Genomic DNA, 114618 nt, shown 5'->3' on the forward strand with positions numbered 1-114618 from the left:
GGCGGGCTGCTCGAAGCGCAGGTGGCGGCGCAAATCCAGCAGCTGGGGGCACGCGCGGCGCACGTCGTCGCCGACCGTGGCGGAGCCCTCCAACAGCTCCGCCATGCGCGGGCTCAGGTAGGTGAAGCGCCAGCCGGCGTCGAGCGTGAAGAACGCATCCGGCAGTCCCTCCAGGAGCGCATGCAGCGGTACGCCGGCCGACGCCTCGGAGGGGAGGGCCGGGGCCGGGGATCGCGGGCGCTTCTTGGCGGGGGTGGAGGGCATGCGTCGTGGGTTTTCGCGGGAGGAGCTGGAGGTCGAGGAGCGGAGGCGGGGCCGTGTCAGGAGGGAGGACAGGCTGCCTCGGGATTCTCCGGGCTCCTCGTCGAGAAGGTGCTCCGCGCAAAGGGGCGGCATGGCGCGGCGGCCGTCCCCCGCGCACGGGGTGACGTCGTCAGCGCGTGGCATCCCCGCGCTTCCGCGTGGGCCGAGGCACGGAAGGGGGTGGGCTTGAGTGCTGCGGTGAGGCCGAAACGCATCCGGGCAGAACCATACTCCGCTCCGTGTCTGGCGCGAGCGGCCCCCGCTGCTCCTTCCTCGCTCGGTGCGCTCCAGGTCCCTGCCTGCCGTTCCGGACGGCCGGTTCTTGCAGCGTGACTGCAATTCGGCCGGCCGGATGCGCCCGGGGTGAATGCGGGTTCAGATAACCCGGGAAACGGGGTGGGTCTGGGATGTGGTGTTTTCGTCTGGAGTCCGGAATCCCAGGGAGGTGGGTCAGTCCAGGTCGGACGTGATGAGGGGCGCTGTCCGGGAGCACCCGGGATGGGCCGCGCGAGGCTGCCTCAGACGAACTGCTGCACGCCCTGCGGAGAGACCAGGTGCGCGGCCCGCTGCACCGGCGCTCCCAGCGCGTTGAAGCCGCCGGGGTGCTTCTGCACCGCGAAGTGCCAGTGGGATTGGGCGTCCCGCCACCCGGCGATGAAGGCGATGCCCGGGTTGGGGACGAGCGCGGGGTTGGCGCCGTAGCAGTACCGTTGATGCCCCACGGGCAGCGGGCCGTTGACCAGGGGGATGGGGGCGGCGGGAACGGGGGGCACGACGCCGAAGGCGGGCAGGGGATCCGGCCGCAGGGCCACCGAGCGCACGTGGGTGCCCGCGCCCATGCGCGTCGTGTAGAAGGCGCGCTCCGCGCTGAGTCGCTGCGCATCCACGTTGCCGCCCGCGAGCGGCGCCCCGCCCCAGGCCGCCGGTGCGTTGGCGCCAGGGTTCCAGGCGATGTGTGTCACCCAGACGTTGGCGGGCCCGTTGGCGCCCGCGGGCGTGGCGACGCAGAACGTGCAGCCGCTGAACATGGCCGTGAAGAAGAACCGGACGTTCGGGTCATTCAGATGGAGCTCGTTCGCTCCAGCGGTCGCCCAGGGCAACCAATAGGCCTGGTACTGACGGGTCATCCATCCCACCGGGTTCGCGACCCGGGCGAGCCCGACCTTCATCACCTGCAGCGCCGCGTAGTTGGCGGCCGGGTTGTCGAAGGCCAGACCGGCGGGCGCCGCGGCCCCCAGGGCCATGTCGAAGGTCTGCCCCGCGGGGATGTTGCCGGCGAAGGCGCCCGCGACGAAGTCGAACGTGAGCACCATGGGCTCCGGGCGCGCATAGACGTTGTTGCCAGCCCAGTTGCCTTGCCCCAGGTCCATCACGCAATGGCACGTGGGACAGGGCTGCGCCGGAAGCGTGACCAGGATGAACCGGTTCAAGAAGGCCATCGGGTCTGCGTTGAACCTCTTGTTGAGTCCGTGCATGCGGCCGTACCTCCGAAGGGGTGGAGGCGCGGGTCGTGCAATGCGTGAACCAGCCCTGCGTCGGAGGGTGTGGGGTGGGTGATGCGCCGCGTGGTGGCGCGCAGGCGCGTCCTCCGTGAACGCGCCTTCGTCCAGGCAAGACGCCGCGGCGTCGCCCCGTCCCCGGGCTCAGGCGGACTTCTTCTGCTCGGCGTCGTCCTCTTCGAAGAGGCGCTCCAGCTCCTTGCGGGCGCGGGCGGCGGCCTCCACCAGCTTCGCCTCGTCGCGGTGGAAGCGGGCCGTCTCGCGCAGGAGCTTCTCGTCGTGCTCTCGCAGGCGCTCCATGACGCGGTGGCTCTCGGAGAAGGTGAGCCCCATCGTCTGGAGGATGTCGCCGCCCAGCTCCATGCTGCCGGCGAACGTCTCCCGCATGACGTGCTCGATGCCCAGGTCCAGCAGCTGGTAGGCGTGCACGCGGTTGCGGGCGCGCGCGAAGATGACCAGGTGGGGGAAGTGCTCCTTCACCGTCTTCGCGGTGCGCAGGGACGCCTCCATGTCGTCGATGGCGAGCACGAAGACGCGGGCCTTGTCGGCGCGGGCGGCGCGCAGCAGGTCCAGCCGGGACGCGTCGCCGTAGAACACCTGGCTGCCGAAGCGCTTCATGAAGTCGATGTGCTCGGGGCTCGCGTCGATGGCGGTGAACCCGATGCGCTTGGCGCGCAGGAGCCGGCCCACCACCTGACCCACGCGGCCGAAGCCGGCGATGATGACGGGGTGGTCCTCCTGGGGCGCCACGTCGAACTCGCGCGTCTGGGCCTTCTTCTGGAAGCGGGGGCGGACGTAGCGCTCGTAGGCCGCGTAGAGCATGGGGGTGGTGGCCATGGACAGGCCCACGACGACGACGAGCAGGTCCGCCTCCTGGGCGCTCATGACGTGGAAGGACACGGCGAGCGCGAAGAGCACGAAGGCGAACTCACCGCCCTGGGAGATGACGACGCCCAGGCTGAGCGAGGGCTCGTTCTGCTTGAGGCTGAAGCGGCCCAGGCCGTAGAGCACGGCGCCCTTGAGGGCCACCAGCCCCAGGACGAGGGCGGTGACGAGCACGGGCTGCTCGACGATGAGGCGCAGGTTGACGCTCATGCCCACGGCGATGAAGAACAGGCCGAGCAGCAGGCCCTTGAAGGGCTCGATGTCGGCCTCCAGCTCGTGGCGGTACTCGGACTCGGACAGGAGCACGCCGGCGAGGAACGCGCCGAGCGCCATGGACAGGCCCACGGCATGGAGCAGGGCGGCGGTGCCCACGACGACGAGCAGCGCGGTGGCGGTGAACAGCTCCTGGCTGTGGAACGAGGCCACGGCGCGGAAGAGGGGGCGCAAGAGGAAGCGGCCCGCGAGCACCACGCCCGTGAGCACGGCCACGACCTTGAGGCCGGTGAGCCAGCCGGGCTCGGGTGACGCGGTGCTCGCGTGGCCCAGCAGGGGCAGCAGCGCGAGCAGCGGGATGACGGCCAGGTCCTGGAACAGGAGGATGCCGAAGGCGAGGCGTCCGTAGCCGGTGGTGAGCTGGTTGCGCTCGGCGAGCAGCTGGAGGGCGAAGGCGGTGGAGGAGAGCGACAGGCCGAAGCCCGCGATGATGGACGCCCCGGGGGACAGGCCGAACAGCCAGCAGACGCTCGCGAGCAGGGCGCCGGTGACGACGACCTGGGCGCCGCCGATGCCGAAGACGGAGTGGCGCAGGCTCCAGAGGCGGGAGGGTTGCAGCTCCAGGCCGATGACGAACAGCAGCAGCACCACGCCCAGCTCGGAGAAGTGGAGCACGTTCTGCACGTCGCCGATGAGCTTCGCGCCCGAGGGGCCGATGACGGCGCCCGCGACGAGGTAGCCCAGCACCGAGCCCAGGCCGAGCCGCTTGAACAGCGGGACGGACACCACCGCGGCCGCCAGGAACACCAGCGCCTGATGCAGGAAGGACATGAACCCGCTTCCTGTCACGGACGCCTGGGACGAGCAATCACAGCCACGGCGGCACGCCGATGATTCGACGGCAAAGCATCGGCGCTCCGGCCGGGCCCAGCGCACGCGCGCCTACTCGTCCTCCTGCTGCCCGAAGAGCAGGCGCAACAGCGGCAGGTCCTCCGCGTGGCCGAAGACATACACGTGGTCACCGGGCTGGAACACGGTGTCGCCCTTGGGCGCGAGCAGCTCCTGCCCACGCACCAGCAGCATCGCCGCCGAGCCCGGCGGGAAGGGCAGGTCCGCCAGCCGCTCGCCCGCCACCGCCGACGCCTTGTCGATGTAGAACGAGCTCAGCTCCCCCTTGAGCAGCTGCGTGGACGCAATCTCCAGCACCGCCTGGGGCGGCTCGGGCACGTTGGCCGCCAGGCCCAGCTTCTTCGTCACCCACGGCACCGTCGCCCCGGGGATGAGCCCGTTCACCACCACGATGAAGAACACGATGTTGAAGATGTCCCGCGAGCCCGGCGCGTTCGCCAGCACCGGGAACGTCGCCAGGATGATGGGCACCGCGCCCCTCAACCCCACCCAGCCCGTGTAGACCATCTCCCCGAAGGGGAAGCGGAACGGCAGCAGGCACAGGAACACCGCCAGCGGCCGCGCCAGGAACGCGAGCACCAGGCCCAACCCCAGCCCCTCCCACGCCACCTCCACCAGGTTGCGCGGATACACCAGCAACCCGAGCACCAGGAACATCAATACCTGCGACAGCCACGCCAGCGCGTCGTGCACGCGCAGCAGGCCCGTGCGGTAGCGGATGCTCTCGTTGCCCAGCGCGATGCCCACCACGTACACCGCCAGAAAGCCGCTGCCGTGCAGCAGCGTGGGCAGGCCGAAGGACAGCAGCGCCAGCGCCAGCGTCATCACCGGGTACAGCCCCGCCACGCGCAGCCGCAGGCGCTTGAGCAGGAGCCTCGCGCCCATGCCCATCGCGAGCCCCAGCCCCGCGCCCACCACCATCTGCACCACCGCCTCCACCGCCAGGTCCCACCCCGGCGGCTTGCCGCTCGCCAGCGTGTGCGTCAGGCCCGTGGTGAGGATGACGGCCATCGGGTCGTTCAACCCCGACTCCAATTCCAGCGTCGTGCCCACCCGCCGCTTCAGGTGCAGCCCGCTGCCGCGCAGCACGGAGAACACCGCCGCCGCGTCCGTGGACGACACGATGGCGCCGAGCAGCAGGGACTGCGTCCACCCGAAGCCGAAGATGAAGTGCGCCGCCGCGCCCATCAGCGCCGCGGTCGCCACCACGCCCACCGTCGCCAGCACCGCCGCCGGCTTCAGCGCGGAGTGGATGGCGGCCAGGGGCGTGTTGAGCCCGCCGTCGAACAGGATGAGCACCAGCGCCACCGTGCCCAGCCGGAACGCGAAGCCGTAGTTGTCGAAGGCGATGCCGCCCGGGCCGTCCGAGCCCGCCGCCATGCCCACGCCCAGGAACAAGAGCGCCACGGGGATGCCGAAGCGGCCGGACGCCCGGCTGAACAACACGCTGAGCGCCAGCAGCGCGCCGCAGACGGCGAGCAGGAACGCGGTGGGGAGCGGCTCCGTGGTGATGGGCATGACCGGGCGAGGACTCTAGCCGTCCTCGCCCCGTCTCAGGCGTCCAGTCGCGCGCGGGACGCGCTGGAGTGCGGCGCGGTGGACACGCCCGTCAGCGGCAGCGTGAAGGAGAAGGTGCTGCCCTCGCCCTTCGTGCTGCGCGCGTGGATGTGGCCGCCGTGCGCCTCCACCAGCCCCTTGGCGATGGCCAGCCCCAGCCCCGTGCCCCGGCTGGCCGCGTCGCGCGCCTGCCAGTACCGGTCGAAGATGTGCGGCAGCGCCTCCGGGTCGATGCCCGAGCCCGTGTCGCGCACGTGGATGCACACCTCGCCGTTGCGCACGGACACCCCCGCCTCCAGGTCTCCCCCCGGCGGGGTGAACTTCACCGCGTTGCCCAGCAGGTTGCCCAGCACCTGGAGCACCCGCGTGCGGTCGCACTTCGCGCGCACGTCGTCCTCGGTGGAGCGCGTGTGCAGGTGCAGCCCCTTGGCCTCGGCCAGCGGCCGGATGGCGTCCATCGCCTCCGTCACGAGCGCCGTCATGGAATGCTCGCCCAGCTCCAGCGGCAGCCCCCCCGCCTCCAGCCGTCCCCAGTCCAGCAGGTCCGAGATGAGGCGCGACATCCGGTCCGTCGCGTCCTGGATGCGCGTGGCCTGCTTGGCCACCATCTCCCCGCCCGGCCGCGCGCCCGGCCCGCGCAAGAGCAGCGCCGAGCCCAGCTGCACCACGCCCAGCGGGTTCTTCAGGTCGTGCGACACCACCGCGAGCAGGTCCTCACGCGCCCGGGCCGCGCGGCGCGACTCGCCCACCAGCCGCGCGTTGTCGATGGCCAGGCTCGCGCGAAGGCACAGGTCCTCCGCCAGCGCCAGGTCATCCGGCCCGTACCGCCGGCCCGAGCCCGAGGCCACGAACGTCACCGCGCCCAGCGTGTTCCCGCGCGCGCGCAGCGGGATGATCATGTACGAGCGCGCCTGCAGCGTGCGCAGGAGCGCCGGGTGCGCGGGCTCGGCCGCCGCCGCGCGCAGCAGCGAGTCCGTCACCGCCGGCACCAGCTCCGGCTCCCCGGTGCGCAAGACGCGCAAGAGCCCCACGGGCGCGTCGTCGCGCCGCTCCATGCGCTGGGGCAGCGCCGCCGCGCGCTCCTGCTGCGTCGGGTCCAGGCACGCCACCGCGACCCGCGACACCCAGTTGCCCTGCTCCAGCGCGTCCACCAGACACCAGTCCGCCAGGTCCGGCACCGCCAGGTGCGCCAGCAGCGTGTACATGCCGTGCGGGTCGGGCGGATGGGTGAACAGCGTCGTCATCGCCTGGTAGAGGAACGAGCGTCGACGCTCGGCCTGCTCCACCTCCGCGCGCGCCAGCTGCTCCAGCTCCAGCGCGCGCGAGTACACCGCCTCCGCCTCCGTCAGCGGCCGCGCCGTCACCAGCACCAGGCCCTGCTCGCTGTCGGACGCGGGCAGCGGGGTGAGCACCAGCGCGTGCCGCCGCAGGCCCGAATCCATGGGCCAGGGCAGCTCCACCGTGACGCTGTCCCCCAGCGACGAGGCCCGCGCTCGCGCGGACTCCAGCCTCGCGGCGTCCTCGACCGGCAGGCCCAGCTCACTCCAGCTCCGGCCCACCAGCCCCTCGGGCCCCTGCCCGAAGGCCCGTGCGCCCGAGGCGCTCGTCGCCATGAGTCGCCCCACCGCGTCCAGGACGTAGGCGGGGTCGGGGAGCGCCATGAAGGCGGACAGGAAGGAAGGCAGGGATGTGCTCATTGGAACGGGGGGATGGGCCTGATGGGATATTGACACCCCTCGACACGAAGACCATTCCTCCGTGTCCAGTCAGGCTCCAAGATTTAACAAGCGGATATTATGGCTCACCCCGACTGTGCGCCTGCCCGGACGGCGAGCGTCAGTCGGGCGGGCAGCGAGGCCAGGGAGACGACCTCGTCCGCCAGCCCCGCCCCCACCACCACGCCCGGCATGCCGAAGACGACGGAGGACTCCTCGTCCTGCGCCAGCACCCGGCCCCCCGCCTCGCGCAGCTCGCGAATCCCCTCCAGCCCGTCCTGGCCCATGCCCGTCAGCACCACCGCGAGCGACTCCGCCCCATGCGCCCTGGCCACCGAGCGGAACAGCCACGTCGCCGAGGGGCGGAAGCCGTTGACGGGCGCCGCCTTGGACACCTGCGCGCGGCCGTCCTGGATGCCGAGGTGTCGGTCGTCCGGCGCCAGGTAGACGTGGCCGGGCAAGAGCAGCTCTCCCTCCTCCGCCACTCGCACGGGCAGGGGCCCCGCCGTGGCCAGCCAGGACGCCAGGCCCTGACCGAAGCCGAGCGCGATGTGCTGCACCACCAGCACGGGCGAGGGGAAGTCCGAGGGCAGCTCCGACAGCAGCCGGAACAGCGCGGCCGGTCCTCCCGTCGACGCCGCCAGCGCCACCACCGCCGTGCGCGGCGGCGACTTGCGGGGCGCGGGCGTGGCGGGAGGAGGCGGCACGGGCGCGGTGCCCCGGTCCGGCCAGCGGCGCACCACCTTCACCTCCGCCATGGCCTTCAGGGTGTCGCGCAGTCGACGGCTCTCCGCGTCGAAGTCCGGGGACTCGGGGCCCAGGGGCTTCTGGAGCACCGCGAGCGCGCCGGCGCGCAGCGCGGCCATGGACGTCTGGATGTCGCGCTCCACCAGCGTGGACACGACGACGACGGGGGTGGGCACCTCCGTCATGATCCGGCGCGTGGCCTCCAGGCCGTCCATGCGCGGCATCTGGATGTCCATCGTCACCAGGTGGGGCCGCAGCCGCTGGGCCAGCTCCACCGCCTCCACGCCGTCCTTCGCCTCGCCCACCACGCTCAGCGCGGGGTCGGCGCGCAGGATTTCCACCAGCAGCCGGCGGGCGGTGGGCGAGTCCTCGGCCACCACGATGCGCAACGGTTCAGTCCTCATAGCAGTCGTCTCAGGGTCTCCAGCAGGCTCGTCGGGTCGAACGCGCTTTTCACAAGATAGGCACTGGCCCCCGCTTGCAGCCCGCGCGCCTTGTCCTCGGGCTTGCCCCGGGCGGTGACCAGCACCACCGGCAGCCGCGAGAAGCGGGGGGAGGCACGCACGGCCTCGGTGAGCGCGATGCCGTCCATGCGCGGCATCTCCACGTCGAGCACGAGCGCCTCGGCGCCGACGGTCTGCAGCCGCTCCCAGGCCTCGGCCCCGTCCGCGCACGCCACCACGTCGTAGCCGGCGCCCTCCAGGATGCTCTGCTCGAGCGCGCGCGTGGTGGGCGAGTCGTCCGCCAGGAGGATGCGCCGCCGCGCCGCCCGGGCCGCCGGGGTGGGGAACAGCGCCGTGGAGGGTCGTCCCCCCGCGGCCCGCACCAGCGAGGCGGGGTTGAGCAGCAGGGACAGCCGTCCGTCCGGCAGCACCGCCGCCGCCGACACGTGACGCGCGCGGCGCACCCGGGGGCCCAGCGCGCGGACGAGGGCCTCCTGCTCGGCCAGCACCTCGTCCACCACCAGCGCGGCGCGCGCGGTGCCGGCCGCCAGCACCACCGCTCCCCGGCGCTGACGCGGAGGCCCTGCGGGCAGGCCCAGCACGTCCGACAGCGAGGCCAGGGGCACCAGCGCGTCCTCGGCCACCCAGGTGGGTCGGCCCTCCACGTCGCGCACCTCCTCGGGCGCCAGCCGCACCAGCCGGGCCACGCCCTCGCTGGCCAGGGCCAGCGTCTGTCCTCCGGTGGACACCAGCAGCACCCGCAGGGTGCTCAGCGTGAGGGGCACGTCGAGCGTGAAGCGCGCGCCCTTGCCCGGCTCGGTGGCCACCTCCACCGTGCCGCGCATCGTCTCCACCTGGGTGCGCACCACGTCCAGGCCCACGCCGCGCCCGGCGACCTCCGTCACCCGCGACGTGGTGGACAGGCCCGCGTGGAAGGCGAGCCGCGCCGCGTCCGCGTCGTCCTCGGGGACCTCGATGCCCCGCTCGAGGGCGCGCGCGCGCAGCGCCTGGAGGTCCAGGCCGCGCCCGTCGTCCTCCACGGTGACCTCCACGCGGCTGCCGCGCAGGCGCGCCGACAGCGTGACGAGCCCCTCCTCGGGCTTGCCCGCGCGCTCGCGCTCCTCGGGGGACTCCAGGCCGTGCGCCACGGCGTTGCGGACCAGGTGCAGCATCGGCTCGCGCAGGGACTGGAGCAGGGAGCGGTCCAGCTCCAGCGCGCCGCCCTGGATCTCCAGGCGGACCTTCTTGCCCTCGGAGCGGGCCACGTCGCGCGCGGCGCGCTCCAGCCCGCTGCAGCCTTCGACGAAGGGCAGGGTGCGCGCGCGGCGGACCTCGTCATCCATGCCGGTGGCCACGCCGCCGAGGGCGCGCTGGTCCGCGGCCAGCTCGCGCGCCACCCGCGCCAGCTCCGTCTCCGCGCGGCGCAGCGCGGCCTCGCCGTCGGTGCCGCGCACGGCGTCGCGCACGCGGGCGAGTTCCTCGCGCACCGTCTCCAGCGTCTCGGCGCGGCCCTCCAGTCGCAGCGCGGCGACCCGCAGCTCGCCGCTGCGCGACAAGAGCGCGTCCAGCTTCTGCGCGGACACGCGCACCGGCAGCGTCGTCTCCAGGCCGGCGCCACCGGAAGAGGCCTCCGAAGGCTCCGCGCCCGGAGCGCGAGAGGACCCCGCGTCACGAGAGGCGTCCGCACCGCCGGCGCCCGGAGCGCGTGAACCTCCACCGTCGCGAGAGGACTCCGCGCCGCCGGCACCCGGAGCGCGTGAACCTCCACCGTCGCGAGAGGACTCCGCGCCGCCGGCACCCGGAGCGCGTGAACCTCCACCGTCGCGAGAGGACTCCGCGCCGCCGGCACCCGGAGCGCGTGAACCTCCAGCGTCGCGAGAGGACTCCGCACCGCCGGCACCCGGAGCGCGTGAACCTCCACCGTCGCGAGAGGACTCCGCACCGCCGGCACCCGGAGCGCGTGAACCTCCCGCGTCACGCGTGGAGGAAGGCCCGCTGGCACCCGGCGCGCGTGAGGCGCCCCCGTCGTGCGCGGACGCCGCACCGCCGGCCCCCGAGTTGCCCACGCTCCCGCTCGTGCGCGAGCCCTCCGACACCGAGGGACGTGCCGGCGCCGCCGCGTCCTGGGCCGCGCGCTCCAGGTCCGGCAGCAGCAGCTCCAGCGGCGAGCCCGTCAGCTCCTGCCGCGAAGCCAGTCGCCGCCCCGCGTCGTCCAGCGCGTCCACGGCGGCGAAGCACAGCTCATACAGCTCCGGAGGCGCGGTGCGCCGGTCGCGCAAGGGCTCGAGCACCTCCTCCAGCCGGTGACAGGCCGTCTCCACCAGCAGGGCGCTGGCCGCGCGCGCGGCGCCCTTCACGCTGTGCAGCGTGCGCAGGAGCGCCGACACCCGCTCGGTGGCGGGCGGTGTCCCCTGCTCCCGCTCCAGCGCGAGCAGGTCGCGGTTGAGCGACGTCACATGTCCCTCGAGCTCCTCGAGGAACGTGGCGAGCAACGCCTGTGCGAGCCTGTCGCGGTCCATCAGCGGCCGTACTCTTCGAGCAGACCCTTGAGCTTCTGCCCCATGCCGTTGATGTCCTGCATGGCCCGCTCCGTCTGGCGCGACGACAACAGGCCCTGCTGCGTGGCCTGGTTGACGTCATGCATGGCCTGGCGGATCTGCGCGATGCCCGTGGCCTGCTGGTTGGCGGAGGCGGCGATCTGCGCGGCGGTGAGCGACGCCTGCGCGAGCAGGTCCGACAGCGTCTGGATGGTGGCGCCCGCCTCGGACACCACGCGGGTGGCGGTGGCCACGCTCTTGGTGCCCTCCTCGGTGGTCATCACCGCGCCGTGCGTGGCCTTCTGAATCTGTCCGAGAATCTGCCGCACCTGGCTGGTGGCCTTCTTGGACTGGTCCGCCAGCGCCTTCACCTCGGCGGCGACGACGGCGAAGCCCCGGCCGTTCTCCCCCGCGCGGCTGGCCTCGATGGAGGCGTTGAGCGCGAGCATGTGCGTCTGCTCGGAGATGTCGTTGACGGTGGTGATGATGTCGCCGATGGCCTGCGCCTGCTCGGCGAGCGCGAGGATGCGCTGGGCGATGGACTCCACCTGCTCGCGCACGGTGCCCATGGAGGACACGGCCTCCTCCACGGAGCGACGGCCGGAGCGGCCCACCTCCTCGGCGTGGCGCGCGGAGTCGCTGACGTTGCGCGCGCGGCCGGCGGCCTCCTCGGACGTCTTGGTGATCTCCTCGATGGTGCTCACCGTCTCCGTCACCGCGCTGCCCTGCTCCTGGGCGCCAGCCACCTGCTCGGTGGTGCTGGCGAGAATCTGCGAGCTGGCGCCCGCGAGCTGATTGACGAACTCCGCCACGGTGCGCAGCGTGTGCTCGCGCTGCTCGGACTGCCGGGCGATCTGCGCCTCGGATTGCTGACGGCGCTCGGCCATGTCGTTGAAGGCGCGCGCCAGCTCCGCCGTCTCGTCGCGGCCCTTGATGTCGATGCGGTGGGCCAGCTTCCCCGAGCCCAGCTGCTCCACGCCCAGCATCAGCCGGCGCAGCGGCACGGTGATGCTGCGGGTGATGACGTAGCTGCCCACGGAGACGATGAGCAGACCCATCACGGCGCAGATGGCGAGCACCCACATGATCTGCCGCGCGGCGGCCTGGGCGGCGTCGGCGTGCTCCTTCCAGCGCTCCTGCTCCTCGGCGAGCATCTCGTTGATGACGCCGCGAATCTGGTCCATCAGCTCCTTGCCCCGGTGCCCCCGGACGATGGGCAGCGCGTTCTCCAGGCCCTTGTCGCGGCGCTGGCGGATGCCCTCCTCGAGCAGGGCCAGCCGCCCCGTGATGAGCGGCTCCAGGCGCACCATGCGGTCGCGCTGCTGGCGGAAGGGCGCCATCGCGTCGCGCAGCAGGTTGATGTCCTGCTGGAGCGTGGCGACCGCCTGCTGATAGGGCTCCAGGTAGGAGTCCTCGCCGGTGAGCAGGAAGCCGCGCTGTCCCGTCTCCGCGTCGACGATGAGCGCGCGCACCTCGCGCACCAGCTTGTAGTTCTCGTGGGCCTTGAGCAGGCCTTCGGTGGTCTCGTTGAGCTGGCGGGCTCCCTGGAACGCGACGACGGCCAGGATGAGCAGCACCATCAATGAGAGTCCGAAGCCGACCGCGATGCGGTTCCCGATGTTCATACGACTCCTTCGTCGGACAAATCGAACACGAGGCGACTGTCACTCAGCAACGCGTCGCCCTCCAGCAAGAGAGTTCCATCCCTGTCGGCCGCGAACACCAGACCGCCGGCGGTATCCACGAGGGCCTCGGGGGTGGGCAGCAGGTCCAGGCTGGACACCTGGGTGACCTCCTGGACTTCCTCGGTGCGCACGCCCAGCTCGGCCCGGTGCGTGCCCACGACGAGCAGGGGGCCGGTGGCGTTCGACGGCGCGCGGCCGAAGAGCGGGGCCAGCTCGACGACGGGGAGCACCTCCCCGTGCAGCAGCGTGAGGCCGCGCAGGGCGGCGGGGGCGCCGGGCAGGGGGATGACCTCCGCGGAGCGGACGACCTCGAGCACGAACCGGGACTCCAGGGCGTAGGTCTGGCCGGAGGCGCCAAAGCGCACCACCTCGCGCAGGGTGTCCGGGGCGAGGTCGGGCGTGAGGGGGCGGCCGAGGGCGCGGGCGCGCTCGTCGAGCAGCGCGGCCTCCTCCTCGGGGGTGAGGTCGCCCTGGGCCTCGCGAGAGGACTCCAGCTCGGCGAGCCGGGCCCGGACGGCGGTCCAGTCGATGTTCTTGGAGTGCGGCATCAGGAGCCTTCCATGCGGACGCGCTCGTCGCGGGCGGCGCGTGCCAGCTCACGTGCGCGCTCGCCCTCCGCGAGTGGCACGGCGGTGTCGGGGGGCAGGGCCTCGCAGAGCGTCTCGGCCTCGCGCAGGGCCTTCCGGGCGCCGGGGAGGTCGCCGAGCCGGCGCAGCACGCGTCCGAGGACGAGCCAGGCGACGGCGAGGGTGGGCTCCAGGTAGAGGGCTTGACGGACGGCGCGCTCGGCGTCGGGGAGGCGGCCCTGGCCGAGGAGGAGGAGGGCTTCGAGGTAGCGCAGGCCGGGCACGAGCGGATGGCGGGTGGCGGCCTCGGCGCTGACATAGAGGGCGGCCTGGGCATCCAGGTTGGCGATGGCGCGCACGGCGGTGGTGGCGATGTCCGGGTCGGGGTCCAGCGCGCCCAGCCGTGTCGCGGCCTCGCGCCAGTCGCCGCGCTCCAGCGCGCGACGCGCGGTGGACAGCTCCGCGGGATGGAGGACCCGGGGGTGGGGGCCACGAGGCGCGGAGCCCTGCGGGTTCGCACCGGAAACCGTGGCCGCGGACGAGGCGCCCGGTCCGCGGTTGACTGCGCCCGCCTGACCCGGCAACGCGCCCGCGGAGCCGGCATCCTGCGCGGAGCCTGGCCCGCGCTGGAACGCACCGGCATCGCCTGTCGCGGCGCCGGCATCGCGCGCAGAGCCCTGCTCGCGCTGAAACGCGCCCGCATCGTACGGAGCGCCCGGCCCGCGCTGAAACGCGCCACCCTGTCCCGCGCCACCCGCCTCGGGATGAGCGCCCGAGCCCTGCGCCCAGGCGCCGCCCACGGGCTGCGACGGCCACGTTTCATGCGGTGCCCGAGCCCCATGACCCTCATGCGCCGCACCCGCCGGGTGCGCGCCGAACGGCGCCCCATCGGGAACGGCCACGGTGGTGCCGGGAGGAAGCCGCCGATAGAACACGCCCCACTCGGTGAGCACGGGCTCCAGCGGAGCCAGCCCCCCGAGCGGCGGGTCCGAGGGACCGGTGAACAGACACCCTCCCTCCGTCAGCGACGCATGGAGGCGGCGGGCCACGGCCTCGATGGTGGCGTCGTTGAAGTAGATGAGGACGTTGCGACAGAACACGACATCCAGCCGCCAGATGCCGGAGTCGGGCGAGGGCCACGTGTCGAGCGCGAGGTTCAGGTAGCTGAAGCGCACGTGCTGTTTCACCTCGGGGGCCAGGATGTACTGGCGGCCCTCGGGGCGCAGGTGCGCGCGCATCCGCTCGGCCCAGGGGCCCCGAAGGGACCACTCGCCGTAGTGCGCGCGCCGTGCGCGAGCGAGCGCCGTGCGCGACACGTCCGTGGCGAGCACCGTCATGTGCTGGCCCCAGCCCTCGTTCATCATCAGGGCCGCCAGCGAGTACGGCTCCTCGCCGGACGAGCACGCCGCGCTCCACAGGCGCGCGCTGTAGTCCTGTCCATGGCGCTCGCGCAGACCGGGGAGCACGACGCGGCGCAGGTGCTCGAAGTGCTCGGGGGTGCGGAAGAAGTACGTTTCACCGATGGTGAGCTCGGTGAGCAGGTCGTCCATCGCGGCCGCGTCATCGCTGATGCGCAGGCGATAGGTCTCGAAGTCCCGGACGCCGGCGCGAGCCATGGCGCGGCTGATGCCCTCCTCGGCGGAGGCGGGGCAGGAGGGTGGAGCGAGCCCCGCGCGCTCCTCGACGAGCGCGAGCACGGCGGGAAAGCCCGGATGGCTCCACGGCCCTTGCCTCACGCACGCTCCGTCGAGGACGCGAGCGCCGCGTCCAGGGCCAGGGACTCGGCCTCGGAGAGGAACCCGCGCAGGTCGTGGACCAGGACCAGGCCGTCCTCCAGCTTGGCGGCGCCGGTGACGTAGCCGACGCCGGGCAGCTCGCGGGGCGTCTCGTCCCACTCCTCGGGTGCGACCACCCGCAGGCCCTCGGCGCGGTCCACGCGCAGGGCGACCTGTCGGGGGCCGGCCTGGGCGATGATGAGGTGGTCGAAGGAGGACAGGGGCCGGGCGGGGTGCCGGAAGCGCCGGCGCAGGTCGAGCACGGGGAGCAGCTGGCCGTGCAGGTTGAGCAGTCCCTCGACGACATCCGGTGCTTGGGGCAGGGGTGTCAGGCGCACGGCGCGCACCAGCTCACGCACGTCCTCGGTGGGGAGGCCGTAGCGTTGACCTGCCAGGGTGAACAGCAGCACCTCTCGCGGAGCGGACACCATGCAAGGGAGGACATAGACGCTGGTTTGCGGGCTGTCGAACCCGGCGTGGACCCCGCACGTCCTCTGTCCACCAGTGCCCAATGGCGCAAGCCCCGTGTCTCACCGCCCGTGTCCCCCTGTCTCCCGGAGGAGTGGGCCGGCGAGCCCGCCCCCGGGGGAAGGGGCCCCCGGAGCGCCGGACCTGTGAGAGCCTCCTTCGCGCATCCCCGTGAGCGAGCCACCCCTGTCCCCGCGCCTCTTCGATTCCCCGCCCCTGCCCGGAGAGGTGCCCCCGCGTCTGCCCAGCCCCTTCGCGCCCGGGGCGCCCGGGCCGCTCGCCCGGAGGGCCGCCGAGATGCTCCGTCAGCGCCTCGAGTTCGAGGCCCCTCGCTGGGAGTCCCTGTGGCGTCCGGGTGGAGGAAAGATGTTCGGCGTCCTGGTCGTCTCCACGCCGGAAGGGCCACCAGGCTTCCTGAGCGCCTTCTCAGGGATGCTCGGAGGCCGCTGGGAGGTGGACGGCTTCGCGCCCCCACTCTTCGACTTGAGCGCGCGAAAGACCTTCCTGCCCCGGGGCGAAGTGGAGCTGGCCGAGCTGGGCCACCGTCTGCGCGAGCTCTCCAGGGACCATGAGCGCGCCGTCCTGGACTCGGGGCCCTCCAGCGCCCAGGCACGAGCGCTCAGCGAACGTCGAGACGCCCTGTCCCATGAACGCGCGGAGCGCTCACGGGCCCTGTGGCACCGGCTCACCTGGGACTATGACATCCCCAACGCGCGAGGAGGCCGGGTCCCCCTGGCGAGCCTGTTCGACCCGCGTCCCGTCCCCGGAGGCGCGGGGGAGTGCGCGGCGCCCAAGCTGCTGGCGCAGGCCTACCGTCATGGCCTGAAGCCCCTCGCGCTCGCGGAGTTCTGGTGGGGCGCACAGCCCGAGGGCGGCGGCCGGGTCTCCGGGGCGTACTACCCGGCGTGTGACAGCAAGTGCCGCGCGGTCCTCGGCCACATGCTGCAGGGGCTCGACGTGGACCCCGCCCCGCCACGCCCCACTGGAGGCTCGGTGAGGGTGGTGCACGAGGACGCGGCGCTGCTCGTGGTGGACAAGGACGCGGGGCTCGCCTCGGTGCCGGGGCGTCATGCCCCCACGCGCGACTGCGTGCTCGTCCGCCTCCAGGCTCGCCACCCCGAGCTGACCTCCGCTCACTTCCTCCACGCGCTGGACGCGGAGGTCTCCGGCCTCCAGCTGATTGCGCGGGACCTCGAGACGCGGGCCGCGCTCCAGCGCCAGCTCGCGCGAGGTGAAGCCGAGCACCGCCACGTCGCCTGGGTCGAGGGAGGACTCCCCGGCACGGAGGGCCGCATCGACCTGCCGCTGCGAGGCACGACCTCCGGCGCGCTCGAGTCCCTGGCGAGTCGCGCCCACGGCAAGCACGCGGTGACGGACTGGCGTGTCGTGGAGTCACACGCGGGCCGCACGCGCGTGTGGCTCTGGCCGAGGACGCGCCACGCATGGCAGCTGCGCATCCACGCCGCGCATCCCGAGGGGCTCGGGGCCCCCATCGTCGGAGACACCCGCTTCGGGAGCGAAGCCGGGCCCTGGCGATTGCACGCCGAGGGACTCGTCTTCACGCATCCGCGCACGCAGGCCCGCCAGGACTTCTCCATCCCCGCCCCCTTCTGACGGAGGAGCCCTCACGTCGAGGCCGGGCGACGCGCCCAGCCGCCCATCCTCCAAGGACAGTGTTCACGGGGCCGGCACATGGCTCACCCCGGGGGCTCGTTTCATGAACGCGCCACGCGGGACCTGTCTTTCAGCGCTCGGAAGGGTTGGACGAGGGGCCAGGTTCGGCGCGGGGAACAGGGGCACCGGTGCGGCGCTGTCTGCCATTGCGAGCCCCTTCGTGAAACGAAAACGGGCCCGGTGGAACACACCGGGCCCGTCCTGATGTCTCACGCGGCGAAGCGACTTCAGCCGCCGAGCGCCACGTTCTCCAGCACGCCCAGCGCGTCGGGGACGAGCACGGCGGCGGAGTAGTAGGTGCTCACCAGGTACTGGGTGAGGGCCTGGTCGTTGATGGCCATGCGCTTGACGGTGAGGCTCGCCTCCACTTCATCCGGGATGCCCGCGTTGTGCAGGCCCACCACGCCCTGGTCCTCCTGGCCGGTGCGCATGGCGATGATGGACGTCGTGTTCTCCCGGCTGATGGGCAGCTTGTCGCACGGCAGGATGGGCACCCCGCGCCATGCCTGGAACTTCGCCCCGCCCACGTCCACCACCGTCGGGTACAGGCCGCGCCGGGTGCACTCCCGGCCGAACGCCGCGATGGCGCGCGGGTGCGCCAGGAAGTAGCGCGTCTTGCGACGGCGCGTCACCAGCTCGTCCATGTCGTCCGGCGTCGGCGGCCCCGAGCGCGTGTTGAGGCGCTGCTTGAGGTCCGCGTTGTGCAACAGGCCGAACTCCGGGTTGTTGATGAGCTCCCACTCCTTGCGCTCCTTCAGCGCCTCGATGGTCAGCCGCAGCTGCTCCTGCGTCTGGTTCATCGGGTCGTTGAAGATGTCCGACACGCGGGTGTGCACGCGAAGGATGGTCTGCGCCACGCTCAGCTCGTACTCGCGCGGCTTGAGCTCGTAGTCCACGAAGCCGCCCTGCAGCACGGGCTCGCCGTGGTGGCCGGCCGACATCGGGATGGCCGCCTGGCCCGCCTTGTCCTGGGGCTTCTTGAGCTTCGCCTTGTAGCGGTCCACGTGCGCCTTGAGCGCCGGGGACTGGACGATGAGCGTCTCGAACACGTCCTGCGGCAGCGCCATCACCGTGCAGGCCGTGAGCGCCTTGACGGTGAAGGGCCACACGTCGTTGGACTCCACCACCGCCTGGTCGCCGAAGTGGTCGCCGTCCGCCAGCGTGTCCAGCACCAGCGGGTCGCCGTACTTGCCCTTCGAGAGCTTCTGCGCCTTGCCGTGCGCGATGAGGAACACCTGGTGCGCGGACGTGCCCGCCTCGACGATGACGTCCCCGGCCTTGTACTGCTGCTGGGTGAAGCGTCCCGCCAGCGTGCGGATGAGCAGGTCGTCCGCGTCCTGGAAGCCCCGCATCAGCGGCAGCTTCAGCAGCTCCTGCGGAATCACCTCCACCTTGACGCCGATGTTGCTGAAGTTCAGCCGGTCGTCGCCCGCCGCGTACGTCAGCCGCCGGTTGACGCGGTACGTGCCGCCCGACACCTGCACCCACGGCAGGATGCTCAAGAGGTAGCGGGGCGAAATGCCCTGCATCACCGGCTGCGTCTTCGTCGTCGTCGCCAGCTGCCGCGCGCCGGCCGTGCTCAGGCTGGTGCCCTCGTGGGCCGTCAGCTCTCTGTCTGGATTCGCCATGAAGTCGTCCTCCTTGGTCCGGATGCGACGACTACGAGCGCCCCAGCTCCACGCTCTCCAGGATGCCCAGCGCGTCCGGCGTCAGCACCGCCGCGGAGAAGTACGCCGTCACCAGGTAGTTCATGATGGCCTTCTCGTTGATGCCCATGAAGCGCACGTTGAGGCTGGGCTCGATTTCGTCGGGGATTCCCGCCTGGTGCAGGCCGACGACGCCCTGGTTCTTCTCGCCCGCGCGCATCAGCATGATGGACGTGGTGCGCGTCTCGGAGATGGGCAGCTTGTTGCAGGAAACAATCGGCACGCCGCGCCACGCGGGCACGTGGTTGCCGTTCATCTCCACGCTGGTGGGGTAGATGCCCCGCTTGTTGCACTCCTGGCCGAAGGCGGCGATGGCGCGCGGGTGCGCCAGGAAGAACGACGGCTCCTTCCACACCGTCGCGAGCAGCTCGTCCATGTCGTCCGGCGTCGGCGCGCCCGAGCGGGTGTGGATGCGCTGCTTGAGGTCCGCGTTGTGCAAGAGGCCGAACTCGCGGTTGTTGATGAGCTCGTGCTCCTTGCGCTCCTTGAGCGCCTCCACCGTCAGGCGCAGCTGCTGCTGCGTCTGGTTCATCGGGTCGTTGAAGAGGTCCGCCACGCGGGTGTGAATCTGGAGCACCGTCTGGGCGACGGACAGCTCGTACTCGCGGGGGCTCGTCTCGTAGTCCACGAAGGTGCCGGGGAGCACCGGCTCGCCGTGGTGGCCCGCCGCCAGCTCAATCGCCTTCTGGCCGGAGTGGTCCTGCTTCTTCTTGGAGCGCGCCTTGAACTTCTCGAGGTGCTTCTGCAGCGACGGCACCTGCGCCACCACCGTCTCGAAGGCGGACTGCTGGAGCACCAGCGCAATCACGGGCGTGACGGCCTTGGCGGTGAACTGCCAGTAGTCCTGCGACTCCAGCAGCGCCTGGTAGCTGTAGTGGTCTCCGTCCGCCAGCGTCTCCAGCACCACCGGCTCCCCGTACTTGCCGGTGCCGATGCGGTTCACCTTGCCGTGCGCGATGAGGACGATGGAGTCGGCCTCCTTGCCCGCCTCGGTGATGACCTCGCCCGCCTTGAACTCCTTCTGCTCGAAGCGGTTGGCCAGCGCGGTGAGCGCGTCCACGTCCTCGTACCCGCGCAAGAGAGGCAGCTCGCCCAGCTCCTGCGGAATCACCGCCACCTTGGCGCCCGTGCTGGTGAAGGTGACGCGGCCGTCGCCCACCGCGTACGTCATGCGGCGGTTGACGCGGTACGTGCCGCCGGACACCTGCACCCACGGCAGCAGCTTGAGCAGCCACCGAGAGGAGATGCCCTGCATCTGCGGCTCGGACTTGGTCGTCGTCGCCAGCTGCCGCGCCGCCTGCGTGCCCAGGCTCTGGTTGTTGTCGTCGAACTTCTTCGAATCATTGGACATGGGTCACCCTTCTTCGGATTGAAGACTTGGATTCACTGCGGAATGTGTCGCCAGCGTCAGGGCCGGGTGGCGCGAAGCAGCTCGGCGATGCGCATCGCCGACGTGCCCAGCGGGGCGGGCTTGCCCGTCTTGAGCTTCGGCGCCGCGTCGTGGATGAGCTCCACCTCGGTGTAGCGCGTCACGCCCGCGTGCCACCGGGGGATGCCCGCCATCCACTGCTGCAGCTGCTCCACGTACTTGTGCAGCTTGCCTTGCGCCTTCTCGTCCAGCTCGAAGGTGCGGATGACGGCGGGCAGCTCCTTGGCCACCAGGTGCTCGAACTGCTTCATGCGCGCGGTCATCATCTGGTTGACCACCTGCACCGCCGCGTCCTTGTCCACGCCCAGGAACTTCTGCACGACGAGCACGCAGTTGTTCAGCTCGCCCTCGAACTGGATTTCCTTCTGGTAGGAGTACAGGTCGTTGACGAAGCAGGCGTAGTCCGCGGCGGAGTTCTCCAGCGCCCGCAGCGTGCGGGTATTGAAGACGTCCTCCGGCACCGCGTCGCCGTGGGACAGGCGCGCCAGCGACATGGTGAGGTCCGAGCCGAACGTCTTGCGGCGCATCTCCACGTAGTCCACCGGGTCCGGCACGCGGTTGAGCAGCTGGTTGTTCAGCTCCCACACCCAGCTGTCCGTCATGTCCTGGATGGCCTTGCGGAAGAGCTTTCGGCCGCGCGGCGTCAGCGGGCCCGCCGTGCGCTTCCACAGGTCCGCCAGGCTCAGCTCCACCGGGTTGAGGGGCACCGCGGCGCTGGCCGTCTCCACGTCGTCCGGCATGAACTGCCCCAGCCGCGCGGTGAAGGCCTTGGCGCCCGCCATGTCCCGGGTGTTCGCGTAGAGCAGGGGGAAGTAGTCGTCCGCGTACGTCCCCCACACCAGCCAGCAGGCCGTCAGCTCCAATTGCTCGGGCGTCGCGTCCGGGTGGATGAGCGCGCCGCAGAGGGCCACGTCCGCCGCGTCGAACTTGTGGTCATCCCAGACGTAGAAGCCCACGCCGGGCACGACTTCGAGCAGGCCCATCTTCCGCGCCCAGGCCTTGGAGGCCCTCCGCGCATGGTCCAGGTGGGGACTGAGGTACGTGCTGTACGGCATGTAGAACTTCGGCAACGTCGTGGGGCCCACGTGCTGGCGCGGCGTGTGGCTCAGCGAGCGGGCGCGAGGCCCCATCCCCAGCGCGCCCGCCGTCAGCGGCAGCCGGAGCGCGGAGGTGCCCAGTCCCGCGGGCACCGGAATGGACAGCGCCGGGCGCTCCTGGGCGTGCTGGTTCATGTAGCGGTTGGAGCGCATGTGCCACTCGTGGCCGCCGGACTGCCAGTCCTGAAGGCCCCGCAGGTAGGTGAGCACCTGCGCCTGCTCCACCGGGTTGAGTCCGTACTCCGCGAAGAGCCACGGCAGCTCCGTGGCGAACGTCGTCTCGAACTGCTGCAGCCGCGACGTCAGCAAGTCGTTGACCAGGTCCGCGGCGCGCTGCGTGTCGCAGTCGAGGAACTTCTCCACCACCAGCACGCCGTTGGAGAGCTCGCCCTCCTCCAGGATTTCACGCTCGTAGGAGAACAAGTCGTTGCGCAGGTGCACCGCGTCCGAGAAGGTGTCCTTGAAGACGCGCATCGGCCGGCTCTTCACCACCCGGTCCGGAATCTCCGCCGCGACGGCCACCTCCACCAGGTCCGACGACCAGGGCGCGCCGCCCACCTTGCGGCGCATCTCGATGTACTCGATGGGGTTGGAGACGCGCGCCTCGCTGATGTTCTCGATTTCCCACATCGACTCATCGAGCAGGTGCTTGGTGTTCTCGAAGAAGCGGCGGCGCCAGTCCATGGACATGGCGGGCACCGTGCGCTGCCACAAGTCCCACAGGCCGCGCTCCACCGGGTTGACGGGCTCCGGCGGCGTCTGGCTCATGTCCAGCGGCATGAACAGCGGCAGCCGGTCCAGGTAGGCCTGGCCGCCCTTCACGTCGCGCGAGTACTTGAAGACCTCCAGGAAGTGGTCGTCGAAGTAGAAGACCCAGACGTACCAGTCCGTGACCAGGTCCAGCACCGGCCCCGGCGCCTCGGGGTGCGTGTACGCGCAGAGCAGCGCGTAGTCCATGCCGTCGAAGCGGCGCTCGGACCAGACCTCCCGGTCCGTCCCGTCCCTCGGCGGCCCCAGGATGCCCATCTGGTAGGACCACGCCTTGGTGTGCACGCGGGCGGCTTCCAGGTTCGGGTTCAGCCGCGCCGGCCACGGCACGTAGAACTCAGGCAGCTGGAATGGTTGCTTCTGACGCGCCTTGGACATGCTCACCCCTCGTTGAGTGCCAGGGCTTGTACTGTCGTCTTGTTGGCACTTCCACGGATGTCATCGTTGACTCGGTAAGATGTTTTATCCGCGAGATAAGACATGGCGGGATGAGCGATGACTCACCTTCTTCACAGGATGAGAAGAAGGGAGTTTCTCTCTCGGGAGTGCAACGGGAGCGTTTCATTGTCGTGACGGCGGATGCGTCTGTCTTTGCGAACTTCTCAAAGGCTGGCAGCGGCCGAGACGGCGAGGGCCTCTTCCGCCAGGCCGCCTCCGCCGTGCGTGCGGGGGCGCGCGTCCCCAGCGTTACCCGGACCTGCACGCGGCGCGGCGGATGGCCGGGCCGCCTCGGAGGAGTCCGCTCATGGCCAGCAATCGCGGCGTCGTCTATCTCGGTCCCGGCAAAGTGGAAGTCCGCTCCATTGACTATCCCAAGATGGTCAACCCGGAAGGGAAGTCCATCGAGCACGGCGTCATCCTCAAGGTGGTCACCACCAACATCTGCGGCTCGGACCAGCACATGGTGCGCGGGCGCACCACGGCGCCCAAGGGGCTGGTGCTCGGGCATGAAATCACCGGGGAGATCGTCGAGAAGGGCAAGGACGTCGAGTACCTCTCCGTGGGCGACCTCGTCACGGTGCCCTTCAACGTCGCCTGTGGCCGCTGCCGCACGTGCCGCGAGCAGCAGACGGGCGTGTGCCTCAACGTGAACAAGGGGCGCGCTGGCGGCGCCTACGGCTACGTGGACATGGGCGGCTGGGTGGGCGGACAGGCAGAGTACGTCATGGTCCCCTACGCGGACTTCAACCTCATCCGGTTCCCCGACAAGGCGCAGGCGCTGGAGAAGATCCTCGATTTGACGATGCTCTCGGACATCCTGCCCACGGGCTTCCACGGCGCCGTCACGGCGGGCGTCGGCGTGGGCTCCACGGTGTACGTCGCGGGCGCGGGGCCGGTGGGGCTCGCGGCGGCGGCCTCGGCGCAGGTGCTGGGCGCGGCGGTGGTGATGGTGGGCGACATGAACGCGGACCGGCTCGCGCACGCGAAGTCGGTGGGCTTCGTGCCCATCGACCTGAAGAAGAGCGACAAGCTGGAGGACCTCATCGCCGCCGTCATCAAGGAGCCGGAGGTGGACGCGTCCATCGACGCGGTGGGCTTCGAGGCGCACGGCCATGGCGCGCAGGCCTCCTCCGAGGCGCCCGCCACGGTGCTCAACTCACTGATGGCCATCACCCGCGCGGCGGGGGCCATCGGCATCCCCGGCCTCTACGTCACCGAGGACCCGGGCTCCAAGGACGAGTCGGCGCGCCAGGGCAACCTGCGCATGCGCTTCGGCCTGGGCTGGGCCAAGTCCCACCGCTTCTACACGGGGCAGACGCCGGTGCTGCGCTACAACCGCCAGCTCATGCAGGCCATCCTCCACGGCCGGCTGAACATCGCGAAGGTGGTCAACGCCACCGTCATCTCGCTGGATGACGCGCCCCGGGGCTACCAGGAGTTCGACGCGGGCGTGGCGCGCAAGTTCGTCATCGACCCGCACGGGACGCTCAAGAAGAAGTAGGCCCGGAAGAGACGACGCCACCGCGCCCGACACGGCTGGACGGGCGCGGTGGGGCCTTCACCTCAGCTCACCCTTCCGGGACCTGCGGGCAGGTGGACGGGTCCTGCTGGCAGCCGGGCACGCAGTCCACGTAGCACCACGTGGCCTCGTTGCCCTGGCACAAGCCGTCACCGCACGACGCGGCGCAGTCGGCCGGGCAGCTCCCCGCCCACTCACCGCCGTTGCAGATGCCATCGCCGCACCAGGTGCTCGGGGCGGTGCAGTCCTGCGGGCACGTCACCCACGTCTCGCTCCCGTTGCAGATGCCGTCGCCGCACACCGGAGCCGCGACGCAGTCCTCGGGGCAGTTGGAGGCGCTCTCGCCGTTGGCGCTGTCGCAGGAGTTGTCGCCGCAGAGATAGGTGCACGGCAGACACGCGCCGCCTCCGGCGGAGCCGCACGGACACGGGTCGCCCATCGCGGACACGGTCGTCTCCGTCGTCTCCGGGGCGGCCTCGGTGGTGCCACACGCGGCGAAGAACCCCAGCGACACTCCCGCCACGAGAACCAGCAGATGCGACTTCATCGGTGACTCCTTTGAAAGGGAAACCCGGATGCTAGTGCATCCCAGGGACGACGTGACATGTCCGTGGCGAAGGGATGTTTCACGAGGCTCCGCCCGAGCAGGACTGCCCGGTGGGCCGTGACTCACGCCGCCGCGATGTCTCGGTGGTTGCCAGGGCGTGCGGGCGCGGGCACAAGGCGCGTGGCGACGCTCCTCGGGCGATGGCCGTCCGGAGGCGCCGCTCGTCGGAGGGCAGATGTCCCGTACGTGGTGGAGCATGGTGGCGGCCGTGGGTTTCATGGCCTGTGGCACGCAGGAGCCCGTCCCGGAGGCGCCGGAGCCGGTGTCCCGCGAGCAGGCATGGGAGGGCGAGCTGGAGGTCCGGGTGGTGGACTCGCCCTCGCTCGAGCACGCGTATCAGGAGTACTTCCTCGTGGCCGGCCGCGAGCGTCGCCCGGTGGTGTTCGCGGACACCGCGCCCCAGGGGCTGGTGAGCGGGCAGCGGGTGAGGCTGCGAGGCCGTGACTCGGACGGCGCCCTCGTGGCGCACGCGGTGGAGCTGGACCCGGAGCACCGCTCCGCGAGCGTCACCCCGGCCTGTGGGGTCACGGGTGTGCAGCGCACCCTGGTCATCCTCGCGGAGTTCCCGGGGCAACCCACGCCGTCGCTTCCGTTGTCCAGGGTGGAAGATGCGTTCTTCTCCACCACGCGCCGCTCGCTCGCGGGCTACTGGAGCGAGGTCTCCGAGGGGCGCACCACGACGACAGGTGATGTGGTGGGTTGGTACACCCTGGACCGCGCGTACTCGTGCTCGGAGACGAACGAGATGCGAAACGCGGCGATTCAAGCGGTGGGCGACGACGTGGACTTCACCGCGTATGACCGCATCTTCATCATCCACCCGCGCCCGCTCTCGGGCTGCTTCTACGGCGGGCTCGCCACGCTGTCGTGTGGACAGGTGCCGACGCCGTCGGGCGCCGTGACGGCGTCAACCGCGTGGCTGGTCGCGGAGTCCATGGACACCTACGACCGCGCCGTGCACCTCATCACCCACGAGGCCGGCCACAACCTGTCGCTCAACCACTCGCAGTCGCGCGACTTCGGCGCGGAGCCGCTGGGACTGTTGAACGAGCTCGGCACGCTGGACGAGTACGGGGACTTGTTCTCGACCATGGGCCGCTGGAACCTGGGGCACTACGCGGCGCCGCACAAGGCGCGCATCGGCTGGTTGGCCTCGACCTCGGTGACGCAGGTGGACGGCGTGGGCGGCACCTTCACGCTCGCGCCGGTGGTGTCCTCCACCGGGGTGAAGGCCCTCAAGGTGCGCCGGGGACAGGGCAACGACGCGTGGCTGTGGCTGGAGTACCGCCAGCCGACGGGTGGCTACGAGCCGACGCTGCCCGCGCAGGTGTTCGGCGGCGCGCTGGTCCACTATCAGGACGGGGACACGCGCGATGGGACGCACCTGCTGGACTTCACGCCGGGGACGGCGTCCTGGAGCGACCCGGCGCTGCTGCCGGGCATCACCTGGGAGGACCCGTACAGCAACCTGTCGCTGCGCGTGGTGTCCGCGACCCCCGCCGGGCTCACCGTGGAGGTCCAGTACCGTCAGGGCTCCTGTGTCCGCGCGGCGCCTGAGATCGAGGTGACGCCGTTCGAGCCGACCGTCTACCCGGGCGCGCGCCCGGAGGTGGAGCTGTTCATCGTCAACCGCGACAGTCCGGCCTGCGGCCCCAGCACCTTCCAGCTCGCGTCCATCATCCCCACGGGCTGGAGCGCGGACCCGCTCTCTCCGCAGCGCACCATCGCGGCGTCCGGCTCCGTCTCCCTGACGCTGCAGCTCTACACGCCGTATTCGATGGCGCCGGGAACGTACACCACGGGCGTGGACGTCACCCGCTCCGGCCACACCGTGCGCGGCACCGCCACCCTCGACGTCCTCGCGCCCTGCGTGACGGCCGCGCCCACGCTGACGCTCTCGCCGACGACGGTGACGGCGGCGCCCGGCTCGCAGGTGACGTGGACCGTCCACGTGGCGAACCACGACGCGGCGTCGTGCCATTGGGTCTGGTACGACTTCTGGAACAACGACACCACGGGCTGGGACACGGAGTTCTCCGACTGGGGAGTGAACCTCCCGCCGGGCGGTGACTTCACCTTCACGATGACGAAGCACCTCCCGTCGAGCGCCCGAGGGACTCACACCGTGGGCCTGGAGTTGTTCCAGGACGAGGTGGGCACCGTGGGCACGGCGATGGCCACGGTGAACGTCGTCCCCTAGCCTGTCTCACGGGAGGGGCGCCGCGGCCCCAGGCTCTCCTCCCGCCCGTGCGGACGGGCGACCCGTCGTCCGCGCGAGGGCCCCCGGGTCGCACCGCCGGGCCGCCCGCTTCGAGTCTGTGCAGCTTTGCCTTCACACACCCCACGGAGGGAACCCGCCATGTCCCAGAAGCTCCAGCGCATCACCCAGTGCCTCTGGTTCCAGAGCCACGAGCAGACGGAGGCCGCCGTCGCGCTCTACACGTCCGTCTTCCCCAACTCCCGCGTCATCACGCGCACGAAGTACACCGAGCAGAGCGCGGGACCGAGCGGTCAGCCGCCCGGCGCGGTGATGACCCTCCTCTTCTCGCTCGACGGCCAGGAGCTGCTCGCGCTCAACGGCGGGCCCCACTACACGTTCACCGAGGCGATGTCGCTCATCGTCAACTGCGAGACCCAGGCGGAGGTGGACCACTACTGGTCCCGCCTGTCCGAGGGCGGCGACGAGAAGGCCCAGCAGTGTGGTTGGCTCAAGGACCGCTTCGGCGTGTCGTGGCAGGTGGTGCCCACCGAGCTGCCCCAACTGCTGGCCAGCTCGTCCCCCGAGAAGGGCGCCCGGGTGACACAGGCCCTGTTCAAGATGAAGAAGCTGGACCTGGACGCCCTGCGCCGCGCAGCCGGCTGAACGCGGCCGCGGTGTCTCAGGGCTCCGTGAGACACTCGCGCACAAGAGTCCTGGATGACTCAGTTTGTCGATGATGTCTCGTTTTGCTGGGTGGTGTTAGGGTATCGCCACCGGGGCGGAAGACAGCCCCGGTGGAGGATACACACGTGCGGAGCAGGAACATCCTGGGTGCGTTGCTGCTGGCGGCGGGCTTCATGGTGGGCTGTGGCGGCGCGGAGCCGCTGGAGGAGACGCAGGCGGAGCTCGACACGCGCGAGGACGCGCTGCCCTTCTGCGGAAACCAGTCCTACTGGATTGATTACTACTCCGACGCGACGCTGACGAAGTGGGTCGGCTACATGAGCTGCTCCTGCTACGAGACGGCGTACATCGGTGGCCGCCGCACGTCGTTCGCGGTGACCGAGTACTCCAGCACCTGCGGCTGAGCCGTCTTCGTGCGGGAGGTGTCCGCCCGGTGCTCACGATGGAGCGCCGGGCGGTCCTCGTCGCTCACGGACAGATGTTGTAGCAACTGCCCGCGTTGCGGGCCCTGCACTCCGCGGTGGTGGCGCAGGACGAGCAATCCCACGAACAGTAGCCGAGCGCACCCGAGGGCTCCTGGACCAGGAGCGACGGCTCCACGTCCTGGGCGCCCGACATGAGCCGCTGCTGGCGCGCGGCCTCACACGCGGTGGTGGCCGGTGGCCGTTCGTCCCCAGGTCGCTCCTCCTGCGAGAGGGTGGTGACGACCATTCCCACGGCGACGGTCAACGCCAACACGAACCCCGAGGCGGGCTTCAGCATCATGCGCGGCTCCTTGTGGAAGGACTCGAGGGCATGATGCCGAGGACTCCCGCATTGCCCGCATGCGTCACCGCGCATGCCTGTGTTGTGTTGAACAGCGCTCGACGGGTCCGTTCCGCCCCCGCGCTCACGGCGCGCTCTTCGCTCCGCGCCTCGAGCCCTGACGCTGCTGGATGCTCCGGCGCAGCTTGGCGATGAGCACCTCGGGGCTGGCCGAGCGCACGATGACGTCGTCGGCGCCGGCCTCCAGGCCCGCGGTGAAGACGACGGGGTCGTCCTTGTCGACGATGAGGAAGACGGGCAGGTCCTCGGTGGCAGGCGCCTTGCGCAGCGCCTGGAGCAGCGAGTGGAGGTCTCCGTCCGGCAGCGGGTCCGCGAGCACCGCCGCGTGTGCTCCGGCGCCCAGCGCCTTCTCCACCTCCGCCCGGGTCCGCGCGCGCACCGCGGCCATGCCCTCCGCCATCAGGCGGATCTGGAGCGTCAGCGCGTTGGTGCCGTCCGTCTCCGCCACCACGACGCGGAGCGCCGCCTTGTCCGTCTGCGCGGTGGACTCCAGCTCCGCGGTGAGCGCCTCCAGCGCGGGCGCGGGGAGCCGTGGGTCCTGACGCAGCGCCTGGAGCGCCTGGGCCGCGCGCGCCGGCGGAGCCTGGGGGCTCTGGACCTCCTGGACGAAGCGCGCCGCGCACAGCAGGGCGCCGGCGGTGCGGCTCGCGGGCGGCGTGCGGTCCTCGCCCTCCGGCAGGACGGAGACGAGCAGCTCGTTCACCTCGGGCGTGGTGCTGCCCACGAGCGCGAGCGCCCGGGCGCGCGAGGGCAGGGCGAAGCGACGCGGCTCCTCCAGCCGCGCGGCCAGGGCCAGCGCGCTGGCCGCGGTGGTGACCAGGACCTCCTCCACGCGCCCCGCGCCCATGCGCGTCGCCAGCCGCCGCGCCAGCTTCGTCAGGGCGGGCGCCAGCGTCCCGCTGCCCCCCAGCATCGACAGCACGCCGTCGAGCAGTCGGGCCTGCACCTCGCCCAGCTTCGCCAGCGGGCCGCCCTCGCCCGTCAGCGCCGCGCTGTACGAGGGCAACAGCCGCACCTCGACCTTGGGGTGCGCGGCGCGCAGCTTCTGCGCCAGGGCTCCCGGCTCCGCGACTGTGTCCTCGAGCACCAGCACCAGGTCATAGCCCCCGAGCGCCAGCGCGCGAGCCGCGTCCGCCGCAGGGCTGGTGGCCGCCGCGAGCCCCTGGGACAGGAGCAGCTTCACCGCGGCCTCGCGCGGCTCGGAGGGCTCGGCCACCACCAGCACCATGCGCGCGCGCACGTCGCTCTTCACGGGCGTGGCGCGGCTGACGGGCTCTACGGGCGCGGGCTTGGGGCCCTCCAGCGTCTGTCCGTCGAGCACCCGGCGTCCGGTGAACTGCTCCGCGAACTGGAGCACGCGGGTGTCGCGCTCCTTCGCCTCGGCCGGCTCCTCCAGCTCGATGGGCGAGCGGTCCCGCACCTTCGGCATCTCGTTGTCATAGAAGCGGAGGATGGCCTTGCGGATGGCCTGCTCGGAGGCGAACAGCCCCTGCACCGACACGACGCCCGCCTTGAACTTCAGGTTGTTGGTGACCTCCACGTCGCGCGGGTCCAGCACCGCGCAGAGCAGCTCGCGGCCCTTGAGCCCGACGGGCAGGGCGCACAGCCGGTCGCACAGCTCGCGCGGCACCAGGCGCAAGAGCTCCTCCGGCACCGGCATCGTCATCAGCTGCTGCTCGGTGATGTGCGGCAGCCCGAACTGCTCGGACAGCGCGAGCACCAGGTTGTCGGGCTCCAGCCAGCGCTCGTGGACGAGCACCTGGCCCAGCCTGCCGCCGCGCTTCCTCTGAATCGTGAGCGCCTCGTTCAGGATGTGCGGCGTCACCATGCCGCGCGTCAGCAGGATGGCGCCCAATTGCTGTCGCGCCCGCACGACGCGGGTGCCGAGCAGCGGAGGCGAGCCCAGGCGCGTGGCCGGCTCGGCGCCCTGCACGGGCTGCCGGACCACGGACGTGGCCTGGGGGCCCGAGGATGGCGGCGTCACCGGACGCAGCGTGGGCGGCGCGAGCGTGGCGGCCCCGGGGCGGCGCGCCTCCCGGGGCGGCAAAGGCGCGGGCGTCCGCATGCGCGCGAGGTCCTCGTCCACCAGGCGGATCTCCTCGCCCGGCGCGCCGGCCAGGTCCGCCAGCGGCGAGCGCCACTCGGGGAGCGCGCGGGCGAAGAGGCTGGCGATGTCGGCGGCGCCCACGCGCAGCCGGTGGTCGAAGAGGAAGCTCTGGATGCCCTCGGAGAACTCGCGGGCGGCGGGGCAGCGCGCGTCCGGGTTGGCCGCCAGCGCGCGCAGGAGCAAATCCCACAGCGGCGCGGGCACGCCCGGCAGCGGCTCCAGGGTGCGCTCGTCGAAGCTGCCCAGCGTGTGGATGATTTGCGGTGTGCTGCCCTCGAAGAGCCGCTTGCCCGCGAGCATCTCGTAGAGCAGCAGACCCAACAGGAAGATGTCGCTGCGCTGGTTCACGGGGCGCCCGTGCACCTGCTCGGGGGAGAGGTAGTTGATCTTCCCCTTGAGGATGCCGGCCTGCGTCTCCTGCCGCTCCTCGTCGGCCACCTTGGCGATGCCGAAGTCGGCCAGCTTCACGCCGCCGTTGCTGGCCACCATGACGTTGGCGGGGTTGATGTCGCGGTGGACGATGTCGAGCGGCGCGCCGGACGGGTCCGTGCGCCCATGGGCATACGCGAGCCCGTCGGCGACCTGCTGGGCGATGAAGCAGATTTCGCGCAGGCCCAGGGGCACCTGTCGCTTGCGCGCCGCCTTGATGAGCGCGCTCAGGTTCTCCCCGTCCACGAACTCCATCACCATGTAGTACTGGCCCGCGCTCGTGCCCAGGTCCAGCACCTGCAAGACATTGCCGTGCTGCAGCGTGACGGCCAGCTTGGCCTCGCGCAGGAACAGCTCCACGAAGGACGTGTCCTGCACGAACGACGGCAGGATGCGCTTGACGGCGACAGGCTTCTCGAAGCCCTCCGCGCCCACCACCTTGCCGAGATAGACCTCGGCCATGCCTCCCGCGGCGAGCTTCTTGACGATCCGGTAGGTCCCCACGCTGTCTCCGGAAGTTGCAATGGCAGTGCAAGTGTTCCGAAGAGAGGAAAAGCCAGAATCCGGCAGGCGTACGGAGGCCCCCGCCGAAAAGCTGTCGGACTGTCGGCTGCTCAACCCTTGGGAGTGGAGGGGTGTCTGATATTGGAAGACGGGGTCGGTTGACGGATGCCGACGGTGAGGTAGGCATTGAACTGGACGACCTGTGCGCCGGGCCCCAGGTCCTGGGTGACCTTGTCCACGACAGTCTTCTCGATGTCTGGCCATTGCGCGCCCAGGGCGCGGCGGGCGAGGGCGACGGGGGCGGCGGCGCGCATCATGGCGTCGACCATGGCGGCGGTGGAGGGGTAGTGGGCGGGGACGGAGACCTGGTGGACGTGGACGTCGTCGAAGCCGGCGGCGCCCATCTCCTGCTGGCAGGTGTCGGGGTCGGACAGGGGCATGACGCCGCCGCGGGGAGCGCCCTGGCCGGGCAGCTGTTCGGCGAAGCGCTGGTAGACCAGGTTCATGGCGGGGGAGTGCTCCATGGGGCGCCAGCTGGAGACGACGGCGCGGCCGCCGGGGCGCAGCACGCGGTACAGCTCGCGGAAGCCCCGGGGGCGGTCGGGGAAGAACATGAGGCCGAAGAGGGAGAAGGCGGCGTCGAAGGTCTGCTCGGACAGCTCCAGGGCCATGCCGTCGCCGACCTGCGCGTCGATGTCGAGCCCGGCGGAGGTGGCGCGCTCACGCAGGGCGGCGAGCATCTTGGGGGCGAAGTCGATGGCGGTGACGCGCAGGCCCTGACGGGCGGCGAGCAGGGCGAGGGTGCCGGGCCCGGCGGCGACATCCAGGACGTGGGCGCCGGAGGGGGCGGCCACGCGGGTCAGCGCGTCCTTCGCGAAGTGCTCGAACACCGGGAGCAGCTCGCGCACGTACTCGGGGGCGACGAGGTTCCAGGCTTCGGGCGCGGCGAGGGGCGATGCGGTCGACGACATGGTGCGGCCTCCGGGATGGGGCGCGGATTCCACCCGAAACGGAGCGCGAGCGGGAGGTGAAATGCACGCGGACGAGGCGGTCCACGACGCGGTGCGTGTATGCGGAGGCGCGCCTTGACCCAGGAGACGTGTCACCGGAGGCTGGGAGGCCATGCGACTGCGATGGGTGGTCTGGGGCGCGCTCCTGGGGGTGCAGCTCCTCGTGACGGTGTTCCCGGTCGAGGCCTTGGGGCCGGTGGTGGCGGGCTCGGTCTATCTGCCGTTGATGTTGTTGAGTGGCCTGGGATTGCGTGTGTACGGACCTGGCGAGTCGGGAGGCTGGGCGCCGCCGTCGTTGGAGGGGTGGCTGTTGCTCGCGCTCTTCTGGGGCCTGGTGTGGTGGGCCGTGGTGTCCCTGGGCGCGCGGCTGATGCGGCCCAGGGCGGGCCTGTCGACGTAGGCCCCCGCGCTCAGGGGGGCGCGACAGCGGCGCTCTGGCCGAAGTCCGCGCCGCGCAGCTTCGTCACGCAGTCCAGGGGCAGGGGCGCTTCGGGGGCACGCAAGAAGGCGAGCGTGATTTCTCCGCCGCAGCGATTGAAGGACGCGCCGTGGCTCTGTCCCGGCATCTCGACGTAGCGCGCGTGAGGCATCGACTCGAGCAGCTGTCGCCCCCAATCCGGAGGCGTGTCCGGGTCGAACTCGCCGGCGAACACCAGCGTGGGGACGTCGCTCGTCACCGGCGTGTTCTCCTCGGCCGGAGCGCGCGCCACGTTCCAGGCGCGGCAGGTCTCCTCCGACGCCGTGCCCTGGTCCACACCCCCGAGCCCCACTGAGGGCGCCCGCTGCGCGGCGATGCGCTGGGTGTCCTCGAAAGGAAGCTCCTCCGAGCACCAGACCGACAGCCTCAAGCCCCACGTCATCGTCGAGGGCCCCAGGCTGTCCTCCACCAGCGGCGTCAGCTCCGAGTAATCCCCCGCCGCCGCTCGCGAGATGATGCGAGGCACCAGCGGGATGCGCTTCGGGTCGTGCAGTGCCGCGTCGATGGCCCGGACGACCTCCGCGCCCCGGACCTCCACCGGCTTGCCCTCTGTCTTCGATGGATTCAGCACCAGCACCAGCGGCTTCCGGTCCGCCGCCGCGACGAGCTGGGCGAAGCGCTTGCGCAGCTCCGGGTGGGCGGCGCCACACTCCCGGTCGAGGGCGCAGCCATCGAACACCCCGTTGAGCACGCGCTGGAAGTTCGCGGCGGACACCTCGTCGAAGTTCACCTCGGGCGGCAGCACCGAATCGAGGATGAGCGAGCGCACCGTCCCCGGGTGCCGGCGCGCCACCGTGAGCATCAGCCGCGTGCCGTACGAGAGGCCCTGCAGGTTCAGCGTCTTGTACCCGAGCACCTGCCGGAGCGCGTCGATGTCATCCGCCGTGGCGGCCGTCGTGTAGCCATCCAGGTCCACGCCCTCGGAGGCCCACTTCGCGCGGCAGCGCCCGGCCTCCTTCGTCAGCGCGTCCTGCGCCTTCTGGCCCCGCAGCCGGCCCGCGGCAATCTCCCCCTTGAGCGCGTTGATGCCCGGGCACTCGAGCGCGGGCTGCGCCAGCTTCCCGCCACGAGGCTCCAGGACCAGGAAGTCGCGCTCATCGAGCAGCGGGTTGCGCTTGCCGGAACGCACGTTGGAGACGGCGCTGACACCGGGCCCGCCGGGCATGAAGAGCAGGGGATCCGGGGCCGGCTTCTGGGCGCGGCTGCGCAGGCGCATCGCGGGAAGCTTGATGAGTCGGCTGTCCGCCTTCTGTCGGTTCTCCGGGACGACGAGCAGGCCGCAGTCGATGGCCTCGTCGGACGCGACGGTGGAGGGGCAGGGCGTCGGCTCGAAGCGGGGGACGACCTCCGGGGCCGAGGCATGGGCGGTGAATCCGAGGAACAGCCCCGTCACGAGGACGAAGAAGCGCGAGGACATGGGGGACTCTAGACCCGGCGTTCGAAGCGGCGTCCAATACGGAAAAACCACCCTGTGATAACGCAGTGAAATCACCGCCCCTCGACACCCGTCGCCTCAGTTGTTTCATCGCGGTCGCGGAGACGCTGCACTTCCGCAAGGCCGCCGAGCGGCTCCACCTCGCGCAGCCGGCGCTCAGTCAGCAGATTCGCCGGCTGGAGGAGGAGCTCGGCTGCCAGTTGCTGCGCCGGGACCGACGGCGCGTGGAGCTGACCCCTGCGGGACAGGCCCTGTTGGACGCGGGGCGGCGCGTGCTCGTGCACCTCTCCCATGCGACGGAGGCCGCGCAGCGCACGGCGGCGGGGCAGCAGACGTTGCTGCGCGTCGGCTTCCTGAGTCCGGCCTCGTTCTCGCTCGTGCCCGAGGTGCTCCGTCGACTGCGCGCCGCGCACCCGGAGGTCCACCTGATGTTGCGTGAGGCGGACAGCACGACGTTGTTGGAGGAGGTGCGACTGGGAGGGCTCGACGTGGCCTTCGTGCGAGGCCCCGTGACGGCGTCGGGAGTGCGCATCGACACGCTCCGTCGCGAGCGGCTCGTCGTCGTGCTGCCCTCGGGGCATCGACTGGCACGCAAGACGCGAGTGCCCCTGGAGCAGCTCGCCGACGAACCGTTCATCGGCTTTCCGCGGGACACGGCGCCCTCGCTGCATGACGCGGTGACGGGGATGTGCCTGGAGGCGGGCTTCGCGCCGACCTTCGTGGCGGAAGCAGGGGAGTGGTTCACCATCGTCAGCCTGGTCGCCGCGGGGCTCGGCTGCGCCCTGTTGCCGGAGTCCGTGCGCACCTTCACGCGCGAGGGCGCCGTCTATCGCTCCATCGCCGGACACGCACGACACGTGGAGCTCGCCATCGCGAGAGGCCCCACGCCACCGGGCCCCTCCCTGCGCGCCTGTCTGCGAATCGTCTCCGCGCTGACGGACGTGGACCTGCTCTGAAGCGACGCATCCAAGGGGCTCGACGAGGAGTCCCCGGGCTCACGTCCGGGGACTCCTCCGGGACCGAGCCGAGAGCTCAGTTGACGAGCAGCACCTTGCCAGTGCCGCCCTTCTCCGCGTGCTTCTGGGCGTCCTTCGCCTCATCCAGCTTGAACGTCTTGCCAATCGGGATGGTCAACTCGCCCTTGGCCACGCTCTCTCCCAGCTGCGCGAGCCGGCGTCCATCCGGGTGCGAGAAGAAGCTGCTCACCTGGAGGCCCTTCTCCTTCGCCCCCTTCGGCTCCCCCACCACGCTGCACACCCGTCCGCCGCGCTTCACCTTGTCCAACACCGCCGCCACGGCCTTGCCGCCCACCGTGTCCGCCACGGCGTCCAGTGTCGGCAGCTTCGCGATGTCGCTCGCATCCTCCAGCGCGACCACCCCGTCCACGCCGAGCTTCCGGGCCTCCTCCACCTGCGTGGCCCGTACGCCCGCCCAGACCTTCGCCCCCCGCGCCTTCGCCGCGAACAGGGCCGCGCGTCCCACCGCCCCCACCGCGCCGGTGACGAGCACCGTGTCCCCCGGGGCCGGCTTCATCTGCTCCTCGATCAACTGCACGCCCGTCAGGGTCACCAACGGCAGCGCGGCCGCGTCCTTCAGCTCCAGCGAGTCCGGCACCCGGGCCCAGACCTCCTCGGGGGCGACCACCGTCTCCGCATAGCCCGAGGACACCACGCCCATCACCCGGTCGCCCTTCTTGAAGCCCTTCACGCCCTGCCCCACCTCGACGACCTCTCCCGAGACGTCCCGTCCGAGGATGGCGGGGAACGTCACCGGCATCACTTCCTTCATGTCGCCTCGACGAATCTTCCAGTCGACCGGGTTGATGCTCGCGGCGATGACGCGCACCTTCACGTCTCCCGGGCCCACCTTCGGCTCGGGCATCTCCGTCACGACGAGGTTGTCCGCATCTCCATAGGCCTTCAGCACGACGGCTTTCATGGGGTGGCTCCCGGAATGAAGTGGCTCGAAGCGCGCTCCAACGACGGACCAACGATAAGTACCGACGAAGAGGTCGCCATCGTCCGCGGGCGCCTGACTCCCTGGCCACCCCTCACGAGGACTCCTGGAGGCGCTGCGTGCCTCCGCCTGCTTCATTGCCCCCATCTTCCCTGGAGCCCGGGTCGTCATTGAAGAGACGTCCGAACGTCGAGAGGGGACTCCTGGATGCTAACACGCGGGTGACCGTGCAGCCCGTCATGATCTTGCGCGGACCGCCGCTGCCGGTCTCACGGAGGTCCGCCTGCCGCGCCGCGAGCTCGAGCAGGGGGGGCGGGTGTGGGGAACTTCGCGAAGTTGAGGTCCGCCTGGTCACGGGTGTGGACGGAGATCGGCGCGGGGATGACGCGCGTCGCTGAATCCAGGAGGTCCCGTCGCACGGCGAGCAGGGACTGGAGTTCCCGCTTCAGGACTCCGTAGATGGCCGATGCCAGGACATCTCCTCTCGCGTCGCCGGCTCCAGGTCGGCGTCGAACTGGTCTGCGGACGACGTTGAGCAGTCGTTCCGCGTCGGTCAGGTCCGCTTCGATGGCACGAACGGTCCCCCGGGGCCAGGCGGCCAGCTCCGAGCGGAGGGGAAATGGTTCCAACTGCCCAACTGAGGCCGCGACTTCCGAAGAAGGACACCAGCCCATATTGGAAGCCGATATTCCCCAGGGGCTACGCCACGGTCCGCTCGGACAAGGCCCGGGGATAGGTCTCAACCCATTGTCCTCGCACCTGCTGATAGGGAAGCGACAGGTTCTGCGCGTGGTCGAGCAGGAAGAATGCCCTTGCTCGAGCATCAGGATCCGCCTGCGCGAGTCATGCCGGAACGTGCGCTCGGCGAAAGTTCCAGAGTCGCCCGTACCCCGGGGTAGGAGCCGCCGCCTGCCTCAACACGTCACACAGGCGAACACGTCGAAGTCGAACGTCCTCCTGCTCAAATCGGCCCAGTCCACTCGTGGTGTTCGCTCCTTCATCCGCTCCTTCCCGGCTGCGGCTGCAATCCCCGCGCGTGCCTCCTCCTCACCTGCTCGAGAGATCGTCGTCGCTTCCACCCTCGTCAGGTCGTACCACCTGCGCCCAGAAGGAACTGGTTGGCTGAATCCAACTCGTCAGCGGAAGCGGAGACGTCCGAGACCCACCCTGTCTTAAGGCGCAACAGTAACAGCGCGGCCAGCGTGCTTTGTTTGCTGTTCAAATAGGCGTCCAGCTTATGCCCAACACGAGGCGCAAAGCCCCCAGTCACCCGGCCGGCTTGAGTGGTTCGCGTGGTGTCGGCTTACCGTGCCCTCTCTCGCGGCAGGTCACAACCGGGTCCGTCGGCTGCGAATGACAAGCCGAACCTCGGCGGTTGTGGCGAAGCGTACGTGTTGGCGGTCCCTGCATTCGGGAGCGGACGATGGACGTGAGGGCAAACCGCGGAATGCTATAGCCGGTATGGATTGCGACCCACACAATCTCCGATTTCTCGGCGGGAACGCTCCATGCGTTGCGTAGGTACTTTTCACCCCCCCCTTTCAGGTTGAGGGACTGATTCGACTGAGGAGCCGGGTGTCGTGAATCCACACCCCCGCAGGGCATCTGGCGGTAGAGTGCCTGGGATTCGTGGTTGCACATCCAGGGGGAGACCATGGCAAACGTCTTCATCTCGCATCGCTCGTCAGATACCGCTGAGGCCGAGCGGCTTGCGCAGGCTGTCCAGGCCGTTGGCCACAAGGTGTGGTTCGACGCTTGGGAACTCAACATCGGTGACTCTATCGTTGGCCGGATGAACGAGGGGTTGGAGGGAGCCGCCTACCTCGTACTTTGCTACTCATCTTCGGGCGTAGACTCGCCGTGGATGAGTCGCGAGTGGCTGTCCACTCTGGCACGTCAGTTGTCGGGCCCTGGCGTCAAGGTGCTGCCCGTGGTGCTCACAGGCGGAAGGCCGCCGGCCATCCTGGCGGACATAAAGTACGCCGACCTCGTGAAGGACTGGACCCTCGGCGTCGCGGAACTCCTCCGCGCCATCAAGTGACCACCATGAAGCGGCGGGTCTTCATCGCGCACGCGAAGGGAGAGGTGGCGATGGCCGAAGCCCTTGCGCGACCTCTCATTGATGCCGGGTACGAGGTCGTCCACCACGGCACGGTCCTCGTCGGTGAGTCCGTCGTGGAGGAGGCGCAGAAGCAACTCGCGATGGATGGGCCGGTGGTGGTCTGCGTCACGGTGAAGGCGGTCGGCACGAGCTTTGCCCATCGTCTTGTGAATGCCAGCCGGGATAGCAAACGCGGTCGGACTTTTCTGGTGCAGATGGAGGAAGATGCATACGTCGATCTCCTTTCCTTTGATGAGGAGGTCCCGGAGTGGTGGCGGGACAAGACCGACGCCGAGCAGCGGCTCGTGGAGGCCTTGCAGCAGTACTTCCCGTTGGATGAGCGGGCCTCCATCGAGATGGCGCGATTCGATGCGGAGCGGCGCTACCGCCAACTCGCACTGGAGGCGTGCGACATCATCAATCTGGCCAATCTTCCAGAAGGTGAGCGCGATGTCGTTAGTCGGAAGCTTGAACTGCGCAAGCTCTATGTTCCTCTGCGGGTCAGGGTGGAGGCGCCTTCTCAGGATGAAGCAGCCGACGCTCGGCTAAAGGCGCTGGAGCAGCGTCGTGACGCCTCTCTGCGGGGATTTCTCGACACCGAGATACAGGTACGCTTTCCTTTGGGAGAGCGGCTGGCGGAAGCAAAGCGACTGGTGGTGCTGGGAGATCCAGGGGCTGGGAAGTCCACGCTCATTCGTTGGCTTGCGACGGCCTACCTGTTGCGGTTGAAGCAAGACCCGGAACTGAACGCCCTCCCGGACATCGCGACGCTGCCCGACCGGCCCTGGTTGCCTATCATCGTCAGGTGTCGCGACCTGGACTCATCCTCCATCAATGGCTCGCTTAGTAGCATTCTTCGACATACGCTGCGCAAATCAGAAATGTTGGATGCGGAAGTTGAAGTCGTGCAGGCGGTCTTGCTTCGAAAGCTCGCCGAGGGAGGGGCCTTGTTGCTCATCGACGGGCTCGATGAAATCTCCGAGACCGGCGCGCGCGTCCGCTTCTGCGAGCAGCTTGAGAAAATCCACGTGGCCATGCCGGCTGCTCCTATTGTGGTGACCTCTCGCGTCGTTGGCTACCGCGAAATGATGGGGCATCGCATCGGTCGTGGCTTTGAGCATGTCACCGTGGATGACCTGTCCCCTGAGGACAAGGACGATTTCGTACGCCGCTGGTGTGCTGTGACAGAGCCCGCCGAGCGCCGGGCCTCCATCATGGAGGAACTGATCTCGGACATTCACAGCACTGACCGGATTGAGAGGCTCACAGGCAACCCTATGTTGTTGACGACCATGGCGCTCGTGAAACGCAAGGTTGGTAAACTCCCCCGCCGTCGGACGGACTTGTACTGGGAGGCGGTGCAGGTGCTCCTCAACTGGCGTCGAGCGGAGGCGAACGATCCACTCGAACTCTGGGAGGCCTTGCCGCAGCTTGGTTTTATCGCCTATTCGATGTGTGATCGTGGCGTACAACGGCTTCGCCGGGATGAGGTCCTTTCCCTGCTGCATCAGGTCAGGGAGGAGTATCCACGACTCCACGACATACGGCGTCACTCTCCCGAGGACTTCCTCATCCTGATCGAGCGATACACTGGTATCTTGATTGAGTCGGGATATGAGAAACACCAGGAGATGAGTGTTCCCGTATATGAGTTCCGCCATCTGACGTTCCAAGAATATCTTGCGGCGCGCGCGCTCGTGCACCGCTGCTTCCCTTCGTCACCAGCACAGAGTTCCCTGGCGGAGAACATCGCTCCGTTGGCAATGAAACTGAGGGAGGTTGGTGGCCAAGAAGAATCGCAGGTGCAGTATGTCGCGAGTTGGCCAGAGGTACTCCGCCTTTGCATCGCCATCTGTGAGCATGTTGACGTTGATGCTGTGCTTTTGGCTGTCTTTACACCACGTGAGGGCGAGCCCCTGGGGGCGGGGGCACTACGCGCATTTCTGGCTGCGCTATGCTTGGTAGATGAGCCCAATGCTTCGGACGTGGTGGCTCACCGTATCCTGTTTGAGGCGGTCAAGTATATTGATTATCATCAGTTGTCACCAGAATTGCTGCCCCTCCTTTCGCCGCTGATGGAAACGCGGTGGAGCTGGGAGTTTATGCGTGCACTGGCCCATGAGTTTAGAGGGCGCGATGCCAAAGAACGAGATTTCATTTGGAGGTCGATCAGTGAGCACCTGTCAGAATGGAAACACGAAGCCGGAACGACTCCTCAAGACTGGGTATCTCTATGGAACACCAAGCTCTTGGCGGAAGATGAACTTGACGTCATTGCGGCGGCACTTCGGCTCTCGGTAGAGTATTTTTGGGCGACTGACTGCCTCCCTCCTTCGGTAGATGGAGAGGCGTTGACCATGTTAGTCGAGCGGGGAGGACCGGTCTCTCACGCCTCCTCACTTGCCTTGCGCCGGCTGGGTGGCTTTGAGGATTACATAGAGAAATGGTTGCCCAGTTGCTCTCAATTGGAGCGGCTCGTCGCCGTGCATGCATCTGTGGGCGTGGACGTGGGGGTGCTGCTTTCGTTGACGAAGATTTTGGGTCGCAAACGCGTGGTGGGGGCTGTCGACGCCATCATCTCCGTGTTGGCGAGTGAAGACCCGGACCTCAGGACGGCTGCCGCAGATGCACTAGGGTGGATCCAGGATGAGCGAGCGCTCGCGCCTTTGACCAAGGCCGTAGAAGACTCGGATCGAGAAGTAAAGCGGATGGCAATCCTAGCGCTAGGGCGTTTGGGTGATGTCCGCACCTTGGGACTGCTGCGCGAGCAGCTTGAGCAGCCCGAGGAGGACATACGGTCTGCTGCTATTGAAGCGCTTTTCATGTTTCCAGGCGCGGTCCCCGTTGCGGCTTTGCGTGAAGCGATTCGCGATTCGAGCGAGGCGGTTCGGCATACCGTGACCTGGGGTCTGTTGGAGCGGAAGGAGCCTGCGGACATGGAGTTGCTCATCCTCCTGTTGGATGACCCGAGCGCTACGAACCGGCTCGTGGCGATTCGTATCATGGCCGGGCTGAAGTCGCCTATGTCTGTTGCGCCGCTGCTGGCATGGATGCAGCGATCGCTGAAGTTGCTAATGGTGGAGGATTTCATTGCCTCTTCGCTTCGGGGACATGGATTCTTCGCAGGGCAGTGTCTGGATCAGCGACTTCCATGGATCGAGGCTGCATTGACTTTGGGAGAGCTTCAGGATTCGAGCGTTGCTGAGCCGCTCAACGCATTGCTTGGTCAAGTGGATGCGAGTCTACGTCCGGCTGTGCTGCATGCGTTGGGAAAGCTTGGGGATACGCGTGTTGTGGATTGGCTAGTTCCTTGGCTTGCAGGGACAGACGAGCGCACCTCATTGGGCGCCGCGGAAGCCTTGGCGCGATTGGGTGACGAGAGGGGAAGAGCGTTCCTTGTCCCGAGTCTTGCGTCCGAGTCCCTCTCAGCACGAGTGGGAGCTTTGGAACTCCTAGTGGGACTGTATCCGAAGGGCGAGGTAGAGGACCGCTTGTTGCTCGTCCATGAGTATCGTCACACCAGTTACATGGATCCAGGTGTCACGGTTGATGATGCACGGCTGAGAGAGATTGAAGAACAGATGGGGATTTCATCGGACGAGGCACGGCGGGGCTTCGAGGCCCTCGTCCAGAAGATCCCCCTCAAGCTGGCGTGGCAGGTTCCCGTTAGCGCATGAGAGGGATGGGGCCATGTCGAAGGGGAGGGAGGTTGTTGAGGGGCCGAGGAGGGCCGCTGACGCGGCGATGCTTCTGTCCGGTGGACAGGCCACTTGAGCCCCTTTGGTGCACACTCCCGCCCAGGCCGCGCTCCCATCAGGTGTGTGGCAGGAGCCTGGGTCTGTTGACAGTGATGAGCCTCAACATCACGGCCTGGGGTGGCCCGCGTGCCGGCGGGGCCAACCTCGCACCGCGGAAGTGTCGGTGCTCGCATTGTCTGCCGACCGTGCGGTTGCTGCTGGACCGAGCGGGGTTGTTGAAGAGTTAGCTCCCGAATCCTCGGGAGCGTTGTGCGAGGCCCCGCAGCCGCTTCCGCCCCCCCCAGAACGCTCGACTCGGCCCGGGTGACTCGTCACTGTACACACCGCCTGGCGGCCTGGGCCGGACCGCCGTGGCGCGCTGGAGTCCCTCGGCCGCGAAGGAGTCGCCATGCAGTACACGAACCTGGGTCGCTCGGGGCTCTCCGTCAGCCGGCTGTGTCTGGGCACGATGAACTTCGGCTGGAACACCGAGGAGCCGGAGTCCCACGCCATCATGGACACCGCGCTGGAGCGCGGCATCAACTTCTTCGACACCGCCAACGTCTACGGCTTCGGCGACAACAAGGGCCGCACCGAGCAGGTCATCGGCAACTGGTTCGCCCAGGGCGGACGGCGCCGCGAGCGCACCGTGCTCGCCACCAAGGTCTACGGCCCCATGGGCGACTGGCCCAACGAGGGCAAGCTGTCCGCCCTCAACATCCGCCGCGCCCTCGACGCCAGCCTCAAGCGCCTGCGCACCGACTACATCGACCTCTACCAGTTCCACCACGTCGACCGCGCCACCCCGTGGGAGGAGATCTGGCAGGCCCTCGAGGTCGCCGTCACCCAGGGCAAGGTGCTCTACGTCGGCAGCAGCAACTTCGCCGGCTGGCACATCGCCCAGGCCCAGGCCGCCGCCGCGCGGCGCGACTTCCTGGGCCTCATCAGCGAGCAATCCCTCTACAACCTGCTGGCGCGCACCGTGGAACTCGAAGTGCTCCCCGCCGCCCGTCACTACGGCCTGGGCGTGCTGCCCTGGTCCCCCCTCCACGGCGGCCTCCTCGGCGGCGTGCTCAAGAAGGAGCGCGAGGGCAAGCGCCGCCTGGAGGGCCGCGCGCGAGAGGCCCTCCAGAAGAACCAGGAGAAGATCGAACGCTACGAAGCCCTCGCCGCCGAGCTGGGCCACGAGCCCGGAGACGTCGCGCTCGCGTGGCTTTTGCACCAGCCCGCCGTCACCGCGCCCATCATCGGACCGCGCGTGGCGGGCCAGCTCGACGCCGCCCTGCGCGCGCTCGACGTGAAGCTCGATGAGAAGACGCTGGCCCGGCTGGACGAAATCTTCCCGGGCCACAAACCCGCGCCCGAGGACTACGCCTGGTAATGCCTCACACCGCCGTCCAGCCACCGTCGACGTCCAGCACCATGCCGGTGGCATAGGCACACGTCGCCAGGAAGAACGCCGCGTCGGCCATGTCCCGGGGAGCGCCCGCGCGCTTCATCGGGACGTGGGCGGCGAGCGTGTCCAGGAACGCCCCCACCTGCGTCACCGGCACGCCCCAGTCGATGGCCGTGTCCTTCGTGAGCCCGGGTGACAGCACGTTCACCCGGAGGCCCCGGGGCGCCAGCTCCACCGCGAGCGAGCGCCCCATGGCGTTGATGCCCCCACACAGCCCCGCCCCGCCCGCGTAGTTCGCCAGCGCCGCGTGCCCGGCGATGCCCGAGCACAACAGGATGGCGCCCCCTTCCCGCATCTTCGGCACCGCGTGACGCACCGCGGAGAGCTGTCCGAAGAAGCGGTCCTTGAACAGCGCCTCCCAGGCGCTCATCGGCACCGTCTCCACCGGCCCGAACACCGCGCCGCCCGCGCACGTCACCAGCAGGTCCACCCGGGGCACCGACTCCATCAGCCGCACCACCTGGGCCTCGTCTCCCACATCCGTCACCACGCCGCGCGCGCCATGGCCAATCCGCGCCACCGCCTCGTCCAGCCGCCCCTGACGCCGGCCGGCGATGACCACCTCCGCGCCCTCGCTCGCGAAGCGCTCGGCGATGGCCAGCCCGATGCCCGTGGCCCCGCCCGTGATGACCGCGATTCGTCCATCCAATGCACCCATGGTTTGCCTCCTCGTGTCTGGGTATCCAAATCCGCTGACTGCATACGGCGCGAAGGCGTGGGACTGGCGCTCACGATTCATGCGCCACCCGGCGCCCACGTGTGTCCTGGAGTCGAACTAGACAGTCCAGACAACCGTGGGGCAAGGTCGAGTTCCCCTCCGAGGGTGGGCCACCCTCCTTGCGCCGGAGTACACACCATGCGTCGCTTTGTCGTGTTGGTTTCGCTGCTGGGGCTGTCCGCGTGCGGTGGAGGAGTCGAAGCCGAGCAGCAGCCCGAGTCCCCCGCACAGGCGGAGCAGGGCGTCTGCTCGGGAGATGCCTGGGCATGTTTCTGTGGGCAGTACACAGACGTGTACACCTGCAACGACGCCGTCTCGTCCAATGGCTGGCGTTGTTATTGGGCGGGGTCCGCCACGGTCGCCAAGGCGCGGTGCCTGCCGACCTACGAGTGAGCCTTCCCCGCATCAGGGCGGGAGGCAACGCGCTGGCGCGAGGTCCATATCGCGCGTGGCATGGATTCGTTCCCGGATGAGCGCCATTCCCGCGCATCCCGAGGCGGGCCGAGGGACACCTCACGCACCTCCCGTTGCTCCGGCACCGGATGGAAATCCCTCCATCCGGCTGTCTGGAGCACAGCATGTCCGAATGGAGTGTTCGCAAGCGCAGCGCCGGGTGGTGGGTATTGCCCCTCGCCCTGGCCCTTGGCACGGGCTGCGGAGAGCACGCCTCCGTCGAGCCCCCCTCGGCGCACGTCCCCGACGAGGACCTCGGGGTGGCGCTGGACGGCGCGTTCGTCGAGGTGCCGCGCGCGACGAGCCCGGAGCTGCGACAGAAGGTGTCCCAGCGGCTCGATGGCGCCGTGGATGACGCGGGCAGGAGCTTCTACCTCGCCATCCGTCGCTCGGAGCTGAGCCAGAAGTGGTTCCTCACCGCGTACGCCCGGCAGTACCACCCCGGCGGCGTGGGCGGCATGGCGGGGACGGTCCTGGGCAGCCGCGTGGTGAGCTTCGAGGAGCAGAACGGCAAGCTCTTCGTGTTCGACGTCGACCGGCGCAAGGTGATGAGCGACGTGTTCGACCCCCAGGTGCTGGTGGAGGCGTACCCCATCATCACCGACCACGGCCCCTTCAACCGGCTGCCGGGCTCCCATCAGTACGTGCTCATCGACCCGGTGGCGGGGCTCAATCGCTACGGCGTGGTGGGAGACCGCTTCGGCCAGGACGGCCTGCGCTTCCAGGTGGAGCTGAGCTTCGCGCAGCGCTTCCGTCGGCTCGCCGATGGCATGGCCTTCGAGCAGGTCTTCACCGGCTACTCGGACCTGCCCTACGAATGGGCGGACTACTACAACGAGGCCAACGCCTTCCGCACCTCGGGCACGCTGGGGCTCTCCTGGCGCAAGTACACGGAGGGCCCGGGCTACACGCCCACGCCGCTGCCGCCTCGCGAGCACTACTTCCGCAGCGACCGGCGCATCGTCCCCAACACCACCGCGGAGCAGTCCGAGCAGGTGGCGGTGAAGTGGAACATCCACCCAGGCATGCGGCCCATCCGCTGGCACATCATGGACACGGTGCTCGCGGCGCAGCAGGACCCGCGCCTGCAAGGCTATGACCTGGTCGACGCGATGAAGCGCGGCATCGAGGGCTGGAACGCCGCGTTCGGCTTCCCCGTGTTCGAGGCCGTCGTCGGAGGCGGCAAGGAGGACTTCGCGGACGACGACCGCAACGTCCTCATCTTCGACACCGACGAGATGATGCCCCTGGCCTTCGCCAACTGGCGCAGCAACCCCGACACCGGCGAGATTCGCGGCGCCAGCGTCTATTACGCGATGAGCTGGGTGCTCGACGCCATCGCCACGAACGCGGAGGACGACGCGGCCCCCGCGGACGCGCTGCCGGCGGGCGCCCTCCCGGAGACCCCCAGGCTGACCTGGGCGGGGCTGACGAACGACCGCAGCTGCGAGCTGAGCGTCACCGGGCCGGGCCATGCGCGCGCGCCGCTCTCCGTGCAGGCACGCCAGCAGCTCTCCGGGCTCACCCGCAAGCAGCGGGTGGAGCGCTCCATCACCCACGTCCTCTTGCATGAGATTGGCCACACGCTGGGGCTGCGCCACAACTTCATGGGCTCGCGCGCGAATGATGGGAGCCCCTCGGCGCCCATCTCCACCTCGGTGATGGACTACCTGATGCCGGACGAGCGCGCGCTGCTGGCGGAGCCGGGTGTCTACGACGTGCGCGCGGTGCGCTATCTCCACGGCCTGTCGCAGCAGCTGCCGACGGAGGCGTTCTGCACCGACGAGGACCGACGGCTGGACCCCTACTGCGCGCCGTATGACCGCTTCGCGGACTCGCTCCCGCTCTGGCACGGCCCGGAGTTCCAGCGGCACCAGGACTACCTGCTCCACAGCCCGCTGAGCTTCACGCGCCTGCAGGGGTACTTCGACCACGTCACCCCCTGGTACTTCGGCTTCATCCGCGTGTCGGACCCCGCGTCGCAGGTGACGGCCTACGAGTTCGCCCTGGAGAAGCTGCGCCCGCCGCTGGTGATTCCCCCAGGCGCGCGGCCGGACTACGCGGCCCGCGCGGACGAGCTCACCCGGCGCATCTTCCAGCGGCTGTACCTGGACCCCGCGACCAGCCGGGGACGCTTCCTCCCCAACCCACCCCCCACGCCCGCGCTGATGGCGCCGATGCTCGCGGACCTGAGGGCCCTGGTCCTCGACACGGATGGCGTGCGCAGCTACGCCTCGCGCCGCACCATGGTCGACGTGCTGAAGGCCCAGCAGTCGTTGGGGGCCTACCGCCTGCTGCGCGAGCTGGAGGGCACCCTCACCGCGAGCCTGCCGTCGCTCTCCGACGATGACCGGCTGGAGACGGAAGACCTGGTGCGCCGCATCTCCGGGGCCTTGTCCCCGTACTACTTCTGACCCGGAGGGCCAGGCCCGGCGCGAGGAAGGTGGACGATGAAGGTGGAGCCCTCGCCCGGGCGGCTCTCCAGGAGGATGCGGCCCCCATGGGCCTCCACGAGCTGGCGGGTGATGAACAAGCCCAACCCCAGCCCGCCGTAGTGCCGGCTGGACACCGCGCGCTCGAAGCGGTCGAAGACGCGCGCGGCGTCCTCGGGGGCGATGCCGATGCCCCTGTCTTGCACCTCCACGCGCGCCCGCTCCGCGTCGCCCCTCACGCGCACGTCCACCGGCGCGCCGTGTCCGTACTTGAGCGCGTTGGACATCAGGTTGGTGAGGACCTGCTCCAGGCGCAGCCGGTCCCACCGGCCCGTCATCGGCTCGGGCGCGTCCACCTCCAGCCGCACGCCCGCGGCCTGGGCCTCCGCCTCGAAGCGACGCGCCAGCTCCCGCACCAGCTCCCCCAGCTCCACGTCCTCCAGCTGCAGCTCCATCCGCCCGCTCGACAGGCGCGCCACGTCCAGCAGGCTGTCCACCAGCTTGGTGAGCCGGGTGGTCTGCCGCTCGCACGTCGCGACTCCGCGCTCCAGCCGCTCCGCGTCCAGCGGCCCCGGCTGCCTCAGCTGCCGGAAGAGCAGCTGCAGCTGGAGCTTGAGCGAGGTGAGCGGCGTGCGCAGCTCGTGCGCGGCCACGCTGCGGAACTCGTCGCGCACGCGCACCGCGGCCTGGGCCTCATCGGCCAGCCGTCGATGCTCGGCGCTGGCCTGCTCCGCCAGGGCGCGCGCGTTCACCTGCGCGCGGGTGACGAGGAAGAGCAGCAGCGACATCAGCAGGCCGCCGCCCGCCACCGTGAAGGGATGGCTGGAGCGCGTGCCCCTCATGAAGGCCTCGCGGGTGGTGAACACCAACGTCCACGGCACCCCGGCCACCTGCACGGTGAGCTGCTGCCGGAGCCCCCCCGCGTCCGGCGCGCCGGGGTGCGAGGTGTAGAGCCGCGCCGGCTCGCTCACGGTGGCGCCGTCGTAGATGGTCAGGTCGATGGTGGACTGGAAGCCCTGGAAGCGCAGGCCCTCCACGAAGTCCTTCATGCGGAAGGCGCCGAAGACGAACCCCTCCAGCCGCTCGCCGCGGGCCTGGGGCGTGGTGGGCTCCACCATCCCCGCGTAGAGCGGGACGTAGATGACGAAGCCCGCCTGGGCCACCTGGTCCACGGGCTCGGAGACCAGCTGCACCTTGCCGGTGGCCGCGGGCAGGCCGCTTCGCATCGCGCGCTCCAGCGCCGCCCTGCGCGCCGGCTCGGACATGATGTCGAACCCGAGCACCCGGAGGTTGTTCACGTCGAACGGCTCCACCAGGTCGACGACGGCGTGGTGCTCGCGCGCGTCCTCGGGCCACACCCGGTACTGGGGGAAGCCCTCCTGGCGCATCCGGGCCTCGTGCCGCGCCAGCTCGTCCCGGCTCAGCCACCGCGCCAGGCCGACGGCCTGGATGCCGGGGTAGCGCTGGCGCACCTCCAGGCTCTCCGTGTACGCGCGGAACTCGCGCCGCTCCACCGCCTCGCTGCCGGTGAAGACGCCGCGCGTGCCCAGGAGCATGGCCTGGTAGACGTCCAGGCGCTGCTGGAGGGCCACGGAGCCGTCCGCGGTGGCGTCATCGAAGAGCTGCTGCCTGCGCAGGCTCACCCCCCGCCGGATGTACGTGGTCGCCCCCGCCGTGACGAGCAGCCCCATCAGCAGGGCGAGGAGGGCGGCCGCGTTGCGGCGCACGTGGGAGGCGAGGGAGGTCGACACGAGTGTCCTCCAGGAGAAACGCCCGGGCCTGAAACACAATCCCCGTCCATCCGTCCGCGTGAGCGACACTGCAACGGCTGCTCGCTCGGGGCATTCTAGGAGCCATGGTGCGTCACGTCATCGTCGTGGGAGCAGGACCGGGCGGGCTGTCCGCCGCCATCAACCTGGCCGGGCAGGGCTTTCGCGTCACCGTGGTGGAGAAGGACCCGGTGCCCGGAGGGCGGATGAAGGGGCTGACGCTCGGAGCCCAAGGCGAGTACACACTCGACACGGGGCCCTCCATCCTCCAGCTCCCGGGGGTGCTGGAGCGCATCTTCGAGCGCTCCGGACGTCGGCTGGCGGACTACGTGAAGCTGGTCCCGCTGGACGTCAACACGCGGCTGCACTTCTGGGATGGCTCCCAGCTGGACACCAGCCGGGACCCCGCGCGGATGGAGGCGGAGGTGGCGCGCTTCGGTCCCCAGCAGGTGGAGGGCCTCAGGCGCTGGCTCGCCGAGGGGAAGGACAAGTACGGCATCGCGTACGAGAAGTTCATCTGCACGCACGCGGGCAGCCTCGCCTACTACGCCCCCTGGCGGCTGGCCTCCACGCTGCGCTTCAAGCCCTGGCAGACGCTCTACAAGCACCTGGACTCGTTCTTCCACGACGACCGGCTGACGTACGCGCTGGCGTACCCGTCGAAGTACCTGGGCCTGCACCCGACGACGTGCTCGTCGGTGTTCAGCGTGATTCCCTTCATCGAGCTGGCCTTCGGGGTGTGGCACGTGGACGGCGGCTTCCGGGAGCTGGCGCGCGGGATGATGCGGTGCGCGCAGGACCTGGGCGCCACGTTCCGGATGGGCGCGCCCGTCAAGCGCGTGCGCGTGGAGGCGGGGCGCGTGGCGGGCGTGGAGCTGGAGGGCGGCGAGGTGCTGGAGGCGGACGCGGTGGTGCTGAACGCGGATCTGCCCTACGCGGCGACGAAGCTCTTGTCGGCCGAGGCGCGTGAGGGCTCGCGGCTGACGGACGCGGCGCTGGAGAAGGCGAAGTATTCGTGCAGCACGTTCATGGCGTACTACGGCCTGGACACGCGCTACGACGACTTGCCGCACCACCTCATCTACCTCTCGGAGTCGGCGCGGCGCACGGACCGGGACGCGCTGGAGGACCGGGAGCTGGACGTGGACGACCCGCCCTTCTACGTGTGCAACGCGTCGGTGACGGACCCGAAGGGGGCGCCGGAGGGACACTCGACGCTCTACGTGCTGGTGCCCACGCCGAACACGGCGCGGCCGGTGGACTGGGCGAAGACGGAGGCGACGCTGCGCGAGCGCATCCCGGCGATGCTGGAGAAGGTGGGGCTCAAGGGCGTGCGTCAGCACATCCGCGCGGAGCGCTACTTCACGGCCCAGACGTGGCGGGACGAGTTCAACGTGTTCCGGGGCGCGGTCTTCAATCTCTCGCACACGTGGATGCAATTGGGCCCGCTGCGGCCGCGGGTGAAGAGTCCGGACGTGGAGGGGTTGTATTGGGTGGGCGGAGGCACGCACCCGGGCAGCGGACTGCTCACCATCATGGAGAGCGCGAACATCGCGGCGGACTACCTGACGCGCGAGGCGGGCAAGGGGCCGCTGCCGGGCTGGCCGTACGTGCCGCCGCTGGAGGATGAGGCGCGGTCGGCGCCCCAGGCGCGAGCAGGCTGACGCGGCACTGCGCCGCGTCACTCCGGCCGCGCCTCCTCTCCAGCCATGCAGGCCAAGGGAGACCGGCTCGCAACGAGGCCCCACGGATGCGAAGCTGTCTCCCATGCCGTTCTTCATCCCATTCGCGGTGGGAGGCCTGGTGCTGACGGCGCTGGGGCTCGGTGCGAAGAAGGTCTGGGACCAGGGCCGCGTCGTCGAGTCCCCCGCGCTCGCCCAGGCCCGTGAGCGACACGCCGCCGCGCTCGGCGCGCTCAAGTCCGCCCGGCTGCGCGTGCGCACGGGCCTCGCCTCCTACGGTGAGCGTCAGGCCCGTGCCCGAGCGGAGGTCGTCGAGCCCCTGCGAGGACTGCTCGCGCGACTGGAGCGCTGGGAGCACGCGAAGCGGGAGGACGTGCTCCCGCCCGAGGCCCTCGCGGCCCTGGAGGCGCTGCCCTCCGAGCCCGTCTCCCGCGCCGCGCGCCGGGCATGGCCCCTCTTGGGCGCGGGCGCGCCCGTGCCCCCCGGCTGGGAGCCCGTGCTCACGTGGATGGAGCGAGGCTGGCTGCAGGAGGACGCGGCCCCGGTGGTCGTCGATGGGGTCTCCCTGTTCGAGGCCGCGGCGCCATGGGCCTCGGCGAGCACCGTGGAGGACACCGACGAGGCCCGCGTGCGTCAGCTGGACGCCTGCGCGGCGACGCTCCGACAGGCCACGGAGTTCCTCGACGCCCTGCTCGGAAGGCTCACCTCGCTGGAGACCCGCGTGGGCGCGCTCCAGTCGAGGGCCGAGGTCCAGCTTGCGTACCTGGACGCGGCGAGCTTCGAGCAGGACGGCCCCGAGCCCCGCGAGCGCCTCGGCCGCCTGGGCCTGCTCGTGGGCCGGCTGGTGGTGCTGCTCCGCGCCCCGGTGCTGGGGCCCGACGGGCGACTCGAACCCGAGCCGCCCGTGTCCCCCGAGGAGGCCGCGCTCGCTCAGACGTAGCGCTGGGCCAGCTGCGACACCTGTCCGGTGGCGTGGGTGACGGCGACGGCCGCCTGCTGCGTGGTGTCCAGGTGGCGCAGCGTGTCCGTGGTCAGCTCATCCAGCTCGCGCACCGCGGCGAACAGCTGGTCCACGCCCTGGTGCTGCTGGGCCACGGCCTCGGCGATCTGCCGCACCGCGGACGCGGACTCGCGCGACAGCGTGGCCAGTTCGCGCAGCCGCTCGCCGCTGGTGCGAAGCGGCGCCAGCGCCGTCTCCACGCCCGCCGCGCTCCGGTCCGTCATCTCCGTGGCCTGGGTGGCCGCCGAGGCCATCGTCTCCAACAGCCCGCGCACCTGGTTGGTCGCCTGGACGGACTGGTCCGCCAGCTCGCGCATCTGCCGCGCCACCACGCCGAAGCCCTTGCCGTGCTCACCCGCGCGCGTGGCCTCGATGGCCGCGTTGATGGCCAGCATGTGCGACTGGTCCGCCAGCGCCTTCACCACCTCCGACACGCGGCCGACCTCCCGCGCGCGCTGCTCCAGGTCCTGCATCTGCCCGTGCAGCCCGTCGGCGATGTCGCGGATGGACGCGAGGCCCTTCTCGGTGCCCTGCAGCGACTCCTCGCCCAGCCGGCCCACCGCGGCGGCGCGCTCGGCCACCTGGAGGATGCTGGTGGCGCGAGAGGCCGCCACGTGCGACGCCTGCTGGATCTCCTGCGCCGTGGCGCGCGCCTGGTGCAGCGCCGCCGCCTGCCGCGACAGCGTCTGGTTCTGCTGGTTGCTCGCCTCCGACAGCCGCGTGCCCGCCTGCGCCAGGTCCCCCGCCGACGTGCGCAGCGAGCGCGGCAGCTCCTGCAGCCGCTGGTACAGCTGCCACGTGGTCGCGGCCAGGTCGCCCAGCTCGTCCGTGGACACCCACCGCGGCGGCGCCGCGCGACCCTCCACCAGCGCCTCCAGCGACGCGCCCACCGCGCGCGAGCCCTTGGCCAGCCGCCGCGCCGCCCACGCCGCCGTGAGGATGGAGCCCAGCGCCGCGTAGCCGCCGAACATGACGACCGGCAGCACCAGGTCCTTCTGCAGCGGCGCCACCGTGGCGCGCACCTGCGCCGCCGACGCGGCCTGGCCCTTCGACTCGATGTCCTTCGCCAGCGCCCCCAGCTCCCGCTCGATGCGCAGGTTCAGCGTCACGACGCTCGTCAGACACGTGACCAGCAGCGCGGAGACGACGGTGGCGGGCAGCAGCCACAGCTGTCGGGGCGCGAAGCCCTCTCCGGCGGGCCGCGCGCTGGGCGCCTTCTGGTAGGCGTCCAGCACCGTGGGCATCAGCACCTGCTCATAGAGCATGTACAGCAGCGGGCTGCTGAACAGCCCCGCGCTCATCGACACCGCCACGCCCACCGGCACCACCGACATCGGCCGGTCCAACAGGAACGCCACGCCCCCGTTGAACAGCACCCCGCCGATGAACCACGACACCATCGACTCGCCGAACGCCAGCTGCGACGGGATGCGGATCAACCGCTCCACCCGCAGCCGCCCTTGCGTCGCCATGGCCCGCTTCAGGAGCCACGGCAACACCACCATCGGCTGCGCAACCGCGCACAGCCCCAGCACCAGCGGCGTGATGACTCCCAGCAGGATGCGCGTCGCCTTCGGCCCCTCCAGTGACAGCAATTGCATGTCCACGTACAGGGCAGGGCAGAAGGCCACCGTCGTGATGAGGGAGCGCAACAGGTACATCCGCCGGAACAGCGCGCCAGGGGTCGGAAGCGGAGGAGTGGACATCGGGAAGCAGTGACTCCGGGGTGGCAGTGACTTCAGCGTGCGGGGCAGCGCGCCTTGCGTCAATGTCCCGTTTCAGCAGGGGGGAAGGATTCCAACCAGGGAGCGTCTCGGGCTCCCCCCATTCCACTGGGGCCACCGGACCTCCGCAAGTCCGTGGCCGCGCTTCGCTCGCCTGAATGTCTGGGTATTTTCCTTGAATTGCGGGACTGCTTCTGGAAGGGGCCGGCCCCCGCCACCCGAGCAGGCGAGCGGCCTGGCCCTCCTGCACGACTCCAGGGCCATGCCCACACTCACTCCACAACGGCTCTCACGAGCTCACAGCCACAGGAGAGTGACATGGGTGAGTTGATCGACAAGGCCAAGGGCAAGATCAAGGAGACCGTGGGCGCGGCCACCGGCGACCGTTCGCTGGAAGCGGAGGGCAAGGTCGACACGGCCAAGGGCCACGCCAAGGAGAAGCTGGAGGACGCCAAGCGCGCCGTCCGGGACGCGGTGGACGACGACAAGCCGCGCCGCGACGAGTTCTGATTCTCGGCGACGAGCGCACCAGCACACGGCCGGGTCGCGGGGAGGCTCTCCTCGCGGCCCGTCGCCGTGGCTAGCGCTTCACCTCGGGCGGACACGCCACCTCGAGGAACGTCGTGGTCTTCCCGCTGAGCATCACCCACAAGCAGCGCAGCACACAGCCCGCGCCGAACTCTCGGTAGATGAGACCCAGATTGGTGACCACCTCTCTTCCGGTGATGACGCCGCGCATTGGTCCTCCCCCTTCTTCAGCTTCCCGTCCGTCCCGCCACCACCCACCGCGCTGTCGTCGGAGCCCTTCTGCAAAGCTCCGGCCGCTTCCCGCGCGGCCCGCTGAAGACGCTCTGTTGCTCCGCGAACGTGCCAAGCGCGCCAATCTCCAGGCAGGAATGCGCGCGTGGAACTCCCGTGAGGGATACGGATGCGGCGCGCCTGGAGTTTTTTCAGGGGGACACCCCACGGTGTGAGGCGGCCGTCCGCCCCCACTCCGCACGGCCCCGCGGGACGGGAGTCGTGCTCCACCCTCACTCGAGGACGAGTCGTGTGACGCTGGCCGCCAGTCGTGTGACGTGGGCCGCCACACGCGAGGACCGAAGGGCTCCTCCGCCCGCTCGTGCACACGGCGTCCCCGGGGCGAGGGTGGCATCCCGGCGCGGCCGCCTGAATCTTCGAGGTGAGGGCCTCACGGGGCCTGGGCCGCGAGGCGCGGCGGACCGGCGGGCAACGGCTCGCGGACAGGTCCCTGTCGGGCGCATGGGATGGCGAATCATGCCCCCACGGCGCCGACGCTGGAGCAGCAAGGCCATTGAAAGGAGGGTCTCGTGATGAGGCAGCATGTGCTGACCCGTTTGGATATCCCGTTGCTGCAGCCGGGGACCTTCCGGGGTCCCAGGGGGCTGACGCGCCTGGTGGTGGCGACGGACTTCTCGCTGCGCTCCGAGCTCGCCCTGGCCCGGGCGCTGCGGTTGCCCCTGGGCCTGGGCGCCACCTTCACGCTGCTGCACGCGGGGCCGGTGTTGGAGGGCTCGCCCGGAGGCGTGGTGCTGGGGGGCGGCTGTCTGCGCAAGGCCGTGCACGCGGCATGTCGGAGGCTGCGCCACCGTCCGGACGTGACGGTGCGCGAGGAGCTGCGCCAGGGCGACACGCTGGACGCGGTCGCGGCGGTGGCGCGCGAGCAGGGCGCCCAGCTGGTGGTGCTCGGCGGCGAGCGGGTGCTGACGCCGGGCAGGTCGCTGGCAGAGGGCTCGATGGTGCGGCGCGCGCTGCGCCAGCTGGACACGTCGATGCTGGCGGTGCTGCCCCATCCGGCGAGGCCGTACGAGACTCCCCTGGTCGCGGTGGACTTCACGCGTGAGTCCCGGCGGGCGCTGGAGCTGACGATGCGGCTGTGTCCCCTGACGCCGGTGGCGGTGCTGCACGTGGTGGACACGCGCGAGGAGGAGGCGGCGCTGCGGGCCCGGGGCGCGCCGCCGGAGCGCTTCGTGATGCTGCGCCATGAGCGCGAGCTCGACGCGCGCCTGGAGCTCGCCCGCTTCCTGGCGCCGTACCGGGAGACGGGGTGCGAGCTGGAGGCCCGGCTGCGCTCCGGGGAGCCGGGCGAGGCGCTCCTGGCGCACGCGCTCGAGCTGGGCTCGGACCTGCTGGTGGTGGCGGGCCCGCGAGGGGCCGGGGACGAGGCGTCGCTGGTGGAGCGGGTGCTGGCGCAATCCTCGTGCGACGTGCTGGTGTCCCGGCACGAGCAGCCCGCGGTGGGGTGAGGGGCGGCTCTTTCGAGCGGATGTCGGGCGAGCACGTTATGAACGGGGGACGTGTCTCCCCGTCCACTCGAGTCCACCCTCCCCGCGAAGAGCTCCCTCAAGGAGCGGCTGAAGAGCGCCGGAAGCCTGTTCCGTCAGCTCCCCGGGACGTTCCGCATCTTCTGGCAGGCCAGCCCCCGGGGCGCCGTCGTGCTCGGGCTGTTGACGCTGGTGGCGGCGGTGTTGCCGGCGGCCATCGCCTGGGTGGGCAAGCTGATTGTGGACGCGGTGGTGGCGGCGGCGCAGGGCTCGGCCGAGGCGCACTCGCGCGTCTACGGGCTGGTGGGGTTGGAGTTCGCGCTGATGCTGGGCTCCGGGGTGGTGGAGCGCGGGCTGACGCTGACGCGGGAGCTCCTGCGCGCCAACCTGGGCAACCTGCTCAACGAGCGCATCCTCCAGAAGGCGCTGGAGCTGGAGCTGCGGCACTTCGAGGACTCGGAGACGTACGACAAGATGCAGAACGCCCGGCGCGAGGCGAGCAGCCGTCCGCTGTCGCTGGTGATGCAGGCGTTCTCCATCGTCCGCAACGCGATAACGCTCTCCACGTTCGCGGCGCTGTTGATTGCGCTGTCGCCGTGGAGCGTGGTGGTGCTGGTGGCGGCGTCGATTCCGGCGTTCATCGCGGAGGCGCGGCTGGCGATGGCGGGCTTCCGGCTGTACTCGTGGCGCGCGCCGGAGGGGCGCAAGCTCAACTACCTGGAGTGGATCCTCACGCGGGACAGCCACGTGAAGGAGGTGAAGCTCTTCGGGTTGGGGGACCTGGTGTTGGGGCGCTACCGGGACTTGTTCCGCAAGTTCTTCGCGGAGGACCGGGCGCTGGCCTTCAAGCGGATGGGGTGGGGGTTGGGGTTGGGGTTGTTGTCGCTGGCGGCGTTCTACGGCTGCTACCTGTTCGTCGCGGGGCGGGCGGCGGACGGGGCCATCAGCGTGGGTGACATGGTGTTGTACCTGGGGGTGTTCCGTCAGGGGCAGGCGGCGTTCCAGGGCATCCTGACGAGCGTGGGCTCCATGTACGAGGACGCGCTCTTCATGAGCAACCTCTTCATGTACCTGGAGATACCGACGGGCAGCGAGGTGGCGCGGGTGTCGCCGCCCAGGTCACCGCCCCGGGGGCGCACCAACGACATCGAGCTGCGCGACGTGTCCTTCCGCTATCCGGGGAAGGAGGCGTGGGCGTTGAGGCACGTGTCGTTGACGTTGCGGCCGGGGCAGAAGCTGGCGCTGGTGGGGGAGAACGGCGCGGGGAAGAGCACGTTGGTGAAGCTGCTGCTCAGGCTGTACGAGCCGACGGAGGGGGCCATTCTGTATGGGGGCGTGGACCTCCGGGACATGGACGTGGGGGATTTGCGCTCGCGCTTCGGGGCGGTGTTCCAGGACTTCGTGCGCTACCAGTTCAACGTGGCGGAGAACATCGGGTTGGGGCACGTGCCGGCGTTGGAGGACCGGGAGCGCATCGTGAAGGCGGCGCAATTGGGTGGGGCGAGCGGGGTCATCGAGGCGTTGCCGGGGCAGTACGACACGATGCTGGGCGGGTGGTTCGAGAAGGGGCAGGAGCTGTCGGCGGGGCAGTGGCAGAAGCTGGCGGTGGCGCGGGCGTTCATGCGGGACGACGCGGAGGTGCTGATTCTGGACGAGCCGACGGCGAGCATCGACGCGGAGGCGGAGCACGCGTTGTTCGAGCGGTTCCAGGCGTTGGCGGCGGACCGCATCGCCATCGTGATTTCGCACCGCTTCTCCACGGTGCGGATGGCGGATCAGATCGCGGTGCTGCACAACGGCGGCGTGGACGAGCTGGGCAGCCACGACGAGCTGATGGCGAAGGACGGCCGCTACGCGCACCTGTTCCGTCTGCAGGCGCGGGGCTATCAGGACTGAGACGCGCGGGCTCGCGAGGACTACTTGCGAGTCCCGCGGAGCTGTTCCAGCTCCGCGAGCGCCTCGGCCAGCCGCCGTTCGGCGTCCTCGCGCCGCTGGGTCTCCTCCTGTTGCAGGCGAGTGGCCTCCTCGCGTCGGCGGGTCTCCTCCTGTTGCAGGCGAGTGGCCTCCTCGCGTCGGCGGGTCTCCTCCTGTTGCAGGCGAGTGGCCTCCTCGCGCCGCCGGGTCTCCTCCTTGCGCCGCCGGGTCTCCTCCTCACGCCGCCGCATCTCCTCGGCGAGCTGGTGCTCCAACTCGAGCCGGCTGGCCTCCACGCGCTCGACCATGTGCTCGAGGCGGGAAATCATCTCATGGGCTTCAGGCAGAGGCGCGCCGCCGAAGTAGAAGCGCAGTCGCTCGTCGTCTATCTGGAGGTCCAGACCGAGCACCTCGGAGCGATAGACCCCGTGCTGCGGAAGGATGGGCGTGTAGCTGCGACGCCCTGCCTCGAGCCGCCAGCCGTTGAGTCGCAGGCGGCCCCGGTCGAAGACGAAGTACTCGCGGATGCCCAGGCGCGCATATCGCTCCACGTTGCGTTCGAGGTCCTTGCGTCGCTCGCCCGCGACCATGACCTCCAGCGCCAGGTCCACGCCCTTCTTCTCCGTGCTCACCATCCAGCGCATGCGCGCGCGGTGCTCCACGTCCAGGACGGCGATGACGTCCGGGGCGAACATGTTCTCCCCGGGGTAGTACACGGGCAGCTCGCAGGCCAGGTACACCTTGCGGCCGACGCGCGAGAAGAAGCCGCCGAGCACCTCGCGAGCCCGGACCTTGGCCTCGTAGTGCGGGTCTCCTTCCGGAGGATGGGCCTCGGAGACGGGGAACTCGGACGGGAGGCTGTCGACGATTCGCGCCTGCTCCTCGGGCGTCAGCTGGTCCCAGACCTCCTGTGGTGGAGCACGTGGGTCATCCGGGTCGACGTGGTAGGGGGTGTGGGCCATGGCGCTGTCCGGAGAGTAGGTCGCCAGGAGGCACGGGCCAAGGGCCGTCGGGGCGCTTCGTCGACTGCGTGGAAGACGGGCTCCACGCACCTTCCCTCCCCGACGTGCCGTCTAGCGTTCGGGCTTTCCCCGCGAATCGTGGCGCGTCAGCAGCAGGCCCAGCACGTAGAGAATCCCACACGAGACGAGGGGCATCGCGAGCGCGCCGCCCACGAAGCCGCCGAAGCCCCGCATGACGCCGCCGAGGACTCCGTCGACGCCCCACCAGGGCTCGGCGCGCACGCCCAGGATGGCGCCCGTGAGGCCGCCCAGGGCGCCGGTGGCGAGCAGCAAGGGCTCGATGATGGTCATGGCGGAGTGCTCCTCAAGGGGTCTGGTGCTCGCGAGCGAAGAACGCGCGGAAGTCCACCATCGCCTGGCCCGCGTCGGGGTGCAGCGCGCCGAGCACCTCGGTGGCGAACGTGGTGGGCGCCGCTCCGGACGCCGTGATGATGCGCCCGTCCCTCACCGCCTGCGGCACGTCGCGATAGTGCGCGGCGCCCTGGTAGCCCGGGGCATGCTTCTGGAGGAACTCCAGGTCGTTGCTCGTGTGCGCGCGCCCCTCGAGCAGCCCCGCGCGAGCCAGCGCCAGCGTTGCGCCGCAGATGCCCGCGACGACGAGCCCCGCCTCCACCGCGCGGCGCAGCAGGGGCGTCAGGTCCGGACTCTGAGGCGTCATCCAGGTGCTGGAGCCAATCAGCACCAGCGCGTCCGCCTTCTCCGGGGAGAAGTCCTCGACCGCGCCATCCACCTGGATGGTCATTCCCCCGATGGACGGCACGGGACGGCCTCCCGGGGACCACCAGGAGACCTGGTCACGGAAGTCATCCCGCGCTCCCGCGGCCAGCAGCGCCGGCTCCCAGTCCGCGAAAGGGGGAATCACCACGAATGCGATGCGCGCCACCAGCGTGCTCCGGGTTGGAGGAGCACCCGAGATTAGGCAAAGCAGACGGGAAGCTGAAGCCTCCCGCCACGCAAGGTCCGCGGCGGGCATGGGCCCTGTCCATCAGCGCGGCCTGGGCTGACTACTCACCCGAGGTCGACGTGACGCCCTCGTCGTCCGGCAGCCCCTTGGGACGGGAGCCGGGGATGATGCGCTCCGAAAACTGGTCCAAGTAGAGCGGCGCGAGCACCGCGCGCCAGCGGGCGTGGCTTCCTTCCCAGAGCTCGTCGGTGATGGTGAAGACGCCCGAGGCGCCCTCGTAGCGATTGAGGTCCATGCCCAGGCCGGGCCGGTACGCCCTGGCGCCCAGACGCACGAACAGCCGCATGTCCCGCAGGGTGTTCTTGTAGACCAGCAGCCCCGGCACGGCGTTGGGCGGGTCGGCGGCCAGGCGCAGCCCGGCGTCGAACGTCCGCTCGACGGTGTTCCCCAGCAGCGTCACGCCCCTCGCCTTGACGATGCGGATGCCCTGGCCGTTGTTGCGCTTCGCATAGTCATAGATGTCGTGCACGTGGTTGCCTTCAATCTGCACGTTCACGGGCATGTCGATGACGTTGTTGCCGCCGATGGAGATGCCCCGGCCCGCGTTCCAGATTTCGTTGTAGAGGATTTGGACGTTCGTCGCGTCCTCGTGCACCAACACACCCTCCGCGGCGGAGGTGTTCGCCTGCCAGGGGTACTTCGCGAGGTTGGGGAAGTTGTAGATCTTGTTCTCGTGAAGGAGCAGGTCGTCGCACGCCTTGACGTCGACCCCGTTCTCTCCGGTGTCATGCAAGCGATTGCGCTCGACGAGGATGACGGCGGGCCTGCCGCCGTTGGGCTGACACTGCACCGCGTCCCCGGAGACGTCGTGGATGTCGTTCTCCACGATGAACACGTTCCGCGTCACGCCGCGAATCGCCACGCCGTGCGAGTCGGTGTTCTGCTTGGAGAAGTCGTAGATTTCATTGTCGTCGATGAGCACGAAGTCCGCGTAGCTGGTGATGACACCGCCGCCGGCGCGGCCCCCGTGCAGCTTGGAGTCGAGGACCTGTGAGCACCGGGTGTTGTTCTCGAAGAGCACGGCGAACGAGGGGCGCTCCTGCACGTCCACCTCGAAGAACTGGACGACCCAGTAGGGCTGACTGACCTGGACCAGGCTGCCCACGTTCGTGGCGGCCGGGAGGATGCGGGGCTGGCCCGACTGCTCCCCGCGCAGGACGATGGGCGCGGTGGCGGTGCCGGGGCGCGCTCCCTTCGCCGCGGTGATGGCGACCTGTTCGTTGTAGTCGCCCTGTCGCACCAGGATGATGTTGCCCGGGCGGGCCGCCTTCACCGCGGCCATGATGGTGCTGTAGGGGTTCAGGTCGGAGCCGAGCGGCTTGGACGGGTCCCTCGGGCCGCTCTTCGACACGTAGAGCGTGGGGCCCTGCGCGACCGACGCGGTCGGGCAGTTGTCGTAGAAGAGGGCCTCCGTGAACGCCGGGGACTGCCTCGCGGTCCGGGTCTCCAGCCCGTCCACCGGCGCGGCTGCTTCCGGCGCCTCCTGGTGTCCCTCTCCGCAGGCCATGGCCCCCGCCCACAGCGACAGCAGACAAACGATATGCGTGAGCCTTCGCCCCAGTCGATGCTTCGTCATTTCGCACTGCCCCCCTGATTGGACCGCCAACCGCGAGGTTCCATGTTCGTAACGGGCGCGCGTCGCATCAACCACGCTGCCCCGAAGGGTGGGAACCTCCCGTGCTCCATGTCCCCTGGCACGGGTCCACGCGGTGGAGGACGTGGGCCGGAGGCTGCGAGAGGCGCGGCGAGGCGTCAGGCCGTCCCGCTGTCGGTGGAGGCGTTCGGGAGGTGGCGACGCCTCGTACGGGGAGACGGTGCGTCAGGGGGCGGCGCGGTTGCGTTGGAGCACGGGGATACGGTCTGGGTACTCCCGTGACTCGATCTGGGCAATCGCGTCGAGCGCTTCCTCGCTGACGTACCACCAGCCGGGATTCACCCGCTCATCCTCCTGGGCCACCCTGCGCAGCGCGGGGAGGGCGGGCCGGTAGCGGAAGGCGCCGAGCGCGAAGCAGGCCCAGAAGCGCAGCTCCGAGGAGGGGTGCTCCAGCAACTCGACGAGGATGCCCAGCACGCGCTCACGCAGGGCCGGCGCCATCGTGCGCTGGGAGCCGAGGGCCTCGATGGCCTGGCCTCGCACGTCCATGCTCTCGGAGGTGTCCTCGACGGACTGGAGCAGCGCGTCGATGATGGAGGGCTTGCCATCGCCGAGGCTGCACAACAGCCACGCGGAGACCTCGCGCGCCCGGACGTCGTCGGCGGTCCGCAGCAGCCGGGCCACATGCTCGGCCGCGACGTCGTCGCCGACCTTCATCAACGCCATGGAGGCCTCCCAGCGCGCATCGGCGTCACCTGTCGCGAGTCGTCCGAGCAGCTCCGCCAGCTCCACGGAGGGAGGCGGGAGCGGGTGGACCTGGGGCGCGTGACGAGGCTTCCTGGGCGTCTTCTTCATGGCGCCACCCTATGCGATTCCCCCGGGTGGCACCGTGAAAGGGTGGGGGCCTCGTCACGCGGTGGGCAGGTGCTCGCGGACGACGCCGAGCCAGTACGCCTTTCCGTAGTATTGGCTCATCTTCCCGATGAGCTTCCCGTCGCGGAACAGGAGGAACGTGGGGATGCCGTAGAGTCCGAAGCGGTGGGCCAGGGACTCGTGCTGATAGGCGTTCACCTTCACCACGCGCATCCTCGCGCCCTCCAGTTCGGAGAGGAGCTCAGGCTCGGCGGCCGCGTAGATTTCACAGTTCGGGCAGCCGTCGCCCCAGAAGTCCACGACGACGAGCTCGCCCTGGGGTTGCATGACGAGCTGGTCGAAGTTCTCCGCCGTTCCCTCGTAGCTGACCGGATGTGCCATGCCCCATGGGTAACGGTCCGCCCGTCGGCCTTCAAGCCGGGTGGGGCCCCGAGGGGATGGCTTCCCGGGGGAGGGAGGGCGTCCCAGGGGCCGCGGAAGCACTGGGGGAGGCGAGGGTCCCGGGCTGGTGGAGGGGCCGGCTTGCGAGGGAGTGGAAGGAGGCAGCCCGGGTTGGCGGTTGTCGTGATAGGTCCCGGGATGGGCCTGCCGGGCGTCAGCCGGGGGGCTGGAGCATTCGTGTGCGGGGCGTCAAAAGCTTCAGGTGCGCACTGCGCTGAGGGGCACAGCCGCCGTAAGGTGGCGGCATCGGACGTGTCGTGGAGGGGTCATGCACGAGTGGTTGGAGGCACTGCGGAAGTCAGCGAAGGCCGCGTCATCGGGTGTGTCCGCGGATGAGGTCCGGCGGGCGGAGACGGAGTGTGGCGTCCCCTTTCCCGAGGACCTCGGCCATCTGTACCTGACCTTCGACGGAGGCGAGCTCCACGGCGACGTGAGTCTCTTCCCGCTGCATGGGCCCGAGGGCTCCGTGAGCGTGTTGGAGAAGACGCGGCTGAAGCTGGTGGGCTTGCCGGCCGCGGGCGTGTGGCGCATCGGGATGAAGGGGCCGCACCGGCACCTGTTCTCCGCGCGCAAGTCGGCGATGGTGGAGCAGGGGGACGGGGGCGGGCCGCTGCCGGGCTGGGTGGACGCGCTGGGTGCGGAGGATTGGCTCTACGGCACCTGGGACAGCGAGAAGCGGGAGATGCGGCTGTACCGCTCGCTCAAGGACATGCTCGACGTGCTGGTGCCTCCCGCGGAGGTCGAGAGCTTCGGTGAGCGCACCTTCGCGCGGGCGATGAACGCCGTGCTGCAGGAGGCGCTCTCGGGCATGTCTGGCGAGGAGGAGTCCGAGGAGGAGCAGGCCGAGGAATCGTCCACCGAGGAGGAAGAGGACACGGGCGCGCAGCGCGAGCTCGCGTACGAGTACGACGAGGATGTGTCGCGGGGCCGCAGGGGTGGGGCGCAGGACGAGTCCGGAGGCTTCGGCCGTTTCGGGGCGAAGTCCGGGGGCGGGAAGAAGCCGGCCTTGAGGTCCTCGGTGACGCAGGCCGAGCTGTTCGTGCGACCGACGATGCAGGAGGCGCTGCGCAAGGAACTGGGGCCCGAGACGGCCAAGAAGCCCACGGTGAAGTCCAAGGCCAGCAAGCCCGTGGCGACGATTGCCGAGACGGTGAAGGACGCGGTCGCGAAGCCCGTGGCGCAGGTCGCGGAGGCGGTGAAGGACGCGGTCTCGAAGCCGGTGGAGAAGGCCGCCAAGGCGACGAAGGCGGCTGTCACGAAGCCTGTCGAGTCGGTGAAGGATGCGGTCGCGAAGCCGGTGGAGAAGGCCACGGAGACCGTGAAGGACGCGGTCTCGAAGCCCGCGAAGGCGACGAAGACCGCTGTCACGAAGCTTGTCGACGCGGCCGCCACGGCGACGACGAAGACCCTCGCGAAGGCTGTGGAGGTGACGCAGCCCAAGGCGAAGCCCGCCGCCCAGCCCGTGACGGAGACGTCCGCGGTGCTTCCCGCGACGAAGAGTCCCACCGCGAAGTCCGCGACGAAGAGTCTCGCGACGGCGAAGCCTGGGGCGGTGAAGTCCGCGACTCAGCCGTCCGTAGCGAAGACACCCGCGCCGGCGAAGTCTGCCGCAACGAAGCCCGCGGTGGCCAAGTCCACTACGAAGCAGGCTGCGGCGAAGAAGTCCGCTACGACGGCGAAGTCCACCACGAAGCAGGCTGCGGCGAAGAAGTCCGCTACGACGGCGAAGTCCACCACGAAGCAGGCTGCGGCGAAGAAGTCCGCGGGGGCGAAGCCCGTCGGGAAACAGCCCGCGGCCAAGAAGTCCGCTGGGAAGATCGCGAGCAAGAAGGTCGCGGCTTCCAAGCCCGCGAAGAAGTCCGCGGGGGCAAAGCCCGCTGCCTCGAAGTCGTCCGCCGCGAAGAAGTCCACGGGCACGAAGCCCGCCAGGAAGTCGGCACCCTCGAAGGCGGCCGCCAGGAAGTTCTCGGCGAAGGGCGCCGTGAAGAAGCCGAAGTCGAAGTCGAAGCGCTGACCCCGTTCGCATCAGCGCGGTCCCATCCCCCGAGATGGGACCGCGTTCGAGCACGGACGTACTCGCGCATCCATCGTCCGTCGGGACCACGCCTCGCGCAGCCGCGAGCCCCACCTCCGAGAAGCGGGCCCCGCGCGCCGGGACCGCGTCAGCGCACGGACGCATCCGCGCATCCGACGTCGGCAGCCGCGCGGGCGCGAACCTAGCCCTCCGGGAGCTGGTCCCTGCGCGCCGGGCGCAGACGCTCCTCGGGCTGCGCCGTCAGCTCCACCTCCTCCGGCTCCTCGTCACCGCGCCGGAACTCGTGAATCTGGTCCGGCAGGATGTCGCGGAAGTCAGGCTCCTCCTCCAGCGGAGGGGTCGCCGCCAGGTCCTGGTCGGAGATGTTGATCTCCTCCTCGCCGGTGTCCTGGTTCACATGACGTCGCGAGGTGGCCTCGCCCACGTCCTCCGAGCCGAGCTTCTTGAATCGCATGGTGTCTCCTCGCGAAAGCGGGGTGGGCCGGCCGCCGTGTCTCAACAATGAGAACCCACGTGCCCCACCGCAATTCGCGCCGGCCGGCCGCCTGCCGGGCTCGTCCGCCTAGCCCTTGGGGACCGCCGCGCGGCCCGAGGGGTAGACGGGCTCCACCTCGAGCAGCACCATCCCCAGCGCCAGCACCCGCGACAGCGTCTCGCGCACCGTGTAGCGCCAGGGCGTCGAGCGCCCCTCGTCCGCGGGCACACCCCACGCATCGATGCCCACCGAGTTCGCGATGAACAGCGCCCGGGGCAGATGGAAGCGCTGCGTGACGAGCAGCGCCTGCTTCGCGCCGAACACGCCCCGCGCCCGCAGGCAGCTGTCGTACGTGGACAGCCCCGCCTCGTCCCCCAGCACCAGCTCCGCCGGCATGCCGCGCTCCAGCAGGTAGCGGCGCATGGCCCGCGTCTCATGATGGAACGGCTTCACCTCATCGCCGCTCACCAGCACCGAGCCCACCTTGCCCTCGCGCCACAGCGCCATCGCCATGTCCAGCCGCTGCGCGAGCACCGGCGACGGCACCGCCCCCGGCGCCAGCCCCGCGCCGAACACCAGCGCCACGGGCGCGTCGGGCGCGTCCGCCAGGCTCACGATGCGCTCCTCGTAGCTCACGCGCACCCAGTGCGAGAGGACGAGCAGGCTCACCGCGCCCACGAGCAGGAGGAAGAGGGCCCTGCGCGCCCAGACACCGCTCGCTCGGGTTGGCTTCATGGACCCAGGGGTGACACCGCACCCGGCGCCATTGTGTTACGGCCCGCCGCCCTCGAAAAGCCCTGTGTGGGCCCGGCGCGTCACGCGGGCGCGTCCGCCTGGGGAGCAGCCTGCCCCGGCAACAACCGCTGGAGCGTCTCCAGCAACTGCCGCGGGTCCACCGGCTTCGACAGGATGGCGGAAACCCCCTGGCTGGCCGCGTACACCGCCCTGTCCCGGGGACTCATCTCCGCCGTCTCCGCCGACAGGATGACCACGGGCACCTTCGCGAGCGCCGCGTCGCTCCTGCGCGCCGTCAGCACCCGGTGCCCGTCCATCACCGGCAACCCCATGTCCAACAGGATGAGCGAGGGCCGGGGCGTGCCCGACAGGAGCGCGAGCGCCTCCCTCCCGTGGTCCGCCACCAGCACCCGGTACCCCTGGAGCTCCAGGTAGCCCTGGAGCGCCTCACGGATGTCCAGGTCATCCTCCACGATGAGCAGCGGTCCGGCGTCGGCAGGCCCCATGACAGGAAGGTAGGGCCTGGGGGCACACCCGCGAGTCCTCGGGGTCCAGGTCGCCCGGTCGCCCCTCGTGGGAGGCCCCTGGGAGGCCCTGGCTCCCGTGTCCGGAAAGCCCCGGGAGGACTGCCGTTGACCGGCTCCCGCCCCGCTTATATAGGGGGCCCCGCCGTCAGACTGCCCTGCTCCCACCCCGGCGCACCCGGCAGAACGTCCCACAGGAGTTCCCCGTCCCATGGCGTCCCTTCGCGACATCCGCAAGCGCATCCGCTCGGTGAAGAACACGCGGCAGATCACCAAGGCCATGAAGATGGTCTCCGCCGCGAAGCTGCGCAAGGCACAGGACGCCATCCTCGCCGCGCGTCCGTACGCGTCGATGCTGGACCAGATCATCTCCGACCTGGCCGCGCGCTCCGGGGACAACGACCTCAGCCACCCGCTGCTGGCCACCCGGCCCGTCAAGCGCGTGGAGCTGGTGACGCTCACGTCGGACCGCGGCCTCGCCGGCGGCTTCAACTCCAACGTCACCCGCCGCGCCAACCGGTTCCTCTACGAGAACGCGGGCCTGGAGCGCATCCAGCTCTCCACGGTGGGCCGCAAGGGCAACGACTTCTTCCGCAATCGCAACCAGAACATCCGCAAGGACTTCGGTGGCCTGTACCAGCGGCTGAACTACCGCGCCGCCGCGGACGTGGCCGAGGAGCTGGTCGCCAGCTTCCTCAACGGCGAAGTGGACGCGGTGCACATCGTCTACAACGAGTTCATCAGCGCCATTAACCAGAAGGTCGTCGTCACCCAGCTCTTGCCCCTGCAGACGCTCGGCGCCGGCGCCGCGCCCTCCGAGGGCGCCGCGGCCATGGTGGACTTCAAGTACGAGCCGGACCGTCAGGCCGTGCTGGACCGCCTGGTGCCCCAGGCCGTCAACATCAAGCTCTACCGCGCGCTCCTGGAGAGCGTGGCCAGCGAGCACGGCGCCCGCATGAGCGCCATGGAGAACGCCACCTCCAACGCCTCCGACATGATTTCCAGCCTGACGCTCACCTACAACCGCACCCGTCAGGCGGTCATCACCAAGGAGCTCATGGAGATCGTCTCCGGCGCCGAGGCGCTCAAGTAGTCCCGAGCGCCACCCCGTCGCACCCCGGGCCCGCCCCCACTTTTGGGAGCGGGCCCTTCGCGTTTAAGGGCCGCTTCGGGCCCGTCCAGGGCCCTCGGGAGGGGTCCCTGCGTGAAGCGACTGTGGGTGGTGCTGGGAGCGCTGTTCTTGGGTGGCTGTGGCTTCGACACGGTGGCCAGCGGCCACGGGGGCATCGGCTTCGACTCGTTCGGCAGCGGCACCCAGCGCGAGCCTTACGGTGAAGGCCTGCACGTGATGCGGCCGGGCAAGTCGCTCATCACGTATGACCTGCGCGTCCAGGAGATGAAGGACGAGCTCAACGTGCTGTCCAACAACGGCCTGGACCTGAAGGTGGACTCCAGCGTGCGCTACCGCGTGGACCCGCTGAAGCTGTTCGAGCTGCACACGCAGACGGGCCCCCGCTACGCGGACATCCTCATCGCCCCCATCGTCCGCTCGGAGGCGCGCAAGGTGTTCGGCCGCTACGCGCCCGAGGAGATCTACTCGACCAAGCGCGAGCAGATCGAAAAGGAGATCTACGACGAGGTGACGCGCGCCCTCGCGGGCAAGCACGTCGTCGTGGAGGCCATCCTGGTGCGCGACGTGTCCCTGCCCGCGTCCATCCGCGAGGCCATCGCCGACAAGCTGGCCGAGGAGCAGCGCAGCCAGAAGATGCGCTTCACCCTGGACAAGGAGCGCCAGGAGGCCGAGCGCCGGCAGATCGAAGCCGAGGGCATCGCCAGGTACCAGACCATCGTCCGCCAGGGCCTCACCGAGGAGTACCTGCGCTTCAAGGGCATCGAGGCCACCGAGAAGCTGGCCCAGAGCCCCAACGCCAAGGTGGTGGTCGTGGGCGGCGGCTCGAGGGGCAACCTGCCGCTGGTCTACCAGGTGGACGGGAAATAGCCCGGTTGGCGTCCGGGGCGTGGATCCGCTAAGCGGGACTTACCGGTCAGGACCCCGGGAGGCTTGATTCTGCGGGAGGCCCCCGGTAAAGGGGCACCGCCCTCATATCCGGGCGGAATTTTGATGACGGGCACGGCGCCGGTCGCCCCCCGCACGAGGCAGACGACACCCATGAGCGCTCAAGTTCCTACGGCAGGCAAAATCATCCAGGTTCTCGGCCCCGTGGTCGACGTCGAGTTCCCGCCCGGCGGCCTCCCGGAAGTCTACGTCGCCCTGAAGGTGACGAACGCGAACCTCAGCAACGAGGCGGACAACCTGGTCCTCGAGGTCGCCCAGCACCTCGGTGAGAACACCGTCCGCACCATCGCCATGGACTCCACCGAGGGTCTGGCCCGCGGCACCCCCGTGAAGAACACGGGCGCCCCCATCCAGGTGCCGGTCGGCAAGGCCACCCTGGGTCGCATCCTGAACGTCACCGGCGACCCGGTGGACGAGATGGGCCCCGTGAAGTCGCAGGAGTACTGGCCCATCCACCGCGCGCCCCCTCCGTTCACGGAGCAGGACGTGCGCGTGCAGATGTTCGAGACGGGCATCAAGGTCATCGACCTGCTCGCCCCCTACACCCGCGGCGGCAAGATCGGCCTGTTCGGCGGCGCCGGCGTCGGCAAGACGGTGCTCCTGCAGGAGCTCATCCGCAACGTGGCCATCGAGCGCGGCGGCTTCTCCGTGTTCGCCGGCGTCGGTGAGCGCACCCGCGAGGGCAACGACCTGTACCACGAGATGCAGGACACGGGCGTCATCAAGACCGACAACCTGGAGGCCAGCCAGGCCGTCCTCGTGTACGGCCAGATGAACGAGCCGCCTGGTGCCCGCGCCCGCGTCGCGCTCTCCGCGCTGACCATGGCCGAGTACTTCCGCGACGTGGAGGGCCGTGACGTGCTCCTCTTCGTGGACAACATCTTCCGCTTCACCCAGGCCGGCTCGGAAGTGTCCGCCCTCCTGGGCCGCATCCCCAGCGCCGTGGGTTACCAGCCCACGCTCGCCACGGAGATGGGCGGCCTGCAGGAGCGCATCACCTCCACCACCAAGGGCTCGATTACGTCCGTGCAGGCCATCTACGTGCCCGCCGACGACCTCACGGACCCGGCCCCCGCCACCGCGTTCGCCCACCTGGACGCGACCACGGTGCTCAACCGCTCCATCGCCGAGCTCGCCATCTTCCCCGCTGTGGACCCGCTCGACTCCACCAGCCGCATCCTGGACCCGGGCATCATCGGCCAGGAGCACTACGCGGTGGCCCGCAAGGTCCAGGGCATCCTGCAGCGTTACAAGGAACTCCAGGACATCATCGCCATCCTCGGCATGGACGAGCTCTCCGAGGACGACAAGCTGGTCGTGGCGCGCGCCCGCAAGATTCAGCGCTTCCTGTCGCAGCCCTTCTTCGTGGCCCAGGTCTTCACCGGCAAGGAAGGCCGCTACGTGAAGCTCCAGGACACCATCCAGGGCTTCAAGGAGATCGCCGAGGGCAAGCACGACGACATCCCCGAGAGCGCCTTCTACATGGCGGGCGCCATCAACGAGGTCGTCGAGAACGCGCGCAAGCTGGCGGCGTAGACTCGCTGTCCCACCCTCCACCGAGGTGACCATGCGTCACGCGGCGCTCGCCCTGTTCCTCTGTGTCCTGTCGCTCCCCGCCCTGGCGGAGGAGCGCAAGGGACGCGCCCGGGTGAGCGCCAACGGGCTGTACAGCGTGCGCATGGTGGACGTGGGGCCGGGCAGGTGCCGGCTGGAGGTGACGAAGGAGAGCGGACCCGTCTGGCAGCTGGAGCAGTGCCTGGGGACGGTGGACGACTTCTACTTCGTCTCCAACGACGGCGAGCGGGTCTGGGTGCTGTGGCCCCTGGTGGAGAAGGGGAAGGCCCGGCCCGCGCCGAAGACGAAGAAGGGCAAGAAGCCCAAGGGGCCGCCGGACTGGGCCACGGAGGTGCTGGTGGCGGGGCAGTACGGCCGCGACGGACAGCGCATCCTGGAGCGGCGACTGACGGACCTGGTCCCCGCGAAGCAGCTCTCCGAGGTGCGGCACATGACGCACCACCTGAAGTGGCTGGAGGGCACGCTCGGCATCCCTGGCAAGGGGCCTCGGCTGACGGACGCCGGGGTGGTCGAGTTCGAGCCGGTGGGTGGGACCACCCGGCAGCTCAATTTCTGAAGTGGGTAGTGCGAGGAGCGTCATGGCCAAGCTGACTGTGGAGATTGTCACCCCCGAGAAGCGCATCCTGTCGGTGCAGGCCGACGAGGCCATCGTGCCCGGAGGCAAGGGCCTGTTTGGCGTGCGGCCGGGGCACACCCCCTTCCTGTCGCTGATGGAGCCGGGCGCGCTGACGCTGGTGGATGGCGGCAAGCGCGACGCGTACTTCGTCGCGGGCGGCTTCGTGGAGGTCGCCAACGATAAGGTGCTCGTGCTGGCCGACGCCGCCGAGCACGTGTCCGGCATCGACGTGGAGGGCGCGCGCAAGCGCCTGGGTGAGGCGCAGGACCGGCTGAAGGGCCTGTCCTCCGAGGACGCCCGCTACGAGCTGGAGCAGGCCACGGTGCGCCGCGAGGCGGCCCGCATCGGCGCCGCGGGCGCTCGCGCCTGAGTCGGTGTCCTGGCCGCTTCAGGGCCAGGACAACCCCAGCTCCCGGTCGAATCCCCGCCGGCCCTCGACGGTGAGCCGCACTCCGCGGCCCTCGGGCCGGCGCGCAATCCAGCGCCGCGCGAACAGGCGCTCCGCCAGCGCGGCGCCCAGCGCTCCGCCGATGTGAGCGCGTCGCTCGCTCCAGTCCAGACAGCGCCGCGCGAAGGCGCGCCTGCCTTGTGACAGCGCGTCCACGTCCACGCCCCACCTGGTGATGAAGCGCGCGCCCTCGGGTGTCAGCGCGTAGCTGTCGTCGCCTGTCTCCAGGAGGCCGCGGCGCTCCAGGCCGTCCGCCAGTGCGACGCCGAGCGTGCCCGCCAGGTGGTCGTAGCAGGTCCGCGCGAAGCGCAGGGGTTCGGGGACTCGCACGGTGCCCTGGCGTGTGGGGACCAGCAGGCTGAGGGCTTCGAGTGCGCGGGCGACGTCGGGCGTGGCGAGCCGGTAGTAGCGGTGACGGCCTTGAACCTCGACGCGGACGAGGCCGCCTTCGAGCAGCTTCGCGAGGTGGCCGCTCGCGGTTTGCGGCGAGACGCGGGCCTCCTGCGCGAGCTCTCCGGCGGTGCGCGCGGGCCCTTCGAGCAGGCGCGACAGCATGCCCGCGCGGGCCGGGTCTCCGATGAGCGAGGCGGTGAGGGCGAGGTCGAGCGGGTGGGGCATGGCGGGAGTCTGTGCTGTGCGGACGCGAGGACGTTTCGGCGTGCACCGAAGTATCTCGGTTGGCGGATGAATGCAGAAGCGAAGCAACTCGTTCGGTATGCGTTTGTCGAGCTGGCGAGCCACCTCGGGGCATCGACTGGGCTTGAGAGAGCTGCTGCATCCCACGTTGCACACGGTTCGGCGCGCACCGAAGCATCGGCACGTCCGCGCGCACTACTCACGCGGGCATGACCGACACGCCGCGACACCGTGTGATTGCGCCTCGCATCCTCTACTTCGGCACCCCCGTGGCCCTCTTGAGCACGCTCCAGGAGGACGGCTCGCCCAACCTCACGCCGCTGTCCTCCGCGTGGGCCCTCGACGACAGGCTGGTGCTCGGCCTGGGGATGCTGGGCCAGGGGCTGGAGAACCTGCGCCGCACGGGTGAGGCGGTGGTGAACCTGCCCTCGGCCTCACTGTGGCCCCAGGTCGAGCGCCTCGCGCCCACCACGGGCCGCTTCCCCGTGCCCGACACCAAGCGCGCGATGGGCTACCAACACGAGCCTCGCAAGTTCGAGCGCGCGGGCCTCACGCCACTCCCCTCGGACACCGTCTCACCCCCACGCGTGGCCGAGTGTCCGCTGCAACTGGAGGCCGTCTTGTTGGCGGCGCACATCTCCACCCCCACGCCGGAGTCCTCCTCCGACTTCGTCATCGCCGAGCTGCGCGTCACCCGCGTCCACGCGCACGAGCACGTCACCGTGCCCGACACCCACCACGTCGATGTCACGCAGTGGCAACCGCTGCTCTATGTCTTCCGTCACTACGTGGGCACCGGGCCCGGCCTCGGGCGCAATTTTCGCGCGGAGACGTGACGCGCGCGCAAACGTTGCGCCGCGGCATCGGCGGATTCCCTCGATTCGCTTGTCTTGTCTTTCCGAATTGACGCCTGACTTGAATCGATGCATTTGAAATGCATCTTTAAGCCCGGTCGGGCGGAAGGAGCAGACGCGATGAGCACGGCGGCGCAGGAGAAGAGCGTTTACGAGCAGATTGGCGGAGAGCCGGCGATGGCGGCGGCGGTGGACGTGTTCTACCGGAAGGTGCTGGCGGACGACCGCATCAGCCACTTCTTCGAGGACGTGGACATGGAGCGCCAGTCGGCCAGGCAGAAGGCCTTCCTGACGATGGTGACGGGAGGCCCGTCGACCTACTCGGGCAAGGACATGCGCGCGGGCCACGCGCACCTGGTGAAGCGCGGGCTGAACGACGTGCACTTCGACGCGGTGGTGGAGCACCTGAGCGCGACGCTCCGGGAGCTGGGCGTGCCCGAGCCGCTGGTGGCGCGCGTGCTGGCCATCGCGGGCGGCGCTCGCGCCGACGTGCTCAACCGCTGACGGGAATGAGAGGCTCGCCATGGCCACGGTGAAGCACGAGTCGCGGTGGTATCCGCTGGAGCCCGAGGAGAGCGTGCTGGACGGGCTCCTGCGACAGGGCGTCGCCGTGCCCCATGCGTGTCGGGCCGGCGCCTGTCAGTCCTGCCTCATGCGCGCGACGGCGGGCGACGTCCCGGAGGCCGCGCGCGTGGGCCTGAAGGACACGCTGCGCGCGCAGGGCTACTTCCTCGCCTGCATGTGCCGCCCCTCGGCGGACACCGCGCTGGAGGTCTCCGGCGCGGACGCGCTGCGAGTCCCCGCGCGCATCGCCTCATTGGACCTGTTGTCCCAAAGCGTCCTGCGCGTACGGCTGTCCACGGACGCTCCGCTGGACTACCGCGCGGGCCAGTACGTGTCGCTGCTGCGGGCGGACGGCCTGGCCCGCAGCTACTCGCTGGCGAGCCTCCCTCGCGAGGGCCTGCTGGAATTGCACGTCCGCCTGGTGGCGGGCGGCGAGATGAGCGGCTGGCTCGCTCGCGAGGCGCGCGTCGGTGACGCCGTGGCCGTGCAGGGCCCCGCGGGCAGCTGCTTCTACGTCGACGGCCGCCCCGAGCAGTCGCTGATTCTCGCGGGCGCCGGCACGGGGCTCGCGCCGCTGTACGGCATCGCGCGCGACGCGCTGGAGGCGGGACACCAGGGCCCCATCTGGCTGTTCCACGGCGCGCGCACCCCCGAGGGCCTCTACCTGACGCGCGAGCTGCGCGAGCTGGCCGAGCAACACGCGGGTTTCCACTATCGACCGAGCGTGCTGACGGGCGGCTCCCGGGACGTGGCCGAGGGAGCGCTCGACGCCGTCATCCGCGCCGAGTGCCCCAAGCCGGTGGGCTTCCGCGCGTGGCTCTGCGGCGACGCCGATTTGGTGTTATCCCTGCGCAAGAAGCTCTTCCTCTCCGGGCTTGCGCTCAAGGACCTCCACGCGGACGTCTTCCTGCCGAGCACACCCAGGGCGTAAGGCCGTCGGAGCCCGCTGACCGTGCACCTCACCCTCCACGCCGACTACTCGCTGCGCGTCCTGCTCTACCTCGCCGCCCGCCCCGGAAGGCTCGCCTCCACGCAGGAGCTGGCGGACGCGTACGGCATCTCCAAGCACCACCTGGTGCGCGTGGTGCAGACGCTCGCGGGCGAGGGCTTCGTGGAGGTCAAGGCGGGGCGCTCGGGCGGCGTGACGCTGGCGAAGGCGACGAAGGACATCCGCGTGGGCCGCGTGCTGCGCGCGGCCGAGCCGGACTTCGAGCTGGTGGAGTGCTTCAACCGCGAGCGCAACACCTGCCCCATCGCCCCCGCTTGTGGACTGAAGGGCGTGCTCGCGGAGGCACGTGAGGCCTTCCTCGCGGTGCTGGACCGGTACACACTGGCGGACCTGGTGGGCCGCTCCCGCAAGGACCTGGCCGACCTGTTCCTCCCGGTGATGGCGCCATGACCTCCGCTCCCCTCGAGTTGTTCCACCGCATCGCCGACCCGCCCTCCGCCGTGGCGCGCCGCTACATCGTCGACCACGCGCTGGAGGACCGCGTCATCTTCCGCAACCTCGTGTACGCCGAGGCGGAGCTGGACTGGACGCTGCACGGCGGCCACGCCACGCCCGCGCTCTGGGACGGCAAGCAGCTGCACCAGGGCGCCGAGGCCGTGGTGGCCCGGCTCCAGGCCGTCGTCAACCTGGGCCGCGACGACGCGTGACGCGTGACGGCGCGTGTGCCGACTTGCGCGCGCCGCTGCCACCTCCCCACTCCTCGTGCGCCATGCGCTCCGTGCGAGTCGCCGCGCTCAAGCTTCGGGAGTTGGACACGTGTACAGGTGTGCCTGGGCGCCCGGGTGCTCGGACTTGCCGCGCGCGTGCTGGTTGCGGTAGTCAGCCCACCCCGCGCACGCGTCGGCGGATGGGCTCGAACCAGGAAGGGTGGACGGTGATGATGGCGTGCGGCCTGGAGTGTGACGTCGGAATCGCTCGTGTGGCGAACGCGAGTGTGCTCCTCCCGCGCGAGTCAAGCCCCCACGCACGTCAATCCACCACGAGCTTCGCGCGTTTCGCGCGCTTCTCGCTGTCCGTCCAGCCCTGAGCCTCGGTTAATCTCCTCGACTCCATGCCGCTGACTCCCTCCGAGCGCCAGGACAGGTTCCATGCGGCGTTCGTGGGGCTCGCCATCGGAGATGCGCTCGGCTTCCCGCTGCGCGGCATCCCGCCCGCGAGCCTCGCGCGGCTGCCCGGGCTGGCGGAGGACTTCGCGCCCAGGCCTCGCGGCAAGTTCGCCAAGGGCCAGTTCAGCGACGACACGCAGCTCTTGCTCGCCTCCGCGGAGAGCGTCATCCGCGAGGGCCGCGTGGACGGCCGCAGCGCGGCGGCGCACCTGGCGTGGCTGTGGCAGGAGGGCATCATCCTCCAGCCGCCGCGCAGCCTGGCCGAGTCGCTCCAGCGGCTCTCCAGCGGCGTGCCGTGGATGAGCGCGGGCGCGCCCCTGGGCACGCTGTGCCCGTCGGTGCTCAGCCGCGCGCTGGTGGTGGGGCTCTTCGAGAGCGGCCAGCGCGCGAAGCTGCCGCATGACGCGGGCGTGCTCACCGTCATCACCCACAAGGACCCCGTCTGTGCCGCCGCCGCCGCCGCCTTCGCGCAGGCCGCCGCGCTGGGCATGGAGGAGGAGCCGCTGACGCCCACCGCCTTCTGCGAGCAGCTGTCGCTGGCGGCGGCCGTGCACGACAAGGGCCTGGCCGAGGAGGTGCGCCACCTGCCCCGCCTGCTCACGTGGGACACCACGCGCGCCCTGTCGCAGCTTCGCAAGGTGGGCGTGCCCCCCAGCGAGCTCAAGGGCGTGGACGGGCTGCCCGCGCACGTGGTGCCGGTGCTCTTGACGGCGCTGTACGCCACCCTGCGCGTGCCCCACGACTTCCGCGAGGCGGTGGCGCTGGTGCTGCGTTGTGGCGGCGAGGCGGACGTGGCGGCGGCGCTGACGGGCGCGCTGGTGGGCGCCCACCTGGGCACCCGCGCCATCCCCGCGCGCCTGCGCAAGGCCGTGCTGTACGTGGACAACCTGGTGGACACCGCGGACCGACTGTTCCGTGCCCATCAGGTGCGCGAGACGCTGGCCACGGCGCTGGCCCACCAGCGTCGGCGCTGAGGGGGCCCCCAAGGCGAGCGGGCAGGCGGGCTCCACGCCCCACTCCCGGACGGGCTTCTCGCGCTCGTCCGCCCTGCCCACCTTGTCCGGAGGAGTGGGGTCAGGTGCGGCCGAGCGAACGAGCGAGCACCCGGGAGTCCCCCTCCGCGAGCGCGGGAGAAGGACGTCGTGGACCTCGAATCCGAACGCCTGGAGCGCAGCCAGCTGGAGTCACTCTCCACGGCCGAGCTCATCCGGCACGCTCTGGCGGAGACGCGCCTGCTGGTGCGCGCCGAGGTGCTGCACGCCAAGAAGGAGCTGCGCGACGAGCTGAAGGCCGCGCGCACCGCGGGCATCCTGATAGGCGCGGGCGCGGTGCTGGCGCTCACGTCGCTGGCGGTGCTCTTCGTGGCGCTGGGGCTGGCGCTGCCCCTGGGCGCGGCGCTGGGCGTGCTGCTGGTGGGCGTGGTGCTGCTCGCCGTCGCCGGCGGGATGCTCTTCATGGGCACCAGGCGCCTGCCGAAGAAGCCGCTGGCGCACACCCAGGAGCGCCTGAAGCTCGACTACCAGCTCACGCGGGAGACGCTGCAATGAACGACAACGGCCGGAGCGGCAACGAGCTGGCGGAGCGTCAGCAGCACGTCGACCATCGCATCACCCGTGGCATGGATGACCGCAAGCAGGTGGAGCAGACCGCGGACCGCATCCGCGACGAGCTCCTGCTGACGCTCGAGGAGCTGGACCGGCGCCGAGGGCGGATGCTCGACGTGCGCTACCAGGTGCAGCAGCACTCCAGCGCGCTCGTCGCCGCGGGCGCCGTGGCCATGGTGCTGGTGGGCTCGGGCGTGGGCCTGGCCATCTACCGCGCGCGCCGCCGCGACGAAATCCTGCGCAAGAAGCGCCGCAAGGCCCTGCAGCGCGCCTGGGAGAACCCGGACCAGGTCGCCTCCAGCGCGAAGGAGCGCCCCATCGGCGTGGAGCTGGGACGCAAGCTGGTCCTCATCTTCGCCACCGCGCTGGCCACCGCCGTCGCCAAGAACTCCGTGCAGACGCTCGTGCCTGCTCGCCAGCCTCCGAGCCCCGCTTCGTTGCCTGAGTAGAATCTCTAAATGCGCCGGAAATACATATAACGCATTCTGATGTGCATGACGGACCTGCTCTATGCGCGGGCGCAGATGGGGCTGTCGCTCGGCTTTCACATCGTCTTCGCGGCGGCGGGCGTGGCGTTGCCGGTGCTCATGGTGTTGAGCGACTGGAAGGCGCGGCGCACCGGTGACGCGGACTACGTGAAGCTGAGCCAGAAGCTGGCGAAGGGGACGGCCATCCTCTTCGCGGTGGGCGCGGTGAGCGGGACGATGTTGTCCTTCGAATTGGGCCTGCTGTGGCCGGAGTTCATGGGCCGCTACGGCGAGGTGATTGGCCTGCCCTTCAGCCTGGAGGGCGTGGCCTTCTTCACCGAGGCCATCTTCCTGGGCATCTACCTGTACGGCCGCCAGCGGGTGTCGCCGAACCTCCACCTGTTCTCCGGCGTCATGGTGGCCTTGAGCGGCGCGGCGAGCGCGTTCTTCGTCACGCTGGTCAACGTCTTCATGAACGACCCGTCGGGCTTCGTGGCCACGCCCGACGGTCCCACGAACATCCAGCCGCTGGTGGCGATGTTCAGTCCGGGCTGGCCGTACCAGACGGCGCACGTGCTGCTGTCCTGCTATCAGGCGAGCGCGTTCGCCATGGCGGGCATCCACGCGTTCGTGCTGCTGCGCCATCCAGGCGCGGCGTTCCATCGCAAGGCGCTGTCGGTGGCGCTGCCGCTCGCGTGTGTCACCGCGCTGCTCCAGCCGCTCGTGGGGGACCTGTCCGCCAAGCACGTCGCGAAGGCGCAGCCGGTGAAGCTCGCGGCGATGGAGGGCCACTACGAGACGGAGCGCGGCGCGCCGCTGCGCCTGGGCGGCGTGGAGGTCCCCAAGGCCCTGTCCATCCTGGCCTTTGGAGATCCACACGCGGAGGTGAAGGGGCTCAACGAGTTCCCGAAGGACACGTGGCCCCCGGTGGCCAAGGTGCACGGGGCCTTCCAGGTGATGGTGGGCACGGGCTCGCTGATGGCGCTGCTCGCGCTGGTGACGCTCGTGCACCGGTGGCGAAAGAAGGCGTGGCCCTCGGGGCGGAAGATGATGCGGGCGTGGCTCGTGTCGGGGCCGCTGGGGTTGGTGGCGCTGGAGGCGGGGTGGCTCGTCACCGAGTGGGGACGGCAGCCCTGGATTGTCCGCGGGGTCATGCGCACCGCGGAGGCGGTGACCCCCGTGCCGCATCTGGCCGCGCCGTTCTGGACCTTCACCGCCGTGTATCTGTTCCTCGGCGTGGTGGTGGTGTCGCTGCTCCTGAGCCAGGTGGCGGGCACGCTGCCGGGGCGCGAGGAGAAGCACGACGAGGGAGGCGAGGCCCATGTCCACTGACGTCCTGCTCGGCTTCCTGATGGCGGGGACCTTCGTCCTCTACGCGCTCTTCGGCGGCGCGGACTTCGGCGGCGGTGTGTGGGACTTGCTGGCCTTCGGGCCGCGCAAGGCGGAGCAGCGCGCGCTCATCGCCCGGGCGATGGGCCCGGTGTGGGAGGTGAACCACGTCTGGCTCATCGTCGGGCTGGTGCTGCTGTTCGCGGGCTTCCCGCGCGCCTTCGCCGCGCTGAGCGTGGCGCTGCATGTCCCGCTGACGCTGCTGTTGCTCGGCATCGTGTTCCGGGGCGCGGCGTTCACCTTCCGCACCTATGACACGCGAGGGGACGCGGCCCAGCGCAGGTGGGGGCTCGTCTTCAGCGGGGCGAGCGTCGTGGCGCCGCTGCTGCTCGGCATGTGCGTGGGCGCGGTGGTGAGCGGCTCCATCCGCGTGGAGGGGCGCGTGGTGGTGAGCGGCTTCTTCGCCTCGTGGCTGTCGCCCTTCGCGTGGGCGGTGGGCGTGCTCGCCCTGTCCCTCTTCGCCTTCCTGGCGGCGGTGTACCTGACGCACGAGTCCTCCACGCCAGGGCTGCGCGAGGACTTCCGTGCGCGCGCGCTCGGCGCGGGCGTGGCCGTCTTCGTGGCGGCGGTGCTGGTGCTGGTGCTGGCGCGCGACGGTGCGCCCCGGGTCTGGGAGGGGCTGTCCCGCTCACCCTTCGCGCTGGCGCTGCACGCGGCCACGGGCGTGTCGGCGGCGGCCGCCTTCGCGCTCCTGTGGACGCGGCGCTTCGCGTGGGCACGGCTGGCGGCGGCGCTCCAGGCGGGGCTCATCGTCCTGGGCTGGGCCGCGTCCCAGTATCCCTACCTGGTGGTGCCGCACATCACCCTGCGGGCCGCGGCGGCGAGCCCTGGCACCTTGAAGCTGCTGCTCGTCGCCATCGGCGTGGGCGCGCTCATCGTCATCCCCTCCGTCGTCCTCCTCTTCCGGGTCTTCCGCCCCCGACCCGAGGGCAGGTCCGCTCCACACCTCCAGGGGTGAGACAGAAAAATCCCGTCTCGTTGGAGTGTCCGAGTGGGAGGTCCGCGCCGGGTGTCTGTCTTTGCTCGGCGTGAATGACGCCCCGCATCCTTTTCCAGGCCGCTCGAATCTTTGGCTCCCGAGGTGAAACATCTCGTGAGGGCGGATGTGGTTTTTGTGTTTTCTCACGCAAGGAGTTGCAACCGCGGCGTTGATGAATGCATGACAGAAAGAAGCACCGCTTCTTCCTGACGTGGAGGTCGCCGATATGGGTGTCGTCCGTCGCGCGGTCGTGTCGCTGTGCTTCGTCGCGCTCCTGCTCCCGGGGATGTCTCACGCGAGTGAGTCCTTCGTGAATTGGGAGACCCCCCATGTGCACCCGCTGGATTTGACTCCTGACGGTAGATTGCTATTGGCGGTGAACACGGCGGACAACCGGCTGCTGGTGTTCGACACGACGTCGCGCAAGGGATTGGCGCTGTTGGCGTCCATCCCCGTGGGATTGGACCCGGTGTCGGTGCGGGCCAGGAGCAACACCGAGGCCTGGGTGGTGAACCACGTCTCGGACAGCGTCAGCATCGTCGACCTGCGACGCGCCACCGTGACGGCCACCGTGCACACCGATGACGAGCCCGCGGACGTCGTCTTCGCCGGCCGCCCCGAGCGCGCCTTCATCACCTGCTCCCAGGTGAACCGGGTGCTGGTGGTGGACCCGCGCCGCCCCGACGCGACGCCCCACCGCCTCACCCTGAAGGGCGAGGACCCGCGCGCGCTCGCGGTGAGCCCCGACGGCCGCTTCGTCTACGCCGCCATCTTCGAGTCCGGCAACGGCACCACCATCCTCGGCGGCGGCTCGCTGATTCCGGACGCGTACCCGCCCAACGCGGTGAGCGACGCGCGCGGCCCCTACGGTGGCGTGAATCCTCCGCCCAACGCGGGCACCTCGTTCGTCCCCGCGCGAAACCCCTCCAACCCGCCGCCTCCGCCCGTGGGCCTCATTGTGCGCAAGAACGGGCGCGGCCAGTGGTTCGACGACAACCGGGGCGACTGGACGGACCTGGTGAGCGGCGCGAATGCCTCCGCGTCCGGTCGCCTCCAGGGCTGGGACCTGCCGGACCGGGACCTGGCCATCATCGACACGGCGTCGCTCGACGTCACCTATGCCACGCGGCTGATGAACCTGAACATGGCGCTGGCGGTGCATCCCTCCGGCAGCGTCACCGTGGTGGGCACGGACGCGCGCAACGAGGTGCGCTTCGAGCCGAACGTCAACGGCCGCTTCCTGCGCGTGCTGATGGCGACGGTGGACCCGCGCCGGCCGTCCTCCTCCACGGTGAAGGACCTCAACCCCCACCTCGACTACGCCACGCCCACGGTGCCGCAGTCGGTGCGTGACCTCTCCCTCGGTGACCCGCGCGGCGTGGTGTGGAACGCGCGCGGCACGCGGGCCTTCGTGACGGGGCTGGGCTCCAACAACGTGGTGGCGGTGGGGCAGGGCGGCTCTCGGCTGGGGCAGGTGGCGGTGGGCGAGGGCCCCACGGGCATCGTCCTCGACGCGGGGCGCGAGCGGCTCTACGTGCTCAACCACTTCGGCGCGAGCATCTCCGTGCTCAACGCGGACCGGCTGGAGGAGCTGTCGCGCGTGGCCTTCTTCGACCCGTCGCCGAAGGCCATCAAGGTGGGCCGCAAGCACCTCTACGACACGCACAAGACGTCGGGCCTGGGGCACGTGTCCTGCGCGTCGTGCCACGTGGACGGGCGCATGGACCGGCTCGCGTGGGATTTGGGCGACCCGAGCGGGACGGTGAAGGCGCTGGACGGCCAGAACCTGGGCATGGGCCTGCCGCTGCCGCCCTTCGAGGCGTGGCACCCGATGAAGGGCCCCATGACGACGCAGACGCTCCAGGACATCATCGGCAAGGAGCCGCTGCACTGGCGCGGAGACCGCGCGAGCCTGGAGGAGTTCAACCCCGCCTTCGAGGGCCTGCAGGGCGACGACACCCAGCTCACCCCGCGCGAGATGAGCGAGCTGCGCTCCTTCCTCGCCACGCTCACCTTCCCGCCCAACCCGTTCCGCAACCTGGACAACTCGCTGCCGCGTGACTTGCCGCTGCCGGGCCACTACACGACGGGCCGCTTCGCGCCCGTGGGCACGCCGCTGCCCAACGGAGACGCGACGCGGGGGCTGGCGCTGTTCCGTCCGCCGCGCCTCCTGGCCCAGGGGCTCTTCGCGTGCAACACCTGCCACACCTTCCCGTCGGGGCTCGCGGTGAGCATGCAGTGGAACGGCGCCATGTGGATGCCGCTGCCGAAGGGCGCGATGGGCGAGTCCCACCACGCGCTCGTGTCCACCGACGGCAGCACCAACGTCACGCTCAAGGTGCCGCAGCTGCGCAACCTCTATGAGAAGGTCGGCATGGAGCTGACGCAGAAGGAGAGCCTGGCCGGCTTCGCCTTCATCCACGACGGCAGCGTGGACTCGCTGTCGCGCTTCATCACCGAGCCGACCTTCAACCCGGAGAGCGACCAGGAGGTGGCGGACCTCACCGCGCTCCTGCTGTCCTTCGCGGGCTCGGAGCTGCCGCGCGGCTCGGCCACGGACATGTTCCTGCCGCCGGGGCCCGACTCCAAGGACTCCCACGCGGCGGTGGGGCAGCAGGTGACGCTGTCCTCGGCGACGCCCGCCCAGTTCGTGCGCGTGCTCCAGTTCATGTCCCTGGCCGAGCAGGGCAAGGTGGGGCTGGTGGCCAAGGGCGTGCGCCAGGGTGAGCCGCGCGGCTTCACCTACGAGGGCAACGGCGTCTTCCAGTCGGACCGCGCCTCCGAGAAGGTGGGCGCGTATCTGCTGCTGGCGGGAATCCGCCCCGGCGCGGAGCTGACCTACACCGTGGTGCCCGCGGGCTCCGAGCGGCGCATCGGCGTGGACCAGGACGAGGATGGGATGCTCGACCGGGACGAGCTGGACCGGGGGCGCAGGCCGGACCGGCCGTACGACGGCCGGCACCTCGTGGAGGCCGAGGGGGCGGGTCAGGTTGGCCCGGTTGCGACCGCGGATTTGTAACCCGTATCGTCGCGCGCGGGGGGCTGCGAGTCAGCCCATGTGCTCCTTGGAGGCGTGTGCATGAAGCTGAAAGTCGCGTACTGGGTCGTCACCGCGCTGGTCTCGCTGTCCGCCGCGGGCTCCGCCTTCATGTACCTCACCGACGCGCCGCCGATGGTGGCCGCCTTCGAGCACCTGGGCTACCCGGCCTACTTCCGGACCATGCTCGGCATCGCCAAGGTGCTGGGCGTGCTGGCGCTGTGGGCTCCGCTGCCGCGCACGCTGCGGGAGTGGGCCTACGCCGGCTTCGCCATCGACTTCGTGGCGGCGGCGGTGTCTCACACGGCCATGGGGGACCCGGCGGGCAAGTCCGCCGTTCCCGTCGCCATGTTCGTGCTGCTCATCACCTCGCACCAGCTCTGGCACCGCGTGTCGTCGGGTGCTGGCGTGGAGTCGGTGCCGCAGGTGCGGGCTGCCGGAGCCTGACGTCGCTCAGGGCGTCTGGGGCCAGGCGACGCGGGGCTCCTCGTCGCCCTTGGCCACCAGCACGCTCACGTCGTCCGCGAGGTCCTCCGAGTCGAGGGCCTCCAGCACGGTGTACACGCCGGCCTTCTCGTCCATCACCAGGCAGTACACGCGCAGGTGGCCTTCGCGCAGCTCGCCGCCCTCCACCTCGCCGTTGCCCGTCCAGCCGAGCGCGTCGGTGAGCAGCTCCTCCACCGCGACGCGCTTCTCCACGTCGTGGCCGGTGCCCTTGCCCTCGATGGGGTACTGGACGATGAGCGTGGACAGGCTGTCGGGCTCCACCTCGTCGTAGCCCTCCTCGATGAGCGGGCCGGCCACGTCGGCGATGGCGAAGTCGGGGTCCTCTTCCGGAGGCAGCGGCGCGTCCTTCTGCTCGCCCACCTCGCCGACGAAGCCCCAGTGCGTGGTGAGCACGCCCTCATGGACCCACGCCTCCCAGTAACGGAGGCGGTCGCCTTCCTTCTTGTAAAGCTTCAGCAATGTAAGACCCCAGGGGAGGGCCCTGCATAGCATGACGCTGGGGGTCCGCCGCGTTCAGAAGGCGCGGCCCTGTCCACCGTCCACCGGGAGCGTGGCGCCCGTCACCCACCGGGCGCGCTCCGAGCAGAGGAAGACGACCACGTCCGCCACCTCCTCGGGGGTGCCGAAGCGGCCCCAGGGCAGCTCGTTGCGCACCATGCGTGCGACCTTCTCCGGGTCCGCCTTCTGGCGTTTGTCCCAGCTTCCGCCCGGGAAGAGGATGGAGCCGGGGGCCACGCCGTTGACGCGGATGTGGTGGCGCGCCAGGTCCACGGCCATCTCCTTGGTGAGCGCCGTCAGGCCCGCCTTGGCCGTGGTGTAGGGGGCGCTGGTGGCGTACTCGCGGCCGTAGATGGAGTTGATGTGGATGATGCAGCCGCCGCTGTTGGCGCGCATGACCTCCACGGCGGCCTGGCTGCACCACACCGCGGACAGGAGGTTGCCGTGGAGCACGGTGGACCACTGCTCGGCGGTGGCCATGTCGAACGCGCCCGCGCCGCCGCTGCCGCCCACGTTGTTGACCAGGATGTCCAGCGAGCCGAACGCCTCCACCGCCGCGTCCACCGCAGCCTTCGCGCCCTCCTTCGTGGACACGTCCGCGACGACGGTGGCGATGCTCGCGCCCGAGGAGCGCAGCTCCTTCGCGGTGGCCTCCAGGGCGTCCGCGCCGCGAGCGCTCAGGCACACCCGAGCGCCCTCCTTGGCGAGTGTCGCCGCGATGGCTCGACCGATTCCCCGGCTGCTCCCCGTCACGAGGGCCGCCTTGCCTTTGAGCTCCAGGTTCATGGGCCCGCGTTCTACTTCAGGGCACATGGGGGGAATGGGACGGAGTGTGGGGGTTGCCCGACATTCGACGGCCGGGTCCGGTTACCGGGGGTTCACCGGCCGGGGTGTGAGGGCCTGGATGGCGAGCCACTCCACGGCCTCCTCCCAGAGAGAGGCGCGGGAGCCCTCGCGGAAGAAGCCGAAGTGGCCGATGGGGTGGCCCGCCTGCTTGGGCGTCACCCGGCGGTGGTCGACGAGCGCGTCCGCGTAGAAGCCCAGCAGGTGCTCCACGGCATCCTTCGAGGCGATGGGGTCGTCGGAGAAGCTGTAGGCCCGCACGGGCAGGTAGAGCGACGCGTAGGACTCGCGGCGGGGCTCGCCGCCCTCGCTGAGGAGGTAGTTGGGGTCCAGGCACCAGCGGGCCCACTGGCGGGCCACGCCCGCGGGCAGGTCCTCCACGGTGCCGGCCCAGCCGGGCAGCTTGCCGAAGGCGCGGGTGAGGGCGGGCGTCAGCACGCGCCAGTTGAGGGCCATGCGCAGCCGCTGGGGGAAGAGCTTGTAGTAGCCGGAGCCGGCGGCGACCGTGAGCAGCGCGGAGACCTCGCGAGCGTTCTCGGCGAGGCCGAGCAGCTGGCCTCCCACGCTGTGGCCGACGAGCAGGAGCCTGCGGCCGGGGAAGCGCTCGCGCACGGCGGCGATGGCGCCCGCGAGGTCCTGGCGTCCCCAGTCCTCCAGGGTGGCCTCGAAGCCCTCGAGCTTCTCGGGGCGGGAGCCGCCGATGCCGCGGTAGTCGAAGGTGATGGTGGGGAAGCCGCGCCGGGCGAGGAAGGCGGCGAAGCGCGCGTAGTAGCGCTGGCGCGCGCCGGTCGCGCTGCTGATGAGCACCACCGCGCCCACCTCCGCGCCCTCGTGGGGGAAGAGGGTGGCGGACAGCGGGTAGCCGTCCAGGGCCTGGAGTCGGAAGGGGACGCCGGTGCTCGGGCTGGCATCCGCCACCGTCAGTCGCTCCTCCTGGGGGAGGTCGCGCACGGTGGGGCCCGCGTCCTGTTCCAGCACCGGCGCATGAGCCATGGACATGGTGTTCTCCTGTGTTTCATGCGGCGCCTGCCTGGGCGTCCGCGGCTTCGTCCCGTCCGAGATAGCGCTGGAAGTGCTGCGGGAATGCAGGACTTTGCTGCACCATTGCAGGCATGGATATGCGATGGGACGACCTGCGCTACCTGCTCTCCGTGGCGCGCCAGGGCTCGCTCGCCGGGGCGGCGCGGGAGCTGCGCGTCGATGCGACCACGGTGGGGCGCAGGCTGACGGCGCTGGAGAAGGCGCTCGGGACGCGGCTGGTGCTGCGGGGCTCGCGCACGCTGGGGCTCACCGAGGACGCAGAGGCGGTGGTGGCGCGTGCGAGGGAGATGGAGGACTCGCTGCGCTCGCTGCATGACGCCGTGTCGGCGGAGGCGAGGGTGGAGGGGTCGGTGCGCATCGCGGCGACGGAGCACCTGGCGCAGGCGTTGTTCGCCGCGCACCTGGGCGTGCTGCATGCGCGCCATCCGGGGTTGAACGTCGAGCTGTTGGTGGGGACGGAGCTGGTGGACCTCCAGCGGGGGGACGCGGACATGGCGCTGCGGTTGGTGCCGCCGCGAGGGGACGCGCTGGTGGTGCGCAAGGTGGGCGAGATGGCGTTCTCGATGTACGCGTCTCAAGGCTACCTGCGGCGACACGGCGCGCCCCGGCCCGGGGACTTCAAGGGACACACGGTGCTCGTGTACCGGACGGGGCTGACGTCGGGCGAGGAGTCCGAGGAGCTCAAGCGGGTGACGGCGGGAGGGCGTCGGTTGCTGCAGAGCAACAGCACGTCGGCGCTGCGCGAGGCCGCGGCGGCGGGGCTGGGCGTGGCGTTGCTGCCGTGCCTCACGGGTGGGCGTGATGTGCGGCTGACGCGCGTGGGCGCGGAGGTGCTGGCCAAGCGGCCGTTGTGGCTGACGTTCCACAAGGATTTGCAGCGGAGCCTGCGCGTGCGGGCCACGGCGGACTGGGTGGCGGAGGTGTGCCGGCGCGAGAAGGCGGGCCTGTCCGGCACGGAGTCGCGCGGGCGCTGAGCGACGAGGTCAGGAGCGTGGCTTGTTCGGAGCATCATCGTGCGGACGCGCCGAGTCATGAGACGCGGAGCGCACGCTGCCAGGGCATGTAGCGGAGCTCCACTCGCGAGGGACAGTGATGTGCGGAGGCTCAGTGCGCGAGCGAGCGGCCCCGTCCCGAGGGCGCGGTATCGAGTCCTCGTTCGCGCCACTTGTGGGCACGGCGAATGGCAGGGTGCCCCCATGCATCCGCTGGGAGCAGGTGACACCCTCTGCTCGCGGTCGAGCGCTGACTCACCGGACCTCTTCGTCGAGGAGGCTCGACGACTGTGGGGGTCGGCTGACGAGCCTGCCTAGACCGCGAGGAGCCGTGAGACCTTCAGCAGCATGGCGGGGATGAGGTCAGTCCACATGCATGCCGCGAGATAGCTCCCCGCGGCGCCCAGGTAGCAGAGGCTCTGCGAGGTCGCGTTGTCCTTGTCGCGCTGAACGGCGCTGAGCCCGGCCGGGAGCGCTGCGCCGAAGCCGACGACGTACCACAACAGCCACCACGCCTCGGGGCGAGTCTCCAGCGATGCCTTGACGGCTCCCGCGAGAATCAACCCTTGGACCGAGCAGAGGATGAACAACACGCTGGTGATGACGACATTCTCCGTCCGCCTCGCGGCCTCGGAGGTGGCGGCGTCACCGTCATGCCCGCGCGCGGCCTTCCGCGAACGAGCCGAGGCCGCCAGCGCGAAGGCGACGAAGCACAGCCCCACCGCATAGGAGTAGAGGACGTCGAACAGGTACGCCTTGAGGGTGAACCAGAGAAACGACATGGGTCTCCGCCAAGGGTTTCGTGAGGAGACGTCAGAGTCTCTGGGCCCGGTGCTCGAGGTCACCGGGCCTGCTCCACCACGAGGCTCACTTCACGTGGAAGCGGGCCTCCGAGGGGCTCGCGCCGCCCGAGCGCTGCACGCCGCGCCCGGGGTTCGCGGCCAGGTGCTGGAGCACCTTGAACACCGTCTCCACCTCGTCCGGCTGGCCGATGTCCGCCGCGAGCTGCTCCGCCGAGCGCGCCTCCGCCTTGGCCTCCTTCAGCCGCGCCGTGAGCTTCTTCTGGATGTCCAGCACGCTGGTCGCGGCCTTCTTGCCCGCCTCGACGCCCGGCTGGTGGTACGCGTTGATGTGCACCAGGCTCGCGTACAGGCCCACCGCGCGCTCGTAGAGCGCGATGAGCGCCCCCACCGTGCGCGCGCTCACGTCCGGCACCGTCAGGGTGATGGACTCGCGGCCCTTCTCGTACAGCGCGCGGCGCGTGCCCAGGAAGAAGCCCAGCAGGTAGTCGCCGCTGGTGATGCCGCCCTCCACCTCCATCGACTCACCGTCCCGGTCCTTGAGGACCTCGATGAACGTGGCGAAGAAGTTCGGCACCCCCTCGCGCAGCTGCTGCACGTACGCATGCTGGTCCGTGGAGCCCTTGTTCCCGTAGACGGCGATGCCCTGGTTCACCACCTTGCCGTCCAGGTCCTTCTCCTTGCCCAGCGACTCCATCACCAGCTGCTGGAGGTAGCGCGACATCAGGAGCAGGCGGTCCTTGTACGGCAGGATGACCATGTCCTTCACGCCGCGCCCGTCGCCCGCGTGGAACCACATCAGCGCGAGCAGCGCCGCCGGGTTCTTCAGCGCGTCGCGCTGCCGCGTCGCCACGTCCATCTCCCGCGCGCCCGCGAGCATCCCGTCGATGTCCAACCCCTGCAGCCGCGCCGGCAACAGGCCCACCGCCGACATCACCGACGTGCGCCCGCCAACCCAGTCCCACATCGGGAACATGCGCAGCCAGCCCTGCTTCCTCGCGTGCTGGTCCAGCTCACTGCCCGCGCCCGTGACGGCCACCGCGTGCTTGCTGAAGTCGAGCCCCTGCGCCTGATAGCCACGCTCGGCCTCCAGCATGCCGTTGCGCGTCTCCTTGGTGCCGCCCGACTTGCTGATGACCACCGTCAGCGTCTCGGCGAGCTTGCTGCCCAGCTGCCCCAGCACCCGGTCCATCCCGTCCGGGTCCGTGTTGTCGAAGAACGACACCTGCATCTGGTCGTCCCGCGACGTCAGCGCGTCCGCCACCAGCTGCGGCCCGAGCGCCGAGCCGCCGATGCCCACCAGCAGCAGGTGCGTGAAGCGCGCCGCCTTCTGCGGCTTGAGCTTCCCCTCGTGCACGTCCCGGGCGAAGGCGTGCACCGCGGCCACCGTGTCGGTGATGTCCTTCGACAGCGCGGGCTCCGGGGCCAGCTCCGGCGCGCGCAGCCAGTAGTGCCCCACGCGGCGGTTCTCGTCCGGGTTCGCGATGGCGCCCTTCTCCAGCGCCTCCATCTGGCTGAAGGCCTCCTCCAGCCGAGGCCGCATCCGCTCCAGGAAGTCCGCCGCGAACCCCATGCGCGAGACGTCGAGGGAGAACCCCAGCGACGGGACGACGCTCAGATAACGCTGGTACCGCTCCCACAGCTCACGCTCGGTCATGGCTCCTCCTGGGGGCTCGCGCGAAGAAAAAGTGCCAGGTGGCTTAGCGCCTCCGAGCGGCCGTGGGAAGCCGAATGGGCCCCGGCCTCAGGCCGAGGGGCTCACTGTCTCCGGTTCCGAACTCGGCGGACCTTGTCGCGGCGTGGAGGAGTCCGCTGGCTTCCATGCGGGGTTGCGGAAGATGTAGCTCAGCCGCTGCCGCAGCGAGCCTCGCTTTGCCGCGTCCTTCGCGATGGAGGCGAACTCGTGGAACGCGATGCGCACCGGGTTGAACGTCTTCAGGTTCTTGGTGAGGCCGTAGACGGGCTTCTCACCCTCCGGCTCGAAGGTGCCGAACAGCCGGTCCCAGATGATGAGGATGCCCGCGTAGTTCTTGTCGAGGTAGCGCGGGTTGGCCGCGTGGTGCACGCGGTGGTGCGACGGCGTGTTGAGCACCCACTCGAGCGGCCGCGGCAGCCGGCCGATGGCCTCCGTGTGAATCCAGTACTGGTACAAGAGGCTCACTGACTGCTGGACGACAATCATCACTGGCGAGAAGCCCAGCAGCGCCAGCGGCGCCCAGAACACCCAGCTCGTCGGAGGCGTCCACGTCTGCCGCAGCGCCGTCGTCAAGTTGTAGTGCTGGCTGGAGTGGTGCACCACGTGTGATGCCCAGAAGAAGCGGCTCTCGTGGTGGACGCGGTGGAACCAGTAGTAGCAGAGGTCGTCCGCGAAGAAGAGGAGCACCCACGCGAGCACGCCCGTGCCCATGCGCAGCGGCGTCAGCTGGTACAGCGCCAGGTAGCCCGCGAAGGCCACGCCCTTCCACACCACGTTGATGAACACGTTGCCCAGCCCCATGGAGAGGCTTGCGAGCGAGTCCTTCCACGTGTGCCCCACCATGGCGGCGTTCTCCTCGCGCAGCTTCTTCACCCAGAAGAACTCGGCCACCACCGTCAGGATGAACACGGGAATGGCGGGTGCGATGAGGTCGGGGATGTGCGTGGCGTCCATGGGACACCTCCTTCAATGAAGCTCAGGACCTGGGGCGTGGGCGCGCTCGTTGCGGTGTCGGAGGAGAGAAGGCGCTGCGCATGAAGCGGGTGAGGGCATCCAGCATGCCGCGGTGGGCCGGGTCGTTCGGACGGGCACTGCCGCCCACGGCCGCGCCCTGCACGGCGTCCAGCGCCAGCTCCACCACCGCGTGGAACTCCGGAGACGAGGACGCCACGTCGGGGAACAGCTCGCGCGCCACCCGGTGCATGTTCTCGCGGTGGGGACCGTCCACGGCGGCGAGCGCCACGCGCAGCTCCGCGTCCGTGCGCGCCGCCACGTACAGCTCGATGGCCGCCTGCAGCTCCGGTCGCTGGTACGCCGCCCACAACATGTCCACCGCCGAGGCGATGCGGTCCTTGCCCGAGGGCCGCGCGCCCACGCCGGCGAGGTAGTCCTGGATGAGTCGGGGGAAGAGGTGCTCCACCGCCGCGGCGAGCAGCTCCTCCTTCGTGTCGAAGTGCGTGAAGAGGGCGCCCTGGGAGACGCCCGCTCGCTTCGCCACCTCCACCGTCGTCAGCCGGGCGTGACCCAGCTCCACCAACGTCTCGATGGTCGCGTCCAGCAGCTTGCGCCGCGTCGTCTCGCGCCGCTCCTGCTGCGTGCGCCGCACGGGGCGCGCCGCCTTGCGATCCGGGGTGGGGGTCTTGGGGGCCATCGTCACGCCAAGCATAACGCCGGACTTAATGAGTGACCAGTCACTAAGTTCGTGAGCCCTGGGCGGGCGCGTGCGAGAGGGTGATCCACGCGGCCACTCCCGCCGAGACGGTGAGACATGCGCCGACCTTTGTCGCAAGCGTGCCCTGCTCGAGGCTTTTCGCGGCGGGACCTCGGGCGGGCGAGCAGACAGGTGCACGTCCGCCATGGCGCGATTCGTCCTCGGAGGAAGTGGGTCATGGCCCAGCGGCCGGGCAGGCGAGCCCGAGAGGCCCTGGTGATAGTCCTCGCGGGTTCGAGATAATTCGTCTGGGAAATACCCCAGGCACTTGTCTCCGTTGTCCGCCGGCCCGATATGAACCTTTCCTCCGCTCTCCTTGTCGGCTCCCTCCTGGCGTCCGCGCCAGCGGCTTCCAACTCGATGGCCTCTCCGGCGGCAGACCTGCCGGAAGTGGGCGTCCCGTTTGCCTGTGGCCGCATCCACACGGTGAGCCAGGGACACGACACGGGCAGTCACCAGCACAACGACACGTTCGCCTGGGACTTCCGCATGCCGGACGGCACGCCCATCGTCGCGGCGCGTGACGGGGTCGTGCGGCTGGCCCGCGGTGACAGCACGAAGGGTGGCTGCGACGAGAAGTTCGCGCCCTACGCCAACTACGTCGTCATCTCGCACGGTGACGGGCTGGAGACGCAGTACCTCCACTTCAGCGCGGTGGTGGTGAAGCCCGGCGAGAGCGTGAAGGAGGGGCAGCTCATCGGCTTCTCCGGCTCCACCGGCTGGGCGTGCGGCGCGCACCTGCACTTCAAGGTGGCGCGCGAGGTGGGCAAGGGTTGGAACAACCCGTCCGTGCCCGCGCGCATCGCTGGCTACGGGGACCCGGTGCGCGACACGCGCGTGGCCGCGCCCATCTGCCGCGAGTCCGGCCGCGACACGCTCATGGCCACGACGGACGGCACGCACACGCCGGGCCAGCCCGTGGTGTCCATGTCACCGGAGCGCGAGGATTCGCCGCGCGGCCTCCCGCCCGGGGCGAAGGCCATCATCGACGGCCTCTCCCAGCCGCCGGCCCAGGGTGGCCAGGGTCTCGACGAAGCGCGCGCGCCCGCCCGAGCCCGCACGGCGAGCGGCCCCAGCGAGACTCGCTGAGGCCAGCAGCGCGCCCGCTCCGGCGAGCAGCGCGAAGAGGGCTCCCGCGTTGACGAAGTAGTCCAACGGCAACAGGGGGCCCTCCACGTAGGCCCGCACCACGCGGTAGCCCACGTGTCCGAGCAGCACCAGCAAGGGCAGGTTGATGAGTGGCAGCACCAGCCATCGCGCGGTGCGCCACCATCCCGCCACCGCTTCCCCCACGCCCGTGGTGACGGTGTAGCGCCACGCGGACGCTCGCGCCGCGCGCACCTCGTCGAGCAGCACGTCCAGCTCCGGCACGCCGAGCACCGAGGGCTCCAGGCCTCCGGCCCGCGCGATGCTGCGCGCCTCCGCCAGCGCGGTGCGCGCCGCGGACTCCACGCCGAAGTCGTCCTCGAAGGGCTCCACCACGGTGCTCTCCGCGGCGCGTGCGCGCGTGTGGCCTCGCACCGCGTCCACCACGGTGGAGGCCGCCGCCACCGCGAGCCCCGCGGGCAGGCTCGCGCGTCCCACCAGCGCCGCCGCGCCCAGGCCGCTCGCGCCCCACAGGGACAGCCGGAGGCCCCACGCCGCGGGCCCCCAGAAGCGTCCACCGGCCTGTCGTCGCACCTCCGCGGCCAGGTGGCCATGCGCGAGCTTGAGGCGTGAGTCGAAGTCCTCGCGCAGGCCCTCGGAGGCCTTCTCCATCCCGGAGCCCAGGGCCGTGCGCGTGCGTCCGAGCAGGGTTTCCGTCTCCTCGAGCGCGGCCTTCACGCGCGAGGACACCTCCTCCAGCGCGCCCATCGCGTTGCCGCGTCGCACGCGCGCGGCGATGGCCTGGGTGGCGAGTCCTCGGAGGTGGAAGAGGAGCGGGCCGAACTCGCCGGACACGTCACGGCCGTCCTTCGCCGCCTGCGCGCTGATGGCGAACACGGGGACGTCCTGGGGCGAAAGGCCGTACTGCTCCGAGGCGACGCGGCGCACCTGGGCCTTGAGCGTCTCGCGCGACTCGGCGGACAGCTCGTCGGCGAAGTTGAGGATGAACACGAGCGCGCGGCGGCGGGCGAACTCGGTGAGGAACTGGACCTGGGTGGCCTCCGCCACGCTGCCCCGGTGCATCACCACCAGCGCCACGTCCGCGCGCTCCAGCGCCGCGCGTGCGACGTCGCGATGCGTGGTGGCCACGCTGTTGAGGTCGGGTGTGTCGATGAACACCTGTCCGCCCCAGAGCGCCTGGGGGCCGGGCAGGTAGCGCGTGACGCGGGCGCCGGACTGGGCCAGCGAGTCGGCCGCGGCGCCCTCGGGGGCGAACACGGTGGCGACGGTGCTGGTGGGGCGGTCCACGCCCTCGCGCGAGAGGGGCTGCCCCGCGAGCGCGTTGAGGAGGGTGGACTTGCCGGCGCCGGTGGCGCCCACGAGCGCCACGGCGAGAGGAGCGTCCCGGCTCGCCACGCCGCGCGCGTAGTCGTCCACGAGTCGCTCCAAGCGCGCCGCATGCGGCTGGAGGGCTGGCAGTTCCAGGGCGGTCCGCAAGAGGGACCGCAGGGCTTCGGGCTCGGGCAGGCTCGTCTCGTCCACGGGGAGGGACAGCCTGTCCTGCCCGTGTCCCGGGGGCCAGCGCGAATGTCGTCGGACGTGCGCCAGCGTTCAGTGCGCGCCGGTGGCCTTGTGCACGACGGTGCCGGAGCGGGGTGCTCTCTCGGAGGGAGGGTCCGCCCTGGCCGCTTCCCGGGACCAGCACGAATGTCGCCGGGCCTGCGCCTGCGTTCGGTGTGCGCCGGTGGCCTTGTGCGTGGCGGTGCAGGAGCCGGGCGCTCTCGGGTAGAACCAGGGGGCATGGAACTCTTCCTCATGTCGCCGCCGGGACGTGGCTGGGCACTGCGAGGACGCAACAACTTCCGCAGCCGCGAGGCGCCGCAGGTGGACGCGCGCAAGGCCCGCCGCGAGTGGCTGGCCCTGGCGCGAGCCATCGAGGCCCGCGGCGGCACGGTGGTGGCGCTGACCTCGCCGTCGGAGCTGCTCACGGGCATGCCCTACGCGGCGGAGTGTGGACAGGTGGTGGCGCGCGAGGGACGAGCACCCTGGTTCGTGTTGCCCCGGATGATGAGCGATCACCGGCGCGCGGAGCGTGAGCACTGGGCCTCGCTGGCCAGGCGCATGGGCTTCGAGGTGGTGGACCCGGGCGTGGGCATCTGGGAGGCGCACGGAGATGTGGCGCACTTCGACGGTGTCACGCTCCTGTTCTGGGGCGGACGCACGACGCTCGAAGGGCTGGAGGCCGCGGCGCGCTGGTTCCCAGGGGAGGTGGTGCGCGTGCAGGTCCGCGAGCCCGCGTTCCACGGCAACATGGCGCTGCTCCCACTGCCCGCGGTGGACCGGATGCTGGTGTGCCCGGAGGTCATCGCGCCCGAGTCCTTCGCCCGATTGCGTGAGCGCTTCGGTGACGCGCGGCTGCTCGTGGTGACGGAGGACGAGATTCGTCGCTACGCCACGAATGGACTGCCGCTGGGGCGGGAGCTGCTCGCGCCCTCGGTGGTGCCCGGGTCGGTGCGTGCCCGACTGGAGGCGCTGGGGATGCGGGTGGTGTCGCTCGACATGGGGGAGCTCTGCGAGAAGGGCGGTGGCTCCTCGCGCTGTCTCGTGTCGCGAGCGGTGGTGGAGGATGGGGCGGTGAGCATCCCGGACGAGGCCCGCCTGGCGGCCGTGGCGAGGGACATCGAAGCCGATGCGTGACACCGAGGCCTTGACGCGACAGGCGGAGGCCTTCTTCTCCGCGCACCCGGGCGTATCGCTCCTGGCGCTGGGCGCGGGTGAGCACGCCGAGTCGATGGACCTGTCTCCGTTGGGATTGCCGGCGACGTACCTGCCAGCGGAGCGCAACCTGTCGCTGGCGGCGCAGTACCTCGCGCTGAATCAGTTCGCGTTTGGGGGCATCGGCGTGCCGCGCTGGGTGCTGTCGGACCTGTACCTGATGCCGGGAGCGATTGGACTGCTGCGCTGTCCGGCGAGGATGCTGAAGCTGGAGGCGCGCGCGCATCTGGGGCTGGAGGACGAGGACCCGGCCATCGGCGCGGCGTACTACGCGGCGCCCTCGGTGACGCCGGGGCTGTTCATCGGCGTGTCGCTGTTGAGCTTCCTGCCGGGGACGGGCGCGGGCGCGTGGGTGAAGACGCTGACGTTGAGCATGTTGCGCGCGAAGCGGCTGCGCGGCGTGGCCCAGTGGGACAACCCGAGCGTTCGCGTCCACTCACGACTGGGGCCGTTGCGACTGGTGGGCCGGGTCCCCGGAGGACACGAGTACGGCGAGCGGACGTTCGTCTACGAGACGGACCTGTCCGACGGCGCGCGCGTGGCGGAGGCGATGGCGCGTCGGCTGTCGCTGCCGCACTCGCGTCGAATCGCCGTCACGGACCTGGCGGAGCTGAGTGTGCTGCTCGACCGCGCCGAGGCGGGCGAGCAGCTCTACCTGGTGCCTCCGGGGGTTCAAGACGGCCATGTCCTGGTGAGCGAGGACGTGACCTGAGTGACTCCGCCGTGCTCACGGTGAGGGCGCGGCGGGGGCGTCCATGTCCTCCTGGAGTGCTCGGCGTAGCGCGCTCGCGCCGTCCTTCAGGATGGGCTCGCCGTGCGCGAAGCAGAGGACGTCCACGGTGAGGTGGTCGAGGATGCGCTGGACGCTCTGCCGTGTGCGCAGGGGTTCATCCTGGTACTCGCTGGGGACGAACTCGGGCGTGCCCTGGCTGTCGTGGGTCAGCAAATCCGAGATGAAGGCGACACCGCGAGGATGCTTCTGCATCCACAGCGTGAACATGGCCACGGCGGGTCCAGGCGTGTGGAAGGGGAGCAGTCCGCCCGGCAGCGTGTCTCCGGCCACGTAGATGAAGTCGGGCTTGTCCTCCAGCCCGTACGCGTTCTCCGGGGCCCACACCGGCGCGCCGAACGCCTTCCGGAAGCGCCACGCGGAGCGCTGATGGTTCCCCGCCGTCAGGATGATGGCGGTGACATCGCCGAGCTCGCGCAGCTTCGCCTCGTCGATGGGCAGCGGGTCGATGAGGATGACGGAGCCATCCACGTCCACCACGGCGTAGGCATCGCTGCGCGTGCCGCCGATGCGGTTGTCGGTCACGGTCCAGTGGTGGATGCCCGGCACCAGCTCGACCAGTCGCTTCGCCTTCCCCTTCGGCTCACTCATTCGGTGAAGCTAGGCACCCCCCGGCGATGTCCAGGGGGCACCAGGTCTTCCCGCTCGCCCGCCCGCCACCCCGGCCCTGGAGCGACCACCGTCGGAACCCGGGTGACGGGCCTCACTCCCTGGCCGCGCCCATGCTTCGTTCATGGTGGGTTCACACACGCTCGAGCAGGGTCCCTCGCTGCTCCTGTACGACGCGGACTGTGGCTTCTGCCGCCGTTGGGTGGCGCGGTGGAAGCAGCGCAGCGACGGGGGCGTCCGTTTCCTGCCGGGGCGGAGCTGGCTGCTCCTGCTGCTCGGCATTCCCCGGCGGAACATGCGCCGCGCCACGCAACTGGTGGAGCCCTCGGGCCGGGTGACGCAGGGTGCGGAGGCGGTCTTCCGCGCGCTCGCCCGCTCGCCGCGCTGGCTGACACGCGGCATGGCGAAGCTGGGGTTGCTGCCGGGAGTGCTGGGCGTGTCCCAGGTCGTCTACGGCGTCATCGCGCGCAATCGCCGCGCGGCCTCGCGGGTGGACCGCTGGCTCTTCGGGCGCACGGTGGTTCCCCGGGACGGACGCCAGGTGCGCTGGCTCTTCCTGCGACTGACGGGAGGCGTGTTCCTCATCGCGTTCACCTCGCTGCGGCCGCAGGTGCTGGGGCTGTTCGGCGCGCGCGGCATCCGTCCCGTGAAGGACCTCGTCGAGTCGGACCTGCGCGAGCAACCGGCGCTCGAGCGCTGGAGACGGCTTCCCACCGTGTTCTGGTTCGACGCCTCCGACGCCGCGTTGCTGCGAGGCTGCCGGGTGGGGCAGCTGCTCTCGCTGGCCGTCATCTTCAATGTCGCGCCTCGGAGCGCGCTCGCGCTGCTGTGGGGCCTGTATCTCTCGTACGCGGCGGTGGGGCGTGAGTTCCTCTCGTTCCAGTGGGATGTCCTGCTGCTGGAGATGGGCCTGCTGTCCGCGCTCACTGCGCCCTCGGGGGTGAGGCCGGGGCTGGGGCGCGCATCGCCCACGTCGCTGGAGGTGTTCCTCTTCCGGCTGCTCGTGTTCCGGCTCTACTTCGGCTCGGGGCTGAGCAAGTGGCAGTCCGGGGACAGGACCTGGCGTGAGCTGACGGCGTGTCGGCACTACTACGAGACCGCGCCCCTGCCCACGCGGGGTGGATGGTCCGCGCATCATCTGCCCGTGAGCCTGCAGCGTGTGTCGACGGCGGCGGTGCTCGCGCTGGAGGTGGCGCTGCCGCCGCTCGTGTTCGCGCCGCGTCGGCCGAGGCAGCTCGCGTTCGGCGCGTTCTCCTCGCTCCAGCTCGCCATCATGGCTACGGGCAACTACGGCTTCTTCAACGTGCAATCGCTGGTGCTCGGCCTGTGGCTCCTGGACGACGTGAGCCTGAGGCGGATGCTCCCCTTCCTGCGCGAGCCTCCGCCCCCGTCGAGGCGCGGCGCGGGCTGGGGCAAGGTCGTGAGCGCGGGGCTCTTCGGTCCGTTGCTGGTGCTCGGCGCGGCGGACATCCTCTTGCGGTTCGAGCGGAGCGCGCGTCTGCCAGAGCGGGTTCAGCGTTCCCTGTCGTGGCTGCACGGGTGCGTACGCCCGCTGCGCTCGGTGAATCGCTATGGGCTCTTCAGCGTGATGACGGTGGAGCGGCCTGAAATCATCGTCGAGGGCTCTCGCGACGGCGAGCACTGGGAGCCCTATGGCTTCCGCTACAAGGTGGACGACGTCACCCGGCCGCCCGTGCAGGTGGCGCCGCATCAACCCCGGCTCGACTGGCAGATGTGGTTCGCCGCGCTGAGCGCGCCGCCCAGCTGGTTCATCATGTTCCTGGCGCGACTGCTGGAGGGCTCGCCCGAGGTGTTGTCCCTGCTCGCGCGCAACCCCTTCCCGGACGCGCCGCCCCGCCAGGTGCGCGCGGTGCTGTACGACTACCGCATGACGGACGTGGAGGAGCGTCGGCGCACGGGTGCGTGGTGGACGCGTGAGCGGCGGGGGCTGTACCTCCAACCGCTGGCCCTCGCGCCAGGAGGTCCCTCGCTGGGGGGGGGGCCTCGCCTGCGCTGGTTGGCGCCGGGCGAGTGAACGCCACTGGGTAACAGATGCCCCAGCGGCCGAGGATAGGAACTGGCGGGCTTCCGCGCGGGGTGGCTAGCGTGTCCTGGCGATGTCCACCTCGAGAAGCCCTGTCCCTCTCGTCTTCGGCCGGTACGCGGTGCTCAACCGGCTCGCGGTGGGCGGCATGGGCGAAATCTTCCTGGCGCGACAGGTGGGCGTCAGCGGCTTCGAGCGCCCCGTCATCTTGAAGAGCCTGCTGCCGGACCTGCTGGAGCAGGAGGGCTCGCTGGAGATGTTCCTCGACGAGGCGCGGGTGGCCGGGCGCCTCAACCATCCCAACGTCGTCCACGTGTTCGAGGTCGGCGAGTGGGAGGGCACCTTCTACATCGCCATGGAGTACATCGAGGGCGAGAACCTCGGACGGCTGGCCCGCGCGGCCTCGCGCTCCGGGGCGGCGCTGAGCCCGGGCGTCTGTGCGCGCATCATCCGCGACGCCGCGCTCGGGTTGGACCATGCGCACCAGGCCGTGGATGCCCAGGGCGTGTCACTGGACCTGGTCCACCGTGACATCAGTCCGCAGAACATCATGGTGCGACTGGACGGCGTGACGAAGGTGGTGGACTTCGGCGTGGCCAAGGCGAGCAATCGCTCCACGCGCACGCGCACCGGCATCCTCAAGGGCAAGCTGCGGTACATGTCACCCGAGCAGGTGCGCAACCATCCGCTCGACGGGCGCAGCGACCAGTACGCGCTGGGCGTCGTGCTGTGGGAGCTGGTGACGCACCGTCCGCTGGTGGAGACGGACAACGCTCCCGAGGCGATGCGGCGCATCGCGCTGACGCCCGCGCTCAAGCCGTCGATGCTCGTCGACGGTGTCTCCCCGCTGCTCGACAGCATCATCCTGCGCATGCTGGCCAAGCCGCGTGAGCAGCGCTTCGAGCGCTGCGGCGACGTGGCCCGGGCGCTCCAGCAGTACCTGGATGAGACGCCGCGCGGACCCGAGGACGACGTCGCCCAGACGGCCGAGCGGCTGGTGGGCGAGATGGTCCGCGCGCGGATGCGCGAGTCCAGCGTGGGCCTGGGAAGCCTGCTGCCGCGCGTCTCCGAGTCCAGCGTGACGTGCCCTCGATGTGGACAGTCCACGCGGGGCAGCAGTCGCTTCTGTCCGCACTGTGGCAGCGCCATGGCGGCCATCTCCGGGGGCGTGTCCGGCTCACCGGAGGCGAAGGCACCGCTCGCCACGGCCGAGCCGCCCGCTCCCGGGGGAGATGCCGCGGGCGCGACGCGGACGAGAAGCCTTCGTCCCGAAGGCGCGCGCTCGCAGGACGTCTCGGTGGTCTCCGACGGACAGCTCATCGACCTGGAGGCGCCGCCGACGGAGCTTCACGGCCCTGCCACGGTGACGACGGCCGCGTCCGTGCCGCTGGCGGAGGACGGCCCCGCGGCGACGGTGAGGATGCGGGGGCGCGAGGCCGGCTCCCTCAAGCGCAAGCTGGTCATCGTCACGGTGGCGCTGGAGGGCGCCGAGGCGCTGCGCAAGGCGCTGGGGCCCGAGGAGGGGATGGAGGCCGTGGGCCAGCTGATGGACCTGGCCGCGGCCATCGCCGAGCGACACGAGGCGGAGGTGGTGCAGCTCACCGAGTCGCGCTGGAGCCTGGCGTTCGGTCTGCCCGTGGCGCGTCGGGATGACCCGGCGCGCGCGGTCCGCTGCGTGCTGGAGCTGCTGCGCGCGGTGGAGGCCTCTGGCGTGTCTCCCGCGCCGACGCTGCGCGCGGGCCTGGAGTTCGACGCCGTGCTGGTGAGCGGAGGCGGTGGCCGCGCGCCGTGGCGCGTGACGGGCGTGGGACTGGAGCACTCCGCCGCGCTCGCGCAGGCGGCGGCCCCGGGAGAGGTGCTGGTGGGCTCCGCCGCGAAGGGCTTGCTGGAGGAGGGCGTCCGCTTCGGACCGGAGCGGAGCCTGGCCTCGGGGAGCGCCTGTTGCGTGGAGGGCCTGGGCGGCGTGATGCGTGGCACCCCCTTCGTGGGCCGTGAGGACGCGCTGGTCGCCGCGCGACGGGTGGTGGACGCGCTGAAGGCGGGGCAGGGGAGCGCCCGGCTCTTCTCGGGGGCGGCGGGCATGGGCAAGAGCCGGCTGCTGGAGGCCGTGGCGGAGCAGGCCGCACGCGAGCCGGGGCCGCGGGTGGTGAGGACCAGCGCGGAGGACCTGCGCGGCGCGGGGGCGATGGGGTTGATGCGCTCGGTGCTCACCGGCCTCGCGCGCATGCTGGGCCCCGTGCCCGAGGGGGCGCCGCTCCAGCCGCTCGGCCTGTTGGGGTTGTCCTCGCAGGAGGTCGCCGCGCTCTGGCGACGGTTGTCCCAGGGCGGACCCTCGGGCCAGCTCCAGGCCGCCGACGCCGCGCTGACGGAGACGCTGCTGCGCGCGGCACGCGTCGGCGGGCTGTTGCTGCTCGTGGATGACGTGCACCACGCGGACGTGGCCTCGCTGGAGCTGTTGGTGGCGCTGGTGAGCGCGCCCGGCTCCCGCGTCGCCTTGATGGCCACGACGGCGCCGGAGGCGTTGCCCGTCGCCATCACGTCGCTTCCCCTCTCGGTGCTCGGAGGAATGCCCAGGCCGGAGCTGCGGACCCTGCTCGCCTCGGCCTTCGGCGCGCCGCCGAGCGCCGAGGTGGAGACGCTCGTCTTCGAGCGTTCGAGTGGCAACCCCTCCTTCGCGCTGGAGCTGCTGCGGGCCCTCGTCGAGCGCGGCGCCGTGCAGCGGCTGGGCGGCGCCCTGCAGGCCACCCAGCCGCTGGGCGAGGCGGTGTTGCCCGACAGCCTCGGCCTCGCGCTGGGCGCGCGTCTGGACCTGCTGCCGCCGCCGCTGCAACGCTTCCTGTCCCGCGCGGCCGTCGAGGGGGCCGTCTTCTCCGCCGCGCTCGTGCGCGCCTCGCTGTCGGACGAAGTCGTGGAAGCGGACGTGCCCGAGCTGCTGGTGGTGGATGGGTGGCTCACGGAGGTGAAGGAGCGGCCCGGCTGTCTGCGCTTCACGCAGGAGCTGGCCCGCCAGGCCTTGCTGGAGCGGCTGCCCGTGAGCGCGCTGCGCCGCGCGCACCAGGCGCTGGCGGAGGCGCTGGGCAAGGACGCCTTCGCCGCCGAGCCCGCGCGCGAGGTTCGCGTGGCCGACCACCTGCTCGCCGCGGGCGCACCCGGAGCCTCCGCGGCCTGTGAGCGCGCGGGGGAGCGGCTCTCCGCGCGAGGGGAGTGGCGGGCGGCCTTCGACTACTTCCGACGCGCCATGGGCGACTCCCCTGGCGCCACGCCCGCGGCGCGGCTCTGGCAGTGGGGCATGCTGACGCGCGCGTGCACCTGTCTGACGCAGGTGGACCCCGGCTCCGTGGCGTCCATCGCGGAGCCGTGGCTGGGGAGGCTGCCCGACACCGAGGCGCCCGCCGCCCGCGCGGAGCTGGTGCGCCGCATCGCCGCCGCGGAGCTGAAGCTGGGGCAGGTGGCCGCCGCGGAGGCCCGACTGCTGGCGATTCGCGAGGCCGCCGCCACCGAGCCGGAGGTGGAGGCGTGGGTCCTGGGCGAGCACTCCCGGGTCCGCGAGGCGCGGGGGGACATCACGGGCGCGGTGGAGCTCGTCACCCGGGCCTTCCAGCGGATGGGCGGCAAGCCCTCCCGGGCGCCGGACTTCTACTGGGAGCACCTCAACCTGCTGGGTCGCCTGCAGCTGCGCCTCCAGCAGGCGGAGAAGGCCCGTGTCAGCTTCACCCACGCCGCCGAGCAGGCGCGCGCCACGGGCAGCCTCGTGGGTCAGGCGCGTGCGCTCTCCAACCTCGCGGGTCTGCGGGTCCTCGCCGGAGAACATGCGGCGGCCCTCACGGAACTGGAGCGCGCCCTCTCCCTCGCGGAGCAGGCGGGGGATTCACAGGAGGCGGCCCGAATCCACTACAACGCGGGCCGGTTGCTGGGCGCGGGCGGCCAGCTCGCCGAGGCGCGGGAGCGATTGGAGCGCGCGCGGGAGCGCTCCCGAATCGCGGGCTGGCGCGAGGGGGAGGCCCTGGCCACGCAGGCCCTGGGCGCTCTCGCTCCCCGACCCTGAACGGTCCACCCCACAATCCCTGGCAGGTTTCTGGCTTTGGTGCGGTTCATTGAATTCAATGAATTGCTAGACCATGCCCATGCCCGCCTCTCGAAGTCCGATGGCCGTCCCGACGCCCGGTGGCGCGCCCGTGCTCACCGCGGAGGAAGCCGCGACGGAGGTGGGGCACGCGCTGAACAAGGTGCTGGGCGCGTACCGCTTCTATGCGGAGGGCCACGCCGCGCTGGCGGAGGTCCAGCAGCGGCTGGTCGAGTGTGTGAGCCGCTACCACGCGGTGACGGGGGAGGCGGTGGTGCTGCACATCCGCTCCTCGGCGTTGCTGTTGGGGGACGTGGTGCTGGTGGAGTCGGCGTCGGCGAAGGACTCCGTGACGCGGCCGCTCTTCCTGGAGGGCGTGCAGGAGGTGCTGTGGCAGCCGGGTGTGGAGGCGGAGGAGCTGGGGGCGTTCCTGGCCATGTGGCACCGCGCGCTGCAGCGCACGCTGCCGCCGGAGTACGACTTCTACACGTGGTTCTGGGAGCGGGGGTTCGAGGACATCGAGCTCGTCGTCGCGGAGGTGCCCGCCTCGGCCGAGACGGGCGAGTCGGCGCAGACGGAGGCGCAGCTCGCCGAGCGTGAGGAGCAGCTGTTCGCGGACCTCACGCGGCGCCAGTCCTCGGGTTCGGGCCGGCGTCGCCCGGTGGGGCACGACGAGTGGCTCGCGCGCCTGGAGGCGGAGGTGCTGGCCCCCGTCAGCGCGCAGGACCTGGTGCGCTCGGGGGCGCCGGCGTTCGAGGGCGCCAGCGACGCGGAGGTGGCGGAGCTGCGCGCCCTGCTGGAGCGCGAGCGCGGCGGCGTGGGCGTGCATGAGCGGAGCGTGTGGATGGTGTGGGGCCTGCTCGCGGTGTGCCGCGAGGAGGAGCGCGCGGCGCTGCTGGGCTGGATGGAGGAGCTCCTGTCGGGGTTCGTCTCCCATGGCCGGTGGGCGGAGCTGTCGCAGGTGGTGCAGGGCATGACGCGGGATGCGCGCGCGTCCGGGGCCCGCGCGCCGGACCTGTACGCCGTCACGCGGCTGTTCTTCCTGGAGGCGCCTCGCTTCGCGCTCGCCCAGGCCACGGCCCAGCCAGGGGTGCTGCTGCGCGTGCTGGAGCTGTTGAGCGCGCTGCCTCGCGACGCGCTCCAGGGCGCCACGGACCTCTTGTTCGAGCTGCCGTCTCCGGAGGCGCGCGGCGCGCTGGCGAAGCTGCTCGTGCGCCGGGGTGTGTCGCTGGGCGTGCTGGTGACGCGCGCCGCGTCGCTGGGGGAGCGGGACCTGGACTGGCTGCAGTTCCTGCGCGAGGCGGGCCCCGAGGCCCAGCCGCTGACGGCGGCCTTGCTCTCGCACCCCAGGCCCCGGGTGCGCGCGGCGCTGCTGTCGCGGCTCAATCCCCGGGATATCGAGCCGCAGCGCTCGGCGCTCCTGCGGCTGCTGGCGGACCCGGAGGCGGAGGTTCGCGGCGCGGCGCTCGTGTTGCTGGTGCGGCACGGGGTGGAGGCGGCGGTGGGGCCGCTGGTGTCGCGCCTGGAGGTGAAGCTGGAGGCGCGTGAGCGGATGGCGGTGCTGCGCGCGCTCGCGGACCTGGGCGGGCCCCTGGCGGGCGCGGCGCTGCGCACGGCCTTCGAGCGGGAGCAGGACGTGGAGCTCAAGGCCCACTGCGCGCGGTGCATCGGCGTGCTCGGAGACCCCAGGGCCCGGCCGCTCCTGGAGGCCGTGGCGAGCAAGCTCTTCGCGCCGCGCGTCCTCAAGCAGGCCTGTCGTGAGGCGCTGGCGCAGCTGGCTCCGGTGGGCTGAGGCGCCTGGGGCGCCAGGTGGGGAACCATGGAGACGGAGTCGAATCGGGACGACGCGGCGCGGGTGGGCCCCAGGTTGATGGGGTTGGTGGTGCGCTGCCTGAACACGGTGTCCCTGCACGACGTGGACAACGCGGGCGTGAAGGAGGGGCTCGAGGAGCTGGGCGCGCTGCTGGACGCGGAGCTGCGAGGGCAGAAGTCGGTGGAGCTGCAGTGCGTGGGCGGCATCCCCTTCCTCAACGGCGCGCGGATGAAGCTGGGCGAGGAGCACCTCGAGATGGCCGTCTCGCTGCGGCGCTACCTGGAGCACCTTCAAGTCCAGGAGATCTCCTTCGGCGCGGGGCTGCGCCGTGAGCACCTGCGCGCCTTCCTGCTCGCGTTCCAGAAGCACCGGCGCGCCCAGAAGCCCCAGGCCATCCTCAACGAGAAGCTGGGCCCCATCCGCCTGCGGGAGGTGCTGTCCTCCCACAACGTGCTCACGCCGCGCGAGGTGATGCTGCGCTACTACGCGCGGCTGGTCGTCCTCCTCAAGCACGTCATCACCAGCCAGTCGCCGGTGCGCGTGGAGCGCTTCCGGCGCGTGCTGTTGCGGCTGGCCGAGGCCTCGGTGGGCCACGAGGCGCTCCTGGTGGGCCTGACGCGCTTCCGGCGCACGGACGTGGACGGGGGTCAGCACGGCGCGGCGGTGGCGGTGCTCTCGCTGTTGATGGCGCGGCGGATGGGGATGTCGCGCGCGCAGCAGCTCGACCTGGCCCTGAGCGGCCTGTTCCATGACCTGGGGCGGGGGGCGTCGACGCTGCCTCCCGAGCAGGAGTTCGACCGGGCCTCGCACGAGCTGCTGGCGCGGCGCGGGCCGCTGAAGACGGCGCTGCGGTTGTTGCAGCGCCCGCTGGACGCGGGCCGGCTGGAGCGCGTGGTGGCCGCGCACGACTGCCTCCAGCCGGCGTGGAGCGGCCCGGTGCAGCGCCCAGTGGGACTGGCGGGGCGGCTGTTGGCGGTGCCGTGTGCCTTCGACCTGCTGACCTTCCCGGCGCCTCCGCATCCAGGGCTGGCGCCGGACACCGCCCTGCGGCTCATCACCCACCGGGCCGGGACGCGGTTCGATGCGCGCGTGGTGCGCCTGTTCACCTCGGTGGCGGGCTTCTATCCGGTGGGGACGCTGGTGCGCCTCTCGGGCGGGCAGCTCGGCGTGGTGATGGATGTCCCCTCGGACGCGGCCCAGGCGGCCAGGCCCCGCGTGCGGGTCATCCAGGGCGCGGGCCGCACGAAGGCGGACTACGTGGTCGACCTCGCGGAGCCCGGCCAGCGGCTGAACATCGTCGCGTCCCTGGACTCCACCGAGAGTGACTTCAACGTCCCGCACTTCCTCTTCGCCTGAGGGCCGCGGAGCCGCTGGGGGCGGGAGGATACCGCCTGTCTGGACGGACGCTCCCGCGCGACGGGGGCCGGAAGCTGTTCGTGGGTATCACCGGAGCCGGCGAGCGTGGTTAAGATGGGCGCTGCTCCCGCCCTCGCTACCGTTGTCGACGCCGCCGTGAAGACGCCGCGCATTCCTTTTCGTTCCGTCCTCCTCGTTGTGCTCCTCGGGCTCCTGAGTGCTTGCGGTCCGACGCCCGGGTCCCTGACCTTCCAGCCGCTGGAGTCCCAGTTCCTGCGCACGCCCGGGCAGAGCGTGAAGCTGGACTACGTCGTCCTCGACACGGAGGGCGAACGCATGCGCGAGCCGAAGCTGCGCTGGACCAGCTCCGCGACGGACGTGGCCCTGGTCCAGGACGGCGTGATGACGGTGCGCAAGTCCGGCAAGACGGTCATCGGCGTGACGGGCGGCAAGGTGCGCGAGGCCCTCAACCTGGACCTGGTCATCCTCAACTCGCTCGACGTGCGCGCTCCGGGCGCGGACTTCCTGGAGGTGGGGCGCACCATCAAGCTGCGCGTGGTGGCTCGCAACGAGCAGGGCGCGTCGCTCCAGAACGTCACGCCGGAGTTCCGCTCGTCCGACGAGTCGGTGGCGAGGGTGGAGGACGGGCAGGTCGTCGCGGTGAAGCCCGGCTCGGCCACGGTGAGCGCGAGCCTGGGACACCTGGCGCGGCACATCGCGGTGCAGGTGGTGCCGGCGGACTTCGCGAGGCTCGGGCTGAACCTGACGCATCACCAGTTCCAGCGGCGCGGGCAGTCGGTGTTGCTGCTCGCGCGGGCCTTCAACCGCAACGGCGTGGTGCTCGACAGCGTGCCGCTGGAGTGGTTCACCTCGGATGCGTCCGTGGTGTCGGTGTCCAAGGATGGCCGCGTGACGGCCGTGGGCCCTGGGCGCGCCGTCGTCTCGGTGGTCGCCGGTCGTCGCCGCTCCGCCGCGGAGTTCGTCGTCCCCTGAGACTGTCGCGGGCGGGCACGGGGAGCGGACTCCCACGTGCCCGCGAGCGGCGACGGCTCGGGCCTACCGCTTCGGCGCGGGAGGCTTGGGGCCCGGCTGCTTCTGCCGGGGGCGCTTGCCCTTCTTGTCCAGGTCATCCGGGCAGGGCGGACGGGGGCCGTCGCTCGGCGGCTGGATGGTGAACTCGACGCGGCGGTTGAGCGCCATGCCCTCCTCGGTCGCGTTGTCGGACAGCGGTCGGCTGCGCCCGAAGCCCTGCGAGCACACGCGCTCGGCCGCCACGCCTGTCTCCACGAGGAAGCGCATCACGCTGGCCGCGCGACGACGTGACAGGTCCAGGTTGTACGCGTCGCTCGCGCGAGCATCCGTGTGGCCTTCCACCAGCACGCGGTCCATCTCCGGGTTCTCGTTCATCACCCGGGCGACCTCCTCGAGGATGGGGAACGACTCCGAGAGGATGACGTCCTGGTCCGTGGCGAAGTTCACCTGCTCCAGGATGACGATCTTGTTCTTCTCCCGGCGGGCCAGGGGGCACCCGTGGCGGCCGCGGCCACCCGCGGGCTCGTCCGGGCACCGGTCGAGTCGGTCCACCACGCCGTCGCTGTCGCGGTCCGTGTCCGGGCAGCCGGCGTTCTCCACCGGGCCGGGCACGTCCGGGCACTTGTCTCCCGCCCCAATCACGGAGTCCCCATCCGGGTCGACCGGGGGCGGGGGCGGGGGGGGCGGCTCGGGCGGCTCCTTGAAGCGCTCCAGCGCCTCCCACTCGCGCGTCTTCGCCGGAATCCAGATGATGGACGTGAAGAAGCTCAGCGTGGGCGAGGCCAGCGAGCACCCGCAGCCCGCGCCACCGCCGAAGGTGAACGTCACGCCGGTGGAGCTGTACCAGCGCAGGCCGATGAGCAGCTCCGCGGGAATCTGCCGCTCCGCGCCGGGGGCCTTCTTCAGGGCCACCGCGCCGTTCACGGCGCCGAGCGCGGTGATTCCGCTGCCGCGCAGGATGGGGACCTCGGCGCCCAGGCCGAAGGGCGCCATGTCCCCGAGCGCGACGCCGTCGAAGACGCGGTCCGGCCGCTTCCAGAAGCCGCCGTTGAGCGCCAGGAGGATGCCGTTGCCGAAGCGGTAGTCGAGCACGAGGCCCGGTGCCCACGTCAGCTCGCCATCCCCCGCGAACGCGTCCTGCGCGCCCGTGGGGAAGCTCACGTTGAGCGTCATCGCGGCGCCCCAGCCCTTGCCCTCGGCGGGGCGGCGCATGCCGGGGATGGCCACCTTGCCGGTGAGGCGCAGGTCGCCGAGCACGAAGCTCTCCACGCTGCCCTCGGTGCCGATGACCTCGAGGTTCTGTCCGCCCTGCGCGAGGATGAGCGGCAGGTCCACGCCGAACTCGCCCCAGTCGAACAGGCCCACCATGGCCATGACGTCCAGTTGGAGGCGGTTGCCGACGAGGCTGATCTTCTCGAGGTCTCCGCCCTCGGGGACGAGGGTGAGGGGGTTGAGCGAGTAGCTGAAGTAGGGCCCCGCGGCCACGGACAGGTGCGACAGCGGACGGGACTGGGTGACGACGACCAGGTCCTGGGGCGCGGCCGACGGGCGGAACAGTTGGACGTCGAAGCGGGCGTCCGGTTGGGCGGAGGCGATGCTGGCCCCTCCCAGCGCCAGGAGGAGGGGCAGATGGAAGGGTTTCATCGGACGCGGCGGTGGGAGCGCAGGAGCAGCAGGCCCGCGGCGAGCAGGAAGAGGATGGTGGCGCTGCCGGCCGGGGTGGCGTCCTCGGTGGTGCCGCAGCAGAAGGCGCCGCCCTGAGGGTCGGTGCCGGGCTTGCGACGGCCTCGCTCGCACTGCTGGGTCTTCGCGGAGCAGTGCTGGACGCCGAGGCAGTCGTTGCTGTCTTCGCAGGACTCGGAGCAGGTCTTGTTCGCGGTGTCGCACGTCCCGCCGCAGGGGCAGTGGGCGTCGGCGAAGCACTCCACGCAGGCGGCGCCGTCGCAGACGAGGCCCGCGTCGCACGTCACCGCGCAGGCGCCGGCGTTCTCGCAGGTGCGGGTGGTGGGGTTGCACTGGCCGCTGCCGCAGTCGTCGTTGTTGCGGCAGCCCACGCAGGCGCTGTTCTGGACCGAGCCGTCGGAGAGGCAGAAGGGCGCGTCCACGTCGCAGGCCTCGCAGCGCGAGCCGCAGTGTCTGTCGGTCGTGCAGGAGCTGCATTCACCGCTGAGGCAGAACTGGCCGTCGCCGCACTCGAGGTCGGTGCGGCACTGGACGCAGACCTGGCCGTCGAGACAGAAGGGGCGCTCGCCGGGGCACTTGGCGCAGGCGGGACCGCAGGCCTCGGCGGTGTTGCACTCGGGGATGGCGGCGACGCAGGTGCCGTTGAGCGGGTCGCACTTCTGGCCCTCGGCGCACTGGTCGTCGGTGGTGCACTCCACGCACGAGGGCGAGGCGCCGGGCGTCAGGGCCGCGCACTGGGTGCCGTTGGGGCAGCAGTTGCAGGAGTTGCCGGCGCAGGCGTCGTTGGTGGCGCAGGGGCCGCACTGGTGATTGCCGCAGACCTCTCCGCGAGGGCACTGCGAGTCATTGTTGCACTCGCGGCACTCGTGGATGTCGGTCGCGCAGACCTGACCGTTGGGGCAGTGGGCGTCCTCGGTGCAGGGCACGCAGGTGGCGGTGGGCTCGTCGCAGACGGTGCTCCCCGGGCAGTCGCCGTCATCGTTGCAGCCGGAGCACTGGTTGGTCGCGAGGTCACAGCGGCCGGTGTTCGGGCAGTCCTCGTCGCCGTTGCATCCGCGGCACGTGTTGTCGGTCAGGTCACAGCGGCCGTTCGGGCACTGTGAGTCCTCCGTGCAAGCCACGCACTGGGTGACGCCGTTGAGGTTGGCGCAGTAGGGGGAGGAGGGGCCACAGCGGGTGCAGGACGCGCCGCAGAAGAGGGCGGAGTCGCAGGGTGCGCAGAGCGCGGCGCTGTTGCAGTAGTAGGAGGTGCCGCAGGTGCTGTTGCCCTGGGAGTTCGCGTCAGCGCGGTTGCACTGCTCACAGCGATTGGGGGAGCCGGCGTAAGCGGGGAGGCCGTTCTCCGTCTGGAAGAACTGCGCGGGCTGGAGCAACTGGAAGCCCGAGGTGTAGAGATTGATGATGGGGGCCTGATTCGCGGCACGCTCGAAGTCCGTGAACGCGCCCGCGAGCATGGACATCTCCAGCGCGGCATGTTCAGTGACCTGCACGTAGAGAAGCTCTACGGCGTAAAGCCCCGGCTGTTCGAACGTGACGGTGTTGGTCGAACGCCACGTGGCTGCTCCCAGTTGTAGAGGGCGGTTGATGACCGTATACGCCCGAGCGCGGTCGTAGATGACGAGACTGATTGCATCGTCGGAGTAGTAGCCAAAATGCAGCGGCTGGCCAGACAGGCTCGCGGGGATATTGATATATCCGCGGAATCTCGAGACGAAGGGTGTAGTGTCATCTTCGTCATTGATGATGTTGAAGCTGCATCCACCTGCGGCACATCCCGGGAGTGTGACCTGCCCCTCGAAGTCGCCGTAGCTCAGCGTTCGACCATCGTTGAGGTTGTTGGACAGGTCGAACGGTGTGCGGAGCACAGTGGTGACACGGGACTGCCTGTTGGCTGGCTCCTCGAAGTATCCGTTGATGGCGTCGAAGTAGGTGCCCCGGGTTTGTGGCAGTTCGTTGATAGCCCTCGTCCACACATTGGACGCGACACACAGGCCCTGTCCGTTCTCGTTCAGTGCGGGGACGATGGGCGGCCCGGAGACGACGACGTCAGGTAGCTTCTGGCCCCAGGCAGGGGAAGCCAGGAGGCACACCGATAGGACGGCGAGCGCGAGCCGCTCGATACTGAACAAGGGGGATTTCAAGGCGGGGGCCAGCATGCTGGAACCCTCTGACAAACTCAAATCCCCGGACACACGGGCCATCAAGCGAAGATGTGACGTGGCAGGTCAGGTGTTCCCAAGATGACCTGAGCCTCAACTCCGGCGCGGATGTGTCAGATAACCGGAAGAGTTGGAAAGTCCCGCCTCCTCGCGTGTGCGCACGAATCCTACGCGGCGCGGACCTCCCCGCTCCGTCCCGGAGGCGTCACGCCCGTCGGCAGGCCACATCCCCATCCTGCGAGCGGATGAACGCGGCGGTCAGCTCGGTGCCCACGGCCGCGCCCAGGACCTCATAGGTGCGCCGCCGCGCGCCCCCGACGACGGAGGGCTCATGTGCGAGCGACTCCGGGTGTCGCACGAAGATGTTGTACCCCACGATGCAACCATCGGCGCGCAGCACCGTGATTCCATCCGTGGCCATCATCCCGCGCAGCAACTGCCCCGTGGCACGCACCGCCGTCGCCGCCGAGAACGTGGCGTCCACGTGGTAGCGGTCCAGCAACGCCACCACGTCCAGCGGCCGAGGCAGGATGATGCCATCCACGAACAGCGTGGAGCCCGCGCGCTCGCGAGGCAGCACCGCCACCAGCGTCCCATGGGACGTCTGCATCACCTCGAACAACACCCGTCGGAAGAACCCCCGCGCTCGCTCGCGACTGGCGCTCGCCACGCCCTGGGTGATGGCGTCCGCCAGCTCGTCGAGAATCACCGGCGGCGACGCCGACTCCACACGCGCTCCGGACAGGTACACGTGCCGGCACAGCCCACCGCCGGCGCGCAGCTCCAGCATGTTGTCCGCCAGTTGGAGCACGCCGACGACCCCCGCCTGCGCCTCTTCGACGCGGCGCAGCCGCTCCAGCGGTGACTCCGCGAGCGGGAACGGGTCCGTGCGGAACACGCCGTACGCGAACCCCTCCGGCACCCGCAGCAGGTACAGCGCCCACCACCGTCCCTGTCCCAGCTGCGCGCACTGCTTCAGCGCCCGCTGGATGGTGGCGCGCGTGCGCGGCCCGATGCCGATGGCGAGGGGGTCATGCCCGCCCAGGAGCGTGAGCATCCGCGCCAGGTCATCCCCCACGAAGGCCATGGGGAACAGCGGGGCGCCCTCCTCGCGGTAGCGCGAGAGCGTGACGATGAGCTCGCCGATGGAGTCCGCCGTCTGCGCGCACGTCATCCCGGCTTCGTCCAGGAACGTGCCGACGGCGTCGGTCAGCAGGTGGCGGAAGGAGAGGACCGGAGGTGGGGAGCCCGGTGCGTCGGGGTCCGAGCCATTCATGACGCGCGCAGCATGACGCATTGTCGCCGCACACGCACGGGCGGAATATCGCCCGTCCTGTCCGTCCGTCCCGCCCCTTCCTCAGCGTCTCGGTTTCTCCCAGACGAAGAGGACGACGGCTCGGTCTCACGCCAGCTCGGCCCGGGTCGCCTCCAGGCGCGTCGCGGTGTGGTGCCACGCCTCCGCCAGCCCGTCGAGGTGCCCGAGCACGCCCGAGAAGAACCGCGCCTCCAGCGCCCGGGCCAGCGTGGCGCCGTGCGCGTCCGCCCACTTGCGGGTGACGCGGGCACGCACCTGCGCGCCCAGGAGGTCCACGAAGCGCTCCATCAGCGGCGTGGACAGGAGTGTCCCCGCCCACACCACCGCGTCATGCCCGAAGCCCCCGGTGGCCACCGTCACCACCGCCGCCGCGCCCGACGGCACCGAGTACACCAGCGTCGTCATCGCCTGGAGCAGCTCCTCGCGCATGCCTCCCTGCAGCTCGGCCGCCACCAGGTCGCGGCAGTACGCATACAGCGTGGCGCGGTCCGCCGCGTGGGCATGCAAGGCCTCGAAGCCCAGCGGCTCCTCCAGCTTCGCCAGCGTCACCGGCCCGAAGGCCTCAGCCAGCAGCGCGCGCGTCGCCGGGTCCCCGCGCCACGCGGCGACCTCCGGCGCGAAGGCATCCACCAGCCGCCGCACTCCATCCGTCAACGTCGCGTCCACCGTGCGCGTCGGCGTCTCGGCCCCCTCGGGCTCCGGCCCCGTGAAGGACTGCCGCACCTTGCGGCTCACGTACGTCAGCGCCGTGGCCAGCCCCCGGAACGGCAGCCGCACCCACTTGTGGAACTGACTGCGCGCATCCAGCTCGTCGCGGAACGCATCGATGAGCACGTCCGCGGGCACCGCCTTCAGGGCCGCCGCGGCGCCCACGCCCTCGAGCTCGTGACGCAGCCGTTGCCGCAACCGCTCCGGCTCGCTCGCCGCGCGCCCCGCCGCGAGCGCCACCGCCCCCATCTCCGCGCGCGCATCCGCGAGCGAGGCCTCCAGCGCCCGGGCCTTCAGCTCGCGCGCGTGCTCGGCCTCTCCCAGCAGGGAGCCCAGCGCGGGCTTCCCATCCAGCGGCACCGTCGCCAGGGGCCGCAGGCCCGCCTCCACCTCCGGCTGGTGCGGCGCCAGGTAGCGCGCGAGCGGCGGATGGCCGACATCCGAGGCCAGCTTGTCCAGGTGCCCGCGCGCCACCTCCTCGCGAGAGGCCTCGTTGTAGACGAGCAGGTATGGACGCCCATGGCCGACCGCGGCGCGCAGGAAGTCCACCAGCGCGGCGTTCTGGTACGTCTGCCGGCTCACCACGAACACGAGCACGTCCACCGTGACGAGCAGCGCCTCGGCGCGCTCGCGGTTCTCCCGGTACACGCTGTCGAAATCCGGCGTGTCCATGACGAGCAGCCCGCGCGGCACGTCCTCGGCCAGCACCAGGTACAGCCGCCCGGAGGGCCCCGGCTGGTCCACCGGCGCCGACTCGCCCGACGCGACCGGCACCGTGTCGTAGCGGCGGGTGAGGAAGTCCTTCAGCGCGCCCGTCCAGGTCTCCGGGTGGGCCGCCGCCAGACACTGCTTCGTCAGGCCTCCCTCGGGCCTCGCGGGCGACAGCGACGCGCCCACCAGCGCGTTGAACAGCGTGGACTTGCCGACATTGTTGGGGCCGGCGATGGCCACCAGCAGCAGGGGCGCGTCCGCCGAGCCGAGGCGGGGCAGCAAATCCCGCCGCAGCCGCTCCGCCAGCCGGCGGGCCAGGTCCGCGTCGGAGGGGTCCGGGAACCGCTCGGCGGCAGGGAGGGCGTCCAGGGCGGACGCGAGCGCGTCACGCAGGGTGTAGGGGTCTCGCGTCATCGGAGGTCCGCGCACACCAGAGCATGCGAACGGGCAGGTGCCCAGATGCTTGCGCGGTGGATGTCAGTTTCGGAGCAGGCGCGAGCGGCGCCATCCCGGGTGTAGGGTTCGCGCCATGCGCACCCTTGTCGCCAGCCTGCTGCTCTGGGGGCTCGTCGGCTGCACCGCCGCGAACACGAACACGCCCGTGTCCACGGAAGCGGCGCACGCCGGAGCTCCCCTGCCGTTCATCGAGGATGACTACGCCCGAGCCCTCGCGGAAGCGAAGGCGAAGGGGGTTCCCCTCTTCGTCGACGTCTGGGCGCCGTGGTGCCACACCTGTCGCTCCATGAAGGCGTACGTCCTGTCGGACAAGTCGCTGGCGCGCCACGCCGACCGCTTCGTCTGGCTGGAGGTGAACACCGACCTGACCCAGAACGCGGCGTTCCAGGAGAAGTTCCCCATCGAGTTCTGGCCCACGCTGTACGTCATCGACCCGCGCGCGGAGAAGCCGCTCCTGCGCTTCGCGGGCAGCGCCACCGTGTCGCAGCTGGAGAAGCTCTTCGAGGACGGCGAGCGCGCCTACAAGGGCGGCGTCACCGGCGCGGAGGCGCTGCTGGCGCGCGGTGACGCGCTCCATGCCGAGGGCCGCTCCGCCGAAGCGATAGAGACCCTGACGGAGGCCCTGGCCGAGGCGCCCGCCGACTGGTCCCGCCGGGGGCGCGCCCTGGAGTCGCTCATGACGGCCATGTACGGCGCGATGCAGGTGGAGCCGTGCGCGAAGAAGGCGCTCGAGCTGCTTCCGGGCACGCCCCGCTCGCTGTCGTGGGCCAACGCCGCGATGTTCGGCCTGATGTGCGCGGTGTCCATGCCCGAGGACGCGGCCGGGGTGAAGGAGCTGCGAAGCGCGCTGGAGGCCAAGGTGGTGGACGCCATGGGGGCTCCCGTCATCGAGATGTCCGGTGATGACCGCTCGGGGCTGTACGAGGCGCGCCTCATGGCGCGCGAGGTGGCCAAGGACGAGGCCGGCAAGAAGGTCCTCGCCGAGGAGTGGCTGGCCTTCCTGGAGGCCGAGGCCGCCAAGGCCCCCAACCCCGAGGCCCGCGCCGTCTTCGACGCGCACCGCATGGGCGCGGCCATGAAGCTGGGCACGCCCGAGCGCGCCATCCCCGCGCTGGAGCAGAGCGAGAAGGACCTGCCCCAGGACTACAACCCGCCCGCGCGCCTGGCCACGCTGTACCGGACCGTGGGACGGCTGGACGACGCGCTCGCCGCGAGTGACCGCGCGCTGGCCCGGGTGCAGGGCTCGCGTCGGCTCAGCGTGATGTCCGGCCGGGTCGACATCCTCATCGCGCGCAAGGACAGCGCCTCCGCGGTGAAGACGCTGGAGGAGGCCCTCGCCTTCGCCAAGACGCTGCCCGCCGTGCAGACGTCGCCGCGCATGGTGAAGAACCTGGAGAAGAAGCTCGCCGGTCTCCAGGCCGAGGCCCAGCCCGCGCCCAAGTAGCCCGCGGGGCTCAGCGCGCCGTC

General features: G+C 70.6%; 92 protein-coding genes and 1 pseudogene (2 of these 93 cut by a window edge). 45 read left to right on the top strand and 48 right to left on the bottom strand.

From position 1 onward, the window contains the following. The 11 genes from VZQ01_RS22910 to VZQ01_RS22960 form a co-directional block, all read right to left on the bottom strand. Positions 1-264, bottom strand: partial view of a PAS domain-containing sensor histidine kinase gene (locus tag VZQ01_RS22910; RefSeq protein ID WP_267699061.1) — the 5' end (the start) only. 1257 nt of this gene lie to the left of the window's left edge; only the first 264 of its 1521 coding nucleotides appear in the window; the start codon lies at positions 262-264; its stop codon lies off the left edge, out of view. A gap of 557 nt (positions 265-821) precedes the next feature. Beyond that, positions 822-1778 (bottom strand): hypothetical protein, encoded by a 957-nt coding sequence (locus tag VZQ01_RS22915; protein ID WP_426735112.1) that lies wholly within the window; start codon positions 1776-1778, stop codon positions 822-824. 168 nt (positions 1779-1946) lie between these two features. Beyond that, positions 1947-3731, bottom strand: a complete 1785-nt coding sequence (locus VZQ01_RS22920; protein ID WP_426744509.1) for a monovalent cation:proton antiporter-2 (CPA2) family protein — start codon at positions 3729-3731, stop codon at positions 1947-1949. 111 nt (positions 3732-3842) lie between these two features. Beyond that, positions 3843-5327, bottom strand: a complete 1485-nt coding sequence (locus VZQ01_RS22925) for a potassium/proton antiporter (RefSeq protein ID WP_223751899.1) — start codon at positions 5325-5327, stop codon at positions 3843-3845. Between the two features lie 35 nt (positions 5328-5362). Next, positions 5363-7063 carry an ATP-binding protein gene (locus VZQ01_RS22930; RefSeq protein ID WP_426744511.1) on the bottom strand — a complete coding sequence of 567 codons (1701 nt, stop codon included), beginning with the start codon at positions 7061-7063 and terminating at the stop codon, positions 5363-5365. Between the two features lie 104 nt (positions 7064-7167). After that, positions 7168-8232: a chemotaxis-specific protein-glutamate methyltransferase CheB gene (cheB, locus tag VZQ01_RS22935; RefSeq protein ID WP_223751897.1), complete on the bottom strand. Its 1065-nt coding sequence runs from the start codon at positions 8230-8232 to the stop codon at positions 7168-7170. Then, complete coding sequence (locus VZQ01_RS22940; protein WP_426744513.1) at positions 8229-10790, bottom strand: hybrid sensor histidine kinase/response regulator; 2562 nt, start codon at positions 10788-10790, stop codon at positions 8229-8231. The genes cheB and VZQ01_RS22940 overlap by 4 nt, the downstream gene beginning before the upstream one ends. Then, the gene (locus tag VZQ01_RS22945) at positions 10790-12433 is read right to left on the bottom strand and encodes a methyl-accepting chemotaxis protein (protein ID WP_223783945.1); all 1644 of its coding nucleotides are present in this window, start codon (positions 12431-12433) and stop codon (positions 10790-10792) included. Before VZQ01_RS22945 ends, VZQ01_RS22940 begins: the two co-directional genes overlap by 1 nt. Continuing rightward, the gene (locus VZQ01_RS22950) at positions 12430-13041 is read right to left on the bottom strand and encodes a chemotaxis protein CheW (protein WP_426744515.1); all 612 of its coding nucleotides are present in this window, start codon (positions 13039-13041) and stop codon (positions 12430-12432) included. The genes VZQ01_RS22945 and VZQ01_RS22950 overlap by 4 nt, the downstream gene beginning before the upstream one ends. After that, positions 13041-14795, bottom strand: a complete 1755-nt coding sequence (locus VZQ01_RS22955) for a CheR family methyltransferase (RefSeq protein WP_426744517.1) — start codon at positions 14793-14795, stop codon at positions 13041-13043. Before VZQ01_RS22955 ends, VZQ01_RS22950 begins: the two co-directional genes overlap by 1 nt. Next, a complete protein-coding gene (locus VZQ01_RS22960; protein WP_141332646.1) occupies positions 14792-15265 on the bottom strand; it encodes a chemotaxis protein CheW in 474 nt (157 codons plus the stop codon). The genes VZQ01_RS22955 and VZQ01_RS22960 overlap by 4 nt, the downstream gene beginning before the upstream one ends. A gap of 334 nt (positions 15266-15599) precedes the next feature. Here VZQ01_RS22960 and VZQ01_RS22965 point away from each other — a divergent pair, with 334 nt between their 5' ends. Then, positions 15600-16916: an RluA family pseudouridine synthase gene (locus VZQ01_RS22965; protein WP_426744519.1), complete on the top strand. Its 1317-nt coding sequence runs from the start codon at positions 15600-15602 to the stop codon at positions 16914-16916. Between the two features lie 287 nt (positions 16917-17203). Here VZQ01_RS22965 and VZQ01_RS22970 read toward each other — a convergent pair whose 3' ends face one another. Genes VZQ01_RS22970 through VZQ01_RS22980 form a run of 3 tightly spaced genes read right to left on the bottom strand, consistent with a single transcriptional unit; the run spans position 17204 to position 22354 of the window. After that, complete coding sequence (locus VZQ01_RS22970; RefSeq protein WP_426744521.1) at positions 17204-18604, bottom strand: family 2B encapsulin nanocompartment shell protein; 1401 nt, start codon at positions 18602-18604, stop codon at positions 17204-17206. A 31-nt stretch (positions 18605-18635) separates the two neighbouring features. After that, positions 18636-20033, bottom strand: a complete 1398-nt coding sequence (locus VZQ01_RS22975; RefSeq protein ID WP_223752257.1) for a family 2B encapsulin nanocompartment shell protein — start codon at positions 20031-20033, stop codon at positions 18636-18638. A gap of 56 nt (positions 20034-20089) precedes the next feature. After that, positions 20090-22354: a family 2 encapsulin nanocompartment cargo protein terpene cyclase gene (locus VZQ01_RS22980; protein ID WP_426744524.1), complete on the bottom strand. Its 2265-nt coding sequence runs from the start codon at positions 22352-22354 to the stop codon at positions 20090-20092. Positions 22355-22721: 367 nt separating this feature from the next. Between VZQ01_RS22980 and fdhA the strand changes: the two genes are divergently transcribed. After that, the gene (gene fdhA, locus VZQ01_RS22985) at positions 22722-23918 is read left to right on the top strand and encodes a formaldehyde dehydrogenase, glutathione-independent (RefSeq protein WP_141326887.1); all 1197 of its coding nucleotides are present in this window, start codon (positions 22722-22724) and stop codon (positions 23916-23918) included. A gap of 67 nt (positions 23919-23985) precedes the next feature. Here fdhA and VZQ01_RS22990 read toward each other — a convergent pair whose 3' ends face one another. Next, entirely contained in the window at positions 23986-24483 is a 498-nt protein-coding gene (locus VZQ01_RS22990) for a tenascin-X (RefSeq protein ID WP_223749528.1), read from the bottom strand. A gap of 235 nt (positions 24484-24718) precedes the next feature. Between VZQ01_RS22990 and VZQ01_RS22995 the strand changes: the two genes are divergently transcribed. The 3 genes from VZQ01_RS22995 to VZQ01_RS23005 all read left to right on the top strand — a co-directional run bounded on the left by VZQ01_RS22995 (position 24719) and on the right by VZQ01_RS23005 (position 27831). After that, entirely contained in the window at positions 24719-26743 is a 2025-nt protein-coding gene (locus tag VZQ01_RS22995) for a hypothetical protein (RefSeq protein WP_426744526.1), read from the top strand. Between the two features lie 159 nt (positions 26744-26902). Next, entirely contained in the window at positions 26903-27406 is a 504-nt protein-coding gene (locus VZQ01_RS23000) for a VOC family protein (RefSeq protein ID WP_223749530.1), read from the top strand. A gap of 146 nt (positions 27407-27552) precedes the next feature. After that, the gene (locus VZQ01_RS23005) at positions 27553-27831 is read left to right on the top strand and encodes a hypothetical protein (protein ID WP_267699072.1); all 279 of its coding nucleotides are present in this window, start codon (positions 27553-27555) and stop codon (positions 27829-27831) included. Between the two features lie 64 nt (positions 27832-27895). Here the strand turns inward: VZQ01_RS23005 and VZQ01_RS23010 are convergent, their stop codons facing one another. The 3 genes from VZQ01_RS23010 to VZQ01_RS23020 form a co-directional block, all read right to left on the bottom strand. Next, positions 27896-28192, bottom strand: a complete 297-nt coding sequence (locus VZQ01_RS23010; RefSeq protein ID WP_408888847.1) for a hypothetical protein — start codon at positions 28190-28192, stop codon at positions 27896-27898. Between the two features lie 124 nt (positions 28193-28316). Next, a complete protein-coding gene (locus VZQ01_RS23015; protein ID WP_426744529.1) occupies positions 28317-31292 on the bottom strand; it encodes a protein kinase domain-containing protein in 2976 nt (991 codons plus the stop codon). A gap of 110 nt (positions 31293-31402) precedes the next feature. Then, positions 31403-32263 carry a class I SAM-dependent methyltransferase gene (locus VZQ01_RS23020; protein ID WP_223749534.1) on the bottom strand — a complete coding sequence of 287 codons (861 nt, stop codon included), beginning with the start codon at positions 32261-32263 and terminating at the stop codon, positions 31403-31405. 151 nt (positions 32264-32414) lie between these two features. On the opposite strand from VZQ01_RS23020, the gene VZQ01_RS23025 reads away from it, so the two are divergent. Continuing rightward, positions 32415-32702: a hypothetical protein gene (locus VZQ01_RS23025; protein ID WP_223782893.1), complete on the top strand. Its 288-nt coding sequence runs from the start codon at positions 32415-32417 to the stop codon at positions 32700-32702. Between the two features lie 10 nt (positions 32703-32712). Here VZQ01_RS23025 and VZQ01_RS23030 read toward each other — a convergent pair whose 3' ends face one another. After that, on the bottom strand, positions 32713-34197 hold the full coding sequence (locus tag VZQ01_RS23030; RefSeq protein WP_426744532.1) for an alpha/beta fold hydrolase: 1485 nt from the start codon (positions 34195-34197) through the stop codon (positions 32713-32715). 65 nt (positions 34198-34262) lie between these two features. Here VZQ01_RS23030 and VZQ01_RS23035 point away from each other — a divergent pair, with 65 nt between their 5' ends. Next, positions 34263-35171, top strand: a complete 909-nt coding sequence (locus VZQ01_RS23035) for a LysR family transcriptional regulator (protein WP_426744534.1) — start codon at positions 34263-34265, stop codon at positions 35169-35171. Between the two features lie 76 nt (positions 35172-35247). Here the strand turns inward: VZQ01_RS23035 and VZQ01_RS23040 are convergent, their stop codons facing one another. Continuing rightward, on the bottom strand, positions 35248-36153 hold the full coding sequence (locus VZQ01_RS23040; protein ID WP_223749538.1) for an NADP-dependent oxidoreductase: 906 nt from the start codon (positions 36151-36153) through the stop codon (positions 35248-35250). Between the two features lie 1672 nt (positions 36154-37825). Between VZQ01_RS23040 and VZQ01_RS23045 the strand changes: the two genes are divergently transcribed. The 3 genes from VZQ01_RS23045 to VZQ01_RS23055 all read left to right on the top strand — a co-directional run bounded on the left by VZQ01_RS23045 (position 37826) and on the right by VZQ01_RS23055 (position 43390). Continuing rightward, positions 37826-38212, top strand: a complete 387-nt coding sequence (locus VZQ01_RS23045; RefSeq protein WP_426744536.1) for a toll/interleukin-1 receptor domain-containing protein — start codon at positions 37826-37828, stop codon at positions 38210-38212. 5 nt (positions 38213-38217) lie between these two features. Beyond that, positions 38218-41949, top strand: a complete 3732-nt coding sequence (locus tag VZQ01_RS23050) for a HEAT repeat domain-containing protein (RefSeq protein ID WP_426744538.1) — start codon at positions 38218-38220, stop codon at positions 41947-41949. Between the two features lie 469 nt (positions 41950-42418). Beyond that, positions 42419-43390, top strand: a complete 972-nt coding sequence (locus VZQ01_RS23055) for an aldo/keto reductase (protein WP_426744540.1) — start codon at positions 42419-42421, stop codon at positions 43388-43390. 4 nt (positions 43391-43394) lie between these two features. Here VZQ01_RS23055 and VZQ01_RS23060 read toward each other — a convergent pair whose 3' ends face one another. Further along, on the bottom strand, positions 43395-44123 hold the full coding sequence (locus VZQ01_RS23060) for an SDR family NAD(P)-dependent oxidoreductase (protein ID WP_223749540.1): 729 nt from the start codon (positions 44121-44123) through the stop codon (positions 43395-43397). A 198-nt stretch (positions 44124-44321) separates the two neighbouring features. Between VZQ01_RS23060 and VZQ01_RS23065 the strand changes: the two genes are divergently transcribed. Together VZQ01_RS23065 and VZQ01_RS23070 are read left to right on the top strand one after the other, a co-directional pair. Beyond that, positions 44322-44576 carry a hypothetical protein gene (locus VZQ01_RS23065; RefSeq protein ID WP_267699077.1) on the top strand — a complete coding sequence of 85 codons (255 nt, stop codon included), beginning with the start codon at positions 44322-44324 and terminating at the stop codon, positions 44574-44576. Between the two features lie 185 nt (positions 44577-44761). After that, positions 44762-47050 carry a zinc-dependent metalloprotease gene (locus VZQ01_RS23070; RefSeq protein WP_426744542.1) on the top strand — a complete coding sequence of 763 codons (2289 nt, stop codon included), beginning with the start codon at positions 44762-44764 and terminating at the stop codon, positions 47048-47050. Here VZQ01_RS23070 and VZQ01_RS23075 read toward each other — a convergent pair. Further along, a complete protein-coding gene (locus VZQ01_RS23075; RefSeq protein ID WP_426744544.1) occupies positions 47041-48819 on the bottom strand; it encodes a CHASE domain-containing protein in 1779 nt (592 codons plus the stop codon). The two genes, VZQ01_RS23070 and VZQ01_RS23075, sit on opposite strands and share 10 nt — an antisense overlap. A 104-nt stretch (positions 48820-48923) precedes the next feature. On the opposite strand from VZQ01_RS23075, the gene VZQ01_RS23080 reads away from it, so the two are divergent. Next, positions 48924-50501, top strand: coding sequence for a phytoene desaturase family protein (locus tag VZQ01_RS23080; RefSeq protein ID WP_223749543.1), 1578 nt, complete (start codon positions 48924-48926; stop codon positions 50499-50501). Positions 50502-50604: 103 nt separating this feature from the next. After that, complete coding sequence (locus VZQ01_RS23085; protein ID WP_223749544.1) at positions 50605-51459, top strand: hypothetical protein; 855 nt, start codon at positions 50605-50607, stop codon at positions 51457-51459. On the opposite strand, the gene VZQ01_RS23090 is transcribed toward VZQ01_RS23085, so the two are convergent. Continuing rightward, positions 51450-53225, bottom strand: a complete 1776-nt coding sequence (locus VZQ01_RS23090) for a methyl-accepting chemotaxis protein (protein WP_223749545.1) — start codon at positions 53223-53225, stop codon at positions 51450-51452. The two genes, VZQ01_RS23085 and VZQ01_RS23090, sit on opposite strands and share 10 nt — an antisense overlap. Positions 53226-53561: 336 nt before the next feature. Between VZQ01_RS23090 and VZQ01_RS23095 the strand changes: the two genes are divergently transcribed. Then, the gene (locus tag VZQ01_RS23095) at positions 53562-53753 is read left to right on the top strand and encodes a CsbD family protein (protein WP_223749546.1); all 192 of its coding nucleotides are present in this window, start codon (positions 53562-53564) and stop codon (positions 53751-53753) included. Positions 53754-53823: 70 nt separating this feature from the next. Here VZQ01_RS23095 and VZQ01_RS23100 read toward each other — a convergent pair whose 3' ends face one another. Continuing rightward, complete coding sequence (locus VZQ01_RS23100) at positions 53824-53982, bottom strand: hypothetical protein (protein WP_015353070.1); 159 nt, start codon at positions 53980-53982, stop codon at positions 53824-53826. A 592-nt stretch (positions 53983-54574) separates the two neighbouring features. On the opposite strand from VZQ01_RS23100, the gene VZQ01_RS23105 reads away from it, so the two are divergent. Both VZQ01_RS23105 and VZQ01_RS23110 read left to right on the top strand, forming a co-directional pair. Continuing rightward, the gene (locus VZQ01_RS23105) at positions 54575-55507 is read left to right on the top strand and encodes a universal stress protein (RefSeq protein WP_426744547.1); all 933 of its coding nucleotides are present in this window, start codon (positions 54575-54577) and stop codon (positions 55505-55507) included. Positions 55508-55558: 51 nt separating this feature from the next. Continuing rightward, positions 55559-57421, top strand: coding sequence for an ABC transporter ATP-binding protein (locus VZQ01_RS23110; RefSeq protein WP_223749548.1), 1863 nt, complete (start codon positions 55559-55561; stop codon positions 57419-57421). Between the two features lie 20 nt (positions 57422-57441). On the opposite strand, the gene VZQ01_RS23115 is transcribed toward VZQ01_RS23110, so the two are convergent. The 6 genes from VZQ01_RS23115 to VZQ01_RS23140 all read right to left on the bottom strand — a co-directional run bounded on the left by VZQ01_RS23115 (position 57442) and on the right by VZQ01_RS23140 (position 62273). Further along, positions 57442-58401 (bottom strand): Uma2 family endonuclease, encoded by a 960-nt coding sequence (locus tag VZQ01_RS23115; RefSeq protein ID WP_426744550.1) that lies wholly within the window; start codon positions 58399-58401, stop codon positions 57442-57444. Positions 58402-58512: 111 nt separating this feature from the next. Next, positions 58513-58752 carry a hypothetical protein gene (locus tag VZQ01_RS23120; protein ID WP_223782885.1) on the bottom strand — a complete coding sequence of 80 codons (240 nt, stop codon included), beginning with the start codon at positions 58750-58752 and terminating at the stop codon, positions 58513-58515. Positions 58753-58765: 13 nt separating this feature from the next. Beyond that, on the bottom strand, positions 58766-59344 hold the full coding sequence (locus tag VZQ01_RS23125) for a type 1 glutamine amidotransferase family protein (RefSeq protein ID WP_223782884.1): 579 nt from the start codon (positions 59342-59344) through the stop codon (positions 58766-58768). A gap of 121 nt (positions 59345-59465) precedes the next feature. Further along, positions 59466-61001 (bottom strand): right-handed parallel beta-helix repeat-containing protein, encoded by a 1536-nt coding sequence (locus VZQ01_RS23130; protein ID WP_426744552.1) that lies wholly within the window; start codon positions 60999-61001, stop codon positions 59466-59468. A 243-nt stretch (positions 61002-61244) separates the two neighbouring features. Further along, entirely contained in the window at positions 61245-61874 is a 630-nt protein-coding gene (locus tag VZQ01_RS23135) for a HEAT repeat domain-containing protein (protein ID WP_426744554.1), read from the bottom strand. A gap of 54 nt (positions 61875-61928) precedes the next feature. Next, positions 61929-62273: a thioredoxin family protein gene (locus tag VZQ01_RS23140; protein WP_223749553.1), complete on the bottom strand. Its 345-nt coding sequence runs from the start codon at positions 62271-62273 to the stop codon at positions 61929-61931. Between the two features lie 328 nt (positions 62274-62601). On the opposite strand from VZQ01_RS23140, the gene VZQ01_RS23145 reads away from it, so the two are divergent. Beyond that, entirely contained in the window at positions 62602-64347 is a 1746-nt protein-coding gene (locus tag VZQ01_RS23145; protein WP_426744556.1) for an SMI1/KNR4 family protein, read from the top strand. A 202-nt stretch (positions 64348-64549) separates the two neighbouring features. On the opposite strand, the gene VZQ01_RS23150 is transcribed toward VZQ01_RS23145, so the two are convergent. The 3 genes from VZQ01_RS23150 to VZQ01_RS23160 form a co-directional block, all read right to left on the bottom strand. After that, positions 64550-64822 carry a hypothetical protein gene (locus tag VZQ01_RS23150; protein ID WP_141330335.1) on the bottom strand — a complete coding sequence of 91 codons (273 nt, stop codon included), beginning with the start codon at positions 64820-64822 and terminating at the stop codon, positions 64550-64552. A gap of 108 nt (positions 64823-64930) precedes the next feature. After that, positions 64931-65578: a SanA/YdcF family protein gene (locus tag VZQ01_RS23155; RefSeq protein WP_046716711.1), complete on the bottom strand. Its 648-nt coding sequence runs from the start codon at positions 65576-65578 to the stop codon at positions 64931-64933. Between the two features lie 80 nt (positions 65579-65658). Further along, on the bottom strand, positions 65659-66084 hold the full coding sequence (locus VZQ01_RS23160) for a response regulator (RefSeq protein WP_267699088.1): 426 nt from the start codon (positions 66082-66084) through the stop codon (positions 65659-65661). A 229-nt stretch (positions 66085-66313) separates the two neighbouring features. On the opposite strand from VZQ01_RS23160, the gene atpG reads away from it, so the two are divergent. The 5 genes from atpG to VZQ01_RS23185 all read left to right on the top strand — a co-directional run bounded on the left by atpG (position 66314) and on the right by VZQ01_RS23185 (position 70740). Next, the gene (atpG, locus tag VZQ01_RS23165) at positions 66314-67195 is read left to right on the top strand and encodes an ATP synthase F1 subunit gamma (protein ID WP_426744558.1); all 882 of its coding nucleotides are present in this window, start codon (positions 66314-66316) and stop codon (positions 67193-67195) included. A 111-nt stretch (positions 67196-67306) separates the two neighbouring features. Next, positions 67307-68101, top strand: a complete 795-nt coding sequence (locus VZQ01_RS23170; RefSeq protein ID WP_223749555.1) for a prohibitin family protein — start codon at positions 67307-67309, stop codon at positions 68099-68101. Between the two features lie 171 nt (positions 68102-68272). After that, positions 68273-69715, top strand: coding sequence for a F0F1 ATP synthase subunit beta (atpD, locus tag VZQ01_RS23175; protein WP_046716707.1), 1443 nt, complete (start codon positions 68273-68275; stop codon positions 69713-69715). Between the two features lie 31 nt (positions 69716-69746). After that, complete coding sequence (locus VZQ01_RS23180; RefSeq protein WP_141330325.1) at positions 69747-70310, top strand: hypothetical protein; 564 nt, start codon at positions 69747-69749, stop codon at positions 70308-70310. 22 nt (positions 70311-70332) lie between these two features. Continuing rightward, positions 70333-70740 (top strand): F0F1 ATP synthase subunit epsilon, encoded by a 408-nt coding sequence (locus tag VZQ01_RS23185; RefSeq protein WP_141330323.1) that lies wholly within the window; start codon positions 70333-70335, stop codon positions 70738-70740. An 18-nt stretch (positions 70741-70758) separates the two neighbouring features. Here VZQ01_RS23185 and VZQ01_RS23190 read toward each other — a convergent pair whose 3' ends face one another. Beyond that, the gene (locus VZQ01_RS23190; RefSeq protein ID WP_223749556.1) at positions 70759-71436 is read right to left on the bottom strand and encodes an ArsR/SmtB family transcription factor; all 678 of its coding nucleotides are present in this window, start codon (positions 71434-71436) and stop codon (positions 70759-70761) included. A gap of 251 nt (positions 71437-71687) precedes the next feature. Between VZQ01_RS23190 and VZQ01_RS23195 the strand changes: the two genes are divergently transcribed. The 12 genes from VZQ01_RS23195 (at position 71688) to VZQ01_RS23250 (ending at position 82910) form a co-directional block, all read left to right on the top strand. Beyond that, complete coding sequence (locus VZQ01_RS23195) at positions 71688-72290, top strand: flavin reductase family protein (RefSeq protein WP_223749557.1); 603 nt, start codon at positions 71688-71690, stop codon at positions 72288-72290. Positions 72291-72428: 138 nt separating this feature from the next. Next, positions 72429-72812 carry a group I truncated hemoglobin gene (locus VZQ01_RS23200; RefSeq protein ID WP_223749558.1) on the top strand — a complete coding sequence of 128 codons (384 nt, stop codon included), beginning with the start codon at positions 72429-72431 and terminating at the stop codon, positions 72810-72812. A gap of 19 nt (positions 72813-72831) precedes the next feature. Next, the gene (locus VZQ01_RS23205) at positions 72832-73803 is read left to right on the top strand and encodes a 2Fe-2S iron-sulfur cluster-binding protein (protein ID WP_223749559.1); all 972 of its coding nucleotides are present in this window, start codon (positions 72832-72834) and stop codon (positions 73801-73803) included. A gap of 21 nt (positions 73804-73824) precedes the next feature. After that, complete coding sequence (locus VZQ01_RS23210; protein ID WP_223749560.1) at positions 73825-74271, top strand: RrF2 family transcriptional regulator; 447 nt, start codon at positions 73825-73827, stop codon at positions 74269-74271. Beyond that, positions 74268-74528, top strand: coding sequence for a hypothetical protein (locus VZQ01_RS23215; protein WP_046716700.1), 261 nt, complete (start codon positions 74268-74270; stop codon positions 74526-74528). The genes VZQ01_RS23210 and VZQ01_RS23215 overlap by 4 nt, the downstream gene beginning before the upstream one ends. Before the next feature lie 404 nt (positions 74529-74932). Further along, positions 74933-75961: an ADP-ribosylglycohydrolase family protein gene (locus tag VZQ01_RS23220; protein ID WP_223749561.1), complete on the top strand. Its 1029-nt coding sequence runs from the start codon at positions 74933-74935 to the stop codon at positions 75959-75961. A 168-nt stretch (positions 75962-76129) separates the two neighbouring features. Then, a complete protein-coding gene (locus tag VZQ01_RS23225) occupies positions 76130-76534 on the top strand; it encodes a phage holin family protein (RefSeq protein ID WP_426735172.1) in 405 nt (134 codons plus the stop codon). Next, positions 76531-77040, top strand: coding sequence for a hypothetical protein (locus VZQ01_RS23230; protein ID WP_223749563.1), 510 nt, complete (start codon positions 76531-76533; stop codon positions 77038-77040). Before VZQ01_RS23225 ends, VZQ01_RS23230 begins: the two co-directional genes overlap by 4 nt. Positions 77041-77085: 45 nt before the next feature. After that, the gene (locus VZQ01_RS23235) at positions 77086-78390 is read left to right on the top strand and encodes a cytochrome ubiquinol oxidase subunit I (protein ID WP_426744564.1); all 1305 of its coding nucleotides are present in this window, start codon (positions 77086-77088) and stop codon (positions 78388-78390) included. Then, positions 78380-79405 (top strand): cytochrome d ubiquinol oxidase subunit II, encoded by a 1026-nt coding sequence (locus tag VZQ01_RS23240; RefSeq protein ID WP_426744565.1) that lies wholly within the window; start codon positions 78380-78382, stop codon positions 79403-79405. The genes VZQ01_RS23235 and VZQ01_RS23240 overlap by 11 nt, the downstream gene beginning before the upstream one ends. A gap of 397 nt (positions 79406-79802) precedes the next feature. Then, on the top strand, positions 79803-82445 hold the full coding sequence (locus VZQ01_RS23245; RefSeq protein WP_426744567.1) for a hypothetical protein: 2643 nt from the start codon (positions 79803-79805) through the stop codon (positions 82443-82445). A gap of 60 nt (positions 82446-82505) precedes the next feature. Then, a complete protein-coding gene (locus tag VZQ01_RS23250; protein ID WP_141325714.1) occupies positions 82506-82910 on the top strand; it encodes a DoxX family protein in 405 nt (134 codons plus the stop codon). A 6-nt stretch (positions 82911-82916) separates the two neighbouring features. On the opposite strand, the gene VZQ01_RS23255 is transcribed toward VZQ01_RS23250, so the two are convergent. From VZQ01_RS23255 to VZQ01_RS23265, 3 genes are all read right to left on the bottom strand, one after another. Further along, on the bottom strand, positions 82917-83429 hold the full coding sequence (locus VZQ01_RS23255) for a hypothetical protein (protein WP_223749568.1): 513 nt from the start codon (positions 83427-83429) through the stop codon (positions 82917-82919). Between the two features lie 54 nt (positions 83430-83483). Beyond that, positions 83484-84254 (bottom strand): SDR family NAD(P)-dependent oxidoreductase, encoded by a 771-nt coding sequence (locus VZQ01_RS23260; protein ID WP_141325712.1) that lies wholly within the window; start codon positions 84252-84254, stop codon positions 83484-83486. An 81-nt stretch (positions 84255-84335) separates the two neighbouring features. Then, positions 84336-85310 carry an alpha/beta hydrolase family protein gene (locus tag VZQ01_RS23265; RefSeq protein WP_426744570.1) on the bottom strand — a complete coding sequence of 325 codons (975 nt, stop codon included), beginning with the start codon at positions 85308-85310 and terminating at the stop codon, positions 84336-84338. A 113-nt stretch (positions 85311-85423) separates the two neighbouring features. Between VZQ01_RS23265 and VZQ01_RS23270 the strand changes: the two genes are divergently transcribed. Beyond that, positions 85424-86326 (top strand): LysR family transcriptional regulator, encoded by a 903-nt coding sequence (locus VZQ01_RS23270; RefSeq protein ID WP_426744571.1) that lies wholly within the window; start codon positions 85424-85426, stop codon positions 86324-86326. A gap of 332 nt (positions 86327-86658) precedes the next feature. Here VZQ01_RS23270 and VZQ01_RS23275 read toward each other — a convergent pair whose 3' ends face one another. The 4 genes from VZQ01_RS23275 to VZQ01_RS23290 all read right to left on the bottom strand — a co-directional run bounded on the left by VZQ01_RS23275 (position 86659) and on the right by VZQ01_RS23290 (position 90491). Further along, positions 86659-87126 carry a hypothetical protein gene (locus VZQ01_RS23275; RefSeq protein ID WP_141325709.1) on the bottom strand — a complete coding sequence of 156 codons (468 nt, stop codon included), beginning with the start codon at positions 87124-87126 and terminating at the stop codon, positions 86659-86661. 85 nt (positions 87127-87211) lie between these two features. Beyond that, positions 87212-88801 carry a glucose-6-phosphate isomerase gene (locus VZQ01_RS23280; protein ID WP_426744573.1) on the bottom strand — a complete coding sequence of 530 codons (1590 nt, stop codon included), beginning with the start codon at positions 88799-88801 and terminating at the stop codon, positions 87212-87214. An 87-nt stretch (positions 88802-88888) separates the two neighbouring features. After that, positions 88889-89794 carry a sterol desaturase family protein gene (locus VZQ01_RS23285; RefSeq protein ID WP_141325707.1) on the bottom strand — a complete coding sequence of 302 codons (906 nt, stop codon included), beginning with the start codon at positions 89792-89794 and terminating at the stop codon, positions 88889-88891. A gap of 22 nt (positions 89795-89816) precedes the next feature. Beyond that, positions 89817-90491 carry a TetR/AcrR family transcriptional regulator gene (locus VZQ01_RS23290; RefSeq protein ID WP_223782869.1) on the bottom strand — a complete coding sequence of 225 codons (675 nt, stop codon included), beginning with the start codon at positions 90489-90491 and terminating at the stop codon, positions 89817-89819. Between the two features lie 549 nt (positions 90492-91040). Here VZQ01_RS23290 and VZQ01_RS23295 point away from each other — a divergent pair. Further along, positions 91041-91250: pseudogene (locus VZQ01_RS23295) on the top strand (M23 family metallopeptidase); the annotation flags it as partial. A gap of 231 nt (positions 91251-91481) precedes the next feature. Here VZQ01_RS23295 and VZQ01_RS23300 read toward each other — a convergent pair. After that, on the bottom strand, positions 91482-93179 hold the full coding sequence (locus VZQ01_RS23300) for a GTPase (protein ID WP_408888866.1): 1698 nt from the start codon (positions 93177-93179) through the stop codon (positions 91482-91484). Between the two features lie 258 nt (positions 93180-93437). On the opposite strand from VZQ01_RS23300, the gene VZQ01_RS23305 reads away from it, so the two are divergent. Together VZQ01_RS23305 and VZQ01_RS23310 are read left to right on the top strand one after the other, a co-directional pair. After that, a complete protein-coding gene (locus VZQ01_RS23305) occupies positions 93438-94334 on the top strand; it encodes a dimethylarginine dimethylaminohydrolase family protein (protein WP_408888867.1) in 897 nt (298 codons plus the stop codon). Continuing rightward, on the top strand, positions 94327-95124 hold the full coding sequence (locus tag VZQ01_RS23310) for a hypothetical protein (RefSeq protein ID WP_223782867.1): 798 nt from the start codon (positions 94327-94329) through the stop codon (positions 95122-95124). The genes VZQ01_RS23305 and VZQ01_RS23310 overlap by 8 nt, the downstream gene beginning before the upstream one ends. A gap of 15 nt (positions 95125-95139) precedes the next feature. On the opposite strand, the gene VZQ01_RS23315 is transcribed toward VZQ01_RS23310, so the two are convergent. After that, entirely contained in the window at positions 95140-95793 is a 654-nt protein-coding gene (locus VZQ01_RS23315) for an MBL fold metallo-hydrolase (protein ID WP_141325702.1), read from the bottom strand. A gap of 142 nt (positions 95794-95935) precedes the next feature. Here VZQ01_RS23315 and VZQ01_RS23320 point away from each other — a divergent pair, with 142 nt between their 5' ends. The 5 genes from VZQ01_RS23320 (at position 95936) to VZQ01_RS23340 (ending at position 106080) form a co-directional block, all read left to right on the top strand. After that, a complete protein-coding gene (locus VZQ01_RS23320) occupies positions 95936-97846 on the top strand; it encodes a lipase maturation factor family protein (protein ID WP_426744577.1) in 1911 nt (636 codons plus the stop codon). Positions 97847-97928: 82 nt separating this feature from the next. Continuing rightward, positions 97929-101900 carry a protein kinase domain-containing protein gene (locus tag VZQ01_RS23325; RefSeq protein WP_426744579.1) on the top strand — a complete coding sequence of 1324 codons (3972 nt, stop codon included), beginning with the start codon at positions 97929-97931 and terminating at the stop codon, positions 101898-101900. A 100-nt stretch (positions 101901-102000) separates the two neighbouring features. Then, on the top strand, positions 102001-103710 hold the full coding sequence (locus VZQ01_RS23330) for a HEAT repeat domain-containing protein (protein WP_223782865.1): 1710 nt from the start codon (positions 102001-102003) through the stop codon (positions 103708-103710). A 27-nt stretch (positions 103711-103737) separates the two neighbouring features. Beyond that, a complete protein-coding gene (locus VZQ01_RS23335; RefSeq protein WP_223749581.1) occupies positions 103738-105087 on the top strand; it encodes an HD-GYP domain-containing protein in 1350 nt (449 codons plus the stop codon). Positions 105088-105243: 156 nt separating this feature from the next. Next, positions 105244-106080, top strand: a complete 837-nt coding sequence (locus VZQ01_RS23340; RefSeq protein WP_141325697.1) for an Ig-like domain-containing protein — start codon at positions 105244-105246, stop codon at positions 106078-106080. A gap of 63 nt (positions 106081-106143) precedes the next feature. Here VZQ01_RS23340 and traB read toward each other — a convergent pair whose 3' ends face one another. From traB to VZQ01_RS23360, 4 genes are all read right to left on the bottom strand, one after another. Next, the gene (traB, locus tag VZQ01_RS23345) at positions 106144-107763 is read right to left on the bottom strand and encodes an outer membrane exchange protein TraB (RefSeq protein WP_426744582.1); all 1620 of its coding nucleotides are present in this window, start codon (positions 107761-107763) and stop codon (positions 106144-106146) included. After that, positions 107760-109958, bottom strand: a complete 2199-nt coding sequence (traA, locus tag VZQ01_RS23350; RefSeq protein ID WP_426744584.1) for an outer membrane exchange protein TraA family protein — start codon at positions 109956-109958, stop codon at positions 107760-107762. Before traA ends, traB begins: the two co-directional genes overlap by 4 nt. 208 nt (positions 109959-110166) lie before the next feature. Further along, the gene (locus tag VZQ01_RS23355; RefSeq protein WP_223749584.1) at positions 110167-111237 is read right to left on the bottom strand and encodes a hypothetical protein; all 1071 of its coding nucleotides are present in this window, start codon (positions 111235-111237) and stop codon (positions 110167-110169) included. Positions 111238-111363: 126 nt separating this feature from the next. Next, complete coding sequence (locus VZQ01_RS23360) at positions 111364-113109, bottom strand: GTPase (protein ID WP_223749585.1); 1746 nt, start codon at positions 113107-113109, stop codon at positions 111364-111366. A gap of 115 nt (positions 113110-113224) precedes the next feature. Here VZQ01_RS23360 and VZQ01_RS23365 point away from each other — a divergent pair, with 115 nt between their 5' ends. Beyond that, positions 113225-114595 (top strand): thioredoxin family protein, encoded by a 1371-nt coding sequence (locus VZQ01_RS23365; protein WP_223749586.1) that lies wholly within the window; start codon positions 113225-113227, stop codon positions 114593-114595. Positions 114596-114605: 10 nt separating this feature from the next. Here VZQ01_RS23365 and VZQ01_RS23370 read toward each other — a convergent pair whose 3' ends face one another. After that, positions 114606-114618, bottom strand: partial view of a metallophosphoesterase gene (locus tag VZQ01_RS23370; RefSeq protein WP_370640393.1) — the 3' portion only. The gene runs 1166 nt beyond the window's last position; 13 of the gene's 1179 nt are visible here — the last part of the coding sequence; its start codon lies beyond the right edge, outside the window; the stop codon is at positions 114606-114608.

It is taken from the genome of Myxococcus faecalis, assembly GCF_050039385.1.
Lineage (GTDB): Bacteria > Myxococcota > Myxococcia > Myxococcales > Myxococcaceae > Myxococcus > Myxococcus fulvus.

Bases quoted from the DNA above. Each gene is read 5' to 3' on its own strand.
- VZQ01_RS23105 (WP_426744547.1), top strand. From the start codon at position 54,575: ATGAGGCAGCATGTGCTGACCCGTTTGGATATCCCGTTGCTGCAGCCG.
- traB (WP_426744582.1), bottom strand. From the start codon at position 107,763: ATGAAACCCTTCCATCTGCCCCTCCTCCTGGCGCTGGGAGGGGCCAGC.
- VZQ01_RS22970 (WP_426744521.1), bottom strand. From the start codon at position 18,604: ATGGCGAATCCAGACAGAGAGCTGACGGCCCACGAGGGCACCAGCCTG.
- VZQ01_RS22940 (WP_426744513.1), bottom strand. From the start codon at position 10,790: ATGGACCGCGACAGGCTCGCACAGGCGTTGCTCGCCACGTTCCTCGAG.
- VZQ01_RS23270 (WP_426744571.1), top strand. From the start codon at position 85,424: ATGGATATGCGATGGGACGACCTGCGCTACCTGCTCTCCGTGGCGCGC.
- VZQ01_RS22995 (WP_426744526.1), top strand. From the start codon at position 24,719: ATGTCCCGTACGTGGTGGAGCATGGTGGCGGCCGTGGGTTTCATGGCC.
- VZQ01_RS23365 (WP_223749586.1), top strand. From the start codon at position 113,225: ATGCGCACCCTTGTCGCCAGCCTGCTGCTCTGGGGGCTCGTCGGCTGC.
- VZQ01_RS23290 (WP_223782869.1), bottom strand. From the start codon at position 90,491: ATGGCCCCCAAGACCCCCACCCCGGATCGCAAGGCGGCGCGCCCCGTG.
- VZQ01_RS23115 (WP_426744550.1), bottom strand. From the start codon at position 58,401: ATGGCCCACACCCCCTACCACGTCGACCCGGATGACCCACGTGCTCCA.
- VZQ01_RS23260 (WP_141325712.1), bottom strand. From the start codon at position 84,254: ATGAACCTGGAGCTCAAAGGCAAGGCGGCCCTCGTGACGGGGAGCAGC.
- VZQ01_RS23330 (WP_223782865.1), top strand. From the start codon at position 102,001: ATGGCCGTCCCGACGCCCGGTGGCGCGCCCGTGCTCACCGCGGAGGAA.
- VZQ01_RS23215 (WP_046716700.1), top strand. From the start codon at position 74,268: ATGACCTCCGCTCCCCTCGAGTTGTTCCACCGCATCGCCGACCCGCCC.
- VZQ01_RS23065 (WP_267699077.1), top strand. From the start codon at position 44,322: ATGCGTCGCTTTGTCGTGTTGGTTTCGCTGCTGGGGCTGTCCGCGTGC.
- VZQ01_RS23000 (WP_223749530.1), top strand. From the start codon at position 26,903: ATGTCCCAGAAGCTCCAGCGCATCACCCAGTGCCTCTGGTTCCAGAGC.
- VZQ01_RS23070 (WP_426744542.1), top strand. From the start codon at position 44,762: ATGTCCGAATGGAGTGTTCGCAAGCGCAGCGCCGGGTGGTGGGTATTG.
- VZQ01_RS23040 (WP_223749538.1), bottom strand. From the start codon at position 36,153: ATGAAAGCCGTCGTGCTGAAGGCCTATGGAGATGCGGACAACCTCGTC.
- VZQ01_RS23185 (WP_141330323.1), top strand. From the start codon at position 70,333: ATGGCCAAGCTGACTGTGGAGATTGTCACCCCCGAGAAGCGCATCCTG.
- VZQ01_RS23030 (WP_426744532.1), bottom strand. From the start codon at position 34,197: ATGTCCTCGCGCTTCTTCGTCCTCGTGACGGGGCTGTTCCTCGGATTC.
- VZQ01_RS23100 (WP_015353070.1), bottom strand. From the start codon at position 53,982: ATGCGCGGCGTCATCACCGGAAGAGAGGTGGTCACCAATCTGGGTCTC.
- VZQ01_RS23130 (WP_426744552.1), bottom strand. From the start codon at position 61,001: ATGACGAAGCATCGACTGGGGCGAAGGCTCACGCATATCGTTTGTCTG.
- VZQ01_RS22990 (WP_223749528.1), bottom strand. From the start codon at position 24,483: ATGAAGTCGCATCTGCTGGTTCTCGTGGCGGGAGTGTCGCTGGGGTTC.
- VZQ01_RS22930 (WP_426744511.1), bottom strand. From the start codon at position 7,063: ATGAGCACATCCCTGCCTTCCTTCCTGTCCGCCTTCATGGCGCTCCCC.
- VZQ01_RS23360 (WP_223749585.1), bottom strand. From the start codon at position 113,109: ATGACGCGAGACCCCTACACCCTGCGTGACGCGCTCGCGTCCGCCCTG.
- VZQ01_RS23120 (WP_223782885.1), bottom strand. From the start codon at position 58,752: ATGACCATCATCGAGCCCTTGCTGCTCGCCACCGGCGCCCTGGGCGGC.
- VZQ01_RS23355 (WP_223749584.1), bottom strand. From the start codon at position 111,237: ATGAATGGCTCGGACCCCGACGCACCGGGCTCCCCACCTCCGGTCCTC.
- VZQ01_RS22950 (WP_426744515.1), bottom strand. From the start codon at position 13,041: ATGCCGCACTCCAAGAACATCGACTGGACCGCCGTCCGGGCCCGGCTC.
- VZQ01_RS23275 (WP_141325709.1), bottom strand. From the start codon at position 87,126: ATGTCGTTTCTCTGGTTCACCCTCAAGGCGTACCTGTTCGACGTCCTC.
- VZQ01_RS22925 (WP_223751899.1), bottom strand. From the start codon at position 5,327: ATGCCCATCACCACGGAGCCGCTCCCCACCGCGTTCCTGCTCGCCGTC.
- VZQ01_RS23025 (WP_223782893.1), top strand. From the start codon at position 32,415: ATGCGACTGCGATGGGTGGTCTGGGGCGCGCTCCTGGGGGTGCAGCTC.
- VZQ01_RS23235 (WP_426744564.1), top strand. From the start codon at position 77,086: ATGACGGACCTGCTCTATGCGCGGGCGCAGATGGGGCTGTCGCTCGGC.
- VZQ01_RS23240 (WP_426744565.1), top strand. From the start codon at position 78,380: ATGTCCACTGACGTCCTGCTCGGCTTCCTGATGGCGGGGACCTTCGTC.
- VZQ01_RS23285 (WP_141325707.1), bottom strand. From the start codon at position 89,794: ATGGACGCCACGCACATCCCCGACCTCATCGCACCCGCCATTCCCGTG.
- VZQ01_RS23145 (WP_426744556.1), top strand. From the start codon at position 62,602: ATGCACGAGTGGTTGGAGGCACTGCGGAAGTCAGCGAAGGCCGCGTCA.
- VZQ01_RS23325 (WP_426744579.1), top strand. From the start codon at position 97,929: ATGTCCACCTCGAGAAGCCCTGTCCCTCTCGTCTTCGGCCGGTACGCG.
- cheB (WP_223751897.1), bottom strand. From the start codon at position 8,232: ATGAGGACTGAACCGTTGCGCATCGTGGTGGCCGAGGACTCGCCCACC.
- VZQ01_RS23265 (WP_426744570.1), bottom strand. From the start codon at position 85,310: ATGTCCATGGCTCATGCGCCGGTGCTGGAACAGGACGCGGGCCCCACC.
- VZQ01_RS23200 (WP_223749558.1), top strand. From the start codon at position 72,429: ATGAGCACGGCGGCGCAGGAGAAGAGCGTTTACGAGCAGATTGGCGGA.
- VZQ01_RS23020 (WP_223749534.1), bottom strand. From the start codon at position 32,263: ATGTCGTCGACCGCATCGCCCCTCGCCGCGCCCGAAGCCTGGAACCTC.
- VZQ01_RS23230 (WP_223749563.1), top strand. From the start codon at position 76,531: ATGAACGACAACGGCCGGAGCGGCAACGAGCTGGCGGAGCGTCAGCAG.
- VZQ01_RS23205 (WP_223749559.1), top strand. From the start codon at position 72,832: ATGGCCACGGTGAAGCACGAGTCGCGGTGGTATCCGCTGGAGCCCGAG.
- VZQ01_RS23150 (WP_141330335.1), bottom strand. From the start codon at position 64,822: ATGCGATTCAAGAAGCTCGGCTCGGAGGACGTGGGCGAGGCCACCTCG.
- VZQ01_RS23305 (WP_408888867.1), top strand. From the start codon at position 93,438: ATGGAACTCTTCCTCATGTCGCCGCCGGGACGTGGCTGGGCACTGCGA.
- VZQ01_RS22980 (WP_426744524.1), bottom strand. From the start codon at position 22,354: ATGTCCAAGGCGCGTCAGAAGCAACCATTCCAGCTGCCTGAGTTCTAC.
- VZQ01_RS23315 (WP_141325702.1), bottom strand. From the start codon at position 95,793: ATGAGTGAGCCGAAGGGGAAGGCGAAGCGACTGGTCGAGCTGGTGCCG.
- VZQ01_RS23180 (WP_141330325.1), top strand. From the start codon at position 69,747: ATGCGTCACGCGGCGCTCGCCCTGTTCCTCTGTGTCCTGTCGCTCCCC.
- VZQ01_RS23010 (WP_408888847.1), bottom strand. From the start codon at position 28,192: ATGATGCTGAAGCCCGCCTCGGGGTTCGTGTTGGCGTTGACCGTCGCC.
- VZQ01_RS23250 (WP_141325714.1), top strand. From the start codon at position 82,506: ATGAAGCTGAAAGTCGCGTACTGGGTCGTCACCGCGCTGGTCTCGCTG.
- VZQ01_RS23090 (WP_223749545.1), bottom strand. From the start codon at position 53,225: ATGTCCACTCCTCCGCTTCCGACCCCTGGCGCGCTGTTCCGGCGGATG.
- atpD (WP_046716707.1), top strand. From the start codon at position 68,273: ATGAGCGCTCAAGTTCCTACGGCAGGCAAAATCATCCAGGTTCTCGGC.
- VZQ01_RS22915 (WP_426735112.1), bottom strand. From the start codon at position 1,778: ATGCACGGACTCAACAAGAGGTTCAACGCAGACCCGATGGCCTTCTTG.
- VZQ01_RS23050 (WP_426744538.1), top strand. From the start codon at position 38,218: ATGAAGCGGCGGGTCTTCATCGCGCACGCGAAGGGAGAGGTGGCGATG.
- VZQ01_RS23160 (WP_267699088.1), bottom strand. From the start codon at position 66,084: ATGGGGCCTGCCGACGCCGGACCGCTGCTCATCGTGGAGGATGACCTG.
- VZQ01_RS23320 (WP_426744577.1), top strand. From the start codon at position 95,936: ATGGTGGGTTCACACACGCTCGAGCAGGGTCCCTCGCTGCTCCTGTAC.
- VZQ01_RS23280 (WP_426744573.1), bottom strand. From the start codon at position 88,801: ATGACCGAGCGTGAGCTGTGGGAGCGGTACCAGCGTTATCTGAGCGTC.
- VZQ01_RS23155 (WP_046716711.1), bottom strand. From the start codon at position 65,578: ATGAAGCCAACCCGAGCGAGCGGTGTCTGGGCGCGCAGGGCCCTCTTC.
- VZQ01_RS23045 (WP_426744536.1), top strand. From the start codon at position 37,826: ATGGCAAACGTCTTCATCTCGCATCGCTCGTCAGATACCGCTGAGGCC.
- VZQ01_RS23080 (WP_223749543.1), top strand. From the start codon at position 48,924: ATGGTGCGTCACGTCATCGTCGTGGGAGCAGGACCGGGCGGGCTGTCC.
- VZQ01_RS23190 (WP_223749556.1), bottom strand. From the start codon at position 71,436: ATGCCCCACCCGCTCGACCTCGCCCTCACCGCCTCGCTCATCGGAGAC.
- VZQ01_RS23140 (WP_223749553.1), bottom strand. From the start codon at position 62,273: ATGGCACATCCGGTCAGCTACGAGGGAACGGCGGAGAACTTCGACCAG.
- VZQ01_RS22975 (WP_223752257.1), bottom strand. From the start codon at position 20,033: ATGTCCAATGATTCGAAGAAGTTCGACGACAACAACCAGAGCCTGGGC.
- VZQ01_RS22920 (WP_426744509.1), bottom strand. From the start codon at position 3,731: ATGTCCTTCCTGCATCAGGCGCTGGTGTTCCTGGCGGCCGCGGTGGTG.
- VZQ01_RS23335 (WP_223749581.1), top strand. From the start codon at position 103,738: ATGGAGACGGAGTCGAATCGGGACGACGCGGCGCGGGTGGGCCCCAGG.
- VZQ01_RS23135 (WP_426744554.1), bottom strand. From the start codon at position 61,874: ATGAAGAAGACGCCCAGGAAGCCTCGTCACGCGCCCCAGGTCCACCCG.
- atpG (WP_426744558.1), top strand. From the start codon at position 66,314: ATGGCGTCCCTTCGCGACATCCGCAAGCGCATCCGCTCGGTGAAGAAC.
- fdhA (WP_141326887.1), top strand. From the start codon at position 22,722: ATGGCCAGCAATCGCGGCGTCGTCTATCTCGGTCCCGGCAAAGTGGAA.
- VZQ01_RS22965 (WP_426744519.1), top strand. From the start codon at position 15,600: ATGCTCCGTCAGCGCCTCGAGTTCGAGGCCCCTCGCTGGGAGTCCCTG.
- VZQ01_RS23055 (WP_426744540.1), top strand. From the start codon at position 42,419: ATGCAGTACACGAACCTGGGTCGCTCGGGGCTCTCCGTCAGCCGGCTG.
- VZQ01_RS22960 (WP_141332646.1), bottom strand. From the start codon at position 15,265: ATGGTGTCCGCTCCGCGAGAGGTGCTGCTGTTCACCCTGGCAGGTCAA.
- VZQ01_RS23310 (WP_223782867.1), top strand. From the start codon at position 94,327: ATGCGTGACACCGAGGCCTTGACGCGACAGGCGGAGGCCTTCTTCTCC.
- traA (WP_426744584.1), bottom strand. From the start codon at position 109,958: ATGCTGGCCCCCGCCTTGAAATCCCCCTTGTTCAGTATCGAGCGGCTC.
- VZQ01_RS23060 (WP_223749540.1), bottom strand. From the start codon at position 44,123: ATGGGTGCATTGGATGGACGAATCGCGGTCATCACGGGCGGGGCCACG.
- VZQ01_RS23095 (WP_223749546.1), top strand. From the start codon at position 53,562: ATGGGTGAGTTGATCGACAAGGCCAAGGGCAAGATCAAGGAGACCGTG.
- VZQ01_RS23220 (WP_223749561.1), top strand. From the start codon at position 74,933: ATGCCGCTGACTCCCTCCGAGCGCCAGGACAGGTTCCATGCGGCGTTC.
- VZQ01_RS23085 (WP_223749544.1), top strand. From the start codon at position 50,605: ATGCCGTTCTTCATCCCATTCGCGGTGGGAGGCCTGGTGCTGACGGCG.
- VZQ01_RS22945 (WP_223783945.1), bottom strand. From the start codon at position 12,433: ATGAACATCGGGAACCGCATCGCGGTCGGCTTCGGACTCTCATTGATG.